Raw genomic sequence first — 87623 nt, forward strand, 5'->3', positions numbered from 1 at the left:
GAAGCTAACTGATACTAATTGCCCGTGAGGCTTGACCATATAACACCCAATCAGTTTGGGTTGACAGACTGACACGCTGATTCAGCGAGAGTTACAGATTTCCAACGCGGCAGGCGGCGACAGCCGGCTTGTCAGACCAGTTTGCTTGGTGACCATAGCGAGCGTGACCCACCCGATCCCATCCCGAACTCGGAAGTGAAACCGCTTAGCGCCGATGATAGTGTGGCAATTTGCCATGCGAAAGTAGGGAATTGCCAAGCGCTTTATCCCAAACCCAGACCTGACGACAGGCCTGGGTTTTTTTTTGCCCGGCAAAAAACCGCCGGCTCGCGCCCCCGTACCGGAACCGGCTTACGCGGCTCGGGTTTCACCGCCGAGCAGTGTTAAAATTTCACCGGTGATATAGCTGGAATCGGTGTTTGAAGCAAAGAATACAAACGCAGGCGCCACTTCTTCCGGCTGGGCAGGGCGTTTCATCGGCTGATTGCCGCCATGTTTGGCTACTTGTTCGGCTGGTTTATCGGCGACATTGAGCGGTGTCCAGACTGGCCCCGGAGCAATGCAATTGACGCGAATGCCTTTTTCGACCAGGTTCAGCGCCAACGATTTGGTAAAGGCATGAATAGCACCTTTTGTGGAGGCATAATCAATTAAATGTTTATTTCCTTCCAGCCCGGTAATTGATCCACAATTGATGATTGCATCACCGTCTTTCAAATGTTTGAGCGCCGCCTTCGCCATGCGAAAGTAGCCATAGATATTAGTTTTGAAAGTGGTGTCGAATTGATCATCAGAAATATCTTCAAGGGATTCTTGATTGTGTTGGTAAGCGGCATTGTTGACTAAGATGTTTAATTTGCCGAATGCCTGGACTGTTTTCTCAACCGCGCTCTGGCAAAATTCCGGGCTAGTCACATCCCCTGGAATTAGCAAGCACCGATAGCCTTCTTTTTCGACTTGATGTTGAGTTTCTTCTGCGTCGACCTGTTCCGATGGAAGAAAAGTAATGGCGGAATCCGCACCTTCACGGGCAAAAAGAACGGCAACGGCTCGACCAATACCTGAATCGCCACCGGTAATCAAGGCGACTTTATTTTTTAATTTGTCCGCACCTTTATAATCAGGTGCAAGATATTGCGGTCGTGGCATTATTTCTGCTTCAACGCCAGGGCGTTCCTGGTGCTGAGGGGGCATTGGACTTTTGGGATACTTTTCGTTTGGTGTTTGCGTATCCACGGAATTTGATTTAACTTTTTTTGGCATAAAATTTCTCCTGATTTAGGAATATTTAATGACCGCTTTTATGCAAAATAATAAATTAAAGTACGACTCCAGCCTTAAAGTACTAACTTATTTTTTTGAGATTCCTCTGTGATGCGGTTGTTCAATCATTTTCACAAGATAGAGCGGATGCCAATAAAAATAAGAACTTGTCTGTGTATTCAAGTGCAAATCCCTATATTGGGAACGTGAATTTATAACTTCCGCAATTGACTTGTCTTTCAGCCATCCTCGGTGTTGCCTACAGGGATGTAGGTAAGGGGCGTAAGCATGACTGCATGGATGCAGGAGGTAGAGCAACGCAGGAGCAGTTGCCGACGACTGCATGGACAGGAAATGACCCCGTCATTTCTCTGCATGCACCCCATCCATGGGGATTATGCAGGAGGTAGGTAGAAAACTGCTCCTGCGTTTTCGACATTCGCCACATCCCTGTGGCTTAGCACCAACAGTAGGCGCTTTAGGCGACGCAGGGCAGAAAAATGCTCCTGCATTTTCTGCATTCATTACACCCCTGTAAATCAGCAGTTGCCGAGGAGCGGAAGCTTTGCGCAAACAGTTACATAGCCAGTCATGCACTCGTTTGCGCGCTTCGAACATGAACAGAAATCCTGCCTCATCGCGGGTCTTATTTCATTTCTTAATTATAGAGACTGGCATTAATTGCAGGGATTTTTAAGTTGATAGTGAGGGAGATGAATTCTTTAAGAAAATAGGGCAGTTCAAGAAATGGCTCGGCAACTTGGTTTAGTCAAATACAAGCGGTTGCCGGGCCATTGTTAATAATGTCAAGTATTTAAACCAAATCTTATTATCGAGGCAAAATCATTGGCTTTTAAGCTTGCCCCGCCAACCAGAGCACCGTCGACACCTGATATGTTCATGATGTCGACAATATTGTCCGGTTTTACGTTGCCGCCATAAAGAATTCTGATGTTTGAAGCGATTTGCTCGCCGTACAAGTCCATGATCAGATTTCTAATAAAGTCATGCACCTCCTTTATCTGTTCTAATGTGGCGGGCTTTGCGCCTTCACCGATAGCCCATACCGGTTCGTAAGCGATAATTACTTCGCTGACGGCCCTGGGCGAGACGACTTCAAACGCCATTCGTAATTGTCGGTCCAGCAGACTGAAAGTTTCGTTTGCCAATCTGGCTTCTCTGTTCTCACCACAACAAAGGATGACTTGTAGTCCTTGGCCCAGAGCGGCCTGGATTTTTAGCTGAATGGATTGATCGCTTTCCCCGGCTCGTTCTCTTAATTCCTCTTCTAAAAATCGGGTTAACCCGCTCAGGAGTTCATGATTCTCTTTGGCGACCAGATACTCCAAAGTTGCTATAACTTGCGCATCGGCGCCGTCTTTTGCTTTCAGTTTTTTCAACTTGTCGGAAAGAAAGCTGTCTGTCAGCCGTCTGGCGACACTGGAGGCAAATCCATAATATTTCCCAAGGTTGGCTCTGCGGTCCGAATGGCCAATGATGACGCGGTCAACACCAATGGCTCCCAGCATTTCGGGCGAAATTTCGCCAGTAAATGCGCCTTTGGATTCAAAAAACGTATCTTGTGCCAGCAGAAATACGTTTCTGCCTAAACCATATTCTGTCCGGAGAAAATCGGGTTTGATGTAATCGGCGAGGGTGGAAAGTCCTGTATGAGGAGGCGCAAGGCCTATATCGACGTCTCTGATTCCGCGGCAAATATCCAGGATTCTTGCCGTAAGGGCGACGCCCGACAGCGGAATCATATTCATTTTCCAATTACCGGCCAGAAACGGTCTGATCGCTCCGGGAATACCGACTTCGGCTTCGATTTTATGCCATTGATTTGCCGTTCTTTGGCGAAAATAATTCCTATATACCTTTGGGTTTGAATCTGCCGTTTTCTTCATGATTTTTTGTACCTTTTAGTCCAATATTAATTTCCGTATGAGGTTAGCCTCCTTACCCCATTAATAAAGCGCCTTGTGCTATCGGTAAAGTTGCATACGGCATTTCTCCAGCTGTGAAAATCCGCCTGTTTTAAGGCCGTCCGGAAAAATTCTCAGCCGGCATATAGCGGCACGAAGAACCTCATTTTGTTTCTTATTTTGTAATAGAGTGTCTCTGACTTTTCTTTCATTAATGCTAAATTTTAATGTCGGGTGTTTCCCCACCCCCTTGAACATTACACCTTACCGTTCCAGGAGAGCAAGAAATAGTTGAACAGGCTGGGCAAATTTCATTGTTTTTTAGAACGGTCACGGATGCCTATGCCGATGAGTGCAAGCAGTGCCGTCCAAAGCAGACCAGGCACTAGCCAGAACCATCGTTGATAGAAAGTCGAAGGCGGATTAATCAGATAAGGGACTTCGTAAATGTCGGCCCAGGCTTGGTGTAAAGGGGAGCGCTGCAGGATGTCTCCGGATGCCAGTGATACTGTTGAAACGCCGGTATTGGTTGCTCTGAGTACAGGCCTGCGAAATTCGACGCCTCGTGCCAGTGTCATATACATATGCTGATAAGGTTCCTGCCAGGTTCCGTACCAGGCATCATTGGTAACGTTAACGATAAATTGGGCGCCTAATTCGGCCAGCGAACGCGAGAATCCCGGGAACAGACTTTCGTAGCATATTTGCGGCCCCATTTTGTAGCCGTTCCAGTTCAATAAAGTGGAGGGGCCCCGGCCGCGGGCAAAATGCCCGGTCGGCGGCAGCCATTCGCGAAGCTGCGGGAAAAATTGTTCACCGGGGATATATTCGCCGAAAGCCAGCAAAATGGATTTGCTGTAATGAGGCGGTACTATTTCTCCGGTCTTGTCCAGCACAAACAGTGAATTGGTAATCAATCCTGAGTCTCTGTCGACGCTATAGGCTCCGGTAATCAGCGGCAGTTCGCGTTCCTGAATGAAGCGACTTAATTGAGCAGGATGGGTATCGAATTTGAAAGCCTCCCCCAACAATGCCGGAAATGCTGTTTCGGGCCACAGTACAAAATCGACTTTGGATTCTGTCGTGTTAAGCGCCTGATCTGTCAGATCGGTATAGCGTCTGAGAATTTCCCGGCTATAGCCTCTGCCCAGTTCGGCAGCGAGCTTTTCCGAGTTGCCGATATTAGCCTGAACCAGTAATGCTTTAAAAGAGGCATCTGGCTCAGGGAGTCTGCTTTTAAGCCAAATTCCTCCTGCATTCAGTAACACAAATCCCCAGACTACGGTCAGCAAAATTTTTTTCCCGGCGGTTTGTTTGCGCTTTTGCCACGCGATATAAAGCGGCAGATTGCAGAGTAAGGTGACGGCACTGAGGCCACTGAAACCTATGATTTCAGCCCATTGATAAATGGGAACGCCGGCGCCGTACCAGGAATAACCGAAATTCCAGTCGAACAAGGTCAGTGAGTAGGCCTCACATAAAATAGTGATCAAAGCCATTAATGCCAGCGAAAGCGGTTCTGACCAGGCGAACCAGCGCCGCCCCAGAAACCACAAAACACCCGCCAAGGGTACAAACAAGTGCGCGATCAATGCATAGAACAGCATGCCGAGGACAGCCACGGGCCAATCCAGATGCGCAAATTCATGTAAAAGATAAGTGACCCAGTTAAAGCCGATCAGCGTAAAAATAAAGGATGTGAGTAAGCCGCCCCAAAAAACGCCTTTCAGACTGGATTGCCGGTTCCAAAACATCCACAGCGGCACAAAACAGAATAATGACGCCCAAGGTGGGAAGGGAATATAACTGGTGCCTATAAAAATGCCGGACAGAACCGGTAATAACCAGAGACGGGTTTTGTTATCTGAAAGATTGTTCATATCAATTTATAGGGAAAAGTCTTATTGTACAGGCTATCCGTTTTAGCGTCTTTTCAGGGTGAGTTACGGAGAAACCTGATTCCGACTTATCGGAATTCCTCTGTAACAATGCTAGAATTGTCGATTCTCTTGCAACTTCCCGACGTTATTTTAATCCATGTCTATTACGCTAAAGCTTCCACTTGAATCGCTTAAATTAAATGTCGATTTGACGCATATTGAATTGCCGGAAGCGCCCAGGCTGCAAACGACTATTCTAGGCCAGTCGCGTGCCCAGTCGGCATTGGAATTCGGCGTCGCGATGCGCAATCCCGGTTACAATATTTTTGTCATGGGAGAATCCGGGACCGGACGGCTGAGCATGATCACCAACCATCTAGATACGATTGCGCAAGCGTTGCCCGCGCCGCCATCTTACGCGTATGTGGAAAATTTCGAGAATCCCAGGGAGCCGGTCAAGATTGAATTGCCGGCCGGATATGGGCAGGAACTCAGCAAGGATATCGAAAGATTGATCGATAATGTGCTGGTTACTTTTCCCGCCGCCTTTGAAAGTCCCGCTTATCAGCAAAAAAAGAGTGCCATTGAACGGCACTTTAACCAGTGCTACAACAGCGCTATCGATTTGGTCGATAAAAAGGCCCAGTCCCTGAACATCGCGCTGTTCAGACAGAGCGATTCGATTACCTTTGCTCCCATCATGGACGGTAAATCGCTGGATGAAGACCAGTTTACGCTACTGCCGCAAGCGGAACGCGAAGTCTTTCACAAGCACGTGGAAGAACTGGAGGAATATCTGAGCGATGTATTACTCGAGTTGCCCCAGTGGCGTCGGGCGATGGTGGAAAAATTCAAGCAACTTGATAAAGATACGATCAATCTGGCGATAGAGCCGCTATTTTCGGAATTGGAAGACAAATACCAGAATATTGATGATGCCGTTACGTTTTTGGCCGAAATCAAGAAAAACCTGACCGTCACGGTTACCGACAATTTGATGCCGGGACGCTCTCTGGAGCAGAAAGACATCTCCGCCAAGCGGCTCATGCTGACTGAATTGTATGGGCCTAATATTCTGGTCGATTACAAGCAGGACAGCGGGGCTCCGGTTATTTATGAATCGCATCCGGTTTATCAGAACCTGTTCGGGCGTATCGAATATGTCAGCGATCAAGGCACGCTGGTTACCAATTACCGCAGGATTTGCGCCGGTTGCCTGCATAGGGCCAATGGCGGTTATTTGATTCTGGATGCCGAAAAACTGCTGACTTACCCGTTCGTCTGGGAAGGGCTGAAACGGGCTTTACAATCGGACCGCATCGAAATCGAGTCGCCTTATTCTGAATTGGGCATTAATACGATCACCTTGAAACCCGAGGTGATCCCGTTGAATGTCAAAGTCATCCTGGTCGGTTCTCCCGAGATCTATTATCTGTTGGAAGAACTGGATAGCGAATTTAACGAGATGTTCAGAGTACTGGCCGATTTCGACAGCTATATACAATTGACCGACGAATCCATACAGCGCTTTGCCACGTTAATGATCAGGCAGGCCGCGGATTCCGGCGCCAAACCGCTGACGCGCGCCGCGATTGAAGGGTTGATCGAGCATAGTTGCCGGCTGTCCGAAAATCAGTATCATTTTTCCGCCCGCATCAATGACTCGCTGGACATTATCGGCGAAGCCAATCTGTTTTGCCATAAAGCCCAGGCCGACCAGATTGACCGGGTGCATGTCGAACAGGCGTTAGCGGCAAGAGAGCAGCGTAACGGCAGACTGTCCCAGGACGTCCTCGAGGAGATGCTCGTCGGTACGATACTGATCGATACCGAAGGTTCGGCGATCGGCAAAATTAACGGATTAACGGTGCTGGAAGTGGGGGGCAGCAGCTTTGGAGCGCCCGCGCGCATCACCACGACCGTTTATCCAGGCTCCCGAGGCATTGTCGATATAGAGCGCGAAGCCGAACTGGGGCAGTCCATACACTCGAAAGGCGTAATGATCCTGACCGGTTATCTGGGCCACTGTTACGCCCAGCAATTCCCATTGGCCATCTCAGCCAGTATCGCCATCGAGCAATCCTATGGCTATATCGATGGCGACAGCGCGGCACTGGCGGAACTTTGCTGCCTGATTTCGGCATTGACTCGCACGCCGATCAAGCAAACGTTTGCCGTGACCGGCTCGATTAACCAATACGGCGAAGTCCAGGCGGTAGGCGGCATCAATGAAAAAATAGAAGGGTTTTTCCGGCTATGCCAGGCGCGCGGCCTCAATGGCCAGCATGCGGTCATTATCCCGGCTGCCAATAAGCGCAACCTGATGCTAAAGCAGGAAGTCGTGGATGCGGTTGCTCAGGGCTTGTTTGCCGTTTATGCCGTGTCCAATGTCAATGAAGCCCTGGAATTGCTGACCGACCAGCCGGCCGGGACATTGGACAGCGAAGGCAACTATCCTGAAAACAGCATTAATTATAAAGCCATCTTCAGATTGAAAGAGATCTCCGATATGGCGCTTGACGAGGATAAAGAGGACGATGCATCCTGATAATCCAGAGTAGCGTGGCGACTGTGCCACAGTCGCCACGCGATAGGTTAACGGCCGGATTCGGTGACGATGGCATCGATGCCGTTTTGTCTTAGCCGGGTTCTGATCGTGCTGACGCTGGTCATGTGGGCATAAGGCCCCATTTTTACCCGATACCAGACCGTACTGCCTACCTTGGCTTTTTCGACCCGCGATTCAATACCCATCAAGGCCAGCTTGGCCCTTAGTTTATCGGCTTCCTGAAACGCCCTGAAAGAACCGGCCTGCACCATATATTGAGTGCCGTTATCAGAAATTCCCAGGATTGGCGTCGTGGCGTTTTGTGGCGTTTTGCTCTTGCCGATCAACTCTTCCCGGGCCCGGGTTTTAATCTCGTAATCAGGCACGACCACTTCTTTTTGGGGCAGAATGGTATAAAAATCAAACCGCGGCGGCTGATGCGCCGGTGCAGGCGTTTTCTGCTGCTGAGCGGGCTCTTTTTTTACCGGCTCGCTTTTGGCGGGCTGCGCCTCCGAAAGCGCTACCGGTTGCAGGTCGCTCTGCGTTGAGCCCGTGCTGCGCAAATAAACCAGAAAGACGACAAATGCAATAATCAACGCCGTAATCAGCATCCATTTAAAAACACCAAGACTCTCTTGATGGCCTGGTTTTTGCCCGCGCGGCGCTGTTTTTCCTCTCTGGGTTCTATTTTTGTAATCTATGGCCATATATCACATTGATTCGGGCGTATTGATCTTCAACAGTCCCAGGCCGTTCGCCAGAACCTGTTTTACAGCACAGATCAAGTTCAACCTGGCGTCGCGGAGCCGGGCATCATCAACAAGGAATTGATGCGCGTTATAGTAAGTATGAAACTCCGTGGCCAGTTCACGCAGATATTGGATCAGCTGATGCGGCTCATACTGCAATGCCGCGCGCTCCAGAACCTCGGGATAGCGCGTCAACGACCCCACCAGGCTGATTTCGTGATCTTCGGTCAACCGGTCCAGATTGTCCATACCCTGCAACAGGTTTCTCTCCCAATCTTTCTCATCCAATTGACGCAATACGCTGCACACGCGGGCGTAGGCATACTGCACATAAAATACCGGGTTTTCATTGGATCGGGTGGTCGCCAGTTTCAAATCGAAATCCATATGCTGTTCCGAGCGGCGCATGACATAAAAGAAACGCGCTGCGTCCTTGCCGACTTCATTGCGCAATTGCCGCAGCGTGACAAATTCGCCGGAACGCGTGGACATCTGGACTTTTTCCTCGCCCCGGTACAGCACCGCGAATTGCACCAGCAATACCTTGAGTTTTGATTCATCGGCGCCCAACGCGGTCATGGCCGCCCTGACCCGGGGAATATAGCCGTGGTGGTCGGCACCCCAGATATTGATGATGCGGTCGAAGCCCCGATCCAGCTTGTTCATGTGGTAGGCGATATCGGAGGCAAAATAGGTGGTCTGGCCATTTTCCCTGACCACGACCCGGTCTTTTTCATCGCCCAGCCTGGACGAGGCAAACCAGATGGCGCCGTCTTTTTCATAAAGATGGCCGTCGGCGCGCAGGCGTTCCAATGCTTGCTCCACGGAGCCGTCTTCCATTAGCCGGCATTCCGAGAACCATTCCTGATATTCGACACCGAACTCCTGCAGGTCAAGCTTGATGTCCGCCAGAATCGTGTTCAAGCCGATCTGGAAAAAGTCCCGGTACAGTGACGGCCCGAGCAAGGTTTTGGCTCTGGCGATCAGGGCATCGATATGAGCTTCCTTATCGCCGCCCTGCGGCTCGTCGGCCGGTATGTTTTCCAATACCAGTTCCGCCGGCCGGCGGTATTCGTTGCTGGCATTTTTATGAATATCCCAGGCAATTTCGCGCACATATTCGCCGCGATAGCCGTTACTGGGAAAATTGACGACCTCGCCGCATTCCTCCAGATATCTGAGCCAGATACTGGTCGCGAGTATATCCATCTGACGGCCCGCATCGTTAACATAGTATTCGCGGTGCACATCAAAACCGGCCGCCTGCAGCAAATCGGCAACGACCGAGCCGTAAGCGGCGCCACGGCCATGGCCTACATGCAGGGGGCCGGTCGGATTGGCGGAAACAAACTCCACCTGAACCTTTTGACCGGCGCCGACGGTGCTCAAGCCGAAGTGGCGGCCTTCGTCATGGATTTGTTTGATAACTTGGTACTGAGCATTGGCATTGACAAAAAAATTGATAAACCCGGGGCCGGCCAGTTCAACCTTGGTAATCGCTTCATGCCGCGGCAGTGCGGCAATTACCTGCTCGGCCAATTGTCTGGGGTTTAATCTCGCCTGCTTTGCCAGCATTAATGCCAGATTGGAAGCAAAATCGCCATGTTGCGGATCACGGCTGCGGTCAATATTAATACGCGGGGTAATCTCCTGACTCAGAACACCTTGGTTTTTAAGTGTTTCAACAGCTTGCAGGATCAGTGCCTCTATTTGTTGTTTCATTGCTTAATGCACTAGGTAGGTCAAATGAGTGGCACATTATCCATGAAAATCATCTAATTATCCATCCAAACAACATCAATACAAATCCACCGGATCGATATCCAGCGACCAGCGTACTTTCTTGGCCTGCTTGAGTTTTTCAATCTCCGGCATCAGCGTATCGAGCAAGCCATGCAAGTCTTGACGCCTTGTGCTCTGAAACAGCAATTGATAGCGGTAAAGTCCTGCGCGCTTGGTCATGGGCGCCGGAACCGGTCCTAAAATCTGGATATGTCCGCGGCTGTATTGCCGCGCCAGTTTGCCGATCGCTTCCAGAAATAGCGGCGGCATCTTGTCGTCAAGCGCCTGCGCCCTTAGCAGCGCCTGATAGCTGAAAGGCGGCAATGAGGCCTCTTTACGTTCCGCCAGTGCCGTTCTGGCGAAATCGCTATAGCCTTGCCTGATCAATGTCGTCAGCAACGGATGTTCGGGCTTGCGGGTCTGCATGATCACTTTGCCGGGCTTTTCGGCGCGCCCGGCCCGCCCCGACACCTGCACGATCATCTGCGCCAGTTTTTCGGCGGCATGAAAATCGATACTGAACAGGCCGCTGTCGACATCGAGAATCGCCACCAGCGTCACATTCGGAAAGTGATGGCCTTTAGCCAGCATCTGCGTGCCCAGAATGATATCAACGCGGCCCTGACTGATCTGCTGCAGGTATTTTTCCAGCGACCCCTTGCGCTGCGTGGAGTCGCGATCCAGGCGCACGACCGTTCTATCGGGAAACAGCGAGGCCAGCACTTTTTCGACACGCTCGGTGCCCAGGCCCAGCGGCGTCAGTTCGCCGGTTTTGCAGGCCGGACACCGTTGAATCAAGGGCTGTTCCTTGCCGCAATGATGGCAGCGCAGCAGCCCTTCATCATAATGAATAACCAGATTGGCATCGCAGCGCCGGCAGCGCCCAACCCAGCCGCAACCGTGGCAGATCAGCGTTGGCGCATAACCGCGCCGGTTCAGAAACAGCAGGACCTGTTCGTTTCGGGACAGGGTTTTTCTGATATCCTCGATCAGTGCTTCGGATAGGCCTTCCTGCATGCGTTTGTTGCGGATATCGAGCAACTGCAGGACCGGTGCCGTGGCATTGCCGGCCCTTTCCGGCAGATGCAGAAAACGGTAACGGCGCTGGTCGACATTGTGCAGGCTTTCCAATGACGGTGTCGCGGAACCAAGTAAAACTGGAATGTTCAGCAGCTTGCCGCGGACGACCGCGACATCGCGCGCCGAAAAGCGAAAGCCCTCCTGTTGCTTGAACGAGGCATCATGTTCTTCATCGAGAATAATCAGGCCGGGCTTTTTCAGCGGTGTGAACAAGGCCGAACGAGTGCCCAGCAATATCGAGCAAGCACCTTGCTGCATCGAGAGCCAGGCGTTTTGCCGCTGCCCATCCGTCAGTTTCGAGTGGGATATGGCGATGGTGACGGCAAAGCGTTGCCGGAACCGTTCTTCCAGTTGCGGCGTGAGCGTGATTTCCGGCAGCAATACCAGCACTTGCTGGCCGCGTTCGAGCACATGGCGGATAATCTGCATGTACACTTCGGTCTTGCCGCTGCCGGTCACGCCCTCCAGTAAAAAAACACCGAACTGGTCCAGCGATTCGCGGACCTCTGCAATCGCCGCCTGCTGGTGCGGATTGGATTGCAGCGCGCAGTCACGAACCAGTAAGTCCGCGTCGGCGGGGGCGGCTCCGGATTGATCAATCCGTAACAGTTGCTTATCGATTAAGGCTTTCACGGCCGGCCGCCAGTTTTCATTCCATAACGACAACTCGGTTTCAGACAGCCGGCCGGCCTGGCTCTGAAATTTTTCCAGGACGCTTTTCTGTTTGGGGGCGCGGTTCAACCGGCTGCTATCGATGGTCTGGCCTTCCTCTGTCAGGACATAGCACTTTTCAACATGCAGCTCGGCCGGTTTGCCCTGACGCAGCGAGACCGGAAAGGCGGCGCTGAAGACTTCGCCTATCGGGTGATGATAATAGCTGCTGGCCCAATGCAACAGGCGCAAGTCTTTGACCGACAGTAACGGTTCGTCGTCCAGAATACGGGCAATGCGCTTTAGTTTGCTGTTATCGAATTCGCTGTGGTGTGTTATGGCAATCAGAAAAGCGATTTTGCTGCCTTTGCCGAACGGCACCTCCAGGCGTATACCGGGAAGAAGTGGGCACGGTCCGGGGTCGAGCGGAGCAAGATAATCAAATAATCGATAGAGTGGCGCGGGAATGGCGACCCTGAAGATCAGTTCTTTCCCGCCGTGCGACTTAGCCATGGTATTCAAATGGGATTTATATTTATTGTGAGGCAATGCTCTCTGTCACCGTACGCTTAAACGGATCTGGAGATTGAGTTATCCACAAAAGCTGTGGATAACTCTGTGGGTAAACGATGATTAAAATAGGCTTAATGACCGTTTTTTATTACCGTTTTTGCATCCTGTGATTTTAGGGGGTGATAATATTTATTTATATTTCAATTGCTTATTAATTAATATCAGTCGCTGTGCCGCGATTGCCGAACCTTGTCGGCTGAATTTATTTGATGGCGATTTAATGTGTATATTTAACGGAGATCATGGCGCGGCCAGTCAAACTGTATCCGATTTTAAACGGGTGACAGGCCGGCGGCTCTATAAAATGCCTGTATGGGCTTGATGAACTTAATCATCATCCTGTCGCTTTCACCGATCTCCAGGTATTTTTCGCGGTCCTGATCCTTGAGCCTTAAAGACGGAGGCAAGGTCCAGACGCCTTCGGGATAATCCTTCGTATCCTTGCTGTTGGCGTTGATCTCGGATTTGGCCAAAAACTCAAAGCCCGCGTTTCTGGCCAGGGCAATAACATAGTCCTCGCTGACATAACCCGATGCCCCTGTAAAATCCTGCGGCTTTTTAGAGGAGCCTCTGTGCTCCACGACGCCCAGAATACCCCCGGGTTTCAAGGCCTTATACATGGCGTTGAATACGGCCGCCGCCTGACCGTTTTGCATCCAGTTATGCACGTTGCGGAATGTCAAAATCCGATCGGCCGAGTCATCCGGCGCAATTTTCAGCGCCTCGGGCGGTTGTAGCTCAGTCAGCTCGACTTTACCGTACAGGTCCGGCTGTTTGCTCAGTTTAGTCACATAATTTTTCAGGCTTTTCTGGTAGTAAGGCAGTTCGGCATCGGCTGAAAAATGCGCCGCATACAGTTTGCCGTGCACTTTCAAATAGGGCGCCAGGATTTCCGTATACCAGCCGTCCCCGGGCCAGATTTCAACCACGGTCATATCCTCCTTAACATCGAAGAACTCCAGTGTCTGTCCCGGGTGCCGGTATTGGTCCCGGGCTTTGTGCTCGGTGGGACGATGCGCGCCCGCAATCACCTTGGATAGCGGGTCAGTCTCGCCGGTAGCCTGTACGGATGGAAAGCCGCCAACCAACAGTAATGCCAATAAAATTTTTTTCATTATTTGATCTCGCTTGTTTTACGTGGCTAACAATAAGTTTTGAGGTAATTATAGTATGGCTGGAGTTTGGCGGTGCGTATCGGCTACCGGGTTGTTCCCGTGGATTGCCAGCCCCGCTAATTTATGTCTTGAGCCAGTTGTTCCCGGGATTCCAGATTTGCAACAGACTCAATAGCGCCAGCATGATAAAGGCGATCAAGGTCCATTCGGGAATGCTCAAGCCCAGCATGGTCCATGACACTTCGGCGCAATCGCCGGTGCCGCTCAGCATTAATTTGATGGTTTCGGACAGCGGGAAATTCTCAAACACATACTCGAGCCCAGGGCCGCATTCCGGTATTTTATCAGGCGGCAAATGCTGCAGCCAGACATGGCGCGTTGAAATGGAAGCCCCGCCCAGAGCCACCAGCGCGCCGAGAACCGCATAAATTTTTATGCCGGTTCGGTCGGGATTGTGTAGCGCCGCGATCAAAAACACGATGCCGGTCAATAAAATGGCGATGCGCTGCGAAATACACAGCGGACAGGGCTCCTGCTCTTCAATAAACTGCAGATAAGCGCCTATCGCCAGCAATGCGGCGCAACCGAGGAAGCCCAAAAAAAACCAGATTCTCGAATTCAATTTTAATTTATACATGCTCAATTTCTTCATTAAATATCATAATTCCCTTGCCAACCCCATGTTCCAGGGCATTGCCTGTGCTCAGATTATGCTTTTTCTCATCGATTGCAAACTGCAATTCCTTGCCTGATGCCTTATCGATAACGCCAAAAAGGATTTGGTCGTCAATCATGTCCCTGTTTATATAGGATGTGCCGACGCCAGGAGGCGCATCGTTCGTGAGCGATGCGCTTCACTGCGCCGCCTGGAGCGCCTGCTTTTGGTCGGCGCATCCTATGCAAGATGCTAATTTCAGGAAGTCATTTTTAGCCAAATCCTAAGGAGCGTGAATTTTATAATGCCCGCAACCGACTTGTCTTGCCGTCCCTCTTCGACGTTGCCTTCAGGGATGCAGGGGGTAGAGCACCAACAGTAGGCGCTTTAGGCGCAGCTTCCGCTCCTGCTCTCGCTAAGTACCTACATCCCTGTAGGCAACGCGGGAGCAGTTGCCGACGACCGCATGGACAGCAACAGAAACCCTGCCTCAATCGCGGGTCTTATTTCATTCCCATTCCTAATCACGCCGGTCGCTTTAAGAAGGCGGAATCCACAGTTCATTCATTTTTTAAATTTGACAACCTTGTTCATGGGATTCAGGTTGATCTCGTCTATGACGATCTCGCCGCGCGCATTAAGCACGTAGGCGACCGTTTCCGCGACATCCTCGGGCAACAGGTAATTGCTGGCCTCATCGCCCGGTTCAAAGGCCAGTTGTTCAAAGAATTCCGTTTTGACCATGCCCGGGTTGATCAGGCAGACGCGCACATGGCTTCTGCCGCACTCTTCGCGCAGCGCCTGGGTAAAACCGCGCATAGCGAACTTGCTGGCGCAATAGACCGCGCCCTTGCGGCTGCCTTTCAGAGCCGCCTCGGAACCGATAAAAATCAGATCGCCGCGCGCTTTGCGCTTCAGCGAAGGTAGCAGGGCGCGCGTCAGAAAAGCCTGGCTGGTAAAGTTCAGGGCCATGAGCGCTTCGATCTGTTCGTAGGAAAATTCCTCGACCGAGCCGAATTGTCCGCGGCCGGCGGAAAAGACCACGGCATCGATGTCGGGGAAAGCCTGCGCCAGTTCACGCAGCTTTTGCGGCAGTTCAGGCAATCGGCTCAAATCCATCCGTACCGGGCTGAAATTCGCCATGGGGCGGCTGAAGCGCGTGCGGTCGCGCGACAGGCCGATCACATGATGGCCTTGATCCAGCAGGTTTCTGGCGATGGCACGGCCTATGCCCGAACTGGCGCCCGTAACCAGCACGGTGCGTTTTATAGCGTGCATGGGAAAAATTTGTTTTGAGGCATAAAGGCTAATAATTGTTCCGTACAGTATTGCATCATTTCCTGTTCCAGTTCCTGGCGGTAGGAGATCATGCCTTTCTGACTGACCATCGGGCCCGAGAACAGTTTTTCCTCGGGATACAGTTTGTGCAGTTTTTTAAAATAGCTCTCCGGCAATCTGAAGACGCCCAGACTGACCGAATGCAGACGGTTTAAATCAATGCGGGCAAACACCTGTTCGAACAATTGCCGGTACTGCTGCCGGTAGCCGGTCTGATAAATCAGCGGGTCGAAACGCAGGCCTACCTGCCAGCCCTGCTCCTGCAATTTAACCAGCGCCTCAAGGCGGCGTTGTACCGATGGCGCCCTGGCCTCGACTTTGGCTGCTACCGCATCGGGCGACAGGCTAAAGGCGACGATACAGCGCGGTATCGGCTCGCGCGCCAGCAGGCTTCTGATCTGCGTGCTTTTGGTTCTCAGTTCCAGCCAGGCATTCGGAAGGGTCTCGAACACCGGCAGAAACTGCCCGGCAAAATGCGTGACCGGCTCCAACGCCAGGCTGTCGCAATCATAGCCCGAGAAAAAATGTGTGGGTTCGGCCGGGGTGGCGTTGCACAACTGCCTGATTTCCTGCTGGAAATCCTCGTAATTGACAAACAGCACGTAATTGGCCGATTGATACATGCCTTGCAGAAAACAGTAGCGGCAATCATACAAACAATTCAGCATGTGCGAAAAATAATAATTCCTGCTCGCGCCGATGCCATAGCCGGCGGGTGCCTCGAGCACGAAGTTTTTGTATTTCTCGGCCAGTATCAGGGCCGGTTGCTGTTTTTGCAGCCGGAAGTTCTGGGCCTTGGGGTTGAACACCTGGGCGTAGCGCTCACAGGTGATGATCCGGGCGTGCGGGAAACGGGCGGTAATGTCGATAACGCGGGCGTGCTTGCGGATGTTTTCTTCGATATAAATGGTTTCAATCATGGGCTCTGTGATTTGGCGAGCGCTTAAGTCAGCACGGCAGGGCATATCTTAAAAGACTTGTGATTGATTGCACAGTCCCTATATAGGTTAAAATACTTTTAACCCTAACCAAATAGACTGTATATATGAAAACACAAAAAATAGGTTTTATCGGCGGCGGCAATATGGCATCGAGTCTGATGAGCGGACTGATCGCCAGCGGCCATTCCCCACAGCAGCTTTGGGTATCGGATATCAACAAGGACATGCTGGCGTCTCTGGCGGCCAATCTGCATGTCAATATCGCGCCTGGCAACGAGGCCGTCATTCAGGAAGCGGAAGTCGTAGTGCTGGCGGTCAAGCCTCAGGTGCTGCGCCAGGTGGCCGAAAGCGTGGCCGACCTGATCCAGCAAAAAAAGCCGCTGGTTGTCTCCATTGCGGCCGGTATCACTCAGGAAAGCCTCAGCTCATGGCTGGGTTCAGATATCGCCATCGTCCGCTGCATGCCTAATACGCCGTCCCTGGTGTTGACCGGCGCCACGGGCCTGCATGCCAATCGCAACGTTACCGCCGCGCAGCGCGACCTGGCCGAAAACATTATGCGTTCGGTCGGCATTTCCCTTTGGGTTGAGGATGAAAGCGAACTCAATGCCGTTACCGCGGTTTCAGGCAGCGGACCCGCCTATTATTTCCTGCTCATGGAGGCGATGGAAAAAGCCGCCCTGGAATTGGGGCTGGATGAACACACCGCGCGCCTGCTGGTTCAACAAACGGCATTGGGCGCCGCCAAAATAGCCCTGGAATCGTCCGAGTCGCCGGAACAGTTGCGCAAACGCGTGACATCGCCCGGCGGCACCACGCAGCAGGCCATAGAAACGTTTGAGCAGGGCGGATTCGCCGAACTGGTTTCGAAAGCCATGCATGCCGCGCGGGACCGCTCTATCGAAATGTCTAAACCAACGGAGAATAGTTGATGGACTCCACTTATATGACCAACCCGGTTATTTTTATAATCGACACACTGTTTTCCCTGTACATCCTGGCGGTCATGCTGCGCTTCCTGCTGCAATGGTGCGGCGCCGAGTTCTACAACCCGATCTCGCAATTTCTGGTCAAGGTCACGCATCCGCCGTTAAGGATACTGCGCCGTTTCGTGCCGCCTGTCGGCAAAATCGACACCTCTTCGCTGGTGCTGGTACTGGCCCTGCAGATGCTGGCCGATTTCTCCATATTGATGCTGAAAGGCGTGTCGATCGGTATTGGCGCGCTGGCAATATTGTCGATCACGCAGCTGGTTTCGTTGCTGATCAATATCTTCATCTTCGCGGTCTTCGCAAGAGCCCTGCTCAGCTGGCTGAACCCCGGGACTTTTAACGCGGCTTCTTCCATCCTGTACAGCCTGACCGAGCCGTTGCTCGACATCTGCCGCCGCTTCATTCCCGATCTGGGCGGTATCGATTTATCGCCGCTGGCCGCGCTGCTATTGCTGCAACTGGCGAAAATGCTTATTCTGCCGCCATTGCAGCAATTGGCCGGCTTGATCGGATGAACTGGTACATCTACCAGCAGGGGGTTTTGACCCTGAGCCTCCATGTCCAGCCCAAAGCCAGCAAGGACGAATGGGCGGGGCTGCATGGCGACCGGCTAAAGCTGAGGATCAAGGCCCCGCCGATTGACGGCAGGGCCAATCAGCACTTGCTTAAATTCATAGCCGGCGAATTCGGTGTCAGTAAATCCGCCTGTACGCTGATAGCGGGTGAATCAGGCCGGGAAAAGCGCGTCGCCATTACCGCACCGCGCAAGTTGCCTGACTTGCCCGAACCTCTGCGGTTTGATTTCACGGTAAGCTAAGGATTTGCCCGGGCAAAGCTGTTGATATCTGCTATTTTTACCCTATGTTTCAAAACCGTAAAAAATCGTCGATTCAAGCCATGTCAATGCGCGTTTTTACTGCAAGCCTTTATGTAGTCGGTTTGATTTGTCTATTCGGCACTCACACCGTATCGGCAAAAAATATGTATAAGTGGGTGGATGAGCACGGCAATATCTATTTTTCCGATCAGGTGCCGCCGGAACATATCGGCTACCGCCGCGAGTCGCTCAATCAAAAGGGCAGGGTGCTTGAAGTCACGCAAGCAAAAGAGCAAGAGGCTCAGGAGCGGCAATTGCAGGCGCTCAGAAAAGCCCAGGAAAAAATTATCGCCGCGCAGGAATCGCACGATAAGGTTTTACTCAGCACTTTCCGGAATCTGGAGGACATGCAAGCGGCCCAGGAAAATAGCCTGAAAAACCTGGAGATCCAGAAAAGCGTCATAGAGAGCAATCTGAAGCGGCTTGAAAACCAGTTGAAAGCGCAGCAAAAGCAAGCTGCGGCGCATGAACGCGATGGCAAAAAGCTCCCTCAACGCCTGCTGGACGGCATTCAGTCCACCCAGGCGCAAATTCGGCTCACGCAGACGGAAATAGACAAGCAGTCCGAAAAAATTCAACAGGCTAAAGCGGCAGCCGCCGCCGATGTTGAACGCTACAAGTTGCTGACGCAATCGGACGCAGGCGCGTCGGCGGCGAACGCCAACACAGCCCAGGATAAAGCGTCGGAACTGGGCCTGTTCCGCTGCGGCAGCGAGGCGCAATGCGCGAAAGCATGGGCAATTGCCCATGACTTTATCAATAAGCATGCTTCAACCGGCACCGATGTTGATACCGATAAACTGATTATGAGCCGGCCGCCTGTCCAGGACAATGACTTGAGCCTATCCATTACAAGAATAGACGGCGGCAAGGGCAAGCAACAGCTTTTTCTGGATATCCGCTGCCGTGAATCGCTGCTGGGCGCGGAACTGTGCGCCAGCCAGAAAGTGCGCGATATAAGGTCCGCATTCAGACCTTATATCGAATCCGCGTTGGCTAGCGACTGATCAATAAAGTGCCGACGCCCTGATCGGTAAACAGTTCCAGCAGCACGGCGTGATCGACGCGTCCGTCAATGATATGCACGCTGGTCACGCCGCCTGCCAGGGCATCGGTCGCGCAGCGGGTTTTCGGTATCATGCCGCCGGAAATAGTGCCGTCGGCAATCAGCTCGTCTATGGCTTTTATCGACAGGCCGGTCAGCAACTTGCCCTGTTTGTCGAGAATGCCGGCCGTATTGGTCAACAGGATCAGTTTCTCGGCTTTCAGGACCTCAGCGACTTTCCCCGCGACCAGATCGGCATTGATGTTATAGGAATGCCCGTCCTCGCCGACACCGATCGGTGCAATGACCGGAATGAAGTTACTGTGGCCGAGCATGTCGACGACGGCCGGATCGATGCTGCTGACTTCACCGACATGGCCGAGATCAATGATTTCCGGCGCGTGGGCTTCAGGGGCCGATTTTTTCAGGGTGATTTTTTTGGCATGGATAAAATTGCCGTCCTTGCCGGTCAGGCCGACCGCCTTGCCGCCGTGCATGTTGATCAGGTTGACGATCTCCTTGTTGACCAGTCCGCCCAGCACCATCTCCACGACATCCATGGTCTCGCTGTCGGTGACGCGCATGCCGTCGATAAAGTCCGAAGTTTTACCAAGCCTGTCCAGCAGCTGGCCGATTTGCGGACCGCCGCCATGCACGACGATGGGATTGATGCCGACCAGTTTCATCAGCACGATATCGCGTGCAAAGCTGTGTTTCAGCGCTTCATCGACCATGGCGTTGCCGCCGAATTTGACCACGACGGTTTTGTCCTTGAAGCGCTGGATATAAGGCAGGGCCTCGATCAGGACATCCGCTATTTGGTGAGCTGTTTTTTTCTGCATGTTTTTGATTTTCCAGTATTAAAGTTGCTGTTGCGGCATGGTAGGAAATTTTTTCCGCGCAGGCGGCGAAGCCTTTTCGTGTTCATGACATAGGACAGGACCTGATTCGAAGCATCCGGCATCGGTTAAATGCGGATGCTTGGCTCGAACATTGCCGAAGCGTTAGGCGCAAGTCCCCCGCTCCGTTTGAGCAAGGACGGGGAATTTCGGTCAGTGCGGTCGTCCGTGTTTTTCATGTGCGCTATCAATTAAAAAGGAAGCGCAATATCCGGTTTGATAGTCTGCATGATCTGCCGGAATTGTGCCTGAATATCGTTCAGGGCAGCTTTGGTATCGGCCTCGAAACGGATAACCAGAGACGGCGTCGTATTGGAGGCGCGCACCAGTCCCCAGCCGTTGGCGAAATCCACGCGCATGCCGTCAATATTGGTGACTTTGCCGCCGGTAAAATTGGCCGACGAAAACAGGCGGTCGATGAACTGGAAGTTTTCGCCTTCCGCCAGCTCGATATTCAGTTCCGGGGTATTGATACTGTCCGGAAAATCGGCGAACACGGCGGCGCTGGTGCGCGTATCGGCCGACAGTATTTCGATCAGGCGCGCGGCCGAGTACAGGGCGTCATCAAAACCGAACCAACGGTCATTGAAGAAGATATGGCCGCTCATCTCGCCGGCCAGCTTGGCGCCGGTTTCTTTCAGTTTCGCCTTCATGAACGAATGGCCGGTTTTCCACATCACCGGCCGGCCCCCATGTTTGACAATCTGTGTGGCCAGATGCCGCGAACATTTGACATCATAAATAATTTCAGCGCCCGGTTTCGAGGCCAGCACGTCCTTGGCGAACAACATCATCTGCCGGTCCGGCCAGATGATTTTGCCGTTTGAATCGACCACGCCCAGGCGGTCGCCGTCGCCGTCGAAGGCGATGCCCAGGTCCGCCTGGTAATGCTTGACTGACGAGATCAGGTCGGCCAGATTGTCGGGCTTGCTGGGGTCCGGGTGATGATTAGGGAAGGTGCCGTCGACATCGCAGAACAATTCGATGACTTCGCAACCGATGGTTCGTAGCAGTACGGGACCTAATTCGCCGGCGACGCCGTTGCCACAGTCCAGCACCACCCGCATCGGCCTGCCGATGTGGATGTCCTCGGCAATCGCGCCAATGTATTCATTGGCGAGTTGGGTGTTTCGTTCCAGGCTGCCGTCGCCTTTGGCGTAAGCCTGGTCGATAATGCACTGTTTAAGCTGCTGAATTCTGTCGCCGGCCAGCGTTTCGCCATTAATGACCATTTTCAGGCCGTTATAATTGGCCGGGTTATGGCTGCCGGTTATCATGACGCCGCACTGGCCTTCGGTATGGCGGGCCACAAAATAAAGCACGGGGGTCGGAACCATGCCGATATCCAGCACATTTTGACCGGTCGCCATGATGCCGTCGGCCAAGGCCTCGGCCAGATAAGGACTTGAGGTCCGGCCGTCCCGCCCTACCACAATCGTTCCGCATCCGTGTTTCCGGGCTTCTGTTCCCAGGGCGCGGCCAATGTCATAAACGACTTCCTTGGTCAGCGTCTTACCGACTATGCCGCGGATGTCATAAGCGCGGAAAATAGCGGCCAGGGTGTCGGGCTTTTCAACTGGTTTAGACATGGTTTTCTCGATGGTTTTTGTTGTTATGGCAGTTGCCGGGACAGAATGTTTGGCAAGCGGGTCTTCTTCAATGACCGATTCAAGCAAGCCAAAATCCATGGAATCATCAAAAATATCATCCGGTTTGAAAGCTTCATCATAATTGATGGTGAGGCCTTGATCGTCAAGACCGTCCATAACCCGTTTGTATTGCGCGAGGGTTGAAATAACGCCATGCATTTCATTTAACTGGACCGGATAGTTGCCGGGAGACTTATGCGTGATCATATCCTTGAAGGCTTTCAGCACAATGCTGACATCCTGTCCCAGCAATTCCGAAAGTTTCCGATAGCCGACAAAAAACGCCAGGGCGGCAAAGAGCCCGAGAATAAAGATAAGGCCGGCAATCATCGACAGTTTTTCGATATCGGTGCCGAGTGTGTACCCGTAATGAAGTTGCCAGTCCGTACCCGCGACGTTGATCTTTTTATTGGCATCGAGTTGGCCCTCGGTTTGGTCGCCGGAAGCGCCCAGGACCAGTGCAGCCTGCCGCAACTCCAGGTAGCCGTCTTTGATCCGCGCGGCCTGCAGGCTTTCACTGATAAACTCATGGCTCAGGCTGGCAAGCATAACGCCAATCACCTGGTCATTGTGCATGATCTGGCTGGTCATGGCCAGGTGCCGATCAGGCCCCTGATCGCCCTGTATGGCCGCCGGCTGATTTTTAGCGAAGGTTTCATGCACCATATCCAGATCGGCATAACCCATGCGCGGCACGCTTTTTTCGTCCAGTTCGTTGGTGTCGGGTAATAACAGCCTGATTTTCAGGACGTCGGCAACCTGTTTTTCCAATTTCAAGGCCACCGCGTTCAACTGAACCGGATCGGCGCTGGAAACGGCGGCCAGCACTTCCGGGTCCTGGGCTAATTTATCGAGTACTTTTTGCCGCATCGCTATCTGTTCGGATAGCGCTAAAGCGACGCCTTGCGCGGTAGCGGCCGCTGAGTCCTGTTTTGCCTGCGCGATCTCCGATGCGGACATCCAATAGACGCCGACACCGGCGCCCAGAATCATTAAAACGGCTACTGCCGACAGCCACAGGAAGATACGTTCCATTTTTATTGTCTCTCTTTAACAACGTATTAATGACGGCCCGTATGGCCAAACCCGCCGGCGCCCCGGCTGCTTTCGTCAAACTCCGCTACCTGTTCGAACGCCACCTGGGCAACCGGCACAAACACCATTTGCGCGATGCGCTCGCCGATGCTGATGGTGAAGGTCGTGTCGCCGCGATTCCAGCATGATACGAAAACCTGGCCCTGGTAGTCGGAATCGATCAGGCCGACCAGATTGCCCAGAACAATGCCGTGTTTATGTCCCAGACCCGATCTTGGCAATAAAACCGCCGCCAGCTGATGGTCGTCGATATGGATAGCCAGTCCGGTCGGAATCAATACGGTGTCGCCGGGTTTCAATTCGACCGGCCCGTCCAGGCAGGCGCGCAAATCCAGGCCGGCCGAGCCCGCAGTCGCGTATTCCGGCAAGGGGATTTCCTTGCCGAGTCGGTTATCCAGAATTTTAAGCTGTATTTTTTTCATCACATCTCTTCGCGATTAAGCTGATCAATTGTTCCGCCAGATGACTTTTGTCGGTCATGGCCAGGGTTTGCCGCCCCGTTGGCCAGAAAACCCGCAGGGCGTTCTGTTCGCTGTCAAAACCGCCCTGGTCCCGGCCCACCCAGTTGGCGGCGATCAGGTCGAGATTTTTGCCGGTAAGCTTGCCTAGCGCATAGGTCTCAAGGTCATGGGTTTCGGCGGCGAACCCGACCGTGAATGGGCGGTTAGGCAGTTGCGCGACTTCAGCCAGAATGTCGCGGGTTTTCTGCAGCAATATCGTGACCTGCTCATCCTGTTTCTTGATCTTTTCAGGCTGTACCTCTGCCGGCGTGTAATCGGCCACGGCCGCCGCACCGATGTAAATATCATGCGCTTCGGCTCTGGAAAGGACGGCCTCGTGCATTTGCGCCGCCGTTTCCACGTTGATCACGTCGGCATTGACAGGCGGCGCCAGTGCCACGGGGCCGCTGACCAGCGTCACCCGGGCGCCGGCCTTGAGCGCCGCGCGGGCCAGCGCGTAGCCCATTTTGCCGGAACTGCGGTTGGTGATGTAGCGCACGGGGTCGAGCGGCTCGCGCGTGGGGCCGGCGCTGATCAAGACTTTCCTGTTGCGCAGACACTGTTCTGAAGGTCTGCCCAGTAAACGCTCGCAGATTTCAGCCGGTTCGGACATGCGGCCATAACCGGTTTCGCCGCAGGCCTGATCGCCCTGGCCTGGGCCTATCGTCGTTACACCATGCGCGATGAGCCGGTTGATGTTTTCCTGGGTCACGGGCTTGTGCCACATGGCCTGGTTCATGGCCGGCGCGACATACACGGGACAGGTGGCGGCCAGGTAGATCGTGGTCAGCAAGTCGTCGGCCAGGCCATGGCTCAGCTTGGCGATGGTATCCGCGGTTGCCGGAGCGATAATGATCCTGTCGGCCCAGCGCGCCAGACTGATATGGCCCATGGCATTTTCGGCGTCGGCATCGAGCAGTTCGGTATGCACCGGGTTGCCGGACAGCGCCTGAAACGTCAATGGGCTGACAAACTGCAGGGCGGACCGTGTCATGACGACCCGGACAGCGGCGCCTTCTTTACGCAGCAGCCTGACCAGTTCGGCTGACTTATAAGCGGCGATACCGCCGCTGACAGCCAATAAAATATGCATGTTAATGGGGAATACCTGAAAAATTATTGGACGCGTTATTATGGCAAGTCTGGAAAAATTCTTCTATGCTTAAATTCTCATCAGCAGAAGGAGATACTATGGCTATCAAGGATTGGCCCGCCGAAGAGCGGCCCCGGGAAAAGTTGCTGCAGCGCGGCTCGACGGCGTTAACCGATGCGGAACTGCTGGCCATCTTTTTGCGCACCGGCACGCCCGGGAAATCGGCCGTCGACCTGGCTCGCGAGTTATTGACCGATTTCGGCTCATTGCAAGCGCTGCTGGATGCTGATTTAGCGCGCTTTTGCCAGGCCAACGGCCTGGGCAGCGCAAAATACGCACAGCTTCAGGCGGTGCTGGAGATGGCCCGGCGGCATTTTAAGGAAATCCTGCGGCGCGGCAATGCGCTGACCAGCCCGGACATCACCCGAGCCTATCTGAGCGCGCAGTTGCGCGGTTACAGCTATGAAGTGTTCGCCTGCCTGTTCCTGGATAACCAGCACCGGGTCATACAGCTGGACGAATTGTTCAGGGGCACCATAGACAGCGCCAGCGTTTATCCCCGGGAAGTGGCCAGGCAGGCTTTGCGCCATAATGCCGCGGCGGTCATCTTCGCCCACAACCATCCCTCGGGCATTTCCGAACCCAGCCAGGCCGACAGGCTGATTACCGAAAAACTCAAGCAGGCGTTAGCGCTGTTCGATATCCGCGTGCTGGATCATTTCATTATTGGAGACGGGCAGCCCTATTCGTTTGCCGAGCACGGGCTACTGTAAGTTGTGACAATCCGATTGATTGCATAAGCATTCACTTGGATCAATTAACCACGAAGAACACAGAGAACACGAAGTTTATATTTCTCAAGTGGAATGCTTCCTAAGTAATGGGCATGGAATAAATCAGAGAATTGTAGGTGCGAATTCACAAGTACCCATAGGGCATAAATAAATCCGCACCTATGCCGGAAATTCATCCGCGCATTTGAGGAAGTTATGTTATGCGCGTTCCTAACAATTCTACGGTATCCTGGCTAAGCGATTGCATTAACCAAAGTTGAACGTTTCGGGCGGAACAGCATGCCCCGTCCGGCTAGTTTTTGTGATGCCTAGCCTTGCGTCAGCCGGGCTTCCGCTTCGCGGTATTTGGCCGCGCAGAATTCGGCCACTTCGGCGGGCAGGGACGGGCCGGGCGCGGTTTTGTCCCAGTCCAGCGTCTCCAGGTAATCGCGCACGTATTGCTTGTCGAAGCTGGGCGGGCTGATGCCGACCTGATATTCATCGGCCGGCCAGAAGCGCGATGAATCCGGCGTCAGGGCTTCATCGATCAAGTGCAGGACGCCGTTATCGTCGAGGCCGAACTCGAATTTGGTGTCGGCGATAATGATGCCGCGTTCCTTGGCGTAGGCGGCCGCTTCCGTGTACAGGCGCAGGCTGGCGTCGCGCACCTGCTCGGCCAGGTCCTGGCCCATCAGCTCCACGGTTTTTTCAAAGGCGATGTTCTCGTCGTGCTCATGGACGCCGGCTTTGGTCGACGGTGTGTAAATGGCTTCCGGCAGTTGCTGGGCCTGCTGCAAGCCTTCCGGCAGCTTAATGCCGCAGATCGCGCCCGTTTTCTGGTAATCCTTCCAGCCGGAGCCGATCAGGTAGCCGCGCACGATGGCTTCGACCGGCAGCGGCCGCATTTTTTTGACGACCACCGCGCGGCCCTCGACTTGTGCCCGCTCGGCCGGGTCGGAAATGATCTGTTCCAGCGGGATGTCGGCCAGATGATTCGGCAGGATATGGCTGAGTTTTGCAAACCAGAAATTGGAAACGCGCGTTAAAACGCGGCCCTTGCCGGGAATCGGGTCGGGCAGGATCACATCGAATGCGGACAGCCGGTCTGTCGTCACGATCAGCATGTGCTTGTCATCAATGTCGTAAATATCGCGGACCTTGCCGCGCGCGCGTAGTCTTAAAGAAGACAGTGATGATTCGTAAAGAGCTGCCGGAGCATTCATAAGACCTCGCTAAACGTTCAAAATAGAAATGTGATAATTTTATCACTGTTTTCTATTATGCAGGATTGATATCAATGAGCTGGTTAGGCAAATTTCTGGGCGGTGCGTTCGGATTCCTGTTCGGCGGGCCCCTAGGGGCGATCCTCGGGGCTTCCGTCGGTCATCAGTTTGACGAAGGCATTGCGGCCGGTATCGAGGGCAACGGTTCATTCAGCCCCGGTGAGCAGCAACGCGCGCAGATGGCGTTTTTTACCGCGACTTTTTCGGTCATGGGGCATATCGCCAAGGCGGACGGACGCGTCACGCCGGAAGAAATCGCTCTGGCCAATCGGATCATGGATCAAATGGCGATTTCAGGCGCCATGCGCACGACTGCGATCAATCTGTTCAGGCAGGGCAAACAGGCCGATTTCCCGCTTGATGAGGTGCTGGCGCAGTTTCGCCGGGAATGCCATTGGCGCATCGACCTGATACGCATGTTTGTCGAAATCCAGTTGCAGGCGGCTTTTGCGGATGGCCGGCTCAATGACAGCGAAGAGCGGGTGCTTCTGCATATCTGCGGGCAGCTGCGGGTTTCGCGTTTTGACTATGAGCGGCTGAAAATCCAGTTGCGGGCTCAATACCGGTTTTTCGGCCAGGGCCGGCAGTATCAAAAGACCAGGCGGCATTCCAGCCTGCAGGATGCTTATGAAGTGCTGGGCCTGACGCCCGCGGCCAGCGATGCCGAAGTGAAAAGAGCCTATCGGCGCCTGATCAGCCAGCATCATCCGGACAAACTGGTGGCCAAGGGACTGCCGGAAGCAATGATGACCCTCGCCAAGGAAAAAACCCAGCGGATCAGAAAGGCTTACGAGACGATTCAGAAAGCAGGCGGAAAGCGCTGAAAATACGCCAGGGAACGGTCGGGCCGTTCCCTGGCAAAAAAACACCGGCTTAAAAAACGGTGCCCTTGTCATCGTCGGTTTCTGTCAATACCATGCCGTCGCTGTCGAAAGTGCCGGCATTATCCGCGCCCAGCTTGATCATCAGGCGGACTTCGTTTCTGGAGTCGGCCGAGTTGAGCGCGTCTTCATAGCTGATCTTGCCGGCGACATACAGGTCATACAGGGCCTGGTCAAAGGTCTGCATGCCTTGCTCGCGCGAGCTTTTCATCAGCTCCTTGAGCTTGTTGATCTCGCCTTTGCGGATGTAATCCTTGGCCAGCGGCGTGTTGATCAGGACCTCGACGGCCGGATAGCGGCCCTTGCCGTCCGCGAGCTTGATCAATTGCTGGGCCACAATGCCGCGCAGGTTCAGCGACAAGTCCATGAACAGCTGGTCGTGCATCTCTTCAGGAAAGAAATGCAGAATCCGGTCAAGCGCCTGGTTGGCGTTGTTGGCGTGCAGCGTCGACAGGCATAAATGCCCGGTTTCGGCGAAGGTGATCGCATTCTGCATGGTTTCGCGCGTTCTGATCTCGCCGATCAGGATGACATCGGGCGCTTGGCGCAGGGTGTTTTTCAGCGCCACTTCATACGATTCGGTATCGACGCCGACTTCGCGTTGCGTGACGATGCAACCCAGGTGCGGATGCTCGAACTCCATCGGGTCTTCGATGGTGATGATGTGGCCGCTGCTGTTTTGGTTGCGGTATTTGATCAAGGCCGCCAGCGAGGTGGATTTGCCGGTGCCGGTCGCGCCGACGAAAATCACCAGGCCGCGTTTTTCCATGATCAGGTCTTTCAATACGGGCGGCAAGTGCAGGCTATCGGCGTCCGGGATTTCATTCTCGATGCGCCGCAGCACCATGCCGGCCGCATCGCGCTGGGTGAAGGCGCTGACCCTGAACCGGGCCAGTCCCGGCACGCTGATGGCAAACTGGCATTCCTTGGTATTTTCAAACTCATCCCTTTGTTTCTGATTCATGATGCTGAGCACGATTTTCATTGCCAGCTCTTCCGTCAATGGCGATTTGGACACTTCCACCAGCGAGCCGTCGACTTTCATGGTCGGCGCGCGGCCTGCCGTGATAAACAAATCGGATGCTTTTTTCTGCACCATCAGTGCAAGTAAGGCTTTAAAATCCATGCTGACCTCTTAGCGGAACATATCTTTATTGACGGCTTTCACCATCGCGGTCTTGGCCGCGATCAAGCCTTTATCGACCATCTCTTTCAGGTTCTGGTCAAGCGTCTGCATGCCGTCTTTCCGGCCCGTCTGTATGGCCGAATACATTTGCGCGACCTTGGCTTCACGGATCAGGTTTCGGATCGCGGGCGTGCCGACCATGATTTCATGCGCGGCAACACGGCCGCCGCCGATTTTCTTGAGCAGGGTTTGCGAGATAACCGCCTGCAGCGATTCGGACAGCATCGAGCGGATCATGTCTTTCTCGGCGGCCGGGAACACGTCGATAATCCTGTCGATGGTTTTGGCGGCCGAGGTAGTGTGCAGGGTGCCGAATACCAGGTGACCGGTTTCGGCCGCGGTCAGCGCCAGCCGGATCGTTTCCAGGTCCCGCATCTCCCCGACCAGAATAATATCGGGATCTTCACGCAAGGCCGAGCGCAATGCCTCGTTGAAGCCGTGGGTATCGCGGTGCACCTCACGCTGGTTGATCAGGCATTTCTGACTTTCGTGCACGAATTCGATCGGGTCTTCAACGGTCAGGATATGGGCATAGTCATTACAGTTGATATGATTGATCATGGCCGCCAGCGTCGTCGATTTGCCCGAGCCGGTAGGCCCCGTCACCAAAACCAGGCCGCGCGGTTTGCGCGTCACTTCCTCAAAGAACTTGGGTGCCTTCAAGTCCTCCAGGCTCAAGACCTTGGACGGAATGGTTCTGAACACGCCGGCCGCGCCGCGTTCCTGATTGAACGCGTTGACACGAAACCGGGCAATGCCGGGCAGGTCAAAAGAGAAATCGGTTTCCAGGAATTCTTCATAATCACGGCGCTGCTTGTCGTTCATGATGTCATAAATCAGCGCATGAACCTCTTTATGCTCCAGGGCCGGAATGTTGATGCGGCGGATATCGCCATCGACCCGTATCATGGGCGGCAGTCCGGCCGACAGATGTAAATCCGATGCATTGTTTTTAACTGAAAAGGCCAATAACTCGGCAATATCCATAATGTCCTCTTGAGGCGTTTAAATAAAAATCATCTCTATACCATAGTTCAAGTCTTTGCTTTTTTAAAGCCGTGTTGTTTAATAACCCGTAAAGCATTTTTAAATACCACGGATCATGATTGCCGAGCGACTCAAACAGATACAGACACGGATCAGCCAGGCCGAGCAGACCCATCACCGCAGACCAGGATCGGTTTTATTGCTGGCGGTCAGTAAAACCAAGCCGGCGGATGACATTGCCGCCGCTTATCAAGCCGGGCAGCGTCATTTCGGCGAAAGTTATCTGCAGGAAGCGTTGAGGAAACAACAGGAACTGGGGGCTTTTGACATTACCTGGCATTTCATCGGCCCCATCCAGTCCAATAAAACCAAGCCTATCGCCGCGCATTTCGATTGGGTTCACAGTGTCGATAAGTTGAAAATCGCGCAACGATTAAACGAACAGCGTCCGGCGCAGCTGCCGCCGCTCAATATCTGTCTGCAGGTGAATATCAGCGGTGAGGCCAGCAAGTCCGGCATCACCCTGGCCGAACTGCCGGAGATGTGCGGGCAGGTCGCGCGATTGCCGCGTTTGAGGCTGCGCGGGGTCATGGCCATTCCCGCGCCCGAGGAGGATTTCGAGCGGCAGCGCGAGCCTTACAAGGCGCTTTATCAGGCTGTGGCGGCACTTAACAGGCCGGAGTTGGATACGTTTTCATTCGGCATGACCGGCGATCTGGAGGCCGCGATTGCGGAAGGGGCTACGATCGTCAGGATCGGTACGGCATTGTTCGGCGCACGGCATTATGCCTAGTGCTAATCCAGGCAGTGAACCTCAACTGGCTCAGATAAAATAACCGTCCAGCAACGCCATGACTTCTTCGCACTCGATGATCGTTTTCGGGCTGGCCAGAATATAATCCGCCAGAACAGTGATAGCCCGCCAGTTCGAGGCATCGTTGATAAAGGCGAAAGCCTCCATGAAAAGTCCGCCGATTTTGTTTTCGCGCTGTTCCCGGTCCGCGATAAAGCATTCAAGATACTCGCCGGCCAGATCCAGGTCCGAAGTGCCGCCGTAATAGCGCAGCGCATTCAGGTTAACTAAACGGGCATTAATCACTTCATCATCGCGCCAGGCGATGTATCGGGCTTCAGCCAGCGGCCCTACGAGCAGATTGACAATATCGGCTTCAAAAGCCTGTTGATAGGCTTGTTTTTGCTCCGGGGAAAAATCATGTGTCGCCTCTTCAATTGTTGAAGGCAAGGTATGTATCAGGCGGCCGCCTTCCACCTTGGCCGTGCCACAGGCCTGGAATGCTGATAAATACCGGGGGGAATCAGTGGCCAGTTTTTTAACGACAATCTGAAAGAACACCGGCGGCAGCAATTTTTGCCGGTTGCCCAGATAAATCGCCACGGCATGGCCTGCTTCATGGATGGCGGTTTGCCGGATCAGCTCCTGATAGTTGACCTGGTTGGCCGCATGAGAGGGTTCGCTACGTTTCATTAATAACCTCCATTTTTTTAAAAGAAATGCGGGCGATCCCGGCTGCCCGCATTAGCGTGAGGTAAGGATTAATAACTCTGTTGTTGAGTACAGATATAAAGTGGGACAAAGTCTAGCGGCTTAATACGGCGCTGTCGTGTGTCATATTGCCGCGCGACAATATGCCGCTCTGTTTGGCATGGAGAATGCTGGATATATCTGTTTTGCCTGATTTAAACCCGCTGATCATCAGGGTTTGCGCCGATTACTCTGGCGAGTTCGGATTTTTTTTGTGGCATATCACCTAATTCGAATAAGGCATATCACACGCTTTTCCGCTGAGACCGGGAAAAGATACCGTTTGACAAGTCAAGACAACCGGTCGTATTATTTTCGCCATGGCAAAAATCACCCAAAAACAGATCAATCGGGAAAATCTGCTCAGTCAGGGCGTCACGCTGTTGATGGAGCAAGGCTACCATGGCACCGGCCTGAAGGAAATCCTTGATGCCGTGCAAATCCCCAAGGGCTCTTTCTACAATTATTTCGGCAGCAAGGAAGCATTCGGCGCGGCCGTCATCCAACACTACATCAACCCGTTTATCGAGCAATTAAGCGGCCATCTGCGGAATCCGGACATGGACGCCTTGACCGCGTTGCGACGCTATTTTGCTGAATTGATCAGCGAACTGGAACAAGCGGACTTCAAGGGCGGCTGCCTGCTCGGCAACCTGATGGGGGAGATCGGCGATACCAGCGAAATCTGCCGGGCCTCGCTGCAAAGCGCCGTCGGCCGGTACCGGGATTTATTACAGACAGGATTGGAACAAGCGCAACGGCAAGGCACGGTCAGAACCGATAAATCGGCCGCCGACATGGCCGATTTGCTGGTCAATGCCTGGCAGGGCGCTTTGTTAAGGATGAAGATAGAAAAGTCTTCGGCGCCGCTGAAGCAATGTTGTCAGGAATTGTTGGAGGATTTTTTCAAGGCCTGATTTTTTTTGTCACCAAAATAGAGACGACCAGTCATCTATTTATTAATCCAATAGGAGAAGTTGTATGCCCAAATACATTATCGAACGGGAGATACCCGGTGCCGGCGCGTTAAGTCCCCAGGAACTGCAAGGCATCTCGCAAAAATCGTGCGGCATTTTGCGTGACATGGGCCCCCAGATACAGTGGCTTGAGAGCTATGTGACCGACGATAAAGTGTATTGCGTCTATATCGCGCCCGATGAAGCGACGCTCAGAACCCATGCCGAAAAAGGCGGATTCCCGGCCAACCGGATTTCCCAGGTTAAAACCGTGATCGACCCAACCACGGCCGAAAACGAATAGGAGTAATTATGAAATCGAACAAACAGCGGCTGAACCGCTTCATGACGGCGTGCGCCTTTACCGCATCCACGCTCGGTTTGGCCGGCATCACCGCCGCGCAGGCCGACGAGACCTGCCAATCGCCTTACATGGTCAAGATTACCGGCCAGGAGGATGTGGTTTATGTCTGGACCTTAGGTATGGAAGGCGTGGGCGATGAGCAGGACAAGATGGTGACCGTCGATGTCAATCCCAAGTCGAAGACTTACGGCAAGGTCATCCACAGCGTTTCCGTGGGCGGCCGCAATGAGGCGCATCATTCCGACTTTACCGACGACCGCCGCTATTTATGGGCCGGCACGCTCGATACCAATAAGATTTTTGTCTTTGACGTGCACAGCGATCCGGCCAAGCCCAAACTGGTCAAGACCATTACCGATTTTGTCGCCAAAAGCGGCGGCGTGGTGGGACCGCATTCGACCTATGCGTTGCCGGGCCGCATGATCATCACGGGCCTTTCCAATAATAAAGACCACGGCGGCCGCACGGCGCTGGTTGAATACACCAATGAAGGCGATTATGTCGCGACCTATTGGCTGCCGACCGACAGCAATCTGCAGGGCGCCATCAAAACCGGCAAATACGCCGACGGCTACAACTATGACGTACGCGTGCTGCCTCGGCGCAATCTGATGTTGACGTCATCGTTTACGGGCTGGTCGAATTACATGATGGATTTCGGCAAAATGCTCGGCGACAAGGAAGCGATGAAACGCTTCGGCAACACGATGGTGCAATGGGACCTGCACGCGCGGCAGCCGAAAAAAGTCTTCGACGTGCCGGGCGCGCCGCTGGAAATTCGCTGTGCCTGGGAGCCGACTCACAATTACTGCTTCAGCACCACCGCGCTGACCTCGAAGATCTGGCTGGTTTACGAAGACAAGGGCGGCGAATGGCAGGCCAAGGAAGTCGCTGACATCGGCGATCCGTCGAAAATCCCGTTGCCGGTCGATATCTCCATTTCCAGCGACGACAAAAGGCTCTGGGTCAATACCTTCATGGACGGCAAGACCCGCTTGTTCGACATCAGCGATCCGTTCAAGCCGAAACAGGTGTATGAGCAGAAAATCGGTTCTCAGGTCAACATGGTATCCTCGAGCTGGGACGGCAAACGCCTTTATTACACGTCCTCGCTGTTGGCCAACTGGGACAAAAAAGGCGCTGAAAACGAGCAGTTCTTCAAAGCCTATCACTGGGACGGCAAACAGCTGAAAGAACAATTCGCAATCGATTTCATCAAGGAAAAACTGGGCCGGGCCCATCAGATGAAGTTCGGCGCCTACTCGCTTTATAAAACCGCATCAAGCCAGTGATCAATACCAGGGGGCGGCCGACCGGCCGCCCTTTTCAGTTTTCTGACCGGAAGTGACTCATGAACGGTTCCTATCCCATCAAGTTATTGTTGTTACTCTGTTTGTTCATAGCCACCGGCTATGCCGATTCCGGCGCTCAAGTCCCGGCGCCCGCCCCATCCTATGAGCGCCTTGAATTTACTCCGCCGGAACCGGGCACGTACCGGTTGCCGGCGATGGGTTTGGCCGCCGACGGCGCCGTGCTGGACACCGAAGGCAACGATGCCACACTGCACGGTTTAATGGGCGACAAGGCTGTGCTGCTGAGCTTTATCTATGCCACCTGCAGCGATGTTAACGGTTGCCCGCTGGCGACCGCGGTCCTGCACAAAATCAAAAACCGCCTGAAAAAAGAGCCGGAGCTGGCCGGACAGGTACGGCTGTTGACTTTAAGTTTCAATCCCGAGCACGATACGCCGGCGATGATGAAGCAGTACGGCCAAGGGTTCCAGGGACAGGGCGTCGAATGGCGGTTTCTGACCACGCGCTCGGAGCGGCAGTTGCAGCCGATACTGGACCAGTACAAGCAAACCATCGAAAAAGTGTATGACGATCAAGGCCGCTTTACCGGCACGTTCTCGCATCTTCTGCGCGTTTATCTGATCGACAAGGACAAACAGCTGCGCAATATTTACAGCGTCTCGTTTTTGCAGCCCGACACCCTGATCAATGACATCAAGACCGTGCTGCTGGCGGAAAAAAAGCCCGAGATCCAGGCCGTCCCGGTCGATTCGGACGCATTGTATGCCGCCGGCGACAACAAAAGCCGTTACGAGCACAGTGATTATGAAACCCATTCGATGGCCCTGACCGACCGCACCGGCCGGCCGGCTGACCTGATGAAGACCGTGCGGCAGCCGCCTTTGGGGCTGCCCGCCGTGCCCGTGCCGGACAATAATCCGTTGACCGCGGACAAGGTCGATCTGGGCCGCAAACTGTTTTATGACCGCCGCCTGTCGCTCAACAACACGTTTTCCTGCGCTATGTGCCATATTCCGGAGCAGGGTTTTGCCAGCAATGAAATGGCCACGGCCGTCGGCGTGGAAGGGCGAACGGTCAGGCGTAATGCGCCGACAATCTATAACAGTGCATACGCGCGGACGCTGTTTCATGACGGGCGCGAAAACACGCTGGAGCAACAGGTCTGGATGCCGCTGCTGGCGCATAATGAAATGGCCAATCCGTCCATCGGCTACGTGCTCGACAAAATCAAAAACACCGGCGATTACAACGATCTGTTTCAAAAAATCTTTGGCAAGGGGCCGGATATGGAAAGCCTGGGCATGGCGATCGCCAGTTATGAGCGAACCCTGAACTCGGCGAATTCGCCTTTCGACCGCTGGTATTACGGCAAGGACCGGCGGGCGCTCGATACCAGGGCGCAGCGCGGGTTCAAGCTCTTTACCGGTAAGGCCAATTGTTCCAGCTGCCATGCCGTCACCTCGGAGCATGCCTTGTTTACCGATAACGATTTGCATAACACCGGCATCGGTTATGCCGTCGCGATGGGCAAAACCGAAGACAGCCAGCGCGTGCAGGTGGCGCCGGGCGTTTACCTGGATGTCGCGGCACAGTTGATCGACGAGGTTTCCGCAGCCAGGCCCAACGACCTCGGCCGTTATGAAGTCACGCAGGATCCCGCCGATCGCTGGAAATACAAAACCCCGTCGTTGCGCAATGTCAGCCTGACCGCGCCGTATATGCATAACGGCTTTTTCCAGACATTGCGGCAGGTGATTGAATTTTATAATCGCGGCGGCATCGCCAATGAAAATCTCGATCCTTTGATCAAACCGTTGCATCTGACGGCGCAGGAAATGGATGAGCTGGAAGCTTTCCTGAACGCGTTGACCGGGGATAATGTCCGGGAACTGGTTTCGGATGCCTTTGCCGCCCCGGTAGGGGACGCGGAATAGCACGCAGTCAGGCCGGACACGTGTCCGGCCTGACTGGCGGCTTAACCGGTCAGAGTGGTGCGACGGACCTGCCGCATGGCCGCGGATTCAGGACTTGGCGTCAAACAGCGACTTAAAAGCCGCGCGGTTCTTGGGCTGTCTGAAAGCGGTGAATTGCTCGCTGAAATCATGGCGGGCCTGGCGCTGACGTACATTCAGATGCTCAATCAAAAGATCCATCGCCAGCGCGGTATTGGCTGATACAGAGGCGGCCAGCATTTCCTCGCGAAACAGTTTCAGTGCATCGGCCTGCACTTCGCAGTCCTGAAATTCGCCTAGCGCTTTCTGGAGTGCTTTCAGGGATTTAATGAAAGGCTTGATCCGGTCTTCAGAATAAAGGGATTGAAAAAACTCCATTAAATAGCGCAGTTTCTTGCAGGTTTTTCTCAGCTCATGCAGCGCTTGCGCCGGAGATTGGTCGGTAATGGTTTCGCCTTTTTGCAGGATGCGGTGGTAAATTTTCCGTAGCCTGAGGTCGGCCAGTTCTTTAACGGGACGCCTGGCATTAGGGTGTGGCGGCTTTTTGGCAACCGGCTCTTTCAGGTACTGTTCCCATTCGGCTAATGTGTTTAAGTACTTTTTGGATTTGAGTTTGGCTGCCAGTTCTTTTTGGGCTTTTTGCTGCTTGGCCTGGAGCAATTCATGTAAAGGATCCAGGTCATTCCGGATTGTAGCCGGCAGGCTGTCTTTATAGTGTTCAAAATTTAACAGATAGACGTCCAAATCACGGGTCTGGCTTGTAACCTGCCCGAGCCAGCAAAAAAAGCCGGCATAATAGGCGCTGACAGACTCGGGCAGTATGCCCTTGATCTGACTGAGGCCGGAGCGGGTTTTGCGCACGGCGATGCGGTAATCATGCAGAAATTCGCTGTCTGTATCGGCAATGACGCCTTGCTCGTTGTCCTTGATGGTTTTCAGCAGGTGGCTGTAGATGAATTTGCCGGCAATATCGGCGCGCATGTCCGGGTCCAGGTGAATCGTCAGCTTTGAGGTGTAGGCTTTAGGTTTAATCCCTTGCAGTTTGAGGGCAGCCAGCAGAAGCGTTTGGTCGGAAGGCCGCAGGTTAAGTTTGGAGGTCAGAAACTTGCTGATTTTCGCGCTGGCATGGTCATGGCCCGCTACCGACTGCAATGAAACACGGCTATTGTACAGTTCATGTTCTTCAAGGAAGAGGCGCAGAATGGTTTCCTCGTTTTTATTGATGATGTTGAACCGGTAACACTGATAATCCAGTTTGCAGACAGACAGCAGGGCACGCATCTCCAGTACCGGTTCGAGCACGCTGCGTATTTTTCCCGGTTTCAATTGTTTGCTGAAAGCGGGTACGCTATCGAGTTCCTCTTCGGCGATGATCTGGCCGGTTTTAAGATGTCTTAACACCAGCCTTGACGAGGACCGGGATTGATTAAGCTCGCAGGTGATGCCATGGCCATGGAGTCGCCAGTCGAAGCTGTCGAAATAGGTCTTGAGAGTATATTGACGGCTGACCTGTTTCAAAGCGACTTTATCGCTTAATTGAGCGATAAACTTTTCCGTCGTTAGTTTTATCGGTAAGTCAAACTGTAGGGACATAGGGTAAAAAGGGTAATAAACTCAGGAACGTCTGCCATAAGCCTATCAAGCTTACCAATACCGTATTACTATTTGATGACAGGCTTTCTTTTAATCGTAAACAGGTCAAGTTAAGCATGAACAGAGAATTATGGCTGTTAAGGCATGCAAAATCGGACTGGCATGTCGATGCCGATGATTTCGATCGGCCGCTGAATAAAAGAGGGAAGCGCGCCGCCCGGCGGATGGGTGCCTGGATGAAGCTGCAACAACTGAGGCCTGATTTCATCGTAAGTTCGCCGGCGTTAAGAGCCGTTGCGACGGCGGAAATCGTCTGTGCCGAAGCCGGCTTGGCGGTTCAGGCCATCCATCAGGATAAGCGTTTGTATGAGCAGGGCCTTGCGGGGCTGAAGGCCGCGCTTACCGGATGTCCGGCCAGGGCGCGGCGGGTTCTGCTGGTTGGCCATAATCCGGAATTGGAAGCGCTGCTGATTGATCTGGCAGGACGTGCGGCCGTGCCAGACGCGGATAAATTACTGCCGACGGCCGCCCTGGCGAGGCTCGCGCTAGCTTGCGACTGGCAGCACTTGCGCACGGGCAGCGCGGAACTGTTGTCGATTACGTACGCGCGGGATTTGCCCGACGTCTGCTGATCGCATAGACAAGAAAATATGTGGATTGTCATATTCTTGTCATGTTTTGTTTGCATAATGCTTGCAAGTTAAATTACTTCAGTAAAGGCTGGTTATGAAATTATTATTTAGAATAAAGCGGTTAGTTACAGCAATGGGGGTGGTTTCCGTCTCGTTAGTCAGCAGTCATGCGTTGGCCGCGCAGACGGTTGACGCGGATATTCCGGCGTATCAAAAAGCCAGCGGTATTTCAGGTAATCTGTCCAGCGTCGGCTCCGACACGCTGGCAAATTTGATGACCCTGTGGGCCGAGGAATTTAACCGCAATTACCCGAACGTCAACATTCAGATTCAGGCGGCGGGGTCTTCCACCGCGCCTCCGGCGTTAACCGAAGGTACCTCAAATATCGGACCTATGAGCCGTAAAATGAAGGATGACGAGATTGATGCCTTTGAAAGCAAATTCGGATACAAACCAACCGCGGTGCCTGTGGCGATCGATGCCCTGGCTGTGTTTGTCAATAAAGACAATCCGATTAAAGGGCTGACACTGGCCCAGGTTGATGCGATCTTTTCGCCGACCCGCAAATGCGGCTATGAAAAAGACATCACGACCTGGGGCGAAGCGGGGCTGGATGGCTCATGGCAGGGCAAACCCCTGCAGTTATACGGACGTAACTCGGTTTCCGGTACTTACGGTTTTTTCAAGGAAAAAGCGCTGTGCAAAGGCGATTTTAAAGATAACGTCAATGAGCAGCCCGGTTCCGCTTCGGTGGTTCAAGCGGTGACCACATCGGTGAATGGCATTGGTTATTCCGGCATGGGTTATACCACGTCAGGCGTGAGATCCGTGCCGCTGGCGAAGGATGCCGGCAAGGCCTTTATTGATGCGACTCCGGAAAATACGCTGTCAGGCACTTATCCTTTAGCACGCTACCTGTATGTTTATGTGAATAAAAAACCCAACCAGCCGTTGGCGCCATTGGAAAATGAGTTTATGAAAATGGTTTTATCAAAAGAAGGCCAGCAGGCTGTTATAAAAGACGGTTATATCCCTTTACCTGCTAAAGTCGTTGAGAAAGCGCTGGCGGTCATTCAATAAGGGTCCCTGATTATGGAAAAGTTGTGGAAAGGGCTTTAACTGTTGTGCAGGGATGCATAAACAAGGATGTTGAGCTGGATTAATGCTCGCTTCTCCTCCTCTCGGTACTCAGAGGTTAATCCGGACAAAAGGTGGCTGAGATTTGCTATACGAATCTCGGCCTTTTTTTGTTTTTTATCACTGTCCTACTAATTTACAAAATGTCGGCATGTCTGAAACCAATTTAAATTTTCAATCCGCGGGCACCCAAATTCATGCCGGCGGCTATTACTTTCAATGGCGACTGCTAAAAGACCATTTGGCCCGCTATGGCGTCATAGTGGGAGGACTGGGCGTCATTGTCGCTATCGCACTGATTTTTTTCTTCTTGTTGTATTCGGTGTTTCCCTTGTTTATGCCGGCGACAGCGGAATCCGTCGCACACTACGAGGTGCCGGGGAAAATGCCGGGCAGTACCGTGCTGCTGGCGATGGAAGAGCAGAATGAAGTGGCCGCCCGATTTACCGATAGCGGACAGGTCGTGTTTTTTGAAGCGGCAACGGGCAAGACGGTGTCAACCGAGACGGTACCGATACCGGCAGGGACGACTGTCACCAGTTTTGGCCAAGGCGATCCGGCCGAAGGTGTGGTTGTCTACGGGTTGTCGGACGGCCGGGCGCTCATCGTAAAGCAGCAATATAAACAGACCTATCCGAATGGCGAGCGGGTCATCACGCCCTCACTGGCCTTTCCATTGGGCGAGACACCGTTAGTGGTGGACGATACCGGGGCCGCCGTGGAAAAAATCGCCGTGCAGGCCAATGACGAAGCCACAATTGTAGCCAAGGCCGGCAATAAGATCCGCCTGGTCAGCTTTGAGAAACAGGAATCCTTATTCGACGAGGAGGCCGGACTGGAGCGCACGGATGCCGTGTTGGACATGCCGGTCTATAATCTGACCGATATGATTATCGATGAGGATCAGCGTAACCTATACCTGGTCAGCAGCGATGGTCGCCTGAGTTTCTTTGATATCAGCAATAAAAGCCATCCGGTTATCCGACAGCATCAGAATGTCGTGGCGGTGGGCGAAAAAATTACCAGCCTCGCCTTTTTAAATGGTGATCTGTCCTTGCTGATTGGCGATTCCAGCGGCCTGGTATCGCAATGGAGCCAGGTCAGGGACGAATTAAATCGTCCCGCGCTGCAAAAAATCAGATCATTTAAAGTATCCAACAGCCCCGTTATTGGCATCCATGCCGAGCAGCGCCGTAAAGGTTTTATGACGCTGGACGCCGATAGCGTGGTCGGCATTTATCATTCAACGGCCGAACGAGAGCTGGTTAAAGAAACGATCGGTGAGCCGGGGGCTGTCGCGGCAACGTTGGCGCCGAAGGCCAATGCCTTTCTGGTGCAATCCGGGGATGGCTCGGTGCATTTCTGGCATGTTGATAATGAGCATCCGGAAGTTTCGATGCAGGTGTTTTGGCAGGAAGTCTGGTACGAAAGCTATCAGAAGCCCAATTATATCTGGCAGTCCTCTTCGGCAAGCAATGATTTTGAACCTAAATACAGCCTGGTGCCGCTGGTGTTCGGCACGCTGAAGGCGGCGTTTTATTCGATGCTGTTTGCCGTGCCGTTGGCATTGATGGGGGCTATTTATACCGCCTACTTCATGGCGCCGGCCATGCGCCGCTACGTCAAGCCGAGCATCGAAATGATGGGCGCGTTGCCGACCGTTATTCTGGGCTTTCTGGCGGGTCTTTGGCTGGCGCCTTTTATTGAGACGCACCTGGCGGGGCTGTTTGCGTTGTTTATGCTGGTGCCGCTGGCCGTGATGCTGTTTGCCGCGTTCTGGCATAATCTGCCCGAAACCATACGGCAACAAGTACCGGAAGGCTGGGACGCGGCGTTGCTGATACCGGTCATTTTATTAAGCGGTTGGCTGGCTTTTGCGGTCAGCGAACCGCTGGAAGCGTTATTGTTCAACGGCAGTCTGCGCGAGTGGCTTAAAGCCGAACTGGGCATTGGTTATGACCAGCGCAATGCCCTGGTGGTCGGCGTGGCAATGGGGTTCGCCGTGATCCCGACGATTTTTTCGATTGCCGAGGACGCCATTTTCAGCGTCCCGAAACATTTGACGGTCGGCTCCCTGGCCTTGGGCGCCACGCCTTGGCAGACCATGATCAGGGTGGTGCTGTTGACGGCCAGTCCCGGCATATTTTCGGCGATCATGATCGGGTTGGGACGGGCCGTCGGCGAGACCATGATTGTCTTGATGGCGACGGGCAATACGCCGGTCATGGATTTAAGCGTCTTTCAAGGCATGCGCACGTTATCGGCCAATATTGCCGTCGAAATGCCGGAAGCGGAAGTCAACAGCACACACTACCGGGTCCTGTTTTTGGCGGCATTGGTATTGTTTCTGTTCACCTTTATTGTTAACACGCTGGCCGAGATCATTCGCCAGCGCTTACGTGAAAAATACAGTTCGTTATGATCAAGCAATGGTTTAAAAGCGGGTCGCCGTGGATATGGCTCAATGCGGGAGCGGTCAGTATCTGCCTTATTTTTGTCGTCGGCTTGCTGGGCCTGGTGACTGTCAAAGGGGGCGGGCACTTCTGGCCGTTCCAGGTAGCCGAGTTCGTCTATCAGGAACAGGGGGGGCAGCCCGAAACCATGGTCGGCCAGATCACCGATACCAGTGTCACCGGCGCCGCCATGGCAAAAGCGGCCGGCTATGACATGGCGGAAGATGAAGACACGCTGGTGCAATACCTGATCAAGACCGGCAACCGTGACCTGACCGGCGCCGACTTCCGCTGGATACGGGAGCGCAATATCCAGCGCCAGCGTTTCCCCGCCGACATCATCGTTCTGGAGCGTCGGGAATGGGGCAATTTTTATGGTTATCTGATTGCCGTTAAAGCAGGCGGCAACACGATCGCTGCCGGCGAGCAGGCGTTGCCCGTCGTGCAGGAGAGAATAGCGGCGGCCGAGGCGATCTTCAGGGAGATAACGCGGATCGAGAAAAAAGAAATCGGCGCCATCAACTATGGCCTGGAGCGCTTAAGGCTTAAACAGAAGCGTTTCGAGCTGGAAAACCGCTGGGAGCCGGCGGCGGAGAAACGGATCGCGGCAGAAAAAGCGGACTATGAGGCCGACTATGAACGCTATCAGGAGCAATTGGGCGAACTGTACCGGCAAATCCGGCGCGATAGCCTGGTGGCGAGAACCGCAAGCGGCAAGGAGCTTGAAATACCGCTGGACAAAGTGGTCAGGCTGTATCGGCCGAATGCCATGAGCCTAGGCGATAAAACCGTTCACTATGGCCGTAAGCTGATCGAGTTCTTAACTGACAGTCCGCGCGAGGCCAATACCGAAGGCGGTATTTTTCCGGCGATTTTCGGCACGGTCATGATGGTGATCATCATGTCGATTATCGTGACGCCGTTTGGCGTGATTGCCGCCGTGTATTTGCGCGAATACGCCAAACAGGGCTTCATGACGCGGCTGATCAGGATTGCCGTAAACAACCTGGCCGGGGTGCCTTCGGTCGTTTACGGCGTCTTCGGCCTGGGTTTTTTCGTCTATATCGTCGGCGGCAACATCGACCGGCTGTTTTATCCTGAAGCGGCGCCCGCGCCGGTTTTCGGTACGCCGGGACTGCTGTGGGCCTCTATCACCCTGGCGCTGTTGACGTTGCCGGTAGTGATCGTCTCTACCGAGGAAGGCCTGGCGCGTATCCCCAAGTCGATACGCGAAGGCAGTCTGGCTCTGGGCGCGACCAAGCTGGAGACGCTGTGGCGCACGGTATTGCCGATGGCCAGTCCGGCCATGATGACCGGCCTGATTCTGGCCGTCGCGCGGGCGGCCGGCGAAGTGGCGCCCTTGATGCTGGTCGGGGTGGTCAAGCTGGCGCCGTCATTACCGTTGGATGGCAATTTCCCTTTTTTACATTTGGACAGAAAATTTATGCATTTGGGATTTCATATTTATGATGTCGGTTTTCAAAGCCCGAACGTAGAGGCGGCCAGGCCTTTGGTTTACGCCACATCATTGCTGCTGGTCATAGTCATCATCGGACTTAATCTGGCGGCGGTTCAAATCAGAAATCACTTGCGCGAAAAATACCGGGCACTGGAAGGTTAATCAAGAATGGCAACACAAAACGTACGAACTCACGCAATCGATATGGATTCCATTTTACGCAGTCAGGCAAAATCGCAGGGCCGGCAGGAAGTCTGTATCAAAATAGAAAACTTGAAACTGTTCTATGGCGAAAAGCAGGCCTTGCACGGCATCAATATGGAAATGCCCAAGAAAAAGGTAACCGCCTATATCGGCCCTAGCGGTTGCGGCAAATCCACGCTGCTGCGCTGCATCAACCGCATGAACGATCTGGTCGATAATGTCAGGATCGAAGGTAAAATTCTGCTCGAAAATGAAGATATCTATAACAGATCGGTTAATGTCGCGGCTTTGCGCAGACGCGTAGGCATGGTGTTCCAAAAGCCCAATCCTTTTCCCAAGTCGATCTTTGAAAATGTCGCCTATGGACTCAGGATTCAGGGCATCAACGACAAGCGCACCCTGGAGGAAACGGTCGAGAACGCCTTGCGCGGCGCGGCCATCTGGGACGAGGTCAAAGACCGCCTGAATGATAATGCCCTGGGATTGTCGGGCGGCCAGCAGCAACGACTGGTCATTGCCAGAGCCATTGCCATCGAGCCTGAAGTGTTGTTGCTGGATGAGCCGGCATCGGCCCTGGACCCGATCTCAACCTTGAAAATTGAAGAGCTGATCAATGAACTGAAAGAAAAATACACCATTGTTATCGTGACGCACAATATGCAGCAGGCGGCACGCGTTTCGGATTACACGGCTTTTATGTACATGGGCGAATTGATCGAGATGGGACATACCAGCGAGCTGTTTACCAATCCCAAAAAGAAACAGACAGAAGATTACATTACCGGAAGGTATGGTTAAACCGGGAGAGAATCATGGATAACAGTAAAATTGGGCAACATATTTCAGGGCAGTTCAATAAAGAACTGGAAGACATCCGCAATAATGTATTAACGATGGGCGGGCTGGTCGAGCAGCAGATAGCGCAAGCGGTAGAAGCCTTCATGACCGGCGATACGGAAATGGCTGAATTGGTCATCAAGCAGGATAATCAGGTCGACGCGCTGGAAATGCTCATCGATCAGGAATGCATGCAGATCCTGGCACTGAGACAGCCGGCGGCATTCGATCTACGGTTGTTGATCACGGTCATCAAAACCATTAACGAGCTGGAAAGAGTCGGCGACATGGCCGAGCGCATTGCCGAAATGGCGATGCGTCTATCAGATACTGAAGGTAAACATGAGCAGTATTATGAACTGCAGCATATGGCCGATCTGGTCAAGGAGATGCTGCATGGCGCCTTGGATGCCTTTGCACGGATGAGCATCGAGGACGTGACGGCTATTACCGGGAGAGATGAATATGTCGACCGTGAATACGGCAGCATTATCCGGCAATTGATCACGCGCATGATGGAAGACCCGAGAAATATCACGCGCACGCTGGATGTTCTGTGGACGGCCAGGTCGCTTGAAAGAATCGGCGATCATTCGGTCAACATCTGCGAAAACATTATCTACATGGTCAAGGGCGAGGATGTGCGGCATATGAGCCAGGCAGAACTCGAGGATAAAATAGTAGAACTCGAGGGTAAAATAAAGGTTAGATGAAAAGGAACGGGAGTTTTATAATTCCCGCAACCGGCTTGTCTTGCCGTTCCTCTCCGGCTTTGCCTACAGGGATGTAGGCAAGGGGCGTGAGCACGACTGCATGAGCCCCATGGATGGGGTGAATGCAGAGAAATGACGGGATCATTTCCTGTCCATGCAGTCGTTGAACATGAACAGAAATCCTGCCTCTTGCGGGTCTTATTTTATGCCCATTCCTAAAAAGGCGAGTATTAGAGGATAACCCGCCTTCCAGGCCTGCGCTTTAAACGCGGGTCCCATCGTTATTTTTCCAGGCCGATGAAATCCCAGATTTTGTGGGATAACGTGGAACTTTTATGTTCGGGCACCGGCGGGCCGTCCGGATAATTCATTTCGTAAATTCGGGCCGTATCCGCGGCAAGTTCGGTCATCTGAAGCGCCGTATAGGCTTCCTGCAGGATTTGCAGCGCATAGGGAACGGCGGGCGTGCGCTGGTATTTTTCCACGACGTAATTCGCTCTATTGACGGCGGCCACATAAGCTTTGCGCTTCATGTAAAAGCGGGCAACGTGGACTTCATGCATGGCCAGGTTGTTTTTGAGCGCGATCATGCGCTGTTTGGCATCGGGTACGTATTTGCTTTCCGGAAACCGGCGCAGCAGTTCGGCAAAATTATCGTAGGCATCGCGCGCGCTGCCCGGATCGCGTTGCGACGTATCGGTCGGCAGAAAACGGTCAATAAAGCCGATGCCGCGGTTGTAATTGACCAGTCCTTTCAAATAGTAGGCATAATCGACGCCGGGACTTCTAGGGTTGATCTTGATAAAGCGGTCGGCGGCGGCGATTGCCGCTTCGGGATCATCTCCTTTGAAATAGGCATAAGCCACATCCAACTGGGTTTGCGCCGCCTCTGCGCCAAAGGGATAGCGCGATTCCAGCGCCTCGTAGAGTTTGATGGCCTTTTCATAATTACCGGCATCCACGGCCGCCTTGGCCTCCGTGCGAAATTTCTCGGCATTCCAGTCCACGTATTCGTCCGTTGTATCGGCAGCGTCGCCGGCGGTCAAGCCTTTAAGCGTCTCGCAGCCCCCGATAGACAGGCTTAAACAGCCGATGAATAAAAATTTTATTAAAATTAATCGCATGGTGCTAACGACACGTTGTAATATTAGAGGTTTTCTCGCAGGATATGGCCGCGGTGCTTGAAATGACCATATAACCGGCGAGTATAACTTAACATCGAGTTAATCAGAAGAATTTGTTATGACCAGATTAACGGCAGAAGTGCCTTTAGAATTGGCCGGTATGCGTTTGGATCAGGTGCTTGCGGAGTTGTTTGCCGATTATTCGCGCAGCAAATTGCAAACCTGGATCAAATCAGGCCGCGTGCAGGTTAACGGCTTGTTGCTCAAGCCCAAGGACAAGCTGGAGGGCGGCGAGGAAATAACCCTGGATGCCGAACCGGAAGTGGTGATTGCCTGCGAGCCTGAAGAAATTCCCTTGGACATTGTTTACGAAGACGAGAGCTTGTTGATCGTCAACAAGCCGGCCGGACTGGTCGTGCATCCGGCGGTCGGGAACTGGAACGGCACCTTGCTGAATGCTTTGCTGCATCATGAACCGAATCTGGAGACCTTGCCCCGCGCCGGCATTATTCACCGGATCGACAAGGATACCAGCGGACTGCTGATGATCGCCAAAACCCTGCAGGCGCACAACAGCCTGGCGCAGCAACTGCAGGAGCGCGAGATTACCCGGGAATACCTGGCCGTTACGCGCGGGCGCATGACCGCCGGCGGCACGGTCGAGGAACCGATCGGCCGGCATCCCACCGACCGTAAACGCTACGCGGTCAGGGAATCGGGCAAGTTTGCCGTGACCCATTACCGGGTCATTCAGCGCTTTACCGGCCATACCTTGATCCGGGTCAAACTCGAAACCGGCCGGACCCATCAGATTCGTGTGCACATGGCGCATATCCGCTATCCGTTGGTCGGCGATCAGGTTTACGGCGGGCGCTTTCAAATGCCGCCTAACTGCAGTGAGCGCTTGGAACTGGAATTGCGCAATTTTAAGCGTCAGGCGCTGCACGCGGCAAAACTGGGACTGCAGCACCCGGTCACCGATGAATATCTGGAATGGGAGCAGCCCCTGCCCGAAGACATGGTCAGTCTGCTTGAAGCGTTATCCGAAAATGACCAGCAATAAACACTGGCTGGAGCCGGACTGGCCCGCCCCCGGCCGCGTGCATGCCGTGACCACATTGCGCACCGGCGGCATCAGCGGCGGCGGCTTCAGCAGTTTGAATCCGGCCACCCATGTCGGCGATCAGGCCGGTGCGGTCGAGCGGAATCGGCATATTATCAAAACCATGCTGAAACTGCCTGCCGAACCTGTCTGGCTGGAGCAAATACACAGTAACAAAGCCGTCGACGCCGGAAGAATCCAGGCGCTGGTACAGGCCGATGCAAGCTACACCGATAAGCCGGGGATCGTCTGCGCGGTGCTGACCGCCGATTGCTTGCCGCTGCTGGTCTGTAATACCGAAGGTACCGAGATTGCGGCCATCCATGCCGGCTGGCGAGGCTTGCTGTCCGGCGTGATCGGCAATACGGTCGCGGCGATGCGCAGCCGGGAACTGCTGGTCTGGCTGGGGCCCGCGATCGGGCCCGAGCGTTTTGAGGTCGGTGCCGAAGTGCGTGAGGCTTTCATTGAAAAGTCAGCGGCTTTCGCGCCGGCGTTTAAAGCGCGCGGTAACGGCAAATGGTTGGCTGATATTTATCAGCTGGCCCGTATCGATCTGGCCGTATTAGGCATAAATAATATCTATGGCGGTCATTTCTGCACCGTCACGGATCATGAGCGTTTTTATTCTTATCGCCGGGATAAAGAGACAGGACGTATGGCGACATTAATCTGGAGAGACTGAAGTAGTGAGTTTATTGGTATTTATTGTTATTTTTACCGCCATAGGTGGTCTTTTAAGCGTGATGGCCGCCGCAGTCTTTCTATTAATGCCGGATAAGCATAGGGAAGCGGTTTTGCCGCATGGCATCAGTTTTGCCATTGGCGCGCTGTTGGCCGTCGCTTTCTGGGGCTTGATTCCTCATGCGTTCGAGGATGTCAGGCCGGAACAGATTCAGCCCTTGTCCGGGACGATTCTGGCTGGCGTGCTCGGTTTTTTCGTGCTGGAAAAACTGCTGATCTGGCGGCATTGCCATTACGGCGGCGGTTGCGAGGCACACGGCGATGAAGAGGCGCATGATCATGGGCATGCGCACAGTCATGGTCATGGCAAGTCTGCCGGCACATTGATCATCCTGGGTGACAGCATTCACAACTTTGTCGATGGGGTTTTGATCGCGGCCGCGTTCCTGACCGACGTGAAGCTGGGCATCGTGACCAGCCTGGCGGTCGCCGCGCACGAGATCCCGCAGGAAGTCGGCGATTTCGCGATTTTATTGCAGAGCGGCTATAGCAAAGGCAAGGCGCTGCTCTATAACGTGCTGGCCAGTCTGACCACAGTGGTGGGCGGAGTGCTGGCCTATTTCAGCCTGGGTGATTTGCATGACAGTCTGCCGTATTTTCTGGCCTTGGCGGCTTCAAGCTTTATTTATATCGCGGTCGCGGACCTGATACCGTCGCTGCACAAAAAGACCGATATGAAGACCTCCTTGCAGCAGATTACCCTGATCCTGGCCGGTGTACTGCTAATTTGCCTCATGCATGGCATTGCCCATGATATTGAGCTATAGGTGCAGGGCTTGAACCCCGCACCCTTCGCCTTTTGTCAGGTAATGACCGTCGGCTCGGTCCGGCCGGTGCGTTTTTTGATCTCGCTCAGCTGTTCGGCGAGATCGATTAAATCAGCCAGCGCGGCTTGCGCATCCTGATCGTGCTTTTCGGCATCGACCTCGAACCGTTCCAGATAGATCCTTAAGGTGGCGCCGACCGTGCCGGTGCCTGACAGGCGGAAGACAATGCGCGAGCCGTTTTCAAAGCCGATGCGTATGCCCTGATTGTGGCTGATGCTGTTGTCTATAGGGTCCTGATAGCTGAATTCGTCGGCGTATTTAATGATGTATTCATCGAACGCCTGGCCTGCCAGTGTCGGCAGCCGGGACCTGAGATGTTCGATAATGCCGTTGGCGATGTCGCTGGACACGGCTTCATAATCGTGGCGGCTGTAGATATCGCGGCCGAATTTCAGCCAGTGGTCATGGACAATATCGGCAACCGGTTGACGCTTTCTGGCGATCAGGTTCAGCCAGAACAGCACGGCCCATAAACCGTCTTTTTCCCGGACATGGTCAGAGCCGGTGCCGAAACTTTCTTCGCCGCAGATCGTGATCTTGCCCGCATCGAGCAGATTGCCGAAAAATTTCCAGCCGGTCGGCGTTTCATAGCAGGGAATAGCATATTTGGCCGCGACCCGATCGACGGCCTGGCTGGTCGGCATGGAGCGCGCAACGCCGCTTAAGCCCTTGGCATAGGCCGGAATAAGATGGGCATTGGCCGCCATAATGGCCAGGCTGTCGCTGGGCGTGACGAAGATATGGCTGCCCATGATCATGTTGCGATCACCGTCGCCATCGGAAGCCGCGCCGAACGTCGGAGCGTCAGGACCGAACATTTTCGCCGCCAATTCCTGCGCATGCGCCAGGTTGGGATCGGGATGATGGCCGCCAAAATCCTCTAGCGGTTCGGCATTGATGACAGAACCGGGCTTGGCGCCGAGCATGTCTTCGAGTATTCTTTTGGCGTAAGGGCCGGTAATGGCGTGCATGGCATCGAAGCACAAGCGGATATAGCCGGAACCGATGCTTTGTTTCAATAATGGGAAATCGAAAATAGACTGCATCATCTCGGCATAATCAGTCACAGGATCAACAATCGTGATTTTAATATCGCCGACTTGTTGCGTGCCGATGCTGTCCAGGTCTATATCAGCCATGGCTGCAATTTTGTAACAGTCGATGGCTTGGCTGCACTGATAGAAGGCCGCCGTGTATTTTTCCGGCGCGGGCCCGCCGTTGGCGACATTGTATTTAATGCCGAAATCTTCATCGGGACCGCCCGGATTGTGGCTGGCGGAAAGAACCAAGCCGCCGAATGCCTGGTTCTTTCTGATCAGATGTGATGCGGCGGGGGGGGATAGTAAACCGCCCTGGCCGATGATCAGTTCGCCAAAACCATTGGCGGCCGCCATTTTAATGATGATTTGTATGGCAGCTCGGTTAAAATAGCGACCGTCACCGCCCAGTACGAGCGTTTTGCCGGCAAAGTCGTTCAGGGAATCGAAGATGGACTGAACAAAATTTTCCAGATAACCCGGTTGCTGAAATGTTTTTACTTTTTTTCGCAGCCCGGATGTGCCTGGATTCTGGTCGTCATAAGGATGGGTGGTGATAGTTTCTATTTGCATGGCTGTACCTTAATGCTTATGAATTATCTTGATAAGCTAAAGTATAAGTGACCTTTATTCCAGTGTAGATTATTTATGTGGCGAATTTATTTATTACTGTGTTGTAGTTGTTATGCTGCGGTTGTATCGGCAGTTGAGGATATATGGCTGCTGGTCGATACGAGCGCGCTAAAGATTGAGGTAAAAAAGGGGGACCAGACGCTTGATACCCTGAATGACATTGCGATCGGCCAGGGAGGCGCCGGGTTCAAGCACCATCGGGGCGACAACATTACGCCTTACGGGGACTACAGGATCGGCTGGATTGGTGAGAAGAGTGCTTTCAGGCGGTTTTTTGGTTTAACCTACCCTTCCGCGAAAGATGCCGAAAAGGCAATGGAACAGGGGTTGATAGACCGTGTCACCTATAATAACATCGTATATGCGCACAAGCATCATCAAGTGCCTCCGCAAAATACGCCGCTAGGCGGGCGCATAGGTATTCACGGTTTGGGACGGGCCGATGAGAAAATTCATAAGATGATGAATTGGACTCATGGTTGTATTGCTTTAACCAATAGGCAGATTGATCACTTGAGTCAATGGATAGATAAAGGGACGATTGTCAGGATAAAATAAAGCTGGAAAGAAACTCAAAAACAGTGCAAAATTCTAACCTGGAAGTACTCTTTATGTAGTAACAACTCTGAAAATAAGGAAAAATAATATGAAAAAAGTAATAAAATTATCAATGATTGCTATGGCTGCTACTTTGGCTGTTGGTTGCGCCAGCACTTCAGACATTGATAATCTGCAATCACAAATTGATGGTCTGAATTCCAAGGTTTCACAAGCATCATCCGATGCGGCTAGCGCACAACGCGCGGCTGCCGATGCAGCTGCAAAAGCTGCTGACGCGGAAGCGGCTGCTAACCGTGCGGCTCAATACGCGCAAGACACCAACAGCAAACTGGATCGTATGTTCAAAAAATCAATGATGAAATAAGTCATTATTTTTGGGAGCATGAAAAAGCCCGTTGGGATTACCCAGCGGGCTTTTTTTTTTGGGAAAATTTTAAGGGGACTCCGGGGCTTCCTGACTCGTGGCGGGGCGTTTATAAATAGCGGTAGGGATGCCGTTATGCAGTTGCAGGGCCTTTTTTAATGCCTCGCCGTCGATAACCGGCATCTGCCGGTTGTTAGCGCGCTCAATCAGTTTTAGCGCCAACTCCAGACTGGCCATGTATCTTTCCTCGGTCAGTTCGGGAACGGTTCCGTTCTCGTCTTCGGACTCGGTTTCGGCCAGGGTCGGGTGAATTTCGATGTACAACGTGTCTTGATGCCAGCCGACCTTGATCGGTTGATTGACGATATAGACGGGCGTGCCTGCTTTTATTTCCGGAAACAGTTTTTCAATGTCTTCCGGATACATGCGAATGCAGCCGTGGCTGACTCTCATGCCGACGCCGAAAGGCTTGTTGGTGCTGTGAATCAAATAGCCCGGTGTGCCAAGATACATCGCAAACAGTCCGAGCGGATTGTCAGGCCCCGCCGGCCAGACAGCCGGCAGAATATCGCCTTTGGCGGCATGTTCCGCCCGGATCGATGCCGGTGGCGTCCAGGTCGGGTTCCTGACTTTACGGATAACTTTGGTTTGCCCTAGCGGCGTTTGCCAGTCCACGCGGCCAATGCTCATGGGAAAGGTTTTAACGACCGGTTTTTCGCCCGCTTGAGGGACTGGGAAATAATACATGCGATATTCAGGCAGGTTCAGCGTCAGGCCTTGCCTGGGGGTATCGGGCAGCAAGCGCAGATTGGATAATCTGACCCGGGTGCCTTGTCCCGGCAGCCATCTGTCCACGTCCGGGTTTAGCAGCAGGATTTCGATCTGCCCCATATCGAAATTCCGAGCTATATCGAGCAGCGTGTCCTCATGCTTGGCGGTGGTGTAAAGCTCATCGGCCAGCTCGTCGCTGATCAAACTGTCGCCCGGATTGTCGGGCCGGTCATAGGTTGCGGCCGAAACAGGCAGGCTGGGCGCCAGCAGCAATAAAACGACCAGTCCGCCGATAAAAATGCCGATCGTTAACTTGTGTCTGGCACAAGGCGCCGCCGCAAAAAGTGCCGGAAGGTATTTTCTTAATGGACTGATCGTTAAAAGGGTCATGTCTTATTCTCTCCGCCGAATAGTTCCATCAGACGAGGTAAAAAATTGGCCAGTTCCAGCGACATGATCGAAAAATCCACATCGAACTGTTCGGCCTCATCACTGGCTTCGATATTGGCGGCCTGATCCTGGATCAAGTCAAGAAAGCGCAGGCGTTTGATCGCTAAATGTTCGTCGATAATGAAGGATAGCCGGTCGTCCCAGCTGATGGCCAGTTTAATCGCTTCCTTGCCGGTGTCGAGATGGTTTTTAATCTCCGGCAGCGCCAGGTCATGTCGCTTGCAGCGAATAATGCCGCCTTCCTCTTCGGGGGAGCGCAGTTCGCATTCGTCCTCAATGGTGATGTCGGCCGGTGTCTCATGATGGAGCAGCCAATGGGTCATCGTGGCAACCGGTTTTTCCACGGTATTGGGCGGTACGGCCGGCAATGAGCCCAGGCATTTGCGCAGATTGCTGAGCAAATCCTCGGCCTTTTTTGCCGAGGCGGCGTCAACGACCAGCCAGCCGCCTTTCGGGTCGATATAAGCGTAGGTTTTGCGCGAAAAGCTGAAAGCCTTGGGCAGTAACTCAAAGACCAGCTCATCCTTTATGGCAGTACGTTCTTTTTTGGCCAATTTTCGTCCTTGCCGGTCTTCCTCCTCGAGAATCTTTTCCAGAAGCATTTCATTGACCACGGCGGCCGGCAACACTTTTTCTTCTTTTTTTCCGCACAGCATCATAAAACCATTCGTGCTATTCACCAGCTGCTGCGAGGTTTTGCCTAGGGGCGCGGTCCAGCCAAAAGTGGATTCCTCATGATTGCCGCAGGGTCGGAATGCCATTTGCTCAAGTTTTTGTTCGAGTTCGGCTGGAGATAAAGTGAAATCCTCGGTAAGGCGGAAAATACTAAGATTTTTAAACCACATGACGTAACTGATACTCTATGAAATTAACGAGTGCGTATTATCGCAAAATTGATGGGCTAGAAATTAAATTTTACTAAGTAAGTATGGCTGAAATTGAAGGATTTGCTCCGATTGTTTCCAAAAATGCGCAGGTATTGATATTGGGTTCCATGCCCAGCGAGGTTTCCTTGCTTAAGCAACAGTACTATGGTCATCCGAGCAATGCATTCTGGCCGATCATGGGCGCGTTATTCGGCGCATTCCCGGAGCTTTGCTATGAACGGCGTAAAACCATTTTGATGGAGAACGGTATCGCGGTCTGGGATGTGCTGCAAAGTTGCCATCGGCACGGCAGCCTGGATTCGAATATCAAGTTGTCATCGATACGAATCAATGATTTTGCCGGTTTTCTTGGCGAGTACCAGTTGATCAGGCGTGTGTTCTTTAATGGCGGTATGGCTGAAAAGGTGTATAAAAAACATATTTTGCCGGGCCTGGATCAACGTTTCGCCTATCTTGCCTATCAGCGTCTGCCGTCAACGAGTCCGGCCCATGCATCGCTGAATTTAGCGCAAAAGATCGAAGCATGGAAAGTCATTAAACAGCCTGTGGTAAAGTAGCGTATTTATTATGGCGAGGCAGAGATGGAAGCATTTTCAAGCTGGGAAAGTCTATTGTTAGGTGTCATGGTGCTGCTGATTATTTTCTGGATGCGGCCCGGTATCAAGGCATCACTCGAGCACAGCCGGAAAGCGCCGGCAGACTGGATGGCGGTGTTGGTGCCTCTGGGTCTGGTCGTGCTGTTTGTGATTTTTTTAATGGTAGTGGTTTAGATCAAATGAGCGAAGAAGAATACGAATACGAGTATGAATACGATGACGACGAGGAGGTGGAGTATTATGCGGTCCGCCCCAACAAGTCACAGCAAAAGCGCGATATGGCGGCGCTTTTTGCCTTGGGCGAAGAATTGTCGGGATTGCCCGAGGCGCAATTGAAAATGCTTGAATTGCCTGAAAACCTTTATAAAGCTATCGCTCAGGTCGCCGGCATGCCGCTTAAAGGGGCAAGAAAACGGCAACTGAAATTTATTGCCGGACAATTGCATAAAATCGATATAGCGCCGATTCAGGAAAAACTGGCGCGCTTTAAAAGCAAAAGCGCCCATGCCGTCAGGGAGCATCATATCGTCGAGCGCTGGCGGGACAGGCTGATTGCGGAAGGCGATGAGGCGCTGGCCGAGTTGCTTGATGAACAGCCTCAGGCGGACCGGCAGCAGTTAAGGCAGATGATACGCAATGCCCAGAAGGAAGCGGCGGCGGCCAAGCCGCCTAAATCCTCGCGCTTGTTATACCGCTATCTGAAAGAAGTCTTCAATTTCGAAGAGGGTGAGCCGGTTGACGATGAGCCGGAGTCGGATCTGTAGCGGCTCAGTTAAACAAATCCATTTGCTGAAAATGCGTCAGTCTGGATTGGTTTTCCAGCGATGACAGGGTGATTCCGAGCAGCCGTACTTTACGTGTGCCGATATCGGTATTTCGTAATAAATCTTCCAGGATAGCGAACGTGCCCGTCGTGGCTGTCACGGCATGGGGCAGGGTCCGGCTGCGCGTGATCTGGACAAAGTCGTGGTATTTTATCTTGACGGTCAAGGTATAGGCGGCCAGCCGTTTCTCGGCGGCTTTTTCCAGGGCTTTTTCCAGCAGGCTGTGCAGTTGCGCCATCACCTCCGGCCGGGCCTTGATGTCCTGCTGAAACGTCGTTTCCACGCCTACCGACTTGCTGGTTCTCTGGCTGTTGACGGGCCTGTGGTCAATGCCGCGGCAGATGTTGTAATAATGGTGTCCGGACTTGCCGAAATGCTGCTGCAAGAGCGCTAGCGACAGTTTCCTTAAATCCTTGCCGGTCTGTATGCCCAATGCCTGCATTTTCCGCGCTGTCGCTCTGCCTATGCCGTGAAATTTATCGATACTGAGTTGTCCGGCAAAACATGCGCCCCGTTCTGGCGTGATGACATAAAGTCCATCCGGTTTATCCATGTCCGAAGCAATCTTGGCGAGGAATTTGTTGTAAGAGATGCCGGCCGAGGCGACCAATCCGGTTTCGCGTTTAATCGTTGCCTTGACGGCTTTGGCGATGAGCGTGGCCGAGCCCTGATGCAATTGGACATCGCTGACATCCAGATATGCTTCATCCAATGACAACGGTTCGACCCGTTCGGTATAGTCGGTGAAAATTTTTCGAATGGTTTGCGATGCCTGCCGGTAGGCATCAAAGCGGGGCTTGACAAAAATAGCCTGGGGACACAGGCGGTAAGCCTGCGATGACGGCATTGCCGAATGGATGCCGTATTGCCTGGCCTCGTAGCTGCAGGTGGCGACGACGCCGCGCGAGTCGGGCGCGCCGCCGACGATCAATGGCTTGTTTCGATATTGGGGGAAATCCTGTTGCTCGATAGCCGCGAAAAAAGCATCCATATCGATATGAATGATTTTGCGGATATCATCCATGGCGGACTATTTTTTGGAGTTCCCCGGCTTGGGCAGGTTCAGCTCCTCGGTTATCTGCCAGTCCGAGAACGGGAAAGGCATCGTGTCGGTATTGAAAGTCAGAAATAGCAGGATATGGTAGGTGTACGCCGAAAGGCTGCGTCCGAAATTGAGAATGTTGGTGTTGGCTTTGCCGGTCAACAACATCGATGCGACTTGCAGCAGAATAACCGCCCATAACAGCATTCTGACCAGGCTGATGATGGCGGCGAAAATCAGCATAAAGAAAATCCGTTTCCAGGTGCCGAGCTGTTTCAGGTTTTCATTGATTTGTTCTTGCATGCTTGGCATTAGCCTCGGTTCATGATGTCACGCAAATCCAGCGCCGCCGCGTTGCAGCGGGCGATATAGGTGGCCATGGTCAAGGAATAATTCGCGAACAGGCCGTAGCCGCCACCATTTAAAACCATCGGGCTCAAGATGGGGGCGAGGGCGTTCTCCAGTGACTTGATCATAATATCGACCGTGTTCATGGCGCGTTTATCCAGCAGAATGTCATGGAAATCATGCTTGATGGCTCTGAGGATATGCAATAAGGCCCAGCTGGCGCCGCGCGCTTCGTAAAACACGTTGTCGATCTCCAGCCATGGGGTCTGGCCTAATATCGGTACGGTTTTAGCTTGATTGGATTCGCGCGTGGAGCCCGGTTCAAGTACCGCCATGCCGGGCATGATCTCCGCGCCGGCCGTACTGGCGCTCAGGCGCGTGGACAAGCCGCCCAGGCGTTTGATTACCACCTCCACGTATTGCCACAGGTTGTCGGCTCTGGAATAAAACTGTGCGCGTTTCACGGGGCCGCCGTATTTGTGCAGGCGCAACATATATTTGTGCAGTGCCTCGATGCCTTTTTCGTATTCCGCTTCCGTTGACGGCAAGGCCCATGAATTGTGTTCATAGTAGAAATAAGGTTCCGCCACGGCCAGATCAGTGTCCTCGGCGGATTGTGACTGGTCCCGGGCAAAATGGTTTCTTAATGCCGACGCGGCATCGCGCAACATGACCAGTGCGCCAAATTCCCAGCTGGAAATGTTATCCAAAAAAACGCCGGGAGGTGCGACGTCGTTGGTGATGTAGCCGCCGGGCTTGTGCAGCAGGACTTCGGCGATATGGGCCAATGTGTTGGCGTAGGTATAGCCCAGCGGCATCTCAGTGTTGTTGGTTTCCTTGGCTCTTAGCAGCGCTTCTTCCTGTACATTGAATTGATTCGGTTCACTTCCCCACCAGGCACCCAGGACAAAAAGAACGACCAGTACAATCAGGGCTAAAACGCCAAAGCCCCAGAGTATTCCTTTAGATTTTATATCTTGCAATGTATCGCTTGCCGCCATTTCGGGTGTCCTGTAAAGAAGAATGTCTGCGTGATAAAACAGATTGCTTTGTATACTAAAATTAGTTCACATGGTAGCAGATTTTTTAGATCTTTGCCCGATCCAAGCAACAGCCTAGTCTGATTTTTTTCTGGCTCGCGGATGGGCTTTATCGTAGATTTCAGACAGATGCTGGAAATCCAGATGGGTATAGATTTGCGTCGTGCTGATATTGCTGTGGCCGAGCAATTCCTGCACCGCCCTTAAATCCTGGCTGGATTCGAGCAAATGACTGGCGAAGGAATGCCTGAGCATATGCGGATGAAGGTGCTCGGCAATGCCTTTCTTTTTACACCATTGCGCCAGCCGTAACTGGATGCCGCGCTGTCCCAGCCTCGTACCCCGGCTGGAAATAAACAAGGCCGGTTCAGCGGCGATAGCCATTTTTAAACGCTGAGCCAGCCAGTTCTCCAGGCTGTCGACGGCCTTGCGGCCGATAGGCAATAGCCTTGATTTCCCGCCTTTGCCGGCGCGGACGATCAGCGAGCGGTCGGGCAAATCAATATCGGTCAGGTTCAGCGCGGCCAGTTCGCTCAGGCGCAGACCGGATGAATAAAATAATTCAAACATGGCCAGATCGCGTATTTCCAGCACGGAGTCTGCCCCGGCTTCCAGCAAACCGTTGACTTGATCCACATCCAGCGTTTTAGGCAGCTTTCTGCTTTGTTTGGGGGCTTTGACATATTGGGCCGGATTATTGTCGGCCAGACGGTTTTTCAACAGGAAATTGTAAAAGCTGCGGATTGCCGACAGTTCGCGTTGCAGGCTTTTACTGCCGATGCCCTGACGGTGCCGGCCGGCGATATGGGCCCGGATGTCGCTCTGCGTAAGATCAATCCAGCGGTCGATGGCTTTATCCGTGCAATAGCGAGTCAGCTGTCGGATGTCCCGTCGGTAACTGTTTATCGTGTGTTCGGAAGCGCGCACCTCAACCTGGAGCTGGTCGAAAAAGGCTGTTAACGCATGTTCGGCATCGGTATGCATGGCGTTATGCGGCAAGCAATGAAATCAGCCGGGTACCGATGATTTCGCTCATCTGGGTCAGGAACAGATTGCCCATGCTGTAATGAAACCGGCCTTCTTCACGGCTGCCGATGGCCACGATGCCCTCGAGCTCGGTAAAAATCATGGGAATGATGGCACAGGATTTGACGTCCAGCGCGGCATCACCAAACAGCACTTTGGCCTGGGCCAGAGTCGGGCGGCCGCATTTTGGCTGATTGGCGACCAGCTCTTTGCTGAAGGGCTCCAGATCTTCGCAGCCCGGCGTGATAAACAGGTTGGCAATCGAGGCGTCCGGATTGTGCTTGATGATGCGGATCGCGACAAAATCGGTCAGGAAATAGTCGGACAACACCATCTCAAGATTGGCGACAGCTTCTTCCAGCGTGGAAGCGTCAAGCAGTGCCAGGGTAAGCTTGTGCATGCGGTTGATGGACGTATCGTTGTCCCGGGCTATCTCAATCAGCGCCGTCAGCTGGTTTTCCTGCTCCTGATGTTTGTTTCTGAAAATTTCCAGCTGTTTTGAAATCAGGGATACGGCGTTGCCGCAAGGGTGCGGGATGCGCATCTTCTCCAGCAGATGCAGGTGGTCATTGAAGAACTCCGGATGACACAGCAGATACTCTTCAACCTGAGTCGCAGTCAGTTCGGGTGTTCGCCGTGCATTCATAAATTTAATGTCCCATCGAAAACGGAGACCGCAGGTCCCCTCATGAATACCGGTTCGCCGCGGCCGGCCCAGCTTATTTTCAGTTCGCCGCCGGGCAATTCGACGAAAACGTCAGGCTCCAGCAGATTATGCTCGATACCGATTACCACGGCGGCACAAGCGCCGCTGCCGCAGGCCAGCGTTTCGCCGGTGCCGCGCTCGTAAACACGCAGTTTGATTCGCTGGCGGTCAACCACTTGCATAAAGCCGATATTGGCGCGTTCCGGGAAAACCGGGTGACGTTCCAGTTCTCGGCCCAGTTCGGTCACCGGCGCGGTTTTAATATCATTAACCTGCAGCACGGCGTGCGGATTGCCCATTGAAACCGCGCCGAACGCTTTCTCCGTATCGTTTACCGTGACCGTGTAATATTTGGATTCCTCCTCGGCCAGCATAGGGATTTCGTCAGGCGCATGCCGCGGAACCCCCATATTGACCGTAATCAGGTCATCCTCGTCAAATCGCAGCAGCAGTTGGCCCGAATTGGTGTCGACGCGTATTTCGTTCTTGTCGGTCAGCTGTTTATCGCGCACGAAACGGGCGAAGCAGCGCGCGCCATTACCGCATTGGGCGACTTCGCTGCCGTCGGCGTTAAAAATCCGGTATTTGAAGTCGGCATCGTCACTGAGCGGCTTTTCAACTAAAAGCAGCTGGTCGAAACCGATGCCGAAGTGCCGGTCGGACAGCTGCCTGATCTGATCGGCGGTTAAGTCGACGTGTTGATTGATGGCGTCAATGACCACAAAGTCATTGCCGAGACCGTGCATTTTAGTGAAGTTGATCATTTACGTGGCTTGTTAAGGAATAGAGTGGATAGTTAGGTTCCGGCACCAATGCTCAAGGCAGTAACTGCTCTCCAGCCCAAAGCTGGGCGATCGTTTCTCTTGCCCTGATCAAATGCAGATTGCCGCCGTCGACCATCAGTTCGGCAACACGCGGCCTGGAATTATAATTTGAACTCATGGTGAAACCATAAGCGCCCGAAGACCGTATCGCCAATAAGTCGCCCTGGGAAATTTTAAGCATGCGCTCCTTGCCTAAAAAATCGCCGGTCTCGCAGACCGGCCCGACGATATCCCAGCGCATCTCTGGCGCCTGGCTTTGCTTGTTGACCGGAATGATGTCCTGCCAGGCGCTGTATAAGGACGGGCGCACCAGGTCGTTCATGGCCGCGTCGACAATGGCGAAGTTCTTGTGGGCCGTGGGTTTGAGGTATTCGACCTGAGTCACCAGGATGCCGGCATTGCCGACGATGGCGCGGCCGGGTTCCAGCAGGATTTCAAAATCGTTGGCGCCCAGGTGCGCCAGCACGGCTTGGATGTAGTCGGCCGGCTCGGGCGGTTGTTCGTCTTTATAGCGGATGCCGAGTCCGCCGCCCAGGTCCAGATGATGCAGTTCGATGCCTTCGTCCTTGAGAATTGACACCAGATTCATTACGCGGTCCAGCGCATCCAGGAAAGGCCGGGTTTCGGTCAGTTGCGAGCCAATGTGGCAGTCTATGCCGATCACCTTGATGTGAGGCATGGCGGCAGCCCGGCGATACTCGTGCAGGGCCTGGTCAATGTCGATGCCGAATTTGTTCTCTTTCAGGCCGGTCGAAATATAAGGGTGGGTTTTGGCGTCGACGTCGGGGTTGACCCGGAAAGACACCGGCGCAATAACGCCCAGTTGCCCGGCCAGCCGATTGATCCGGTCCAACTCGCCGCTGACTTCGATATTAAAGCAGCGTATGCCGGCTTTCAGCGCGGCGAGGATTTCGTCTTCGCGCTTGCCGACGCCTGAGAAGACGATTTTTTCAGGAACGCCGCCGGCGGCAAGAACGCGCTCCATTTCACCCAGCGAGACAATATCAAAGCCGGACCCCAGGCGGGCCAGCAGATTGAGAACGGCAATGTTGGAGTTGGCCTTGACGGCATAGCAGATCAGGTGCGCCTGGCCGCCAAAGGCTCGGTCAAAGGCCTGCCAGTGTCGTTCCAGTGTGGCTCTGGAATAAATGTAGCACGGACTGCCGTATTTATAGACGATATCCTGCACGGCAATATCTTCCGCGAACAGTTCGTCGTTTCGGTAATTAAAATAATCCATTTTTATTGGTCTTCTTCCGGTTCTGCATGAATTGGCGGGGGTTGATCCGGCAAGTAAAGCGGGCCCGGCTGTCCGCAGCCTGCGGCGACTGAGCCTAGCAGTAATAATAGTAGCAATTTATAATTTTTCATGAGGTGTTCTATAAAAATCATAGTCGACAACCATGCGCCCAATAGGGATACATGGGCAAAACAGTTCACATGATAAGCCGAATTATAATAAAAGGCCTACAGCTTTATGGATTTGTCCGATCATGGTCTACAGCGAGTGCCGGTAGGGGATAAGATCAACTTTTAAAGTCGCGGGCGATTCGCGATTTTAACTGAAACCGAATGTCTGTTGAACTTTCTTTACCGCTAAAACACAACTACCGAATTGGATTTGAAATGGATCCAGACCAGGTCGCCCAGGGAAAGATCCAAATCCTGCAGCGCCTCATAGGTGATCAATACCTGAAAAATCTCGCCGGCCTCGACGGCGACTCTGACTTTACCCATTTCCTCCGAGATCGATACGACTCTGCCGTGGTAGCGGTTGCGAATACTGGAAACCAGCGGCTGCCTGGACAGGACGATTTCGCGCGGATCGATGGAGACATGCCGGCAGGCGGGCGTGTCACGAGGCAGCATGATCCGTATCTTGCCGGTGTCGAAAATATGCTCTTTCCCGGCCTGGCCATGGTACAGATTGATCAGCGGCGATCTGATCAGTTCGCCCTGAACCAGCGAAATGACATCTTGGGCCAGCGCCAGTCCCTGGAGACGGTTATGCGTGCTGAAAACCAGGGTTCCCTGTGTTTCTTCGATATACGATGAAATAAATGCCTCCAGCCGCAACGCGCTGGCCTGGTCCAGATAACTGAACGGCTCATCCAGCAACAGCACGTCGGGACCGGTGATCAGGGCGCGCGCCAGCGCCGCTTTTTGCAGTTCGCCGCCGGACAAGGTTTTGGCCTGCAGATCGATCAGATGGAGGATATCAAGGCGTTCCAGCGCGGCATGGATTTTTTCCGGCCATAAGGTTTTAGGCAGGCCCTGCAGTTTCAAGGCAAGGGTCAGATTGTCCCGTACAGTGCCGCGCAGCATATAGGGTTTTTGCGGCAGGAACCCGATACGTTTTCTGAGCGACGGATCGATGGCTTTAACCGGCTCGCCGAAGAACACGATACGGCCCGTAGCGGGCGCCTCAAGAAACGCCAGCAAATGCAGCAGCGTACTCTTGCCGCAACCATTGGGACCGATCAGCGCCGTGACTGTTCCGGCATGAACGGTGAGCGCCGGCAACGACAAGGCGGTTTTTTCACCATAGCGAAAGCGGATATTATCCAGTTGGTAGGCACAGGTCACCTGCTAACGTCCTCGTCTTTCCAAGGCATTGGCGGGCAGCCGCGAAAAATATGGGTCATAAGGCCGGTATTACGGAAACAAAACGCCATTTTATCAGTAAACTATGCAAGGCGGTCACTTCGGCAAGATGGTGAAGTGACAGAATTTCTCATTCAAACGACAGGCTTTCAAACCATGAAAAAAATAACCATAGGATTGGCACTGTGCGCCATATTATTTACCGCTCGGGTCAACGCCGAAAGCATACTGCGTATGTCGACGACGACCAGCACCGAGAACTCGGGGCTGCTGCAGGTATTGAATCCGGTTTTCGAAAAAAAATACGGTGCGCGCCTGGATGTCATTGCGGTCGGTACCGGCAAGGCCTTGAAACTGGGCGAAAACGGCGATGTGGATGTGGTTTTCGTGCATGCGCCCAAGGCCGAGGAAGCCTTCGTCAATGCCGGCTTCGGCGTCGACCGCAAGGCCGTCATGCATAACGATTTTGTCCTGGTCGGCGCCAAAGCCGATATCGCGGCCGTGAAGGCGTCCGGATCGGCGGCGGAAGCCTTTTTGAAAATCAGCCGTGCCGCCGCGCCTTTTATTTCCCGAGGCGATGATTCAGGCACGCACAAGAAAGAACGGGAATTGTGGCGGACGGCCGGTATGGAACCGAAAGGCAGCTGGTATGTATCGGCCGGGCAGGGCATGGGCGCGGTGTTGAAAATGGCCGATGAAAAACAGGCTTATGCCCTGGCCGACAGAGGCACGTTTATCGCGTATCAGGACAAAACCGACCTGGTCATCGTATTCGAGGGCGGCGAGAACCTGCTGAACCCTTATCATGTCATAGCCGTTAATCCTGCGCGCTTCCCGCATGTGAATTATGATCTGGCCAGGCAATATATCGATTTCATCACCGGCGAAGAGGGACAGGCCATTATTCGTTCCTTTAAAAAAGACGGCCAGGCGTTATTCACGCCCGATGCCGTGCAATAACGGCAAATAAGCCCGTTTTTGAAGAGTATTTTGGCAACCTGGCAGGTAATCATGAATTGGCAGACTATTTCAGAACACATCGAGGCGGCGACAGGGCAGCCTTTTACGGTCTTATCGTCACAAGCCGTGGGCGGCGGCGATATCAATTCCACGTTTCGGCTGCAAGGGCGGGACAGGAGCTATTTCGTGAAGCTCAATCGCGCCGGCCTGGCGGCTATGTTCGAGGCCGAATTCGAAGGGCTCAAGGAACTGGCATCGACGCAAGCCCTGCGCGTGCCGGCGGCCATCACTGCCGGCAGCACGACCGATCATGCCTTTCTGGTGCTGGAAAACATTGAGTTCGGCTCATCGAACAGGGCCTCCGAGCGACTGCTGGGTCAGCAGCTTGCACGCCTGCATGCCGTGAAACAGCCGTATTTCGGCTGGCACCGCGACAACACGATCGGCAGCACGCGGCAGCCCAACGGGCAATACCCCGATTGGCCGGGCTTCTGGCGCGAGCAACGCCTGGGCTTTCAGTTGCAACTGGCGGCGGCGAATGGTCACGGCGGCCGGCTGCAAGCGAGCGGCGAGCGGCTGCTCGGCGATCTGGACGCCTTGTTTGACGGTTACGCGCCCGAACCTGCCCTGCTGCACGGCGACTTATGGGCCGGCAATGCCGCCGTGGACAAGCAGGGGCTTCCCGTTATCTTCGATCCGGCCTGTTACTACGGCGATCGCGAGGCCGACCTGGCCATGACCGAACTGTTCGGCGGTTTCGGCCGGGATTTTTATGCCGCCTATCGGGATGCCTGGCCCTTGGATGACGGCTACCGTGTCAGGAAGACGCTGTACAATCTGTACCATATTCTGAATCACCTGAATCTGTTCGGCGGCGGTTACCTGCGCCAGACCGAGAGCATGATGGCCCAGCTGCAGGCCGAGGTGGGATAGCCGGCGTTTGCCGCCGGTGCTGTTCCAGAATATGCTTGAAAACCAGCGGGTCTTTCTGCTGGGTTATTTCGCCGGGACGCGGCTGTAGCCGATGCAGTAGCCGCGATAGCCAGAAGCGTAAAGCGGCGACTCTGAGCATCAGCGGCCAGCGCTGTTTTTCCAGCGCGTCCAGCGGCCGCAGGGATTCATAAGCCGACAGCAAAGCCATGAATTTTTCCGGATTCACGGTGCCGCTGTCGCAACACCAGTCATTGGCCGTAATCGCGATATCGAGCAGCAGCGTATCGGTGCAGGCGCTGTAGAAATCCAGCAGGCCGCTGAGTTGCCCGTCCGCGAACAGGACATTGTCCGTGAACAGATCGGCATGAATAACACCGCGCGGCAGACGGTCCGTGCGGTATTGGCGTTGAACACGCAGTTCATCGCCGATCAAGGCCCGGTCCGCCGGGCATAAGGACGGGCCGATTTCCGCGAACACGCGTTGGCACCAGTCCAGCCCTCGGTGGTTGTTTACCGGAAACACGTAGTCTTGCGTGGAGCGGTGCAGACCTGCCAGGTGCAGGCCGATCTGCCGGCAATGCGCGATCGATGGCGAGTCGACGGCGCTGCCCGTCAGGCGCTTGAACAGCGCCGCCGGTTTGCCGTTCAGCACGCGCAGCGGATTCGTTTGCAGGCCGGACAAGGGACGGGGGCAGGGAATTGCGTTTTTGTCCAGATACGTCATTAACGCCATGAACGACGGCAGGTCTTTAGCCGTCAGCGACTCGAACAGGGTCAGGACGAAGCGGCCCCGCGTGGTCGTGACGAAATAATTGGTGTTCTCAATGCCGTCTTTGATTCCTTCGAAATCGATGACTTTGCCGAGGCTGTAAGTGCTGAAGAAGCGTTCGAGTTGTTGGCGGGTTACGGGCGTATAAACAGACACCGGTTATATTGTTACCATTCCAGCAGTTTCCACATGTTGATGTTGCCCTCTCTGTTGGCGTCATCGCGGCGCACATCCATTTTGCCGTCATTATTGGTATCCAGAAAATAATAAGGCGGGCCGATATCCGGTATGACCTTGACCATATATAGTTTGCCGCCCCGGCGATATTCTTGTATGGTCTGCTTGCCTTTGCGGATAATGGTGATATCGGGTTCGAGCGTCTCACCGCTTTGCACGGGCATGGGCGGTTCGGGCACTTCCGGTACGGCCTCAATTCTGGGCGGTTGCTCATCAACAGCAAAAGCTGGAAAGGCCACAAGGCCAAGAAATATAAAACGGCGCATGGTCGTGCCTCATTGAGAATAAAAACTGGCCTATCTTATTACAGTTTGCAGCGGTTTGCTTGATTAAAAGCAAGCTTGAATATGAGCAAAATCAGTCGCCGGTACATTGATTCGCTATAATGCCGTAAAAAAGAGCCTGTGCGATTCGGCAATATGCACAGAGCGCATATAACGAGGGGTTGGTTTTTCAGGTCCGTTCAGTTCGGGCGGACATTTTGGGGGATAACAATGGCTGACAATAACGAAAAACATAAAATAGTGATTGTGGGGGGCGGGGCCGCGGGTCTTGAGCTGGCTACCCGTCTCGGCAATAAATTAGGCAAAAAAGGGCTGGTTGAAATCACGCTCCTTGATGCTTCATCGACGCATATCTGGAAACCGCTGTTGCACGAAGTGGCCGCCGGCACACTCGGCGAAACCGAAGAAATCGAATATCTGAATCAGGCGCATCGCAATCATTTCCGTTTCAGGCTGGGCCGAATGGAGGGCCTGAACCGCAGGAAAAAGGAAATTTATGTCAGTCCGACCCTGGGCGATAAAGGCGAAGAACTGATCCCCCGGCGCACTTTCAGCTACGACACGCTGGTCATGTCGGTCGGCAGCGTCAGTAACACGTTTAACATTAAAGGCGTGGCCGAGCACTGCATGTTTCTGGATACGACTTCACAGGCGTTCAAGTTTCAAAAGCAACTGGTTGAAGCCTATATGAAGAGCCATGCCGGCAGCAACACCGACAATAAACCGCTGTCGATCGCCATTGTCGGCGCCGGCGCCACCGGGGTTGAGCTGTCGGCCCAACTGCATGAAGTCACCGATCTGCTGGCCGTTTATGGGCTGGATGAATCCAGCAACGTCAAGCTGACCATTATCGAGGCGGCGACCCAATTGCTGCCGGCCTTGCCGAGCAAACTGGCGATCGCGACGCAACAGCAGTTGATCAAGCTGGGCATCGATCTTAAGATGGGCCGCCGCGTGGTCGAGGTGACGAAGGAGGGCATCAAAACCCATGACGGAGAAATGATCGAAGCCGACCTTAAAGTCTGGGCCGCGGGCATTAAAGCGCCGGACTGGATGAAACAACTGGACGGACTGGAAACCAATCACATCAACCAGCTGGTGGTCGATCAAACGCTGAAAACCAGCGATGACGCTATTTTCGCAATGGGCGATTGCGCCGCCTGCCCCTGGCCCGACCATGATGAAAATGTCCCGCCCCGGGCGCAGGCCGCCCATCAGCAGGCATCGGCGCTATACAAAACCCTTGTCAACCGGTTAAACGGCCGCCCGCCGGTCAACTATGTTTATCGCGATTACGGCTCGCTGGTTGCGTTGGGCAAATACACCACGGTCGGCAATTTGATGGGCAATCTGATGGGCTCGGTCAGCGTCGGCGGTTTCATTGCACGCGTGGTTTATCTGTCGCTTTATAAAATGCACCAGGTGGCGATACACGGCTATTTCAGGACGGCGATGCTGACCCTTTCCAATCTGTTCAGACGCAGCGCGCATGCAAAAATAAAAATGCATTAACAGCGCCTTATTTTTTAAATTTACCAGAAATTATCATGTTAGAAATTGAATACGAGTTCCGCGAAGAAGACCTGATCCATTTTAATGAATTACAGTTTACAAGGTCCGAGGAAATACAAAAAAACATCCGGAAAAACCGTCTGATCGTCCCCGGCATCCTGGCGCTGGTGGGTTTTTTCTATTACATCTATTACCGGGACATGATGTCGGCAGGTTATGTCATGATTATCGCCGTTCTGTGGGGACTACTGTCGCCCAAGATCATGATGCTGGATTTGCGCCGGCAGATATTGGCCAATTACACCAACAAGGAAAAGGTCAACATGTTCGGGACTTATACCTTGACCATCGATCCGGCCAACCCGAAATACCTGCTGGAGAAATCGCCCAGCGGCAAGCATAAAATGGCCTGGGAGGACCTGGTGCGGGTCGAATACGGCAAGCGCTATGTCTATATTTATGTCGATTTGAATACGGCCCTGGTTATTCCCGTGGAAACGGTGAAAAAAGGCAATCTGGAACAATTCGCCGAACAGGTGGAAAAAATGATAGAAAGAGCGAGTTAAAGGCCGGCATCTCTTTTTTGAATGTAATAACGGCAGGCATCCACACAGTCAGGTTTGGTTTTATACGGTCCGCTGATCATGTCGACGGTATAAAACCACCAGCCCTGTTCATTGACATAATATCTATCTTGCGGCCTGAACAAGGGATGCGGTGGCTTGCGGGATTTGTTTTTCATCTGGCTATTTTAGCTGATTTTAACGCTGTACTTTCATGTTGAATTTTAAAAATATTTCGTTGCGCCGGGGCGCCCGGGTGTTGTTCGCCAATGCCTCGTTCACTATCCACAAGGGGCAGAAGGTCGGGGTGACCGGTGCCAATGGTGTCGGCAAGTCCAGCCTGTTTGCGCTGCTTCGGAACGAACTGCACCTGGACGAGGGCGATTTTTCCATGCCGCCGGACCTGGAAATCGCGCATGTGGCGCAGGAAACGCCGGCCGTCGGCTGCTCGGCCATCGATTATGTCATCGACGGCGACCGCGAATTAAGACATCTGCAACAGCAACTGGCCGCCGCCGAACAGGCCGATGACGGCTTGAAGCAGGCGCAGCTGCACGCGACACTGGACACCATCGGCGGTTATACGGCTCAGGCGCGGGCCTCCCGGCTGATGAGCGGCCTGGGCTTTACGGCCGATCAGGAACGGAACCCGGTCAGTTCGTTTTCGGGCGGCTGGCGCATGCGCCTCAACCTGGCCCAGGCCCTGATGTGCCGCTCCGATGTCCTGCTGCTTGACGAGCCGACCAACCATTTGGACCTTGATGCCGTGATCTGGCTGCAGGACTGGCTGTGCAAATATCCCGGCACGCTGCTGCTGATCTCGCATGACCGCGACTTTCTCGACGCCATCACCGATCATATCGTGCATATCGAGCAGAGCAAGGCCGAAATCTATACCGGCAATTACTCGGCCTTCGAAAGAATGCGCGCCGAAAAGCTGGCGCAGCAGCAATCCGCCTACCTGAAGCAGCAACGCGAAATCGCCCATATGCAAAGCTTTGTCGACCGGTTCAAGGCCAAAGCCACGAAAGCGCGGCAGGCGCAGAGCCGCATCAAGGCCCTGGAAAGAATGGAGCTGATCGCGCAGGCGCACGTCGATTCGCCGTTCAACTTCAGCTTTCCAAAGCCCGGCAGAATGCCCAACCCCTTATTGATACTGGATAAGGCCGATATCGGCTATGGTCAGACGCGCGTGATCGAACAGGCCGGCCTGTCGATATCGCCGGGCGATCGCATCGGCCTGCTGGGTCCGAACGGCGCCGGAAAATCCAGCCTGATCAAAGTGCTGGCCGGCACCATGCCGCCGTTATCGGGAACACGGCTGGAAGCGGACGCGCTGAGAATCGGCTACTTTGCCCAGCATCAGCTGGAACAATTGCGCACGGATGAGAGTCCATTGTGGCATCTGCAAAAATTGGATAGTCAGGCCAACGAGAAGGATTTGCGTAATTTCCTGGGCGGTTTCGACTTTCAGGGCGACAAGGTTCTGGAGGCGGTCAAGCCTTTTTCCGGCGGCGAAAAAGCGCGCCTAGTCCTGGCAATGCTGGTTTATCAAAATCCTAATCTACTGCTGCTCGACGAGCCGACCAACCACCTGGACCTGGAAATGCGCCATGCCTTGAGTGTGGCATTGCAGGACTACGAAGGTGCTATCGTGGTCGTATCCCATGACCGGCACTTGCTGCGTTCGGTGACCGATCAGCTGCTGCTGGTGGCCGACGGCAGGGCGAGGTCGTTCGACGGCGATCTGGATGATTACCGCCTGTGGCTGGCCGAGCAGAAAAAAGGCGAGGAAAAAGCCGTGGCCGAAGCCGCGCCGACTGTTTCGCGCAAAGACCAGAGAAAACTGGACGCGGAACGCCGACAGAAATTCAAGCCCTTGTTCGATGCGCTGAAAAAAGCCGAGCAGGCCGTTGAAAAATATCATGCCGAACAGCGGCAACTGGAACTGCAGTTGGCCGATCCCGCAATCTATACCGATTCGGAAAAGGAGCGCTTGAAAAAACTGATGGAGCGGAAAGCACAGGTCGACAAGGCGCTGGATGAAGCCGAAGCCGCCTGGATGGAAGCCGAGGAAAGGCTGGAAGAGGCTAAATAAAGCCGGGTAAGCGAAATAAAGACAGCATCATCAACTTAAAGCATGGGACCATGAACGAGGGCATTGTCAAGTCGTGGGGTACGCATTGCGAATCCCTTTCAGCTATTGAATAGACGGACTTTCTGCTTGAGTCGATGCTGGCCAATAATAATAAATATTGCCGAGGTTTAACGCGCATCAGGAAGGAAGATAATGTTTGAAATCATAAAGCTGTTGTTTGATATCTGCCTGTTCAGGAAAGGGCCGCAGCATTTGCCCTATTCGCCCTGGCTGCTACGCATAACCGTAGTGGTTTATGCCCTGGTCAATTTTTTGATGATCAATATCGGCGTCAGCCGGCTTTATACCTTGCTGATGGTCGGCGCTGGCATCCTGCTCGTGGTCGGATTCAGCTGGACCATGCTGTACTTCGGACATAAGCGGGCACGGTTCTATCAAACCACCTCCGCGCTATTGGGCACGGACGCCATGATCAGTTTTTTCGCCATGCCCGGGGTTGCTTCAATGATGACCGGGGGCATGACTTTATTGGCGTTTTCAGTCATGATAGGTCTGATGATCTGGCATTGGGCGATTACCGGTCATATTATCCGCCATGCGCTGGACCAGACATTAATGTTTGGCTTGGGGCTGGCGTTTTTATACTTACTGGCATCGTATCAGGTAATGGCCTTGTTGTTTCCTGAAGCGGCCGGCATTGAATAGGAGGCATCATGGGAGAGTATAAACATATATTATTGGCGGCCGACTTTTCCAAGCACGGAGAGGAAGTCGCAAATAGAGCGAAGGATCTGGCTGACAAATATCAGGCAAAGCTGAGCATCGTGCACGTCGTGGACAATCTGCCGCTGACCGATGCGGCCTATGGGCCGGTTATTCCGTTCGATCTGGACTTGACCGAAGAACTGATGACGGCGGCAAAAAGCAGATTGGCCACCCTGGCCGAAACGCTTGGTATCGCCGAGGATCGCCGGTGCATTGCGGTCGGCAGCCCGAAGCTGGAAATAATCCGGATAGCCGAGGAAACCGGCGTCGATTTGATTGTCGTCGGCTCGCATGGCCGGCATGGCTTGGCGTTGCTGCTCGGTTCGACGGCAAACGGCGTATTGCATCACGCGCATTGTGATGTGCTGGCCGTGCGTTTGAAAAATGAGTAAAAAAATGATTGGGCGCACCTGACTAAAAACTAATAAAGCGCCCTTATATTGAAAGGTAACTATAAATGATTGGACAAATTGAAAGCTATGATCCTGAGGCAAAAACCGGGGTCATAAAAAGCGATGAGGCATTGTTTGAATTCAAGGCCGATGACTGGGTGGCGGCGGCATTGCCGGAAACAGGCGATGATGTCAGTTTTGAGGCGGAGGGCAATGCGGCCGTCAACGTGAACCTGGTGGGGGCGTATCTGGCCAAACCGGAAGCCGTTAAATACCGGTATCTGGCGGCCGTGCTGGGGCTGGTTTTAGGCGGCATCGGCGCCCATCGCTTTTACCTGGGATATTATTGGATTGGCCTGGCCCAGTTGGCGCTGACTTTTGTAACAGGCGGGTTCGGTTTGCTCTGGGGGTTTGTTGAAGGGGTTCTGCTTTTTGGCGGGCAGCTGGACAAGGACGCCAAGGGCCGTCCTTTAAAATAGCTTGCCGACCGCTATAAAAAAGGCCCGGATGATGACTCATCAGGGCCTTTCGGAATCTGAATGCAATCCCTTATTTAGGCTGCACGTTAGCGGCGGTTAAGCCTTTTGGACCAGATTCGATGTCAAAGATGACTGTTTGGCCTGGAGACAATGTTTTAAAACCTTCTCCCTGAATAACCGAATGGTGAACGAAAACATCCTCGCTACCTTCTGAAGGTTCAATAAATCCAAAACCTTTTGTGTTATTAAACCACTTTACAGTGCCTGTTGCCATTTTGAAAACTCCTGAAAAAATAACTTACGGTTAACACAGAACTAAAACATTGATAACCGGACAACCTAACAACCTAGGGATCCCTAACTCAACATCTGCCTTCTGATCGCGGGCTATTGTACTGTTATTTTTAGCTGGATGCCATCTATTGGAAAATTTTATAGAGCCCGTCCAGCACCAGTGCATTGGGGCTTACCATGCCGATCACTTCTTTATTTTCAACGACCGGCGCCCTGACCAGATTATAATTGGCGAACAATCTCGAACAGTAGCGAATATCCATATCCGGCGGCACGCTGAGCACCGGTTTTGTCATGATTTCATAGACGTTGACCCGTTCCGGGGCGCGGTCTTTCGCCAGCACATGGCGGGCTATGTCGCCGGACGTGATCATGCCGAATTCATCGTCATCATGGCGCTTGTTGACGATCAGCACGGAGGTTTTAAGTGTTTTCATTTTTTTCAGGGCATCGGAGACGGTGGCAATGCCGTCAATGGTGCCGACCTGGGTTTTCATGATATCCCTGACGCGGGTTATTGGCTTGTTGTCATTCATATCTTGTCCTCGATTTCATGGGTTAATTCTTCGACCTGATGCATGACGCCAATGGCATCCTCGACATCGATCTGGAAAGCGATGCCGGTGCCGGGCCGGCTGTCAAATTGGGCGGCTTGCGCGACAGTCTCGAGAATATGCCGGCTCAGATGCTCTTCCACCAACAACAGCAGAACATCGCGTTGTGTCTCCAGCGTCAGGCCAAAAAAAGTCTTGGATTGATTAAGGCCTTCGCCGCGGGCGTTATTGACAACGGTTGCGCCCTTGGCGCCGTTTTTACGCGCCGTTTCAAGCACCAGATCGGTTTTATCATCATCGACAAGCACGATAATTAGTTTGAAATGCATGGTTAACCTCAGGATTTAGAAGAAGTTCTGCTGGCGAGCCAGTGTGCAATTTGCGCATAACCCAGTACAGCAATGATAGGAAACAGGCTGGCAAAGGCGATCAGGCCAAAGCCATCCAATAACGGGTTGCGGCCGGGTATGGCTTCGGCCAGTCCCAGACCCAGGGCCGTAACCAGCGGCACGGTGACCATCGAGGTAGTCACGCCGCCGGAGTCATATGCCAGGCCGATAATCATCTTGGGCGCAAAGTACGTTTGTATGACAACGATGCCGTAGCCCGCAATAATGAACAAAGAGAGGTCCAGGCCGGTGACAATCCGGAATGTACCCAAAGCCAAGCCCAAAGCAACTCCCAAGGCAACCGCGATTCGCAATCCCCAGGCATTGATGGTTCCGCCTGAAATTTGTTCGACTCTGATGGCAACCGCCAGCAGGGCAGGCTCGGCTAAAGCTGTGGCGAAACCGATACTGCCGGCAAAAACATACACCCAAAAATAGGCGAACCAGGATACAGGTTGGTTGGTAGGATTGATGCCCAGGAATTCAGGCGAAGTCAGCTGAGATGCCATCAGACTCCCAAGCGGGAACAAGGCCATATCCAAACCCTCCAGAAAAACAACGATGCCAAGCAGGACATAGAAAAAACCTATCAGCGTTCTTTTGGGATGTGCCAGGGGCTTTCGAATTACCCATAGCTGAAAACCGATAATCGTTGCCGCGATAGGCAGAATATCCCGGCAGGTTTTCAGCAGTTCAGTTAGCAAATGTATTGACCATTCAATCATATGATCATCCCGTAAGCCATGACGGAAATCATCGGCATCAATACTGCGAAGACGATAAGCCCGAAGCCGTCCGTTACCGGGTTGCGGCCTTTGATGGCCGTGGCCAGGCCGACGCCGAGCGCGGTCACCAGCGGCACGGTAATGGTGGATGTGGCGATAGCGCCTGAGTCATAGGCGATGCCTACGATCTCCGCAGGTGCAAAAGGCGTCATGACTGCAACGCCGCCAAAACCCAGGAAAACCGGGTAATAGACCGGCCAGCCGCGGATAATTCTGAGTATGCCTATTAAAATAGCGAAACCGATGGACAGGGCGACGATAATTCGTAGCCCTAATGCATAACTGTCCTTGGCAGCCTCAGTCTGTTCAATAAGTCCTCCCGTGCCGGCTATATTGGCGGCTTTCTCGGCAATGGCTATGAGTGCCGGTTCGGCAATCGCCGCGCTAAAACCCAGACAGAAGGCGAAGGACAATAGCCAGAACACACTGCCTTTGCGGGCGAACGCATGGGCCATCGACTCTCCCAGCGGAAACAGGCTTTGTTCCAGACCTTGAACGAACAAGGTGAGGCCGAGCACTACCAAAAGCGTGCCGATAACTAAATCGGATACATCGGGAATGGGCAGCTGAATTACGAAAACCTGAAAGATAATCACGACAGCAAGGATCGGCAACAGATCCAGAAAGCTGCTGAATAGCTGCTTGATAAACGGGTGGTTCAGAAATCGCATATTTAAGATAAATTCTTCCTCATTAATCTGATCAAGTTAATCAACAATCCCGCTATAAATCAAGCCGTGCTTGAGGCTGGAATAATGCCGGTCATTAACAGGTATTACGTATAAATCTTTCTCGTGTCCCGGGGAAGATAACCTACATCGCCTATGAATTTGACCCTGCGCCTGCGTAACATCCGTTATTAATTAACATATCTGGCTTGAAAACGGCCGAATTACCCCTATGTTAGCATTAACTTAAAAAATTATCTGAGGTACAACAACATGCGGATGGATAAACTAACCAGCAAGTTCCAGATGGCGCTGGCCGATGCTCAAAGTCTGGCCTTGGGCAAAGACCATCAGTTCATCGAGCCGGTGCACGTCATGCTTGCCTTGCTGGATCAGGAAGGCGGCAGCATCAAGCCGCTGCTGACCCAGGTCGGTGTCAATCCCCACACTTTGAGGGCCGAGCTGAACAAAGAGATTGACCGGCTCCCCACGGTCAGCGGCTCGGGCGGCGATGTGCAGATTTCCAATGAATTGAGCCGATTGCTGAACCTGACCGACAAACTGGCGCAGAAGCGTAACGACGCCTACATTTCCAGCGAACTGTTCTTATTGGCGGCGCTGGACGAAAGAGGCGCGCTGCAGAATCTCCTTAATAAAGCCGGCGTCACCAAGCAGGCTGTCGAGAAAGCCATCGATGCCATGCGCGGCGGCCAGACGGTCGACGACCCCAATGCCGAGGACCAGCGGCAGGCCCTGAAAAAATACACCATCGACATCACCGAGCGCGCCGAGGCCGGCAAGCTGGATCCGGTGATCGGCCGCGACGACGAAATCCGCCGCACCATTCAGGTGTTGCAGCGCCGCACCAAGAATAACCCGGTCCTGATCGGCGAGCCCGGCGTCGGCAAGACCGCGATCGTCGAAGGCCTGGCGCAGCGCATCGTCAACGGCGAGGTGCCGGAAGGCATCAAGGGCAAACGCGTGCTGGCGCTGGACATGGCGGCGCTGATCGCCGGCGCCAAATTCCGCGGCGAGTTCGAGGAACGCCTGAAAGCCGTCCTGAACGATCTGGCCAAACAGGAAGGCCAGATCATCCTGTTCATCGACGAGCTGCATACCATGGTCGGCGCCGGCAAGGCCGAAGGCGCCATGGATGCCGGCAACATGCTGAAACCGGCCCTGGCGCGCGGCGAGCTACACTGCGTCGGCGCGACCACGCTCGATGAATACCGCAAATATGTCGAAAAAGACGCGGCCCTGGAGCGCCGGTTCCAGAAAGTGCTGGTCGACGAGCCGTCCGTCGAGGACACGATCGCGATTCTGCGCGGGCTGAAAGAGAAATACGAAGTCCACCACGGCGTCGACATCACCGACCCGGCCATCGTCGCGGCCGCGAGTCTGTCCTACCGTTATATCGCCGACCGGCAATTGCCCGACAAGGCCATCGATCTGGTCGACGAGGCGGCCAGCCGCATCCGCATGGAAATCGACTCCAAGCCGGAAGCCATGGACAAACTGGACCGGCGCCTGATCCAGCTGAAAATAGAACGCGAGGCGTTGAAAAAAGAAGCCGATCCGGCATCCAAAAAACGCCTGGAGATTCTCGAGGAAGAAATTGCCGAGGTGGAAAAAGAGTACTCCGACCTGGAGGAAATCTGGAAAGCCGAGAAATCCTCGCTGCAGGGCACCGCGTCGATCAAGGAAAAGCTGGATCAGTCCCGGATCGAACTGGAGGCGGCCAGCCGCGCGGGCGATCTGGCGCGCATGTCGGAACTGCAGTACGGCATCATTCCGGCGCTGGAAAAACAGCTCAATACGGCGGCATCGACCGAGCCGCATAAAATGACCTTGCTGCGCAACAAGGTCACCGAAGAGGAAATCGCCGAAGTCGTGTCGAAATGGACCGGCATACCGGTTTCCAAAATGATGGAAGGCGAGCGCGAAAAACTGCTGCACATGGAAGACGCGCTCAGTAAGCGCGTGGTCGGCCAGGAAGAGGCGCTGAAAGCGGTCAGTAACGCCATCCGCCGGTCGCGAGCCGGCCTGTCCGATCCGAACCGGCCGAACGGCTCGTTCCTGTTCCTCGGTCCGACCGGCGTCGGCAAGACCGAATTGTGCAAGGCCCTGGCCGAGTTCCTGTTCGACACGGCCGATGCGATGATCCGCATCGACATGTCCGAATTCATGGAAAAGCACTCCGTCGCGCGTTTGATCGGCGCGCCTCCGGGCTATGTCGGCTATGAGGAAGGCGGTTACCTGACCGAAGCGGTCCGGCGCAAGCCGTATTCGGTCATCCTGATGGATGAAATCGAAAAAGCCCATCCCGACGTCTTCAATGTGCTGCTGCAAGTGCTGGATGACGGCCGCCTGACCGATGGCCAGGGCCGGACCGTGGATTTCAGGAACACCGTCATCGTCATGACTTCGAACCTGGCTTCGGACCGTATTCAGGAACTGGCCGGCGAGGCGCATTACGCCGAGATGAAAGCCGCGGTCATGGAGATCGTCGGCCTGCACTTCAGGCCCGAGTTTATCAACCGGGTCGACGAGTCGGTCGTTTTCCATCCGCTCGGCCGTGATCACATCCGGGCCATCTCCGAAATCCAGATCGATTATCTGCGCCGGCGGCTGCAGGACCGCGAAATCGGCTTCGAGATCAGCACGGCGGCGCTCGAAAAACTGGGCGAAGCGGGCTTCGATCCGGTTTACGGCGCACGGCCGCTGAAACGGGCCATCCAGCATCAGCTGGAAAACCCGCTGGCCCAGGAAATCCTGGCCGGCAAATTTGAAGCCGGCGATGTGGTCAAGGTGGATGTGCAAAATGACCAGCTGGTGTTTTTGAAAGGCTAAACGCTATCGGGTGGGCAGCGTAATGCTGTCCATCCAAAATTGCCGCAGCCTAATTCAGTCGACTTAACGGAAGCGGGATAAGGGCAGCGATGCTTGGCGCGGCAAGAGGATAATCCATGTCTAACAGCAGATAATAACCTTGCAGCGTATCATTGGAGAAAATAACCATGAATAATGAAGTCAGACCGCCACTGCCGCCTTTCACGCGCGAAACCGCCATGCAGAAGGTCCGCATGGCTGAAGACGCCTGGAACAGCCGCGACCCGGAGCGCGTCGCACTGGCTTATACAATAGACAGCCAGTGGCGCAACAGGGCCGAGTTTCCGTGCGGCCGCGAGGCCATCATCCAGTTTTTGCAGCGCAAATGGGTTCGCGAACAGGAATACCGGCTGATCAAGGAACTCTGGGCGTATGAAAATAACCGCATCGCGGTGCGCTTCGCCTATGAATGGCATGATGACGCCGGCGACTGGTTCCGCTCTTACGGCAACGAAAACTGGGAATTCGATGAGAGCGGCCTGATGCAAAAGCGCTTTGCCAGCATCAACGACCTGCCCATAAAGGAATCGGAACGCAAATTCCGCTGGCCCCAGGGACGCCGGCCCGATGACCATCCGGGGCTCAGCGAACTCGGCCTGTAGCCATTTTTCTATTTAAGGGCTTACCATGTGGATTCAAAAAGAATTTAGGCTGAAAGCGCGGCCCCGCGGCTTTCACCTTGTCACCGATGAAGTGCTCAGCGCCATACCGGAGCTGCGGAGTATCCGGTGCGGGTTGCTGAATATATTGCTGAAGCATACCTCTGCCTCGCTCACCATTAACGAGAATGCCGATCCAACGGTACGGCAGGACTTTGAGAGTTTCTTCAACAAATCAGTGCCGGAAGACGAGCCTTACTATCGGCACGACTACGAAGGCAGCGACGACATGCCCGCCCATTTAAAAAGCAGCATCCTGGGCGCCACCTTGACCATTCCCATCACCAACGGCAGGCTGAACCTGGGCACCTGGCAAGGCATTTATCTGTGCGAATATCGAAACCATGGCGGCAGCCGCAGTCTGGTGGCGACTATTCAGGGAGAGGGCGGATGATGTGTCCACATTTTTTCAGACATGGAAATCAGCAAACAGCTTGAAGGCCGGTTGCTGATTTCCACATCAGGAGGGCCTGCCGGGTTTCCGCCAGGGTTCCAGCCCCATCTGCACGCTGGGGTAAACGCTTACGAGTTTGAACCGTAACCAGAGTTTCTTTTCTAAAAGTTCAGGAAAACCGGTTTTTAATCATGAATCCTGTAATTTTTCTCATTGACTTTAAAGAGCGAATATTATGGAAACTCACAAAGTAGAAATTAAAGATCTGGAAAGAAACGAAGTTGTAAGCACGGGTTACATAGATAGTGAGGAGATGCCTCTCATTGTCCATGACTTGAGCCATTACGATTTGAACCCTGATCATCACTATAAAGTTGGCCTCATTCATGGTGATTATTTGGAGTTGCTTTGTAAACATGTCGATGGACATGGTAAACGTGTTTGGTTCGATCGGCATTAGTATTTGATGTTACGCGGAACATTGATTCAGATGCCGGTAGGGACTGGACTTAGCCGCTGCATCATTTCTTCACGATAAACGTCCCCGGTATCATGCCCATGTAGCAGCTCCAGCTGATCGCACCCACTTGCCGCGGTGTGAATTCGACGACTTGCAGGCCGGGCTTCAGGTCGATGCCCATCTCCAGCGCCGGAATGATGATTCTTTTATTGCAACTGGACAGTTCCTTGACGTTGATGATCCATTTGACCGGAACGCCATAGCGCAGGGTGAATTCGTCCGGTTTGTAGGCCATCGCCTCGGCTTCCATATAAATAACCTGATAGCCTTCTTGTAGGTGCGATCCGGCATCGGCATGGTCATGCTGCCAGGTCATAAAGTGTGCTTTTAACGCTTGCGACGCCCTCGACAGCAGTGAATTGACATCATAGCCGGTGCCTGAGATCAGGAGGCTGCGGTTGAGCATGGCCGCGCCGAGCAGCAGGATGATGATGGCGGAGATTTTCATGAACCGCCGCGTGGCATTGCTGGAAATCATGCCGGCGAAGTAGCCGAATGCCAGCATGACGGGAAGCGTACCCAACGCGAATACGGCCAGCAGCGTCGCGCCGGTCAAGGCGCTGCCCGTGCCCGCGGCCATGATATACATGGCTTGCAAGGGGCCGCAGGCGATCATCAGGCCGTTCAGAAGACCGATGATGAAGGGATTGGATGTGCGCTGGCGTCGATGAACCAAAAAACGGTTAATGAACGTCGGCAGGCGCAGATGCAGGCGCCTCAAGCCGCTGAAGGCATCCATCATGCTCAAGCCGTAAAGCATCAAAAATACGCCCGCTACGGCCGAGACCATGCTGCGCATGCCCAGCGTAAAGGTGAGGGCGCCGCCGATCAACCCGAACAAGGCGCCAAAACCGGAATAGGACAGCGTTTTGCCCAGGCCGTAAAGCAGGTGGTTAAGATAAGCAGGCTTGCCCGAGTTTGTGCCCGCCACTGTATAACTGATGACAAAACCGCCGCACATGCCGATGCAATGGAAGCTGGTCAACACGCCGACCAGAAACAGCAAGCCGTAATTGGCCGTTTGTCCAATGTCTTCCAGGGACAAATCGAGCTGTACCCATTTGTTCAATTGCAGCAGCAGTATGATGCCCGCTATGGCAATGACGATCAGGAACAAGCGTCTGCCCAGCCCGGCCGGTTTATGCCGGGCGCGGTTCGAGCATTCATAGCCGACCGACTTGACTGCCGCGCAAACTGTTTTCAGCGATATGATGTCGTCGTCCAGGTCCAATGTCAGCGTTTCATCGGTAAAGCTGGCCCGGGCCTTGATAATGCCGGGGAGTTCAGCAACGGCCTCGACAATATGGTTTTCGCATTCCGCGCATTGCATGCCGGTGACAGGCAGTTCGTAATGTTTGGGTTTCATATTGAACTTAAGAACATTAGTAACTAATGAATTATATAGGCGTGTAGCGGGGTTTACCAATGCGACCGAATGTTGAGATCGTATCCGGCAGTGCAATCGAGTTTGTAAATTGATAAGCTGGCATCACCATTTAACGGATTAATTTATCACTATGACTTTAATTCTTATCGTTTTAGCGGTTGTGGCAACGGTGGTATGGTTTAGCGCCAAGCGGGCCGCTTCGGCCAGGCGCGAACAATACATAACCGGCTATGATTTCCATAAGGGCATCGTCAGTAAATTAACACAAAAGCATCCCGGGTTGACAGGGCAGGAGATTGAACTGGTTATGCAGGCGCTGAGGAACTATTTTCTGATGTGCTTGCGAAGCAAGCGCAAACTGGTCTCCATGCCGTCCCGGGTAGTCGACGATGCCTGGCATGAATTCATCCTGTCGACGAGGGTTTATGGCGATTTTTGCCGGCGCGCGTTCGGCTACTTTTTGCATCATACGCCCGCCGAGGCCATGGCAACGCCGACCCGGGCCAGGGTCGGCATAAAAAGAGCCTGGCGCCTGGCATGCATCCATGAAAAGATTGATCCGAAAAAACCGGCCAAGCTGCCTTTGATTTTTGCCATCGACAGTATGTTGAATATTCCCGACGGGTTCACCTATCAATTGCATTGTGACCGGGGCGCAAGCGGGACTGGCGTTTACTGCGCCAGTCATATAGGCTGCTCATCGGGGTGCGCGGGGGATTCTGGAGCCATTTCCGATGAGGCGGCGGACAGTTCCGGTTGCAGTAGCGACGGCGGTTGCGGGGGAGGGTGTGGCGGCGGCGATTAAAAATTAACGCAGCGACTCCGTCAATTTGTGGCTTTATAATTATAATGAGCTTGAAAATTAATAAACTCGCTAAACAGCGAACAGACGGGATGAACAGATGAATAGCGAAGATTACATGCGCAGAGCCATCGAGCTGGCTTTGCAGGTTCCCGAGTTTCCGTTCGGCGCGGTCATCGTGCGGCGGGCGACCGGCGAGATTGTCGGTGAAGGCCTTAATCAGTCGGTGCTGAATCCGACCTGGCATGGCGAGATGGTCGCCATCAACCATTGCGCGCAGGCGCATCATTCAGCGGACTGGAGCTTATTCGACCTGTATACGACGGCTGAGCCGTGTCCCATGTGTCAAAGCGCCATCGAGTGGGCGGGCATCGCTACGGTCTATTACGGCACGTCCATTCCCTATCTGCAAAAGCGGAACTGGTGGCAGATCGAAATCCGGGCCGAGGAAGTCATTGCCAGAACACCGTTCCGAAACAGCCGCATCGTTGGCGGCCTGTTGGAAGCCGAGTGCAATGCCTTGTTTGATAAGGCGCCCAGGGGCATGTTTCATGAAATTTCATAGCGCAATTGAACAGGTCGAGCTTGTTGTCATAAAAAGGTAACAAAGGCACTCTACAATACAACGATTTAGTTTTCTTTCTCATTTTATGTCTAGATTTAAGATTCTCATTGTTGAAGATGAAGACGCCATCAGAGGCATGTTAATGATGGTACTGGAGCAGGCCGGCTTTGCGCCGGTTGCGGCAAGCGATGCTGAAGACGCGCAGAAAGTCCTCGATGAAAATCTGCCGGATTTGATTCTGCTGGACTGGATGCTGCCTGGCCTCAGCGGCGTCGAATGGGCCAGGCGCCTGAAGAAAGACCAAACGTATCGGGAACTGCCGATTATTTTATTGACGGCGCGCGGCGAGGAAGAAGACAAGGTCAGGGGACTGGAGATCGGCGCCGACGATTACATGACCAAACCGTTTTCCCCCAAGGAACTGATAGCGCGTGTTCGCGCCGTATTGCGCCGAAGCGGAAAAATTCAGGGTTCAGCGCAAATCGAGCTGGGCGATCTGGTGCTCGATACCGAACAGCACCGCCTCAGCATCGGCGACAGGCTGCTGGACGTGAGCCCGACCGAGTTCCGCCTGATGCAGTTTTTCATGACCCATCCCGACAAGGTGTACAACCGCACGCAGTTGCTGGATCAGGTCTGGGGGCGCAGCGTCTATATCGAAGAGCGCACGGTCGACGTGCATATCCGCCGGCTGAGGAAAATCCTCGGCGAATACGGCAGGGAGGACCTGGTTCAGACCGTGCGCGGTTTCGGCTACCGATTCTCATTGACACACTAGTTTATGAGTGTCTGGCAAAAGGAGATCGGCTTTGCGCTGCTGCTGTTTCTGGTTGCGCTGATCTCAGGCAGTCTGACCGGGCATATTCTGCTGTTCATGTTCCTGCTGACGCTGGGGCTCTGGATTCGCCAGCTGTTACAGATCAGCCGCTTTGAAAGATGGATAAGCATGGGAGGGCGGGGCGAATACCCCAGGGTGAGCGGTATCTGGGAAGATATTTACCACCATGTTTACCGTATTAAAAAAAACGAAAGAAAGCGCAAGAAGAAACTGGGCAAAATGGTGGATCAGTTTCGCAAGTCAACGGAAGCCTTGCCTGATGCGGCCGTAGTGCTGGGCCCGAGCGACGAAATCGAGTGGACCAATAAAGCGGCCCGGGACGTGCTGGGGCTCCATCAGTCCGATAAAGGTCAGCGTATTCCCAACCTGATCCGTTTCCCTGAGTTTATCCGTTACCTTAAATCCGGCAATTACCATGAAGCGGTTATCCTGCCCGCGCCGGTGGACCACCGTATAACGCTGGCCGTGCGGGTCGTTAAATATGGCGCCGGTCTGCGGCTGCTGTTGGCCCAGGATGTCACGCAGCTGAAAAAAATGGAGCGGATGCGCAAGGATTTCGTTGCCAATGTATCGCATGAACTCAGAACGCCGCTGACGGTATTGAAAGGTTATCTGGAAACCATGCGGGACATGGATGACGGCAATTCGCCATTACTGACGCATTCGGTTCTGCAAATGCAGGGGCAGACCGAACGCATGCAGCATCTGGTCGATGACCTGTTGTTACTGACACGTTTGGAAACGCAGCAGAAGAAAGTGCAGTGTGTCGATGTTCCGGCATTATTACAGCAGATTTGCAAGGAAAGCGATGCGCTGGAAACGGCGGCCGGGCGCATCGAATTATTGCTCGAAACCGATACCCGCATTACCGGCGAGGAACAGGAATTGCGCAGCGCTTTCACCAATCTGCTAGGCAATGCGCTGAAGTATTCGCCTGACGATTCCACGGTAACAATACGTTGGCATCGGTCCGAAAGCGCCGTCATACTGGATGTCAAAGATCAGGGCGAAGGCATTGTCGCCGCCGAAATTCCGCGCATCACCGAACGCTTTTACCGGGTGGAAGTCAAGCGCAGCAAAAAGGTCAGCGGCACCGGGCTGGGCCTGGCTATCGTCAAGCACGTGCTGATGCGTCATGACGCCAAGCTGAATATCGTCAGCGAACCGGGCAAGGGCAGTTGTTTCAGCTGTTGTTTTCCGGTGACGCGGGCTTGCCGCTGATCGTGTTTTAGCGGCTTCGGCCGCTGCCGATACCTCGCTGTTCCTTCCCTCCAATGGTTCTTCCTCAATAGGCATGCATTTTAATTCGGCAGGCAGGGCTTATAAATTCGCTTATAATTGAGACGGGCAAACAAAAACAATTAAGAGGAACTCAATGCCGGTCGACATTCTGCTTACGGTCATTCTGACCGCTACCATTCAATCCGTTTTCGGTGTTGGCGTATTGTTGTTCGGTACGCCTATACTGCTTCTGCTGGGGTATGACTTTATCAATACGCTGCTGGTACTGTTGCCTATTTCCATCGCGATCAGTTCCCTGCAGCTATTGAAGCATTACCGGTATATCGATGTCGGATTTTTCAAAAACGTACTGATTTACAGTATCCCTTTCATCGTCCTGTTCCTATGGATCATCACTGCCATCAAGATCAATATCAGCCTGCTGGTGGGTGGGTTGCTTATTTTCGTCGCGCTGAAAAATATTTCGCCGGCCATCGATAAAGCGCTGCAGTCCCTGTTCAATTATGAAAAAACCTATCTGGCGGTCATGGGAATCGTGCACGGCATGACTAATCTCGGCGGCTCGTTATTAACCGCGATCGTATACAGCAAACCGTATCAAAAACACCAAATACGCGCGACCGTGGCCAGTTGTTATGCAACCTTTGCCCTGTTTCAGCTGGCTACGTTGTTTTTCATCCGGCATGAGTTTGATGTGTCTTACGCGGACAATATCGGCTTTCTTCAGGTGGGAGTCGTGACATTCCTGCTGACCGAGGAAATGCTGTACAGCAAAATTGATAATGAAAAATACAATAGGCTATTTGCCGGCTTTTTACTGGCATCAGGCATTTTACTATTGATTAAATCCCTATAAGCAGTGGAGGAAAAATGAGCGCGTTAATCAAGAAGCTATTTAATTATTTTTTGATCGGGGTTCTGGCGGTTATTCCCATCGTCTTGATTTTACAAATTATCATGTTTGTAAAGGCACTGGTGTCCGATCTGTTTCTGCTGGTGTATGGTTATTCGGTCAGCTATTTGTATACGCTGCTGATTTTTTTAGTCAGTTTCTTTATCCTGGTATCCATTGGCCGTCAGATCGCCAAGCAGGGGCGCCCCTGGTTTATTGCCGCTTTTGAACATGTTATCGAGAGAATTCCCTTTTTAAATACCGTTTACAGGGTTATTAAAAAAGTGGTGAATATGTTCTCCTCCCATGACAAGGCTATCGCGAAAGAAGTGGTGTATGTGGAATATCCAAAAGAGGGCGCCTGGGTGCCTGCTTATGTCACCAACCGGTTTGAGGACAAATATGTGCTGTTCGTGCCGACCTCTCCGAATCCGACGTCGGGGTTTACGATCATCGTCGATAAGTCAAAGATCATAAAATCCACTATGAATATAGAAGAAGCCACCAGTTTTGTCGTCAGCGTCGGGGTCGATTTCGATAAGGGATCGGAAGTAGGTCAACTGCCGTCATGAAAATCATCGAAGCTTGGCTAAATCAGATCAGCGGTCTGATTTGGGGACCGGTAATGCTGGCGTTATTGCTGGGCATCGGCGTTTATCTGACCATAGGACTGAAAGCCTTGCCGTGGCGCAAGACGCCGCATGCCTTTGTACTGCTCTGGCGCGGGCGCAAGTCCAGGCCGGGCGAGGAAGGCGATATCACCGCGTTTGCCGCCTTGATGACGGCGTTATCGGCCACGATCGGCACGGGCAATATCGCCGGTGTCGCAACGGCTATTTTTCTGGGCGGCCCGGGCGCCGTGTTCTGGATGTGGATGACGGCATTGTTCGGCATGGCGACCAAATATGCCGAGGCGGTGCTGGCCGTTAAATACCGCGAAGTCGATGAATTAGGCAAATATGTCGGCGGCCCCATGTATTACATCAAGAACGGCCTGGGTGCGAGATGGCAATGGCTGGCTGTCGCATTCGCTTTGTTCGGCACCCTGGCCTCGTTCGGTATCGGCAACATGGTGCAGGCCCATTCGGTTGCCGACGCGGTCGAATCCATGTTTCAGATACCTGAATGGCTCAGCGGAGCGGTCATGACCGTGCTGACCGCCTTCGTCATCCTGGGCGGCATCAATCGCATAGCCGATGTCGCGGCCAGGCTGGTGCCGTTTATGGCCATATCCTATATTGCCGGGGCCGCGGTCATTATCATGCTCGACGTGGAAAAAGTGCCGGCCGCCCTGGGGCTGATCATCGACAGCGCTTTCAGCGGCACGGCCGCCACCGGCGGTTTTGCCGGCGCGGCGGTTTGGGCCGCGATTCGCTACGGCGTGGCGCGCGGAGCCTTCTCGAATGAAGCGGGGCTGGGCAGCGCGCCGATTGCGCAGGCGGCGGCAAAAACCGCCAACCCGGTCCAGCAGGGCATGATTTCGATGCTGGGCACTTTTATCGATACGCTGGTCGTTTGCACCATGACCGCCCTGGTCATCGTCATGACCGGAGCCTGGAACAGCGGCGAAAATGGCGCGGCGCTTTCCACGCTGGCGTTCAATACCGGACTGGCCGGCTGGGGCGGCTATATCGTCGTGTTTGGTCTGGTCGTGTTCGCGTACACGACGATTCTGGGCTGGAGCTATTACGGCGAACGTTGCGCCGAGTTTCTGTTCGGCGTCAAGATCATCAAGCCCTACCGTTTGTTATGGCTGTGCGCGATTCCATTGGGCGCGATGGGCAAACTGACCGTCATCTGGTCGTTGGCCGATGTCATGAACGGGCTCATGGCGATCCCGAATTTGCTGGCCTTGGGGTTATTAAGCCCGGTGCTGTTCAGGGTGACCAAGGCGTATTTGCAATCGGCCGAAAGCGGCAGTCGGCCGGAGCTATCGGGCGAGCGAGTCAGCCTGGACGAAATCAATAACTAAGGAATGCGCATAGAATAACTTCCTCAGGTATGCGGATGAATTTCCGGTGTAGGCGCGAATTCATTCGCACCTACAATTCCCTGATTTATTCCATGCTCATTACTAACCGACCTTACTCAGAGACAGATGGCCAGAGGATACTGCAACTGAGCGCAGCGCGAGACGGCGCATTCACAAAAAGAGCGGGCAGTAACCGCCCGTTTATCAGCCTCTGTAAGGGGCCGCTCGGCCTGCTCTGTCACGAACTGCTTTTTTGATTGACTTTGCCGGTTTTGCTTGTTATGAATGAGCCCGCATACTAGCAAAAATATAATAAACACAAATAATTACATGAGGGGAGGGCCATTATGGACACTAACGACAGTGTCGTCACGGGCGGCTTATTAGTTAAATTAACCCGGTTGGAAGACCAGGTTGCAACACTTTCCACGGAGTTGGAATCGAGTAAGGAAGTCATCAGCCGGTTAAAATTGTCGCTAACCGAGCGCGATGCGCAAATTTTAGATCTGGAAGCAAAACTGATTGAGGCGCAAAACGCGCAATTGAAAACAACGGTAAACTGGATCGACCGTTGCAAGATTCAAATCAAAAACGGCGTGGACGAAAAAATAATCAATCCGGCATTGGCGAAAATTCGTCAGCGGATTGAGGTCATGCAGCGATTGGTTTATGAAACCAGGGATGTCGTCAATAAAAGACTGACGGTTATTCACGAGAATATCCAGGGTCATTCCGAGCTGGTCAAACAGTGGCCCGAACAAGCGAGGCGGTATTTTGAGCAAGCCATCGTCGAACCTGTCAACCTGCTGGTCCATGAAAAGATCGGTTCAGCCTACAGTTATTTGAAAGCCGTCCGGGGCCTGGTCGAGCAAAAAATTCTCCATCCCTGTAAAGTCTGGTATGAGGAAGCTGTCGTTGCCTTGCTGGCATTGCCCGCGCAAAGCCGGATCATTTTCCAGGTATGGCTGGCCGACCCTGGCAGACAACAAATTGCCATGCTGCCTGATTTGGGACGGAACGTTTATTCTTATGCCTTGGCGTGGCTGAAAAAGTCGGTCGGCCAAATAAAAGCGCTGATTAACCGGGGTGTTGAATATATAGCGGAAGCCGTCAAGAATTCTTCGTTCTGGAACGGCAATAACAACATAGAAGTGACTTATTGATCCTGGTAACCGGAACTTAATCAATTTGCTGGAAGCGATAAAAAAGCCCTGCCCGGCGTAGCCGGGCAGGGCTTTTGTTTAAGCGAAGGCCGTTGCCGGTTACTGCACCAGACTCAACAAAATGCCGGCCGCGACCGCCGAGCCGATGACGCCGGCCACGTTCGGGCCCATGGCATGCATGAGCAGGAAGTTGT

88 protein-coding genes and 1 rRNA gene are annotated in these 87623 nt (G+C 53.5%); 47 read left to right on the top strand and 42 right to left on the bottom strand.

Features of this window, described 5'->3' with window-relative positions; genetic code table 11:
* Positions 1-144 precede the first annotated feature (144 nt).
* Positions 145-260, top strand: a 5S ribosomal RNA gene (gene rrf / locus EK22_RS15830).
* Between the two features lie 91 nt (positions 261-351).
* On the opposite strand, the gene EK22_RS15835 is transcribed toward rrf, so the two are convergent.
* The 3 genes from EK22_RS15835 to lnt all read right to left on the bottom strand — a co-directional run bounded on the left by EK22_RS15835 (position 352) and on the right by lnt (position 5068).
* Complete coding sequence (locus EK22_RS15835; protein WP_051961932.1) at positions 352-1263, bottom strand: SDR family oxidoreductase; 912 nt, start codon at positions 1261-1263, stop codon at positions 352-354.
* Between the two features lie 806 nt (positions 1264-2069).
* The gene (locus EK22_RS25515) at positions 2070-3170 is read right to left on the bottom strand and encodes a triose-phosphate isomerase family protein (protein WP_020159002.1); all 1101 of its coding nucleotides are present in this window, start codon (positions 3168-3170) and stop codon (positions 2070-2072) included.
* Positions 3171-3499: 329 nt separating this feature from the next.
* Positions 3500-5068 (bottom strand): apolipoprotein N-acyltransferase, encoded by a 1569-nt coding sequence (gene lnt, locus EK22_RS15845; RefSeq protein WP_036252567.1) that lies wholly within the window; start codon positions 5066-5068, stop codon positions 3500-3502.
* Between the two features lie 157 nt (positions 5069-5225).
* Here lnt and EK22_RS15850 point away from each other — a divergent pair, with 157 nt between their 5' ends.
* Positions 5226-7616, top strand: coding sequence for a Lon protease family protein (locus tag EK22_RS15850; protein ID WP_036252568.1), 2391 nt, complete (start codon positions 5226-5228; stop codon positions 7614-7616).
* A gap of 47 nt (positions 7617-7663) precedes the next feature.
* On the opposite strand, the gene EK22_RS15855 is transcribed toward EK22_RS15850, so the two are convergent.
* The 8 genes from EK22_RS15855 to EK22_RS15885 all read right to left on the bottom strand — a co-directional run bounded on the left by EK22_RS15855 (position 7664) and on the right by EK22_RS15885 (position 16479).
* Positions 7664-8323, bottom strand: coding sequence for an SPOR domain-containing protein (locus EK22_RS15855; RefSeq protein WP_152565125.1), 660 nt, complete (start codon positions 8321-8323; stop codon positions 7664-7666).
* 3 nt (positions 8324-8326) lie between these two features.
* Complete coding sequence (argS, locus tag EK22_RS15860; RefSeq protein ID WP_036252569.1) at positions 8327-10087, bottom strand: arginine--tRNA ligase; 1761 nt, start codon at positions 10085-10087, stop codon at positions 8327-8329.
* 75 nt (positions 10088-10162) lie between these two features.
* The gene (locus EK22_RS15865) at positions 10163-12391 is read right to left on the bottom strand and encodes a primosomal protein N' (RefSeq protein WP_036252658.1); all 2229 of its coding nucleotides are present in this window, start codon (positions 12389-12391) and stop codon (positions 10163-10165) included.
* Between the two features lie 332 nt (positions 12392-12723).
* Complete coding sequence (locus EK22_RS15870) at positions 12724-13566, bottom strand: class I SAM-dependent methyltransferase (protein ID WP_036252570.1); 843 nt, start codon at positions 13564-13566, stop codon at positions 12724-12726.
* A 121-nt stretch (positions 13567-13687) separates the two neighbouring features.
* Positions 13688-14203: a disulfide bond formation protein B gene (locus tag EK22_RS15875; protein WP_036252571.1), complete on the bottom strand. Its 516-nt coding sequence runs from the start codon at positions 14201-14203 to the stop codon at positions 13688-13690.
* A complete protein-coding gene (locus tag EK22_RS24735) occupies positions 14196-14360 on the bottom strand; it encodes a hypothetical protein (protein ID WP_161786454.1) in 165 nt (54 codons plus the stop codon). Before EK22_RS24735 ends, EK22_RS15875 begins: the two co-directional genes overlap by 8 nt.
* A 425-nt stretch (positions 14361-14785) precedes the next feature.
* Positions 14786-15499 (bottom strand): SDR family oxidoreductase, encoded by a 714-nt coding sequence (locus EK22_RS15880; RefSeq protein WP_036252572.1) that lies wholly within the window; start codon positions 15497-15499, stop codon positions 14786-14788.
* A complete protein-coding gene (locus EK22_RS15885; protein WP_036252573.1) occupies positions 15487-16479 on the bottom strand; it encodes an SPL family radical SAM protein in 993 nt (330 codons plus the stop codon). The genes EK22_RS15880 and EK22_RS15885 overlap by 13 nt, the downstream gene beginning before the upstream one ends.
* A 125-nt stretch (positions 16480-16604) precedes the next feature.
* On the opposite strand from EK22_RS15885, the gene proC reads away from it, so the two are divergent.
* The 4 genes from proC to EK22_RS15905 all read left to right on the top strand — a co-directional run bounded on the left by proC (position 16605) and on the right by EK22_RS15905 (position 19376).
* Positions 16605-17432, top strand: coding sequence for a pyrroline-5-carboxylate reductase (gene proC, locus EK22_RS15890; RefSeq protein ID WP_020159015.1), 828 nt, complete (start codon positions 16605-16607; stop codon positions 17430-17432).
* On the top strand, positions 17432-18007 hold the full coding sequence (locus EK22_RS15895; protein WP_036252574.1) for a YggT family protein: 576 nt from the start codon (positions 17432-17434) through the stop codon (positions 18005-18007). The genes proC and EK22_RS15895 overlap by 1 nt, the downstream gene beginning before the upstream one ends.
* The gene (locus EK22_RS15900; RefSeq protein ID WP_020159017.1) at positions 18004-18309 is read left to right on the top strand and encodes a DUF167 family protein; all 306 of its coding nucleotides are present in this window, start codon (positions 18004-18006) and stop codon (positions 18307-18309) included. The genes EK22_RS15895 and EK22_RS15900 overlap by 4 nt, the downstream gene beginning before the upstream one ends.
* A gap of 86 nt (positions 18310-18395) precedes the next feature.
* A complete protein-coding gene (locus EK22_RS15905) occupies positions 18396-19376 on the top strand; it encodes a DUF4124 domain-containing protein (protein ID WP_255360595.1) in 981 nt (326 codons plus the stop codon).
* Here the strand turns inward: EK22_RS15905 and argB are convergent.
* The 4 genes from argB to coaBC form a co-directional block, all read right to left on the bottom strand.
* Positions 19366-20256, bottom strand: coding sequence for an acetylglutamate kinase (gene argB, locus EK22_RS15910; RefSeq protein ID WP_020159019.1), 891 nt, complete (start codon positions 20254-20256; stop codon positions 19366-19368). The genes EK22_RS15905 and argB overlap by 11 nt on opposite strands.
* A 248-nt stretch (positions 20257-20504) precedes the next feature.
* The gene (locus tag EK22_RS15915; RefSeq protein WP_036252575.1) at positions 20505-22997 is read right to left on the bottom strand and encodes a phosphomannomutase/phosphoglucomutase; all 2493 of its coding nucleotides are present in this window, start codon (positions 22995-22997) and stop codon (positions 20505-20507) included.
* Positions 22998-23023: 26 nt separating this feature from the next.
* Positions 23024-23479, bottom strand: a complete 456-nt coding sequence (dut, locus tag EK22_RS15920; protein ID WP_036252576.1) for a dUTP diphosphatase — start codon at positions 23477-23479, stop codon at positions 23024-23026.
* Positions 23460-24650, bottom strand: coding sequence for a bifunctional phosphopantothenoylcysteine decarboxylase/phosphopantothenate--cysteine ligase CoaBC (gene coaBC / locus EK22_RS15925; protein ID WP_036252578.1), 1191 nt, complete (start codon positions 24648-24650; stop codon positions 23460-23462). Before coaBC ends, dut begins: the two co-directional genes overlap by 20 nt.
* A gap of 98 nt (positions 24651-24748) precedes the next feature.
* Between coaBC and radC the strand changes: the two genes are divergently transcribed.
* Entirely contained in the window at positions 24749-25423 is a 675-nt protein-coding gene (gene radC, locus EK22_RS15930; protein WP_020159023.1) for a RadC family protein, read from the top strand.
* Between the two features lie 329 nt (positions 25424-25752).
* On the opposite strand, the gene EK22_RS15935 is transcribed toward radC, so the two are convergent.
* Positions 25753-26646, bottom strand: a complete 894-nt coding sequence (locus tag EK22_RS15935) for a phosphoribosylaminoimidazolesuccinocarboxamide synthase (protein WP_036252580.1) — start codon at positions 26644-26646, stop codon at positions 25753-25755.
* Positions 26647-26720: 74 nt separating this feature from the next.
* Between EK22_RS15935 and djlA the strand changes: the two genes are divergently transcribed.
* The gene (djlA, locus tag EK22_RS15940) at positions 26721-27530 is read left to right on the top strand and encodes a co-chaperone DjlA (protein ID WP_036252582.1); all 810 of its coding nucleotides are present in this window, start codon (positions 26721-26723) and stop codon (positions 27528-27530) included.
* A 49-nt stretch (positions 27531-27579) separates the two neighbouring features.
* On the opposite strand, the gene EK22_RS15945 is transcribed toward djlA, so the two are convergent.
* Together EK22_RS15945 and EK22_RS15950 are read right to left on the bottom strand one after the other, a co-directional pair.
* On the bottom strand, positions 27580-28713 hold the full coding sequence (locus EK22_RS15945; RefSeq protein ID WP_020159026.1) for a PilT/PilU family type 4a pilus ATPase: 1134 nt from the start codon (positions 28711-28713) through the stop codon (positions 27580-27582).
* A 9-nt stretch (positions 28714-28722) separates the two neighbouring features.
* A complete protein-coding gene (locus tag EK22_RS15950; RefSeq protein WP_020159027.1) occupies positions 28723-29760 on the bottom strand; it encodes a type IV pilus twitching motility protein PilT in 1038 nt (345 codons plus the stop codon).
* Between the two features lie 115 nt (positions 29761-29875).
* On the opposite strand from EK22_RS15950, the gene EK22_RS15955 reads away from it, so the two are divergent.
* Positions 29876-30553, top strand: coding sequence for a YggS family pyridoxal phosphate-dependent enzyme (locus EK22_RS15955; protein WP_036252584.1), 678 nt, complete (start codon positions 29876-29878; stop codon positions 30551-30553).
* A 30-nt stretch (positions 30554-30583) separates the two neighbouring features.
* On the opposite strand, the gene EK22_RS15960 is transcribed toward EK22_RS15955, so the two are convergent.
* On the bottom strand, positions 30584-31246 hold the full coding sequence (locus tag EK22_RS15960) for a hypothetical protein (protein WP_036252586.1): 663 nt from the start codon (positions 31244-31246) through the stop codon (positions 30584-30586).
* 377 nt (positions 31247-31623) lie between these two features.
* Between EK22_RS15960 and EK22_RS15965 the strand changes: the two genes are divergently transcribed.
* The 4 genes from EK22_RS15965 (at position 31624) to EK22_RS15980 (ending at position 35870) form a co-directional block, all read left to right on the top strand.
* Complete coding sequence (locus tag EK22_RS15965; protein ID WP_020159031.1) at positions 31624-32220, top strand: TetR/AcrR family transcriptional regulator; 597 nt, start codon at positions 31624-31626, stop codon at positions 32218-32220.
* 64 nt (positions 32221-32284) lie between these two features.
* A complete protein-coding gene (locus EK22_RS15970) occupies positions 32285-32563 on the top strand; it encodes a DUF4242 domain-containing protein (protein WP_020159032.1) in 279 nt (92 codons plus the stop codon).
* A gap of 8 nt (positions 32564-32571) precedes the next feature.
* Positions 32572-33915 (top strand): methanethiol oxidase, encoded by a 1344-nt coding sequence (locus tag EK22_RS15975; protein ID WP_020159033.1) that lies wholly within the window; start codon positions 32572-32574, stop codon positions 33913-33915.
* 59 nt (positions 33916-33974) lie between these two features.
* A complete protein-coding gene (locus EK22_RS15980) occupies positions 33975-35870 on the top strand; it encodes a cytochrome c peroxidase (RefSeq protein WP_036252588.1) in 1896 nt (631 codons plus the stop codon).
* An 87-nt stretch (positions 35871-35957) separates the two neighbouring features.
* On the opposite strand, the gene EK22_RS15985 is transcribed toward EK22_RS15980, so the two are convergent.
* The gene (locus tag EK22_RS15985; protein ID WP_036252590.1) at positions 35958-37481 is read right to left on the bottom strand and encodes a CHAD domain-containing protein; all 1524 of its coding nucleotides are present in this window, start codon (positions 37479-37481) and stop codon (positions 35958-35960) included.
* 116 nt (positions 37482-37597) lie between these two features.
* Between EK22_RS15985 and EK22_RS15990 the strand changes: the two genes are divergently transcribed.
* The 6 genes from EK22_RS15990 to phoU all read left to right on the top strand — a co-directional run bounded on the left by EK22_RS15990 (position 37598) and on the right by phoU (position 44917).
* Positions 37598-38113, top strand: a complete 516-nt coding sequence (locus EK22_RS15990; RefSeq protein ID WP_020159036.1) for a SixA phosphatase family protein — start codon at positions 37598-37600, stop codon at positions 38111-38113.
* A gap of 94 nt (positions 38114-38207) precedes the next feature.
* Positions 38208-39194 carry a PstS family phosphate ABC transporter substrate-binding protein gene (locus tag EK22_RS15995; protein ID WP_027147217.1) on the top strand — a complete coding sequence of 329 codons (987 nt, stop codon included), beginning with the start codon at positions 38208-38210 and terminating at the stop codon, positions 39192-39194.
* Between the two features lie 208 nt (positions 39195-39402).
* Positions 39403-41673 carry an ABC transporter permease subunit gene (locus EK22_RS16000; RefSeq protein WP_036252593.1) on the top strand — a complete coding sequence of 757 codons (2271 nt, stop codon included), beginning with the start codon at positions 39403-39405 and terminating at the stop codon, positions 41671-41673.
* Entirely contained in the window at positions 41670-43325 is a 1656-nt protein-coding gene (gene pstA, locus EK22_RS16005; RefSeq protein ID WP_200882613.1) for a phosphate ABC transporter permease PstA, read from the top strand. Before EK22_RS16000 ends, pstA begins: the two co-directional genes overlap by 4 nt.
* 42 nt (positions 43326-43367) lie before the next feature.
* Complete coding sequence (gene pstB / locus EK22_RS16010; protein ID WP_020159040.1) at positions 43368-44165, top strand: phosphate ABC transporter ATP-binding protein PstB; 798 nt, start codon at positions 43368-43370, stop codon at positions 44163-44165.
* Between the two features lie 14 nt (positions 44166-44179).
* Positions 44180-44917, top strand: a complete 738-nt coding sequence (gene phoU / locus EK22_RS16015) for a phosphate signaling complex protein PhoU (RefSeq protein WP_020159041.1) — start codon at positions 44180-44182, stop codon at positions 44915-44917.
* A 281-nt stretch (positions 44918-45198) separates the two neighbouring features.
* On the opposite strand, the gene EK22_RS16020 is transcribed toward phoU, so the two are convergent.
* Positions 45199-46041, bottom strand: a complete 843-nt coding sequence (locus EK22_RS16020) for an outer membrane protein assembly factor BamD (protein ID WP_020159042.1) — start codon at positions 46039-46041, stop codon at positions 45199-45201.
* A 118-nt stretch (positions 46042-46159) separates the two neighbouring features.
* On the opposite strand from EK22_RS16020, the gene rluD reads away from it, so the two are divergent.
* Genes rluD through EK22_RS16035 form a run of 3 tightly spaced genes read left to right on the top strand, consistent with a single transcriptional unit; the run spans position 46160 to position 48651 of the window.
* Positions 46160-47104 carry a 23S rRNA pseudouridine(1911/1915/1917) synthase RluD gene (gene rluD / locus EK22_RS16025; RefSeq protein WP_020159043.1) on the top strand — a complete coding sequence of 315 codons (945 nt, stop codon included), beginning with the start codon at positions 46160-46162 and terminating at the stop codon, positions 47102-47104.
* A complete protein-coding gene (gene pgeF, locus EK22_RS16030) occupies positions 47091-47825 on the top strand; it encodes a peptidoglycan editing factor PgeF (protein ID WP_036252596.1) in 735 nt (244 codons plus the stop codon). The genes rluD and pgeF overlap by 14 nt, the downstream gene beginning before the upstream one ends.
* Before the next feature lie 4 nt (positions 47826-47829).
* Entirely contained in the window at positions 47830-48651 is an 822-nt protein-coding gene (locus EK22_RS16035; protein ID WP_020159045.1) for a ZIP family metal transporter, read from the top strand.
* A 35-nt stretch (positions 48652-48686) separates the two neighbouring features.
* On the opposite strand, the gene EK22_RS16040 is transcribed toward EK22_RS16035, so the two are convergent.
* Positions 48687-50321: an alpha-D-glucose phosphate-specific phosphoglucomutase gene (locus tag EK22_RS16040; protein ID WP_036252598.1), complete on the bottom strand. Its 1635-nt coding sequence runs from the start codon at positions 50319-50321 to the stop codon at positions 48687-48689.
* A gap of 75 nt (positions 50322-50396) precedes the next feature.
* Between EK22_RS16040 and EK22_RS16045 the strand changes: the two genes are divergently transcribed.
* Both EK22_RS16045 and EK22_RS16050 read left to right on the top strand, forming a co-directional pair.
* Complete coding sequence (locus EK22_RS16045; RefSeq protein WP_036252600.1) at positions 50397-50939, top strand: L,D-transpeptidase family protein; 543 nt, start codon at positions 50397-50399, stop codon at positions 50937-50939.
* An 88-nt stretch (positions 50940-51027) separates the two neighbouring features.
* Positions 51028-51306: an Lpp/OprI family alanine-zipper lipoprotein gene (locus EK22_RS16050; protein WP_020159048.1), complete on the top strand. Its 279-nt coding sequence runs from the start codon at positions 51028-51030 to the stop codon at positions 51304-51306.
* Between the two features lie 69 nt (positions 51307-51375).
* On the opposite strand, the gene EK22_RS16055 is transcribed toward EK22_RS16050, so the two are convergent.
* Positions 51376-52467: a L,D-transpeptidase family protein gene (locus tag EK22_RS16055; RefSeq protein WP_081917929.1), complete on the bottom strand. Its 1092-nt coding sequence runs from the start codon at positions 52465-52467 to the stop codon at positions 51376-51378.
* Positions 52464-53372 (bottom strand): recombination-associated protein RdgC, encoded by a 909-nt coding sequence (rdgC, locus tag EK22_RS16060; protein WP_036252602.1) that lies wholly within the window; start codon positions 53370-53372, stop codon positions 52464-52466. The genes EK22_RS16055 and rdgC overlap by 4 nt, the downstream gene beginning before the upstream one ends.
* 83 nt (positions 53373-53455) lie before the next feature.
* Between rdgC and EK22_RS16065 the strand changes: the two genes are divergently transcribed.
* The 3 genes from EK22_RS16065 to yjgA are packed head-to-tail and all read left to right on the top strand — an operon-like array spanning position 53456 to position 54774.
* Positions 53456-53971: a DNA-deoxyinosine glycosylase gene (locus tag EK22_RS16065; RefSeq protein ID WP_036252609.1), complete on the top strand. Its 516-nt coding sequence runs from the start codon at positions 53456-53458 to the stop codon at positions 53969-53971.
* 24 nt (positions 53972-53995) lie between these two features.
* Positions 53996-54184, top strand: a complete 189-nt coding sequence (locus tag EK22_RS16070; RefSeq protein ID WP_036252623.1) for a hypothetical protein — start codon at positions 53996-53998, stop codon at positions 54182-54184.
* Between the two features lie 5 nt (positions 54185-54189).
* The gene (gene yjgA / locus EK22_RS16075) at positions 54190-54774 is read left to right on the top strand and encodes a ribosome biogenesis factor YjgA (RefSeq protein WP_020159053.1); all 585 of its coding nucleotides are present in this window, start codon (positions 54190-54192) and stop codon (positions 54772-54774) included.
* 4 nt (positions 54775-54778) lie between these two features.
* Here yjgA and dinB read toward each other — a convergent pair whose 3' ends face one another.
* The 8 genes from dinB to EK22_RS16115 form a co-directional block, all read right to left on the bottom strand.
* The gene (gene dinB, locus EK22_RS16080; protein WP_036252625.1) at positions 54779-55858 is read right to left on the bottom strand and encodes a DNA polymerase IV; all 1080 of its coding nucleotides are present in this window, start codon (positions 55856-55858) and stop codon (positions 54779-54781) included.
* Positions 55859-55864: 6 nt separating this feature from the next.
* A complete protein-coding gene (locus tag EK22_RS16085) occupies positions 55865-56179 on the bottom strand; it encodes a DUF4389 domain-containing protein (RefSeq protein ID WP_036252666.1) in 315 nt (104 codons plus the stop codon).
* 8 nt (positions 56180-56187) lie between these two features.
* Positions 56188-57225, bottom strand: coding sequence for a DUF2333 family protein (locus tag EK22_RS16090; RefSeq protein ID WP_036252626.1), 1038 nt, complete (start codon positions 57223-57225; stop codon positions 56188-56190).
* Positions 57226-57339: 114 nt separating this feature from the next.
* Positions 57340-58248, bottom strand: coding sequence for a tyrosine recombinase XerC (xerC, locus tag EK22_RS16095; RefSeq protein WP_036252628.1), 909 nt, complete (start codon positions 58246-58248; stop codon positions 57340-57342).
* Positions 58249-58252: 4 nt separating this feature from the next.
* Positions 58253-58936, bottom strand: coding sequence for a DUF484 family protein (locus EK22_RS16100; RefSeq protein ID WP_020159058.1), 684 nt, complete (start codon positions 58934-58936; stop codon positions 58253-58255).
* On the bottom strand, positions 58933-59760 hold the full coding sequence (dapF, locus tag EK22_RS16105; RefSeq protein ID WP_020159059.1) for a diaminopimelate epimerase: 828 nt from the start codon (positions 59758-59760) through the stop codon (positions 58933-58935). Before dapF ends, EK22_RS16100 begins: the two co-directional genes overlap by 4 nt.
* Positions 59761-59812: 52 nt before the next feature.
* Positions 59813-61060, bottom strand: a complete 1248-nt coding sequence (gene lysA / locus EK22_RS16110; protein ID WP_036252632.1) for a diaminopimelate decarboxylase — start codon at positions 61058-61060, stop codon at positions 59813-59815.
* A gap of 356 nt (positions 61061-61416) precedes the next feature.
* A complete protein-coding gene (locus EK22_RS16115) occupies positions 61417-62406 on the bottom strand; it encodes an ABC transporter ATP-binding protein (RefSeq protein ID WP_020159061.1) in 990 nt (329 codons plus the stop codon).
* Between the two features lie 174 nt (positions 62407-62580).
* Between EK22_RS16115 and EK22_RS16120 the strand changes: the two genes are divergently transcribed.
* Together EK22_RS16120 and EK22_RS23260 are read left to right on the top strand one after the other, a co-directional pair.
* A complete protein-coding gene (locus tag EK22_RS16120; protein WP_036252633.1) occupies positions 62581-63384 on the top strand; it encodes an ABC transporter substrate-binding protein in 804 nt (267 codons plus the stop codon).
* A gap of 51 nt (positions 63385-63435) precedes the next feature.
* Positions 63436-64317, top strand: a complete 882-nt coding sequence (locus EK22_RS23260) for a fructosamine kinase family protein (RefSeq protein ID WP_051961933.1) — start codon at positions 63436-63438, stop codon at positions 64315-64317.
* On the opposite strand, the gene EK22_RS16125 is transcribed toward EK22_RS23260, so the two are convergent.
* Positions 64202-65242, bottom strand: a complete 1041-nt coding sequence (locus EK22_RS16125; protein ID WP_036252634.1) for a homoserine kinase — start codon at positions 65240-65242, stop codon at positions 64202-64204. The two genes, EK22_RS23260 and EK22_RS16125, sit on opposite strands and share 116 nt — an antisense overlap.
* 11 nt (positions 65243-65253) lie before the next feature.
* A complete protein-coding gene (locus EK22_RS16130) occupies positions 65254-65589 on the bottom strand; it encodes a DUF2782 domain-containing protein (protein ID WP_020159065.1) in 336 nt (111 codons plus the stop codon).
* 228 nt (positions 65590-65817) lie between these two features.
* On the opposite strand from EK22_RS16130, the gene EK22_RS16135 reads away from it, so the two are divergent.
* Entirely contained in the window at positions 65818-67119 is a 1302-nt protein-coding gene (locus EK22_RS16135; protein ID WP_020159066.1) for an NAD(P)/FAD-dependent oxidoreductase, read from the top strand.
* 35 nt (positions 67120-67154) lie between these two features.
* On the top strand, positions 67155-67685 hold the full coding sequence (locus EK22_RS16140; protein WP_020159067.1) for a YcxB family protein: 531 nt from the start codon (positions 67155-67157) through the stop codon (positions 67683-67685).
* Here the strand turns inward: EK22_RS16140 and EK22_RS16145 are convergent.
* Positions 67682-67861, bottom strand: coding sequence for a hypothetical protein (locus EK22_RS16145; RefSeq protein WP_020159068.1), 180 nt, complete (start codon positions 67859-67861; stop codon positions 67682-67684). The two genes, EK22_RS16140 and EK22_RS16145, sit on opposite strands and share 4 nt — an antisense overlap.
* A gap of 35 nt (positions 67862-67896) precedes the next feature.
* On the opposite strand from EK22_RS16145, the gene EK22_RS16150 reads away from it, so the two are divergent.
* The 4 genes from EK22_RS16150 to EK22_RS16165 all read left to right on the top strand — a co-directional run bounded on the left by EK22_RS16150 (position 67897) and on the right by EK22_RS16165 (position 71416).
* Positions 67897-69780 carry an ATP-binding cassette domain-containing protein gene (locus EK22_RS16150; protein ID WP_036252635.1) on the top strand — a complete coding sequence of 628 codons (1884 nt, stop codon included), beginning with the start codon at positions 67897-67899 and terminating at the stop codon, positions 69778-69780.
* Between the two features lie 192 nt (positions 69781-69972).
* Positions 69973-70485: a hypothetical protein gene (locus EK22_RS16155; protein ID WP_036252636.1), complete on the top strand. Its 513-nt coding sequence runs from the start codon at positions 69973-69975 to the stop codon at positions 70483-70485.
* An 8-nt stretch (positions 70486-70493) separates the two neighbouring features.
* Positions 70494-70937 carry a universal stress protein gene (locus EK22_RS16160; RefSeq protein WP_020159071.1) on the top strand — a complete coding sequence of 148 codons (444 nt, stop codon included), beginning with the start codon at positions 70494-70496 and terminating at the stop codon, positions 70935-70937.
* Between the two features lie 65 nt (positions 70938-71002).
* Entirely contained in the window at positions 71003-71416 is a 414-nt protein-coding gene (locus EK22_RS16165; RefSeq protein ID WP_036252637.1) for a TM2 domain-containing protein, read from the top strand.
* Between the two features lie 70 nt (positions 71417-71486).
* On the opposite strand, the gene EK22_RS16170 is transcribed toward EK22_RS16165, so the two are convergent.
* The 5 genes from EK22_RS16170 to EK22_RS16190 form a co-directional block, all read right to left on the bottom strand.
* The gene (locus tag EK22_RS16170) at positions 71487-71690 is read right to left on the bottom strand and encodes a cold-shock protein (RefSeq protein WP_020159073.1); all 204 of its coding nucleotides are present in this window, start codon (positions 71688-71690) and stop codon (positions 71487-71489) included.
* 145 nt (positions 71691-71835) lie between these two features.
* A complete protein-coding gene (locus EK22_RS16175; protein WP_020159074.1) occupies positions 71836-72246 on the bottom strand; it encodes a CBS domain-containing protein in 411 nt (136 codons plus the stop codon).
* The gene (locus EK22_RS16180) at positions 72243-72593 is read right to left on the bottom strand and encodes a P-II family nitrogen regulator (protein WP_020159075.1); all 351 of its coding nucleotides are present in this window, start codon (positions 72591-72593) and stop codon (positions 72243-72245) included. The genes EK22_RS16175 and EK22_RS16180 overlap by 4 nt, the downstream gene beginning before the upstream one ends.
* 8 nt (positions 72594-72601) lie before the next feature.
* Positions 72602-73378 (bottom strand): DUF1538 domain-containing protein, encoded by a 777-nt coding sequence (locus tag EK22_RS16185; protein ID WP_020159076.1) that lies wholly within the window; start codon positions 73376-73378, stop codon positions 72602-72604.
* Positions 73375-74109, bottom strand: coding sequence for a DUF1538 domain-containing protein (locus EK22_RS16190; protein WP_020159077.1), 735 nt, complete (start codon positions 74107-74109; stop codon positions 73375-73377). Before EK22_RS16190 ends, EK22_RS16185 begins: the two co-directional genes overlap by 4 nt.
* Before the next feature lie 270 nt (positions 74110-74379).
* On the opposite strand from EK22_RS16190, the gene clpB reads away from it, so the two are divergent.
* The 4 genes from clpB (at position 74380) to EK22_RS24340 (ending at position 78508) form a co-directional block, all read left to right on the top strand.
* Positions 74380-76956 (top strand): ATP-dependent chaperone ClpB, encoded by a 2577-nt coding sequence (gene clpB, locus EK22_RS16195; RefSeq protein WP_020159078.1) that lies wholly within the window; start codon positions 74380-74382, stop codon positions 76954-76956.
* 167 nt (positions 76957-77123) lie between these two features.
* Positions 77124-77597, top strand: coding sequence for a nuclear transport factor 2 family protein (locus tag EK22_RS16200; RefSeq protein ID WP_200882614.1), 474 nt, complete (start codon positions 77124-77126; stop codon positions 77595-77597).
* Positions 77598-77622: 25 nt separating this feature from the next.
* A complete protein-coding gene (locus EK22_RS16205; protein ID WP_036252639.1) occupies positions 77623-78048 on the top strand; it encodes a secondary thiamine-phosphate synthase enzyme YjbQ in 426 nt (141 codons plus the stop codon).
* 235 nt (positions 78049-78283) lie between these two features.
* On the top strand, positions 78284-78508 hold the full coding sequence (locus EK22_RS24340; RefSeq protein WP_152565126.1) for a hypothetical protein: 225 nt from the start codon (positions 78284-78286) through the stop codon (positions 78506-78508).
* Positions 78509-78569: 61 nt separating this feature from the next.
* On the opposite strand, the gene EK22_RS16215 is transcribed toward EK22_RS24340, so the two are convergent.
* Positions 78570-79934: an urease accessory protein UreH domain-containing protein gene (locus EK22_RS16215; protein WP_036252642.1), complete on the bottom strand. Its 1365-nt coding sequence runs from the start codon at positions 79932-79934 to the stop codon at positions 78570-78572.
* 151 nt (positions 79935-80085) lie between these two features.
* Here EK22_RS16215 and EK22_RS16220 point away from each other — a divergent pair, with 151 nt between their 5' ends.
* The 8 genes from EK22_RS16220 to EK22_RS16255 all read left to right on the top strand — a co-directional run bounded on the left by EK22_RS16220 (position 80086) and on the right by EK22_RS16255 (position 87429).
* Positions 80086-80760 carry a glycine-rich domain-containing protein gene (locus EK22_RS16220; protein ID WP_036252643.1) on the top strand — a complete coding sequence of 225 codons (675 nt, stop codon included), beginning with the start codon at positions 80086-80088 and terminating at the stop codon, positions 80758-80760.
* A 97-nt stretch (positions 80761-80857) separates the two neighbouring features.
* Positions 80858-81322, top strand: coding sequence for a nucleoside deaminase (locus EK22_RS16225; RefSeq protein ID WP_036252645.1), 465 nt, complete (start codon positions 80858-80860; stop codon positions 81320-81322).
* Between the two features lie 85 nt (positions 81323-81407).
* Positions 81408-82100, top strand: a complete 693-nt coding sequence (gene phoB, locus EK22_RS16230; protein ID WP_027147221.1) for a phosphate regulon transcriptional regulator PhoB — start codon at positions 81408-81410, stop codon at positions 82098-82100.
* Between the two features lie 3 nt (positions 82101-82103).
* A complete protein-coding gene (gene phoR, locus EK22_RS16235; protein WP_036252648.1) occupies positions 82104-83381 on the top strand; it encodes a phosphate regulon sensor histidine kinase PhoR in 1278 nt (425 codons plus the stop codon).
* Positions 83382-83535: 154 nt separating this feature from the next.
* The gene (locus tag EK22_RS16240; protein WP_036252650.1) at positions 83536-84258 is read left to right on the top strand and encodes an anion permease; all 723 of its coding nucleotides are present in this window, start codon (positions 83536-83538) and stop codon (positions 84256-84258) included.
* A 14-nt stretch (positions 84259-84272) separates the two neighbouring features.
* Entirely contained in the window at positions 84273-84866 is a 594-nt protein-coding gene (locus EK22_RS16245) for a DUF502 domain-containing protein (protein WP_020159088.1), read from the top strand.
* Entirely contained in the window at positions 84863-86266 is a 1404-nt protein-coding gene (locus tag EK22_RS16250; RefSeq protein WP_036252652.1) for an alanine/glycine:cation symporter family protein, read from the top strand. The genes EK22_RS16245 and EK22_RS16250 overlap by 4 nt, the downstream gene beginning before the upstream one ends.
* A gap of 347 nt (positions 86267-86613) precedes the next feature.
* Positions 86614-87429, top strand: a complete 816-nt coding sequence (locus tag EK22_RS16255) for a PspA/IM30 family protein (RefSeq protein ID WP_036252654.1) — start codon at positions 86614-86616, stop codon at positions 87427-87429.
* 99 nt (positions 87430-87528) lie between these two features.
* Here EK22_RS16255 and EK22_RS23755 read toward each other — a convergent pair.
* A partial coding sequence (locus tag EK22_RS23755; protein WP_152565127.1) for a sodium ion-translocating decarboxylase subunit beta occupies positions 87529-87623 on the bottom strand: 95 nt, incomplete at its 5' end.

Source organism: Methylobacter sp. BBA5.1, assembly GCF_000746145.1.
Classification (GTDB): Bacteria; Pseudomonadota; Gammaproteobacteria; order Methylococcales; family Methylomonadaceae; genus Methylobacter; species Methylobacter marinus.

What these genes read in the sequence shown, in the direction of transcription:
- EK22_RS15835 (WP_051961932.1), bottom strand. Translation starts at nt 1,263, where the DNA reads ATGCCAAAAAAAGTTAAATCAAATTCCGTGGATACGCAAACACCAAAC.
- EK22_RS25515 (WP_020159002.1), bottom strand. Translation starts at nt 3,170, where the DNA reads ATGAAGAAAACGGCAGATTCAAACCCAAAGGTATATAGGAATTATTTT.
- lnt (WP_036252567.1), bottom strand. Translation starts at nt 5,068, where the DNA reads ATGAACAATCTTTCAGATAACAAAACCCGTCTCTGGTTATTACCGGTT.
- EK22_RS15850 (WP_036252568.1), top strand. Translation starts at nt 5,226, where the DNA reads ATGTCTATTACGCTAAAGCTTCCACTTGAATCGCTTAAATTAAATGTC.
- EK22_RS15855 (WP_152565125.1), bottom strand. Translation starts at nt 8,323, where the DNA reads ATGGCCATAGATTACAAAAATAGAACCCAGAGAGGAAAAACAGCGCCG.
- argS (WP_036252569.1), bottom strand. Translation starts at nt 10,087, where the DNA reads ATGAAACAACAAATAGAGGCACTGATCCTGCAAGCTGTTGAAACACTT.
- EK22_RS15865 (WP_036252658.1), bottom strand. Translation starts at nt 12,391, where the DNA reads ATGGCTAAGTCGCACGGCGGGAAAGAACTGATCTTCAGGGTCGCCATT.
- EK22_RS15870 (WP_036252570.1), bottom strand. Translation starts at nt 13,566, where the DNA reads ATGAAAAAAATTTTATTGGCATTACTGTTGGTTGGCGGCTTTCCATCC.
- EK22_RS15875 (WP_036252571.1), bottom strand. Translation starts at nt 14,203, where the DNA reads ATGTATAAATTAAAATTGAATTCGAGAATCTGGTTTTTTTTGGGCTTC.
- EK22_RS24735 (WP_161786454.1), bottom strand. Translation starts at nt 14,360, where the DNA reads ATGATTGACGACCAAATCCTTTTTGGCGTTATCGATAAGGCATCAGGC.
- EK22_RS15880 (WP_036252572.1), bottom strand. Translation starts at nt 15,499, where the DNA reads ATGCACGCTATAAAACGCACCGTGCTGGTTACGGGCGCCAGTTCGGGC.
- EK22_RS15885 (WP_036252573.1), bottom strand. Translation starts at nt 16,479, where the DNA reads ATGATTGAAACCATTTATATCGAAGAAAACATCCGCAAGCACGCCCGC.
- proC (WP_020159015.1), top strand. Translation starts at nt 16,605, where the DNA reads ATGAAAACACAAAAAATAGGTTTTATCGGCGGCGGCAATATGGCATCG.
- EK22_RS15895 (WP_036252574.1), top strand. Translation starts at nt 17,432, where the DNA reads ATGGACTCCACTTATATGACCAACCCGGTTATTTTTATAATCGACACA.
- EK22_RS15900 (WP_020159017.1), top strand. Translation starts at nt 18,004, where the DNA reads ATGAACTGGTACATCTACCAGCAGGGGGTTTTGACCCTGAGCCTCCAT.
- EK22_RS15905 (WP_255360595.1), top strand. Translation starts at nt 18,396, where the DNA reads ATGCGCGTTTTTACTGCAAGCCTTTATGTAGTCGGTTTGATTTGTCTA.
- argB (WP_020159019.1), bottom strand. Translation starts at nt 20,256, where the DNA reads ATGCAGAAAAAAACAGCTCACCAAATAGCGGATGTCCTGATCGAGGCC.
- EK22_RS15915 (WP_036252575.1), bottom strand. Translation starts at nt 22,997, where the DNA reads ATGGAACGTATCTTCCTGTGGCTGTCGGCAGTAGCCGTTTTAATGATT.
- dut (WP_036252576.1), bottom strand. Translation starts at nt 23,479, where the DNA reads ATGAAAAAAATACAGCTTAAAATTCTGGATAACCGACTCGGCAAGGAA.
- coaBC (WP_036252578.1), bottom strand. Translation starts at nt 24,650, where the DNA reads ATGCATATTTTATTGGCTGTCAGCGGCGGTATCGCCGCTTATAAGTCA.
- radC (WP_020159023.1), top strand. Translation starts at nt 24,749, where the DNA reads ATGGCTATCAAGGATTGGCCCGCCGAAGAGCGGCCCCGGGAAAAGTTG.
- EK22_RS15935 (WP_036252580.1), bottom strand. Translation starts at nt 26,646, where the DNA reads ATGAATGCTCCGGCAGCTCTTTACGAATCATCACTGTCTTCTTTAAGA.
- djlA (WP_036252582.1), top strand. Translation starts at nt 26,721, where the DNA reads ATGAGCTGGTTAGGCAAATTTCTGGGCGGTGCGTTCGGATTCCTGTTC.
- EK22_RS15945 (WP_020159026.1), bottom strand. Translation starts at nt 28,713, where the DNA reads ATGGATTTTAAAGCCTTACTTGCACTGATGGTGCAGAAAAAAGCATCC.
- EK22_RS15950 (WP_020159027.1), bottom strand. Translation starts at nt 29,760, where the DNA reads ATGGATATTGCCGAGTTATTGGCCTTTTCAGTTAAAAACAATGCATCG.
- EK22_RS15955 (WP_036252584.1), top strand. Translation starts at nt 29,876, where the DNA reads ATGATTGCCGAGCGACTCAAACAGATACAGACACGGATCAGCCAGGCC.
- EK22_RS15960 (WP_036252586.1), bottom strand. Translation starts at nt 31,246, where the DNA reads ATGAAACGTAGCGAACCCTCTCATGCGGCCAACCAGGTCAACTATCAG.
- EK22_RS15965 (WP_020159031.1), top strand. Translation starts at nt 31,624, where the DNA reads ATGGCAAAAATCACCCAAAAACAGATCAATCGGGAAAATCTGCTCAGT.
- EK22_RS15970 (WP_020159032.1), top strand. Translation starts at nt 32,285, where the DNA reads ATGCCCAAATACATTATCGAACGGGAGATACCCGGTGCCGGCGCGTTA.
- EK22_RS15975 (WP_020159033.1), top strand. Translation starts at nt 32,572, where the DNA reads ATGAAATCGAACAAACAGCGGCTGAACCGCTTCATGACGGCGTGCGCC.
- EK22_RS15980 (WP_036252588.1), top strand. Translation starts at nt 33,975, where the DNA reads ATGAACGGTTCCTATCCCATCAAGTTATTGTTGTTACTCTGTTTGTTC.
- EK22_RS15985 (WP_036252590.1), bottom strand. Translation starts at nt 37,481, where the DNA reads ATGTCCCTACAGTTTGACTTACCGATAAAACTAACGACGGAAAAGTTT.
- EK22_RS15990 (WP_020159036.1), top strand. Translation starts at nt 37,598, where the DNA reads ATGAACAGAGAATTATGGCTGTTAAGGCATGCAAAATCGGACTGGCAT.
- EK22_RS15995 (WP_027147217.1), top strand. Translation starts at nt 38,208, where the DNA reads ATGAAATTATTATTTAGAATAAAGCGGTTAGTTACAGCAATGGGGGTG.
- EK22_RS16000 (WP_036252593.1), top strand. Translation starts at nt 39,403, where the DNA reads ATGTCTGAAACCAATTTAAATTTTCAATCCGCGGGCACCCAAATTCAT.
- pstA (WP_200882613.1), top strand. Translation starts at nt 41,670, where the DNA reads ATGATCAAGCAATGGTTTAAAAGCGGGTCGCCGTGGATATGGCTCAAT.
- pstB (WP_020159040.1), top strand. Translation starts at nt 43,368, where the DNA reads ATGGATTCCATTTTACGCAGTCAGGCAAAATCGCAGGGCCGGCAGGAA.
- phoU (WP_020159041.1), top strand. Translation starts at nt 44,180, where the DNA reads ATGGATAACAGTAAAATTGGGCAACATATTTCAGGGCAGTTCAATAAA.
- EK22_RS16020 (WP_020159042.1), bottom strand. Translation starts at nt 46,041, where the DNA reads ATGCGATTAATTTTAATAAAATTTTTATTCATCGGCTGTTTAAGCCTG.
- rluD (WP_020159043.1), top strand. Translation starts at nt 46,160, where the DNA reads ATGACCAGATTAACGGCAGAAGTGCCTTTAGAATTGGCCGGTATGCGT.
- pgeF (WP_036252596.1), top strand. Translation starts at nt 47,091, where the DNA reads ATGACCAGCAATAAACACTGGCTGGAGCCGGACTGGCCCGCCCCCGGC.
- EK22_RS16040 (WP_036252598.1), bottom strand. Translation starts at nt 50,321, where the DNA reads ATGCAAATAGAAACTATCACCACCCATCCTTATGACGACCAGAATCCA.
- EK22_RS16045 (WP_036252600.1), top strand. Translation starts at nt 50,397, where the DNA reads ATGTGGCGAATTTATTTATTACTGTGTTGTAGTTGTTATGCTGCGGTT.
- EK22_RS16050 (WP_020159048.1), top strand. Translation starts at nt 51,028, where the DNA reads ATGAAAAAAGTAATAAAATTATCAATGATTGCTATGGCTGCTACTTTG.
- EK22_RS16055 (WP_081917929.1), bottom strand. Translation starts at nt 52,467, where the DNA reads ATGACCCTTTTAACGATCAGTCCATTAAGAAAATACCTTCCGGCACTT.
- rdgC (WP_036252602.1), bottom strand. Translation starts at nt 53,372, where the DNA reads ATGTGGTTTAAAAATCTTAGTATTTTCCGCCTTACCGAGGATTTCACT.
- EK22_RS16065 (WP_036252609.1), top strand. Translation starts at nt 53,456, where the DNA reads ATGGCTGAAATTGAAGGATTTGCTCCGATTGTTTCCAAAAATGCGCAG.
- EK22_RS16070 (WP_036252623.1), top strand. Translation starts at nt 53,996, where the DNA reads ATGGAAGCATTTTCAAGCTGGGAAAGTCTATTGTTAGGTGTCATGGTG.
- yjgA (WP_020159053.1), top strand. Translation starts at nt 54,190, where the DNA reads ATGAGCGAAGAAGAATACGAATACGAGTATGAATACGATGACGACGAG.
- dinB (WP_036252625.1), bottom strand. Translation starts at nt 55,858, where the DNA reads ATGGATGATATCCGCAAAATCATTCATATCGATATGGATGCTTTTTTC.
- EK22_RS16085 (WP_036252666.1), bottom strand. Translation starts at nt 56,179, where the DNA reads ATGCAAGAACAAATCAATGAAAACCTGAAACAGCTCGGCACCTGGAAA.
- EK22_RS16090 (WP_036252626.1), bottom strand. Translation starts at nt 57,225, where the DNA reads ATGGCGGCAAGCGATACATTGCAAGATATAAAATCTAAAGGAATACTC.
- xerC (WP_036252628.1), bottom strand. Translation starts at nt 58,248, where the DNA reads ATGCATACCGATGCCGAACATGCGTTAACAGCCTTTTTCGACCAGCTC.
- EK22_RS16100 (WP_020159058.1), bottom strand. Translation starts at nt 58,936, where the DNA reads ATGAATGCACGGCGAACACCCGAACTGACTGCGACTCAGGTTGAAGAG.
- dapF (WP_020159059.1), bottom strand. Translation starts at nt 59,760, where the DNA reads ATGATCAACTTCACTAAAATGCACGGTCTCGGCAATGACTTTGTGGTC.
- lysA (WP_036252632.1), bottom strand. Translation starts at nt 61,060, where the DNA reads ATGGATTATTTTAATTACCGAAACGACGAACTGTTCGCGGAAGATATT.
- EK22_RS16120 (WP_036252633.1), top strand. Translation starts at nt 62,581, where the DNA reads ATGAAAAAAATAACCATAGGATTGGCACTGTGCGCCATATTATTTACC.
- EK22_RS23260 (WP_051961933.1), top strand. Translation starts at nt 63,436, where the DNA reads ATGAATTGGCAGACTATTTCAGAACACATCGAGGCGGCGACAGGGCAG.
- EK22_RS16130 (WP_020159065.1), bottom strand. Translation starts at nt 65,589, where the DNA reads ATGCGCCGTTTTATATTTCTTGGCCTTGTGGCCTTTCCAGCTTTTGCT.
- EK22_RS16135 (WP_020159066.1), top strand. Translation starts at nt 65,818, where the DNA reads ATGGCTGACAATAACGAAAAACATAAAATAGTGATTGTGGGGGGCGGG.
- EK22_RS16140 (WP_020159067.1), top strand. Translation starts at nt 67,155, where the DNA reads ATGTTAGAAATTGAATACGAGTTCCGCGAAGAAGACCTGATCCATTTT.
- EK22_RS16145 (WP_020159068.1), bottom strand. Translation starts at nt 67,861, where the DNA reads ATGAAAAACAAATCCCGCAAGCCACCGCATCCCTTGTTCAGGCCGCAA.
- EK22_RS16150 (WP_036252635.1), top strand. Translation starts at nt 67,897, where the DNA reads ATGTTGAATTTTAAAAATATTTCGTTGCGCCGGGGCGCCCGGGTGTTG.
- EK22_RS16155 (WP_036252636.1), top strand. Translation starts at nt 69,973, where the DNA reads ATGTTTGAAATCATAAAGCTGTTGTTTGATATCTGCCTGTTCAGGAAA.
- EK22_RS16160 (WP_020159071.1), top strand. Translation starts at nt 70,494, where the DNA reads ATGGGAGAGTATAAACATATATTATTGGCGGCCGACTTTTCCAAGCAC.
- EK22_RS16165 (WP_036252637.1), top strand. Translation starts at nt 71,003, where the DNA reads ATGATTGGACAAATTGAAAGCTATGATCCTGAGGCAAAAACCGGGGTC.
- EK22_RS16170 (WP_020159073.1), bottom strand. Translation starts at nt 71,690, where the DNA reads ATGGCAACAGGCACTGTAAAGTGGTTTAATAACACAAAAGGTTTTGGA.
- EK22_RS16175 (WP_020159074.1), bottom strand. Translation starts at nt 72,246, where the DNA reads ATGAATGACAACAAGCCAATAACCCGCGTCAGGGATATCATGAAAACC.
- EK22_RS16180 (WP_020159075.1), bottom strand. Translation starts at nt 72,593, where the DNA reads ATGCATTTCAAACTAATTATCGTGCTTGTCGATGATGATAAAACCGAT.
- EK22_RS16185 (WP_020159076.1), bottom strand. Translation starts at nt 73,378, where the DNA reads ATGATTGAATGGTCAATACATTTGCTAACTGAACTGCTGAAAACCTGC.
- EK22_RS16190 (WP_020159077.1), bottom strand. Translation starts at nt 74,109, where the DNA reads ATGCGATTTCTGAACCACCCGTTTATCAAGCAGCTATTCAGCAGCTTT.
- clpB (WP_020159078.1), top strand. Translation starts at nt 74,380, where the DNA reads ATGCGGATGGATAAACTAACCAGCAAGTTCCAGATGGCGCTGGCCGAT.
- EK22_RS16200 (WP_200882614.1), top strand. Translation starts at nt 77,124, where the DNA reads ATGAATAATGAAGTCAGACCGCCACTGCCGCCTTTCACGCGCGAAACC.
- EK22_RS16205 (WP_036252639.1), top strand. Translation starts at nt 77,623, where the DNA reads ATGTGGATTCAAAAAGAATTTAGGCTGAAAGCGCGGCCCCGCGGCTTT.
- EK22_RS24340 (WP_152565126.1), top strand. Translation starts at nt 78,284, where the DNA reads ATGGAAACTCACAAAGTAGAAATTAAAGATCTGGAAAGAAACGAAGTT.
- EK22_RS16215 (WP_036252642.1), bottom strand. Translation starts at nt 79,934, where the DNA reads ATGAAACCCAAACATTACGAACTGCCTGTCACCGGCATGCAATGCGCG.
- EK22_RS16220 (WP_036252643.1), top strand. Translation starts at nt 80,086, where the DNA reads ATGACTTTAATTCTTATCGTTTTAGCGGTTGTGGCAACGGTGGTATGG.
- EK22_RS16225 (WP_036252645.1), top strand. Translation starts at nt 80,858, where the DNA reads ATGAATAGCGAAGATTACATGCGCAGAGCCATCGAGCTGGCTTTGCAG.
- phoB (WP_027147221.1), top strand. Translation starts at nt 81,408, where the DNA reads ATGTCTAGATTTAAGATTCTCATTGTTGAAGATGAAGACGCCATCAGA.
- phoR (WP_036252648.1), top strand. Translation starts at nt 82,104, where the DNA reads ATGAGTGTCTGGCAAAAGGAGATCGGCTTTGCGCTGCTGCTGTTTCTG.
- EK22_RS16240 (WP_036252650.1), top strand. Translation starts at nt 83,536, where the DNA reads ATGCCGGTCGACATTCTGCTTACGGTCATTCTGACCGCTACCATTCAA.
- EK22_RS16245 (WP_020159088.1), top strand. Translation starts at nt 84,273, where the DNA reads ATGAGCGCGTTAATCAAGAAGCTATTTAATTATTTTTTGATCGGGGTT.
- EK22_RS16250 (WP_036252652.1), top strand. Translation starts at nt 84,863, where the DNA reads ATGAAAATCATCGAAGCTTGGCTAAATCAGATCAGCGGTCTGATTTGG.
- EK22_RS16255 (WP_036252654.1), top strand. Translation starts at nt 86,614, where the DNA reads ATGGACACTAACGACAGTGTCGTCACGGGCGGCTTATTAGTTAAATTA.